At 40.5% G+C, this 95,862-nt stretch carries 72 protein-coding genes, 1 tRNA gene and 5 pseudogenes; 36 read left to right on the forward strand and 42 right to left on the reverse strand.

The window, feature by feature from the left end:
- The 3 genes from FTT94_RS00605 to cysD form a co-directional block, all read right to left on the reverse strand.
- Window positions 1-540, reverse strand: a 540-nt coding sequence (locus FTT94_RS00605) for a GIY-YIG nuclease family protein (RefSeq protein WP_180105380.1), incomplete at its 3' end; no start/stop codon positions are given.
- Between the two features lie 157 nt (window positions 541-697).
- A complete protein-coding gene (gene cysN, locus FTT94_RS00610) occupies window positions 698-2,311 on the reverse strand; it encodes a sulfate adenylyltransferase subunit CysN (protein WP_180170036.1) in 1,614 nt (537 codons plus the stop codon).
- Window positions 2,312-2,476: 165 nt separating this feature from the next.
- Window positions 2,477-3,391, reverse strand: a complete 915-nt coding sequence (gene cysD, locus FTT94_RS00615; RefSeq protein WP_078189893.1) for a sulfate adenylyltransferase subunit CysD — start codon at window positions 3,389-3,391, stop codon at window positions 2,477-2,479.
- Window positions 3,392-3,712: 321 nt separating this feature from the next.
- Here cysD and FTT94_RS00620 point away from each other — a divergent pair, with 321 nt between their 5' ends.
- The 3 genes from FTT94_RS00620 (at window position 3,713) to FTT94_RS00630 (ending at window position 7,247) form a co-directional block, all read left to right on the forward strand.
- Window positions 3,713-4,255, forward strand: a complete 543-nt coding sequence (locus tag FTT94_RS00620) for a hypothetical protein (protein ID WP_180049124.1) — start codon at window positions 3,713-3,715, stop codon at window positions 4,253-4,255.
- A gap of 464 nt (window positions 4,256-4,719) precedes the next feature.
- Window positions 4,720-5,358, forward strand: coding sequence for a YqiJ family protein (locus FTT94_RS00625; RefSeq protein ID WP_180007473.1), 639 nt, complete (start codon window positions 4,720-4,722; stop codon window positions 5,356-5,358).
- A gap of 176 nt (window positions 5,359-5,534) precedes the next feature.
- Window positions 5,535-7,247, forward strand: a complete 1,713-nt coding sequence (locus tag FTT94_RS00630; protein ID WP_180011015.1) for a flotillin family protein — start codon at window positions 5,535-5,537, stop codon at window positions 7,245-7,247.
- Window positions 7,248-8,261: 1,014 nt separating this feature from the next.
- Here FTT94_RS00630 and sucD read toward each other — a convergent pair.
- From sucD to sdhC, 9 genes are all read right to left on the reverse strand, one after another.
- Window positions 8,262-9,152, reverse strand: coding sequence for a succinate--CoA ligase subunit alpha (gene sucD / locus FTT94_RS00635; RefSeq protein ID WP_168379215.1), 891 nt, complete (start codon window positions 9,150-9,152; stop codon window positions 8,262-8,264).
- A 13-nt stretch (window positions 9,153-9,165) separates the two neighbouring features.
- Window positions 9,166-10,332, reverse strand: coding sequence for an ADP-forming succinate--CoA ligase subunit beta (gene sucC / locus FTT94_RS00640; protein ID WP_168379216.1), 1,167 nt, complete (start codon window positions 10,330-10,332; stop codon window positions 9,166-9,168).
- A gap of 182 nt (window positions 10,333-10,514) precedes the next feature.
- Complete coding sequence (lpdA, locus tag FTT94_RS00645; RefSeq protein WP_078189903.1) at window positions 10,515-11,945, reverse strand: dihydrolipoyl dehydrogenase; 1,431 nt, start codon at window positions 11,943-11,945, stop codon at window positions 10,515-10,517.
- Between the two features lie 61 nt (window positions 11,946-12,006).
- Window positions 12,007-13,224, reverse strand: a complete 1,218-nt coding sequence (odhB, locus tag FTT94_RS00650; protein WP_078189904.1) for a 2-oxoglutarate dehydrogenase complex dihydrolipoyllysine-residue succinyltransferase — start codon at window positions 13,222-13,224, stop codon at window positions 12,007-12,009.
- A 16-nt stretch (window positions 13,225-13,240) separates the two neighbouring features.
- Window positions 13,241-16,063, reverse strand: a complete 2,823-nt coding sequence (locus FTT94_RS00655; protein WP_180116863.1) for a 2-oxoglutarate dehydrogenase E1 component — start codon at window positions 16,061-16,063, stop codon at window positions 13,241-13,243.
- Between the two features lie 796 nt (window positions 16,064-16,859).
- Entirely contained in the window at window positions 16,860-17,567 is a 708-nt protein-coding gene (locus tag FTT94_RS00660) for a succinate dehydrogenase iron-sulfur subunit (RefSeq protein ID WP_078189905.1), read from the reverse strand.
- A gap of 14 nt (window positions 17,568-17,581) precedes the next feature.
- A complete protein-coding gene (gene sdhA / locus FTT94_RS00665) occupies window positions 17,582-19,480 on the reverse strand; it encodes a succinate dehydrogenase flavoprotein subunit (RefSeq protein ID WP_180170037.1) in 1,899 nt (632 codons plus the stop codon).
- A gap of 12 nt (window positions 19,481-19,492) precedes the next feature.
- Window positions 19,493-19,858 (reverse strand): succinate dehydrogenase, hydrophobic membrane anchor protein, encoded by a 366-nt coding sequence (gene sdhD, locus FTT94_RS00670; protein ID WP_078189907.1) that lies wholly within the window; start codon window positions 19,856-19,858, stop codon window positions 19,493-19,495.
- A complete protein-coding gene (gene sdhC, locus FTT94_RS00675) occupies window positions 19,858-20,256 on the reverse strand; it encodes a succinate dehydrogenase, cytochrome b556 subunit (RefSeq protein WP_078189908.1) in 399 nt (132 codons plus the stop codon). Before sdhC ends, sdhD begins: the two co-directional genes overlap by 1 nt.
- Window positions 20,257-21,283: 1,027 nt before the next feature.
- Here sdhC and gltA point away from each other — a divergent pair.
- Complete coding sequence (gene gltA / locus FTT94_RS00680; protein WP_078189909.1) at window positions 21,284-22,561, forward strand: citrate synthase; 1,278 nt, start codon at window positions 21,284-21,286, stop codon at window positions 22,559-22,561.
- A 332-nt stretch (window positions 22,562-22,893) separates the two neighbouring features.
- Here gltA and FTT94_RS00685 read toward each other — a convergent pair.
- From FTT94_RS00685 to FTT94_RS00705, 5 genes and pseudogenes are all read right to left on the reverse strand, one after another.
- Window positions 22,894-24,527, reverse strand: a pseudogene (locus FTT94_RS00685) (flavin-containing monooxygenase).
- 2 nt (window positions 24,528-24,529) lie between these two features.
- A pseudogene (locus FTT94_RS00690) lies at window positions 24,530-25,401 on the reverse strand (SDR family NAD(P)-dependent oxidoreductase).
- A 12-nt stretch (window positions 25,402-25,413) separates the two neighbouring features.
- A complete protein-coding gene (locus FTT94_RS00695) occupies window positions 25,414-26,370 on the reverse strand; it encodes a metal-dependent hydrolase (protein WP_111884407.1) in 957 nt (318 codons plus the stop codon).
- A gap of 240 nt (window positions 26,371-26,610) precedes the next feature.
- Window positions 26,611-28,047 carry a VWA domain-containing protein gene (locus tag FTT94_RS00700; protein WP_180113892.1) on the reverse strand — a complete coding sequence of 479 codons (1,437 nt, stop codon included), beginning with the start codon at window positions 28,045-28,047 and terminating at the stop codon, window positions 26,611-26,613.
- Window positions 28,035-29,537: an AAA family ATPase gene (locus FTT94_RS00705; protein ID WP_180026469.1), complete on the reverse strand. Its 1,503-nt coding sequence runs from the start codon at window positions 29,535-29,537 to the stop codon at window positions 28,035-28,037. The genes FTT94_RS00700 and FTT94_RS00705 overlap by 13 nt, the downstream gene beginning before the upstream one ends.
- A 165-nt stretch (window positions 29,538-29,702) precedes the next feature.
- On the opposite strand from FTT94_RS00705, the gene FTT94_RS00710 reads away from it, so the two are divergent.
- Entirely contained in the window at window positions 29,703-30,215 is a 513-nt protein-coding gene (locus FTT94_RS00710) for a hypothetical protein (protein WP_180170038.1), read from the forward strand.
- 375 nt (window positions 30,216-30,590) lie between these two features.
- Complete coding sequence (locus FTT94_RS00715) at window positions 30,591-32,216, forward strand: NAD+ synthase (RefSeq protein WP_180170039.1); 1,626 nt, start codon at window positions 30,591-30,593, stop codon at window positions 32,214-32,216.
- Window positions 32,217-32,482: 266 nt separating this feature from the next.
- Here FTT94_RS00715 and FTT94_RS00720 read toward each other — a convergent pair.
- Window positions 32,483-32,559 (reverse strand) — tRNA-Met (locus FTT94_RS00720).
- A gap of 167 nt (window positions 32,560-32,726) precedes the next feature.
- Between FTT94_RS00720 and FTT94_RS00725 the strand changes: the two genes are divergently transcribed.
- Together FTT94_RS00725 and FTT94_RS00730 are read left to right on the forward strand one after the other, a co-directional pair.
- Window positions 32,727-33,143, forward strand: coding sequence for a hypothetical protein (locus FTT94_RS00725; protein WP_180170040.1), 417 nt, complete (start codon window positions 32,727-32,729; stop codon window positions 33,141-33,143).
- A 293-nt stretch (window positions 33,144-33,436) separates the two neighbouring features.
- Window positions 33,437-33,877, forward strand: a complete 441-nt coding sequence (locus FTT94_RS00730; protein ID WP_078189919.1) for a universal stress protein — start codon at window positions 33,437-33,439, stop codon at window positions 33,875-33,877.
- Window positions 33,878-33,982: 105 nt separating this feature from the next.
- On the opposite strand, the gene FTT94_RS00735 is transcribed toward FTT94_RS00730, so the two are convergent.
- The 3 genes and pseudogenes from FTT94_RS00735 to FTT94_RS00745 all read right to left on the reverse strand — a co-directional run bounded on the left by FTT94_RS00735 (window position 33,983) and on the right by FTT94_RS00745 (window position 36,688).
- On the reverse strand, window positions 33,983-34,300 hold the full coding sequence (locus FTT94_RS00735) for an MGMT family protein (RefSeq protein ID WP_180115395.1): 318 nt from the start codon (window positions 34,298-34,300) through the stop codon (window positions 33,983-33,985).
- 333 nt (window positions 34,301-34,633) lie between these two features.
- Window positions 34,634-35,066, reverse strand: a pseudogene (locus FTT94_RS16550) (transposase); the annotation flags it as partial.
- Between the two features lie 122 nt (window positions 35,067-35,188).
- Window positions 35,189-36,688: a sodium:proton antiporter gene (locus tag FTT94_RS00745; RefSeq protein WP_078189922.1), complete on the reverse strand. Its 1,500-nt coding sequence runs from the start codon at window positions 36,686-36,688 to the stop codon at window positions 35,189-35,191.
- A gap of 219 nt (window positions 36,689-36,907) precedes the next feature.
- Between FTT94_RS00745 and FTT94_RS00750 the strand changes: the two genes are divergently transcribed.
- Window positions 36,908-37,465 carry a hypothetical protein gene (locus FTT94_RS00750; protein WP_180092191.1) on the forward strand — a complete coding sequence of 186 codons (558 nt, stop codon included), beginning with the start codon at window positions 36,908-36,910 and terminating at the stop codon, window positions 37,463-37,465.
- Window positions 37,466-37,522: 57 nt separating this feature from the next.
- Here FTT94_RS00750 and FTT94_RS00755 read toward each other — a convergent pair whose 3' ends face one another.
- Both FTT94_RS00755 and FTT94_RS00760 read right to left on the reverse strand, forming a co-directional pair.
- The gene (locus FTT94_RS00755) at window positions 37,523-38,428 is read right to left on the reverse strand and encodes a neutral zinc metallopeptidase (protein WP_078193008.1); all 906 of its coding nucleotides are present in this window, start codon (window positions 38,426-38,428) and stop codon (window positions 37,523-37,525) included.
- 46 nt (window positions 38,429-38,474) lie between these two features.
- Entirely contained in the window at window positions 38,475-39,401 is a 927-nt protein-coding gene (locus FTT94_RS00760) for a DUF808 domain-containing protein (RefSeq protein ID WP_180170041.1), read from the reverse strand.
- 202 nt (window positions 39,402-39,603) lie between these two features.
- On the opposite strand from FTT94_RS00760, the gene trpS reads away from it, so the two are divergent.
- Window positions 39,604-40,617 carry a tryptophan--tRNA ligase gene (gene trpS, locus FTT94_RS00765; RefSeq protein ID WP_180007457.1) on the forward strand — a complete coding sequence of 338 codons (1,014 nt, stop codon included), beginning with the start codon at window positions 39,604-39,606 and terminating at the stop codon, window positions 40,615-40,617.
- Between the two features lie 669 nt (window positions 40,618-41,286).
- On the opposite strand, the pseudogene FTT94_RS00770 reads toward trpS, so the two are convergent.
- Together FTT94_RS00770 and lysS are read right to left on the reverse strand one after the other, a co-directional pair.
- Window positions 41,287-42,750 (reverse strand): annotated as a pseudogene (locus FTT94_RS00770) (capsule assembly Wzi family protein).
- Window positions 42,751-42,929: 179 nt separating this feature from the next.
- Window positions 42,930-44,456 carry a lysine--tRNA ligase gene (gene lysS / locus FTT94_RS00775; RefSeq protein WP_180170042.1) on the reverse strand — a complete coding sequence of 509 codons (1,527 nt, stop codon included), beginning with the start codon at window positions 44,454-44,456 and terminating at the stop codon, window positions 42,930-42,932.
- Window positions 44,457-44,917: 461 nt separating this feature from the next.
- Here lysS and FTT94_RS00780 point away from each other — a divergent pair, with 461 nt between their 5' ends.
- On the forward strand, window positions 44,918-45,424 hold the full coding sequence (locus FTT94_RS00780; RefSeq protein WP_078193013.1) for a YqiA/YcfP family alpha/beta fold hydrolase: 507 nt from the start codon (window positions 44,918-44,920) through the stop codon (window positions 45,422-45,424).
- Window positions 45,425-45,517: 93 nt separating this feature from the next.
- Here FTT94_RS00780 and FTT94_RS00785 read toward each other — a convergent pair whose 3' ends face one another.
- Entirely contained in the window at window positions 45,518-46,063 is a 546-nt protein-coding gene (locus tag FTT94_RS00785) for an adenine phosphoribosyltransferase (RefSeq protein ID WP_078189930.1), read from the reverse strand.
- Window positions 46,064-46,590: 527 nt separating this feature from the next.
- Between FTT94_RS00785 and rubA the strand changes: the two genes are divergently transcribed.
- The 5 genes from rubA (at window position 46,591) to FTT94_RS00810 (ending at window position 51,292) form a co-directional block, all read left to right on the forward strand.
- A complete protein-coding gene (gene rubA, locus FTT94_RS00790) occupies window positions 46,591-46,755 on the forward strand; it encodes a rubredoxin RubA (protein ID WP_005179369.1) in 165 nt (54 codons plus the stop codon).
- A gap of 77 nt (window positions 46,756-46,832) precedes the next feature.
- On the forward strand, window positions 46,833-48,011 hold the full coding sequence (locus FTT94_RS00795) for an NAD(P)/FAD-dependent oxidoreductase (RefSeq protein ID WP_180024096.1): 1,179 nt from the start codon (window positions 46,833-46,835) through the stop codon (window positions 48,009-48,011).
- Window positions 48,012-48,069: 58 nt separating this feature from the next.
- Window positions 48,070-49,008, forward strand: a complete 939-nt coding sequence (locus FTT94_RS00800) for an alpha/beta fold hydrolase (protein ID WP_218948613.1) — start codon at window positions 48,070-48,072, stop codon at window positions 49,006-49,008.
- A gap of 11 nt (window positions 49,009-49,019) precedes the next feature.
- Window positions 49,020-49,925, forward strand: a complete 906-nt coding sequence (oxyR, locus tag FTT94_RS00805; RefSeq protein ID WP_168379234.1) for a LysR family transcriptional regulator OxyR — start codon at window positions 49,020-49,022, stop codon at window positions 49,923-49,925.
- A 755-nt stretch (window positions 49,926-50,680) separates the two neighbouring features.
- Window positions 50,681-51,292, forward strand: coding sequence for a response regulator transcription factor (locus FTT94_RS00810; protein WP_078189934.1), 612 nt, complete (start codon window positions 50,681-50,683; stop codon window positions 51,290-51,292).
- Window positions 51,293-51,379: 87 nt separating this feature from the next.
- Here the strand turns inward: FTT94_RS00810 and ppk1 are convergent, their stop codons facing one another.
- Both ppk1 and mtgA read right to left on the reverse strand, forming a co-directional pair.
- Window positions 51,380-53,461, reverse strand: coding sequence for a polyphosphate kinase 1 (gene ppk1 / locus FTT94_RS00815; protein WP_078189935.1), 2,082 nt, complete (start codon window positions 53,459-53,461; stop codon window positions 51,380-51,382).
- A gap of 146 nt (window positions 53,462-53,607) precedes the next feature.
- The gene (gene mtgA, locus FTT94_RS00820; protein WP_078193019.1) at window positions 53,608-54,285 is read right to left on the reverse strand and encodes a monofunctional biosynthetic peptidoglycan transglycosylase; all 678 of its coding nucleotides are present in this window, start codon (window positions 54,283-54,285) and stop codon (window positions 53,608-53,610) included.
- Window positions 54,286-54,363: 78 nt separating this feature from the next.
- Between mtgA and FTT94_RS00825 the strand changes: the two genes are divergently transcribed.
- A complete protein-coding gene (locus tag FTT94_RS00825; protein ID WP_180041178.1) occupies window positions 54,364-55,188 on the forward strand; it encodes a rhomboid family intramembrane serine protease in 825 nt (274 codons plus the stop codon).
- A gap of 129 nt (window positions 55,189-55,317) precedes the next feature.
- On the opposite strand, the gene FTT94_RS00830 is transcribed toward FTT94_RS00825, so the two are convergent.
- Both FTT94_RS00830 and FTT94_RS00835 read right to left on the reverse strand, forming a co-directional pair.
- Window positions 55,318-57,819 (reverse strand): ABC transporter permease, encoded by a 2,502-nt coding sequence (locus FTT94_RS00830; protein WP_180170043.1) that lies wholly within the window; start codon window positions 57,817-57,819, stop codon window positions 55,318-55,320.
- Window positions 57,816-58,547 (reverse strand): ABC transporter ATP-binding protein, encoded by a 732-nt coding sequence (locus FTT94_RS00835; protein ID WP_180108911.1) that lies wholly within the window; start codon window positions 58,545-58,547, stop codon window positions 57,816-57,818. Before FTT94_RS00835 ends, FTT94_RS00830 begins: the two co-directional genes overlap by 4 nt.
- A gap of 11 nt (window positions 58,548-58,558) precedes the next feature.
- Between FTT94_RS00835 and FTT94_RS00840 the strand changes: the two genes are divergently transcribed.
- On the forward strand, window positions 58,559-59,188 hold the full coding sequence (locus FTT94_RS00840) for an arylesterase (protein WP_078193022.1): 630 nt from the start codon (window positions 58,559-58,561) through the stop codon (window positions 59,186-59,188).
- Window positions 59,189-59,270: 82 nt separating this feature from the next.
- Here the strand turns inward: FTT94_RS00840 and FTT94_RS00845 are convergent, their stop codons facing one another.
- On the reverse strand, window positions 59,271-59,885 hold the full coding sequence (locus FTT94_RS00845; protein WP_078189941.1) for a carbonic anhydrase: 615 nt from the start codon (window positions 59,883-59,885) through the stop codon (window positions 59,271-59,273).
- Between the two features lie 334 nt (window positions 59,886-60,219).
- Between FTT94_RS00845 and FTT94_RS00850 the strand changes: the two genes are divergently transcribed.
- Window positions 60,220-61,260, forward strand: coding sequence for an alpha/beta fold hydrolase (locus FTT94_RS00850; RefSeq protein WP_373685357.1), 1,041 nt, complete (start codon window positions 60,220-60,222; stop codon window positions 61,258-61,260).
- 46 nt (window positions 61,261-61,306) lie between these two features.
- The gene (locus FTT94_RS00855; RefSeq protein WP_180024089.1) at window positions 61,307-62,314 is read left to right on the forward strand and encodes a hypothetical protein; all 1,008 of its coding nucleotides are present in this window, start codon (window positions 61,307-61,309) and stop codon (window positions 62,312-62,314) included.
- A gap of 37 nt (window positions 62,315-62,351) precedes the next feature.
- Here the strand turns inward: FTT94_RS00855 and FTT94_RS00860 are convergent, their stop codons facing one another.
- Both FTT94_RS00860 and nfuA read right to left on the reverse strand, forming a co-directional pair.
- Entirely contained in the window at window positions 62,352-64,547 is a 2,196-nt protein-coding gene (locus FTT94_RS00860; protein ID WP_180170044.1) for a TonB-dependent siderophore receptor, read from the reverse strand.
- A gap of 232 nt (window positions 64,548-64,779) precedes the next feature.
- The gene (nfuA, locus tag FTT94_RS00865) at window positions 64,780-65,418 is read right to left on the reverse strand and encodes a Fe-S biogenesis protein NfuA (protein ID WP_078189947.1); all 639 of its coding nucleotides are present in this window, start codon (window positions 65,416-65,418) and stop codon (window positions 64,780-64,782) included.
- A gap of 158 nt (window positions 65,419-65,576) precedes the next feature.
- Between nfuA and FTT94_RS00870 the strand changes: the two genes are divergently transcribed.
- The 3 genes from FTT94_RS00870 to FTT94_RS00880 all read left to right on the forward strand — a co-directional run bounded on the left by FTT94_RS00870 (window position 65,577) and on the right by FTT94_RS00880 (window position 68,389).
- Window positions 65,577-66,194 carry a rhomboid family intramembrane serine protease gene (locus tag FTT94_RS00870; RefSeq protein WP_111884441.1) on the forward strand — a complete coding sequence of 206 codons (618 nt, stop codon included), beginning with the start codon at window positions 65,577-65,579 and terminating at the stop codon, window positions 66,192-66,194.
- Between the two features lie 245 nt (window positions 66,195-66,439).
- Window positions 66,440-66,619 (forward strand): hypothetical protein, encoded by a 180-nt coding sequence (locus FTT94_RS00875; RefSeq protein ID WP_180005268.1) that lies wholly within the window; start codon window positions 66,440-66,442, stop codon window positions 66,617-66,619.
- A gap of 219 nt (window positions 66,620-66,838) precedes the next feature.
- The gene (locus FTT94_RS00880; RefSeq protein ID WP_180170045.1) at window positions 66,839-68,389 is read left to right on the forward strand and encodes a hypothetical protein; all 1,551 of its coding nucleotides are present in this window, start codon (window positions 66,839-66,841) and stop codon (window positions 68,387-68,389) included.
- Window positions 68,390-68,554: 165 nt separating this feature from the next.
- On the opposite strand, the gene FTT94_RS00885 is transcribed toward FTT94_RS00880, so the two are convergent.
- Window positions 68,555-70,174, reverse strand: coding sequence for an inorganic phosphate transporter (locus tag FTT94_RS00885; protein ID WP_180170057.1), 1,620 nt, complete (start codon window positions 70,172-70,174; stop codon window positions 68,555-68,557).
- Window positions 70,175-70,654: 480 nt separating this feature from the next.
- On the opposite strand from FTT94_RS00885, the gene metH reads away from it, so the two are divergent.
- The 6 genes from metH to FTT94_RS00915 all read left to right on the forward strand — a co-directional run bounded on the left by metH (window position 70,655) and on the right by FTT94_RS00915 (window position 80,151).
- The gene (gene metH, locus FTT94_RS00890; protein ID WP_180170046.1) at window positions 70,655-74,347 is read left to right on the forward strand and encodes a methionine synthase; all 3,693 of its coding nucleotides are present in this window, start codon (window positions 70,655-70,657) and stop codon (window positions 74,345-74,347) included.
- 83 nt (window positions 74,348-74,430) lie between these two features.
- A complete protein-coding gene (locus FTT94_RS00895) occupies window positions 74,431-74,784 on the forward strand; it encodes a lysozyme inhibitor LprI family protein (protein WP_180170047.1) in 354 nt (117 codons plus the stop codon).
- 71 nt (window positions 74,785-74,855) lie between these two features.
- Entirely contained in the window at window positions 74,856-75,311 is a 456-nt protein-coding gene (locus FTT94_RS00900; RefSeq protein WP_180005265.1) for a hypothetical protein, read from the forward strand.
- A 421-nt stretch (window positions 75,312-75,732) separates the two neighbouring features.
- Complete coding sequence (dhaK, locus tag FTT94_RS00905) at window positions 75,733-77,463, forward strand: dihydroxyacetone kinase subunit DhaK (protein WP_180170048.1); 1,731 nt, start codon at window positions 75,733-75,735, stop codon at window positions 77,461-77,463.
- A 223-nt stretch (window positions 77,464-77,686) separates the two neighbouring features.
- Window positions 77,687-78,364 (forward strand): DUF421 domain-containing protein, encoded by a 678-nt coding sequence (locus FTT94_RS00910; protein ID WP_180113056.1) that lies wholly within the window; start codon window positions 77,687-77,689, stop codon window positions 78,362-78,364.
- 599 nt (window positions 78,365-78,963) lie between these two features.
- The gene (locus FTT94_RS00915; RefSeq protein WP_180170049.1) at window positions 78,964-80,151 is read left to right on the forward strand and encodes an ammonium transporter; all 1,188 of its coding nucleotides are present in this window, start codon (window positions 78,964-78,966) and stop codon (window positions 80,149-80,151) included.
- A gap of 75 nt (window positions 80,152-80,226) precedes the next feature.
- On the opposite strand, the gene FTT94_RS00920 is transcribed toward FTT94_RS00915, so the two are convergent.
- Window positions 80,227-80,925, reverse strand: coding sequence for an HAD family hydrolase (locus FTT94_RS00920; protein WP_180170050.1), 699 nt, complete (start codon window positions 80,923-80,925; stop codon window positions 80,227-80,229).
- Window positions 80,926-81,097: 172 nt separating this feature from the next.
- Here FTT94_RS00920 and FTT94_RS00925 point away from each other — a divergent pair, with 172 nt between their 5' ends.
- Window positions 81,098-81,805, forward strand: coding sequence for a phosphatase PAP2 family protein (locus FTT94_RS00925; RefSeq protein WP_180170051.1), 708 nt, complete (start codon window positions 81,098-81,100; stop codon window positions 81,803-81,805).
- 43 nt (window positions 81,806-81,848) lie between these two features.
- Here FTT94_RS00925 and FTT94_RS00930 read toward each other — a convergent pair whose 3' ends face one another.
- The 5 genes from FTT94_RS00930 to FTT94_RS00950 all read right to left on the reverse strand — a co-directional run bounded on the left by FTT94_RS00930 (window position 81,849) and on the right by FTT94_RS00950 (window position 88,216).
- Complete coding sequence (locus FTT94_RS00930) at window positions 81,849-83,168, reverse strand: ATP-binding protein (protein ID WP_180005259.1); 1,320 nt, start codon at window positions 83,166-83,168, stop codon at window positions 81,849-81,851.
- Between the two features lie 19 nt (window positions 83,169-83,187).
- Entirely contained in the window at window positions 83,188-83,856 is a 669-nt protein-coding gene (locus FTT94_RS00935; RefSeq protein WP_078189962.1) for a response regulator transcription factor, read from the reverse strand.
- 4 nt (window positions 83,857-83,860) lie between these two features.
- Window positions 83,861-85,531, reverse strand: a complete 1,671-nt coding sequence (locus tag FTT94_RS00940) for a phosphoethanolamine transferase (protein ID WP_180170052.1) — start codon at window positions 85,529-85,531, stop codon at window positions 83,861-83,863.
- A gap of 140 nt (window positions 85,532-85,671) precedes the next feature.
- Window positions 85,672-86,802: a porin gene (locus FTT94_RS00945; protein ID WP_180170053.1), complete on the reverse strand. Its 1,131-nt coding sequence runs from the start codon at window positions 86,800-86,802 to the stop codon at window positions 85,672-85,674.
- 127 nt (window positions 86,803-86,929) lie between these two features.
- Entirely contained in the window at window positions 86,930-88,216 is a 1,287-nt protein-coding gene (locus tag FTT94_RS00950) for an MFS transporter (protein WP_180170054.1), read from the reverse strand.
- 168 nt (window positions 88,217-88,384) lie between these two features.
- Between FTT94_RS00950 and FTT94_RS00955 the strand changes: the two genes are divergently transcribed.
- From FTT94_RS00955 to putP, 5 genes are all read left to right on the forward strand, one after another.
- Window positions 88,385-89,020, forward strand: coding sequence for a 1-acyl-sn-glycerol-3-phosphate acyltransferase (locus tag FTT94_RS00955; RefSeq protein WP_180170055.1), 636 nt, complete (start codon window positions 88,385-88,387; stop codon window positions 89,018-89,020).
- Window positions 89,021-89,081: 61 nt separating this feature from the next.
- Window positions 89,082-90,005 (forward strand): patatin-like phospholipase family protein, encoded by a 924-nt coding sequence (locus FTT94_RS00960; RefSeq protein ID WP_180007429.1) that lies wholly within the window; start codon window positions 89,082-89,084, stop codon window positions 90,003-90,005.
- A gap of 99 nt (window positions 90,006-90,104) precedes the next feature.
- Entirely contained in the window at window positions 90,105-90,584 is a 480-nt protein-coding gene (locus FTT94_RS00965; RefSeq protein WP_078189968.1) for an NfeD family protein, read from the forward strand.
- 16 nt (window positions 90,585-90,600) lie between these two features.
- A complete protein-coding gene (locus tag FTT94_RS00970) occupies window positions 90,601-91,455 on the forward strand; it encodes an SPFH domain-containing protein (protein ID WP_078189969.1) in 855 nt (284 codons plus the stop codon).
- Between the two features lie 211 nt (window positions 91,456-91,666).
- On the forward strand, window positions 91,667-93,157 hold the full coding sequence (putP, locus tag FTT94_RS00975; RefSeq protein ID WP_078189970.1) for a sodium/proline symporter PutP: 1,491 nt from the start codon (window positions 91,667-91,669) through the stop codon (window positions 93,155-93,157).
- 195 nt (window positions 93,158-93,352) lie between these two features.
- On the opposite strand, the gene FTT94_RS00980 is transcribed toward putP, so the two are convergent.
- Both FTT94_RS00980 and FTT94_RS00985 read right to left on the reverse strand, forming a co-directional pair.
- Window positions 93,353-94,261 carry a polyprenyl synthetase family protein gene (locus tag FTT94_RS00980; RefSeq protein ID WP_168379257.1) on the reverse strand — a complete coding sequence of 303 codons (909 nt, stop codon included), beginning with the start codon at window positions 94,259-94,261 and terminating at the stop codon, window positions 93,353-93,355.
- 130 nt (window positions 94,262-94,391) lie between these two features.
- Window positions 94,392-95,354 (reverse strand): GGDEF domain-containing protein, encoded by a 963-nt coding sequence (locus FTT94_RS00985; RefSeq protein WP_180170056.1) that lies wholly within the window; start codon window positions 95,352-95,354, stop codon window positions 94,392-94,394.
- A gap of 113 nt (window positions 95,355-95,467) precedes the next feature.
- Here FTT94_RS00985 and FTT94_RS00990 point away from each other — a divergent pair.
- Window positions 95,468-95,862: pseudogene (locus FTT94_RS00990) on the forward strand (RNA-guided endonuclease TnpB family protein); the annotation flags it as partial.

A 95,862-nucleotide genomic window follows, 5' to 3' on the forward strand; every position in this document is an offset into this window, starting at 1 on the left:
TTCATTGATTTCATTGATTTCATTGATTTCATTGATTTCATTGATTTCATTGATTTCATTGATTTCATTGATTTCATTGATTTCATTGATTTCATTGATTTCATTGATTTCATTGATTTCATTGATTTCATTGATTTTGAACCTATTCCCATTCCACTTAGGTTTCAATTCTTTTATCAAACTATCTTCCAAACCAGCAGCTAGATTAAGCTTAAACCCTCCATATTTCATTAATCCAACATCTTCAAATAACCAAATTTCAATGACCTTGCCCATGCTAATCAATCTAGTTAATTCAAAATTATTTCGAATATTTGTAGTTTGGGTACGACCTGGCTTTAGATAACCTTTAAACCTATTATCTAAATTTTGTGTAGTTTTACCAATATAGAGCAATTCATTATTCTCTATAAACGCATACAGTATATTTTCTACACCAGATGAATAATTTAACTTATAAATTAATTCCTTACTGCTCCCAATATTCCAGAACCCCACATTTTTAAAACCAACATCAATAAGTTTTTGCCTAATATTCATACAACCCTTTTGATTTTATATTGTTTATTTACAATAGATTACCACGAAATAATATTTGTTTTTTTGATTAAAACATAAGCACTTTTTAAATTATATATTCATTTCCTAATAAAAAAACCCGCCTTGCGGCGGGTCTTTTTTAAATCAATTCAATCTATTATAGACGAACCAACTCAACAATTTTCTCAGCAACTTCTTCAGCAGTCTCGAATGCATAAGTCACATCAGTACCTTCAGCACTATCTGTAATCACAACCACACCTGTTTCACGTACAAGTGCAACTTGCTCTACAGTTAAACCAGCTTTCGCAATCGCAACTACACCTTGCTGAATCAACAAGCTTTCTAGTGCTTGTACATTTTCAAGTGCAGCTTTCGATACTGTGACCGCAGCAGGTTTTTGACCTAAACGTGCAGCACGCGCTTCAGCAGTTACAGGCTCGTTGTGTGCAGTCCATTCCACTGCAGACTCAACCATACCCGCACCAACAGTTACGTTGTTTAAACGATCAATGAAGATAAATGAACCTGTGTAACGGCTGTCTTGATAGCGGTCAAATACCACTGGCGCATCAAACTCAATCGTTACATCTGCAATCGCATTCAGTTCAAGCTGTTCAACTTCCGTTTTTTCCAATGTGTTTACATTGGTACGGTAGTTAATTTTCGCAACTTTGGCAGGAATAGTTTGTGTACCAAACTTCACGTTATACAGTTTGCCAACCACTAAAGGCGCCTCTGTCATCCATACCACAGAGGCACGTGCAGAACGTGAAATTAATGGCTGTTCGCCTGCTTTAACCAACACGTTACCGCGTGAAATATCAATTTCATCATTTAACGTAAGTGTTACCGCTTGACCTGCAACAGCATTGTCTAAGTTACCGTCAAAAGTCACGATTTCTTTAACAGTCGAAGACTTACCAGATGGTAATGCAGTAATGGTATCGCTAACTTTTACTTCACCAAGTGCAATCGTACCGCAGAAGCCACGGAAGTCGAGGTTCGGACGGTTGACATATTGAACAGGGAAACGGAATTCGTGCTTGCTCGTATCATGCGAAATTTCAACAGTTTCCAAAGTCTCCATTAAAGTCTGACCTTGGTACCACGGCGTATTTGGCGATTTGTTTACAACGTTATCACCATTCAACGCAGAAATAGGCGTGAAGATAATGTTCGCAGGTTTACGGTCGCCCAATTGGTTTACGAACTCGTTGTACTCTGCTTGAATTTCATTAAAGCGCGCTTCAGAGAATTCAACCAAGTCCATTTTGTTCACTGCAACCACGATATTACGAATACCCAAAAGACTCGCAATAAATGAGTGACGACGAGTTTGCGTTTGAACGCCATAACGCGCATCAATCAAGATGATCGCAAGGTCGGCAGTCGACGCACCAGTTGCCATGTTACGTGTGTACTGCTCATGCCCTGGGGTGTCAGCAATGATGAACTTACGTTTTTCTGTAGAGAAATAACGGTAAGCCACGTCAATGGTAATACCCTGCTCACGTTCCGCTTGCAGACCATCTACAAGTAAAGCCAAGTCAGGCGCATCACCCGTAGTACCGACTTTTTTAGAGTCACGAGTCACGGCTTGCAATTGATCTTCATAAATCAATTTTGAATCGTAAAGTAAACGACCAATTAGAGTCGATTTACCATCATCCACGTTACCGCAAGTGAGGAAACGTAGAAGGTCTTTATTTTCGTGTTGTTTTAAATACGCCAAGATGTCTTGGCTAATTAAATCTGATTGATGAGACATTGCTCAAAGCTCCACATATTCTTTTGAAATCGGTTTCTGAATCTTTTTAATCCCTCTAAATCTCCCTTTAAGAAAGGGAGACTTTGCTCCGTTCTTTCTCGGGAGTTCCCCCTCTTTAGTAAAGAGGGTGAGCAGCACTGCTGCGCAAGGGAGATTATGAGATTCTTAGAAGTAACCTTCCTGCTTTTTCTTTTCCATCGAACCTGCTTCATCATGGTCGATCATACGACCTTGACGTTCAGATGTGGTGGCTAAAAGCATCTCTTGGATAATTTCCGGTAAAGTTGTTGCAGTTGATTCAACCGCACCAGTTAATGGGTAACAACCTAAAGTACGGAAACGCACCGATTTCATTTGTGGCACTTCACCTTCGTTCAAACGCATACGCTCATCATCAACCATGATCAGTGTACCGTTACGCTCAACCACTGGACGTTCAGCAGCCAAGTACAAAGGAACCAATTTAATATTTTCAAGGTAGATGTATTGCCAAATATCCAACTCAGTCCAGTTCGACAATGGGAACACACGAATACTTTCGCCTTTGTTTACTTTACCGTTGTAAAGATTCCAAAGTTCAGGACGTTGGTTTTTAGGGTCCCAACGGTGTTTGGTATCACGGAATGAGTAAACACGTTCTTTGGCACGAGATTTCTCTTCGTCACGGCGCGCACCACCAAAAGCCGCATCAAACTGATATTTATCAAGTGCTTGTTTTAAGCCTTGAGTTTTCATAATGTCAGTATATTTTGAGCTACCGTAATCGAACGGATTCACGCCTGCGTCTTTACCTTCTTTGTTTTGATGCACGATCAAATCAAAGCCATGCTCTTTTGCCATGTTGTCACGGAAAGTAATCATGTCTTTAAATTTCCAACCCGTGTCTACATGCAGTAGTGGGAATGGAAGTTTGGCAGGATAGAATGCTTTTAAAGCAAGATGCAGCATGACCGCTGAATCTTTACCGATTGAATACAGCATGACTGGGTTTTCGAACTCAGCAGCAACTTCACGGATGATATGAATACTCTCAGCTTCAAGCTGTTTAAGATGAGTAAGTCTTTCCTCATTTAATGACATGGACAACACCAGCTTAGAATATGTGTACTTATTACACTTTTAAAGATATATATACATTATAGTGATTAAGCTTTCATAACGATTGCTTGTTTTGTGATATTGATATTCTTATTCGTCATATACAAATTGTCTGATACTGCTTATCAATTTTAATTAATTTAATACGATAGAATTATCAATTTCATTATTATTCTAGTCCGAGATCCGTAATTTTACGCAATTTTTTATCAATTAACTAATCGCTAAATCCTCTAAACAATCGGTATTCAAACTCGCTCAAAGTACCTAAAGTAGCTATATCACTCTCCAATAGTTATTGATATGCCATATAGTCACTATACGCTTGAAACCTTAAAGTCGCTGATTGAAGCCGCAGGTCTTGCTGGCTATATTTATCAGCATTCTTCACACATCCTCGTGCTCCAAGAAGCCCTAAATGATGACGGCAGCCCGCTGAATAACTTTATACAACATGAGCTGAGTGCTGACCAAATTGGCCTTCAGTTCGGCCTACGACTTTTGGACAATAAACTCGAGTTTTTGATTGGGGTGACTCACAGTAACCAAGATCGCGGCTACGAAATTGGCGCTGGCAATTTAAAGGCCGATCAACGTGCATTTAATCTGCTCTATGCTTTTTATAATTTTCCCAAAGCATTTCACTTAATCCATTTCCCGCTCGCAGCCAATAGCACCCAGTTAGAAGAAGAGATCGAAAAACAATTGTTTCAACTTGAAAGCATGGGCTTTTTAGACACTGCGATTAAAACCAATCCGATGGGCGAACAAGTGAAGTGGATGAAAACCTTTATTGTTCAAGCGGCTTTAGATATGAAAGTACGCATTCAAACTTCATTGTTATAAAAAGGGTTAAAGCTTACTAAAAAGCGCTCTATTGAACGCCAGTTCAAATCTTCATATGACATCGAAAGTCACGGCAAAGCCCTCAGCACTGCTGTGACGCTTATAAATTTACATTTCCTAACATTGTTTTCTGTGCCGTTTAACAGGCCATTTCTCTCCCTTGAGCACGACCACTTATATATCTGCAATTAGACTGAAAATTTGATTGATCACAATGACTTAAATCTTAAATGGGTAAAGTAGAAGTGCTATTCATTTTAGATTTAGATAATCCTGATTTAATTGATCAACTATTTTTAAAGAAAAACTTAGTAATAGCTCACATAAAAGCCGACTTTTTGTTAATCTGATCTGTAATTTTTTTACACAATTTCGACAGATAATGTTATTTTATTTACTGAAAAAAATTCGGCCAGAATTATTTTTTTTGATTTTTTATAAGCATAAATATAGAGATAAATATAATGTGGGAATTGTTTACTCACCCGTCTAATATCGTGTTTAGCATCAGTCTCTGCTTAATGTTCTTGTTTGGACTTTTTGAGATTGTGTTAACAATTTTAGGGGGTGGTTCTCAAGGCTTCTTAGATCAATTCCTACCTGAGGATGTTGGTCATAATGCAGAGCTAGGTGTAGATGCCGATGCAGGTATCGTGACACGTGTGCTCGATTGGTTGTATTTGGGTCGTATTCCACTGTTTGTATGGCTCATCATTTTCTTATGTGTCTATAGTTTGTTGGGCTTTGCTATTCAAGCCATCGTTAACCAAATGACCAGTATGATGTTCAGTGCATGGATTATTGCACCAGCCTGTATTTTTCTGTGCATGCCCTTCGTACGTTTTAGCGCAATGCTCATTGCCCGTATTTTACCGCAAGATGAAACAACCGCCATTTATAGTGATGAATTGATCGGTAGAACGGCCACGATCATTTTGGGTGATGCACGACCACAGTCTCCTGCTCAAGCCAAAGTTAAAGATCAACACGGATTGACCCATTATATTTTGGTTGAACCTGAACAAGATGAAATTTTCAGCCAAGGTCAATCAGTGGTTTTAACCCAAAAAACAAATGTAGGCTTTCAAGCCACCATGCTCTAAATTTTGAATGAATTGATGCTCGATCAGTTCTTCAAACAACATATAAATACATTTAACGCGTCATACGTTCAGCAAATCTCGAAGTCATGATGAGTCAACAAAATACTGATTTTTAAACCAAACTTGTTAGCACTTTAGAGGGTTAACTTGAACTACAACAAAAGAGATAAACGTCCATGTTAGACATTATTCCAAGCGGTATCCTTGTTTCAGTCGGGATAATTTTTGCCGCACTTATTTTTATTGGTTTTATTATTGCTCGACTTTATCGTCGCTCAAGTAAAGAAATTTCATTTGTGCGTACAGGCTTCGGCGGTGAAAAAGTGATTTTAGGTGGCGGTGCTATTGTGCTTCCGGTGCTGCATGAAATTATCCCTGTCAATATGAACACCCTACGTCTTGAAGTTCGCCGTGCAGATGACCAAGCGCTGATTACACGTGACCGTATGCGTGTCGACGTGATGGCGGAGTTCTATGTCCGTGTGAAACCAACCGCAGATTCGATTGCTACAGCAGCACAAACGTTAGGTCAAAAGACCATGTCACCAAATGAGCTTAAAAATTTGGTCGAAGGTAAATTCGTTGACTCTCTACGTGCAGTTGCCGCAGAAATGGCGATGGAAGAATTGCATGAAAAACGTGTCGACTTCGTTCAAAAAGTTCAGCAAGTGGTGTCTGAAGATTTACATAAAAACGGTTTGGAACTTGAAACCGTTTCATTAACTGGCTTAGACCAAACAGGCTTTAAATACTTTAACCCACAAAATGCGTTCGATGCTGAAGGTTTAACTAAACTGACAGAAACCATTGAAGACCGTCGTCGTAAACGTAATGCGATTGAACAAGATGCAGATCTTGCGATTAAGACCAAGAACTTAGAAGCAGAACAAGCACGTCTACAAATTTTGCGTGAAGAAGAATATGCAAAACTGCAACAAGAACGTGAAATTTCAGTTCGTCGTGCAGAACAGCTTGCAGAAATTGCATCACAAGAAGCTTCGAAAAAACGTGAAGCCGAAGAAGCGCGTATTGCTGCTGAACGTGAAGTTGACTTAAAGCGTATTACTGCTGCACGTGACGTTGAAAATCAAAATATTCAAAAGTCACAAATTATTCAGCAAGCCCAAGTGGAACAAAAGAAAACCATTGAGTTGGCTGAGCAAGACCGTGCCATTGCTATTGCAGAAAAATCTCGTGCTGAATCTGAAGCTAAAGCGCATGCCGATCAAGCCCGTGCTCAAGCGGTAAAAGCCGAAGAAGAAGTCATTACCGTTCGTCAAATCCAACAAGCTGAACGTCAAAAAGCTGTTGAATTGGTCTCTGCGAAAGAAAAAGCGGAGAAAGATGCGATTGCCATTACTGTCGCGGCTGAAGCGGGTAAACAAGCAGCCGCAGATGATGCAGAAGCGATTCGTATTGCAGCTGAAGCCGAAGCTGAAAAAGTTCGCTTAAAAGCCAAAGGTGAAGCTGACGCAAAAGTTCTCTTGGCTCAAGCGATGGAAAAACAATACCAAGTTGATGCTGAAGGTACACGTGCAGTGAACGAAGCAAACAACGTATTGTCATCTGAACAGGTTGAAATGCAAATTCGTTTAGCGATGCTGAAATACTTACCAGAAATCATTCGCGAAAGTGTTAAACCAATGGAAAACATTGATGACATTAAGATTTTGCAAGTAAATGGTCTAAATGGTGGTCATGCAGGTTCTTGCCAAGGTGATGCTCACCACGAAGGCAGCGGCAATGTTGCCTTATCAGACCAAGTGGTGAATAGTGCCTTACGCTACCGCAGCCAGGCCCCACTAATTGATAGCTTGATGAGTGAACTTGGTATCCAAGGTGGCGATATTAACGGTTTAACTCAGAGCTTAAAAACCAGCAAAAACTAAGTTTTTGATTGAGATAGGGCTCCATCAAATCTCTTTATTCAGAAGTGATTGCTTGAGCAACACATTCTAAATGAATTAAAAAAGCAGTGTCCGCACTGCTTTTTTATGGCTTAGATACTTGTACTTATGGGCATACAATCTCCCAAAGAAATGAACAACATTTTCTGTCTTATCAGAGCGCTTTTAATGGTTTCTGACATTTATATTTCGCATCACAGCCTGATGTTAAATCAATGAACAAATGGCGTATTTCATAAAAATACTCATTTAGAAGCTATAGAGCAAACAGCATAAAATTATGAAATAAAATATTTAAAATCAATTAATTGATATATCCTTCTCATCTTACAGAATAAGATATTTACTTCTATATATTCAGCTCGATAACATTTTGTTCTATCTATTGTTTTTATAAAACTTGGAAATTGCTTATTAAATTGAAAATAGGGCCTAACAAGGTTTTTGCACTTCAAACCATCAACTAAAAAATAATAGCTGACTATAGATGTATATGCTCATGTAGATTTTCTTAAAAAAATTTCATCACTGAGATAGCAAATTTCACCAATTTTAAAGCTCCCCCTTCTCATATTCCTGATCTACCATCCTTTGTATAAGGCTTGAGAAAATTACAAATAAAATAATTTCTATTGAAAATATTAGGCTTCATCCAAGTAAAAAAGCTCTTTGATGATAAAGATCCATTAAAAATCTCAATTAAATTAGTTATTTTCCCTAAAATCAATATACTGCACGCTATACGAAATTATTTTTAAAAATCATAAACCTATGACCATCCCCGCAATCATCACATATTCGGATTATTATGTGTTCTTTACATTTCATAGTTATTGAACAACCAATATTCCATCCGTTTATGCAGCGTCACTGCACCCCAAAGCAGAACACATAGCCATGCCCTTATGGCTTTTGCATAGCGGCTGAAATACGCTTTTTTTTGCGTAAAAAAAAAAGAGAATCCGAAGATTCTCTTTTGATGTTTAAGTATGGCGATTAAACCAAACCTTTTCCTTTCAGCACTTCGTACATGGTCGAACCTAATTCAGCAGGACTACGGGTATAAGCCATACCCGCTTTTTCAAAGGCAGCGAATTTCTCTTCAGCTGTGCCTTTACCGCCCGAAATGATTGCCCCTGCATGCCCCATACGTTTACCTTTAGGTGCAGTTACACCCGCGATATAACCAACAACAGGCTTTGTAACATTCGACTGGATATATTCAGCTGCTTCTTCTTCTGCTGTACCACCAATCTCACCAATCATGATGATCGCTTCAGTTTGCGGGTCGTCTTGGAACAGCTTTAAGCAATCAATTTGGTTCATACCCGGAATAGGGTCACCACCGATCCCAATACAGGTAGACTGACCTAGTCCCAGCTTGGTGGTTTGCGCTACAGCTTCATAGGTTAACGTCCCTGAACGCGAGATAATGCCGATTTTACCTGGTTGATGAATATGCCCCGGCATAATACCGATCTTACATTCACCTGGGGTAATAATCCCTGGACAGTTTGGCCCAATTAAGCGTGCGTTATTGCCATAGGTTTCTAGGTAACGTTTAGCTTTTAGCATATCGAGTGTCGGCACACCTTCAGTGATCACCACAATCAGCTCAACACCTGAATCAATCGATTCAATAATTGAATCTAGGACAAATGGTGCCGGTACATAAATCGAGGTTGCCGTTGCACCCGTTTCACGTACCGCTTCTTTCATGGTATTGAATACGGGCAGATTCAAATGTTGTGTACCGCCTTTACCCGGAGTCACCCCACCAACCACTTTTGTGCCGTAAGCAATAGATTGTTCTGAATGAAATGTGCCGTTTTTACCGGTAAAACCTTGTACCAATACTTTGGTGTCTTTATTAACTAATACGCTCATGATCTCTACTCCCTTAGCCTTTTACCGCAGCAACGATTTTTTCTGCAGCATCGGCCAAGCCATTTGCAGAAATCAATTTCAAACCTGATTCATCAAGTAATTTTGCACCCAACTCTGCATTGTTCCCTTCTAAACGAACAACCACAGGTACAGTCACATTTACTTCTTGAACCGCTGCAATAATTGCTTCAGCAATCATGTCACAACGTACAATCCCACCAAAAATGTTGATTAATACACCTTGTACAGAACTATCGGCCAAAATGATTTTAAAGGCTTCAATTACGCGTTCTTTGGTCGCGCCGCCTCCTACATCTAGGAAGTTTGCAGGTTGACCACCATAGAGTTTAATGATGTCCATGGTTGCCATCGCTAGGCCAGCACCATTGACCATACAACCAATATTGCCTTCTAAGGCAACATAGTTCAAATCAAATTCTGATGCTTTCAGCTCACGCTCATTTTCTTGCGATTTATCACGTAACGCTGCGATTTCAGGTAAACGGTATAAGGCATTTGAATCGATGCCAATTTTTGCATCCACACATAAAATCTCGCCATTTTCACGTACAGATAACGGGTTAATTTCAAATAAAGCAAAATCATTTTCAATGAATGCTTGATAGGCAGCAGACATGATTTTGACAAATTGATTCACTTGACCATCTTTTAGGTTTAAAGCAAATGCCACTTCACGTGCTTGGAATGGTAACAATCCAACTAAAGGATCAACTTCAACTTTAATAATTTTTTCTGGGGTTTCTTCTGCAACTTTCTCAATTTCCACACCACCTTCAGTCGATGCCATAAAGGTCACACGGCGGCTAGAACGGTCAACCACAGCACCTAGGTACAATTCACGCTCTACAGGATAGACATCTTCAGACACCAAAATACCACTGACTGGCTGACCTAATGCATCTGTTTGATAAGTAACTAAGCGTGAACCGACCATTTGGTTCACATAATCAGTGGCTTCTTGCGCAGATTTTACCACTTTCACGCCGCCTGCTTTACCGCGGCCCCCAGCATGGACTTGCGCTTTCAACACTGCAAATTTACCGCCCAGCTGCTCAAAAGCTTTGACTGCTTCTTCTGCAGTGGTTACAAATACGCCTTCTTGCACCGGCATACCATATTTTTTTAATAACGCTTTAGCTTGATATTCGTGTAGATTCATTGAACAACCTTTTACTGTTTTTTCGCTTTGTTATGACCCATTAAAGCCCAGACATCCGTCAAAGCAGCTTTAACCATTTTTAAAATCTTAAAATATTTCTTATCTTTATTTTTAGATGATTATTCAAATTAAAACAACCATCTGAAACAAAAAAGAGCGGCCTAAGCCGCTCTTTTTACATCTTATTTACGTTTACGCTGAATCGCGTGAATCGCACGTCCATCGACTGCAAGTGCCGCCTCATGAACGACTTCAGAGAATGTCGGGTGACCAAAAGTCATTAACTGCAGGTCTTCAACACTTGATACAAACTCAAGTGCAATCATACCTTGGTGTACGATATCAGACGCTGCAGGTCCAATCACGTGCATACCAAGTAGACGATCTGTTTTCGCATCAGCAACAAACTTAACAAAGCCTGCGTTTTCACCAGCAGCCATTGCACGACCATTCGCAGCAAAGCCAAATTGACCAGTCTTCACTTCATGGCCTTTTTCTTTCGCTTGCTCTTCTGTTAAACCAACCCACGCCGCTTCTGGGTGTGTGTAGATGACAGAGATGATTGTGTCGTAGTTCACTTGAGCTGCGTGACCGTGCATACGTTCAACAGCCATTACGCCTTCTTCCATTGCTTTATGTGCAAGCATTGGACCACGTACCAAGTCACCAATTGCGTATACGCCTTCAACCGAAGTTGCACACCAATCGTTTACTTCAACTAGACCGCGTTCAGTAAGTTTAATGCCTGAATCTTCAGCCAATAAACCTTCTGCATATGCTTTACGGCCAACACAAACGATCAACTTATCGAAAGTTTGAGTTTTGTCTTCGCCACCTTGCGTGTACTTAACCGTAACTTCACGGCCATTCACTTCTGTACCAGCAACTTTAGCGCCAACACGGATATCAAGACCTTGTTTAGTCAATACTTTTTGGTAGTCTTTTGCCAAAGCTTTATCAGCCATTGGTAAGAATGCGTCCATTGCTTCAAATACAACAACTTCAGCACCTAGACGACGCCAAACAGAACCAAGCTCTAGACCAATGACACCCGCGCCAATTACGCCAAGACGTTTAGGCACTTCTGGGAACTCAAGCGCGCCAGTAGAGTCAACAATAATGTCTTGATCTACAGGAGCAACTGGAATATTTACTGGCACAGAACCCGATGCAAGGATTACATATTTAGGTTCTAAAATTTGAGTTTCACCTTCGTGAGATACAAACTCAACTTTCTTACCTGCAAGTAATTTACCTGTACCTTTTAACCATTCGATACCGTTGCCTTTAAGTAGGCCATCGATACCCATTGTTAACTGGTTAACAATTTTGTCTTTACGATCAAGCAATTTTGCAAGATCAAATTTCACTTCACCTGTTGTAATACCGTGGTCATCTAAGTGATGAACGGTATCTTCATAACGGTGAGATGAATCAAGTAATGCTTTAGATGGGATACAACCCACGTTTAAGCAAGTACCACCTAAAGATGGTTTACCTTTATGAATACGTTTTTCAATACAAGCTACTTTAAAGCCTAATTGAGCAGCGCGGATAGCAGCTTCATAACCACCAGGACCGCCACCAATAACAACTAAATCAAATTGAGACATGTGTATCTCCAAAAATGGGCTTAAGAGGATCGCTCTAAGCCCATTGCATTATTCTGAAGTATTAAAGATCAAGGATTAGCTTAGCTGGTTCTTCTAACAATTCTTTGATTGTTACAAGGAAGCCTACTGCTTCTTTACCATCGATTAGACGGTGGTCATAAGAAAGCGCTAAGTACATCATTGGCAAGATTTCAACTTGACCATTTACAGCCATAGGACGTTCTTGGATTTTATGCATACCCAAAATCGCTGTTTGTGGCGTATTTAAGATCGGTGTAGAAAGCAATGAACCGAAAGTACCACCATTAGTAATAGTGAATGTACCGCCAGTCATATCTTCGATACCCAATTTACCATCACGCGCTTTACCAGCGTAAGCACGGATACCGTTTTCAACTTCAGCATAGTTCATGCGGTCAGTATCACGAAGAACTGGAACCACTAGACCACGGTCACTTGATACAGCAACACCGATGTCGTAGAAACCGTGGTAAACGATGTCATTGCCATCAATCGAAGCGTTTACAGCTGGGTAGCGTTTAAGTGCTTCAGTTGCCGCTTTAACGAAGAATGACATGAAGCCAAGACGTGCACCATGACGCTTTTCAAAAGCATCTTTGTATTGCGCACGCATTTCCATGATTGGTTTCATGTTTACTTCGTTGAACGTAGTCAACATTGCTGTTTCTTGAGTTGCAGCAAGTAGACGTTCAGCAACACGCTTACGAAGACGAGTCATAGGAACACGTTTTTCGATACGTTCACCAACAGCAACGCTTAATGGCGCAGCAGCAGGAGCAGCTGGTTTAGCTTGGTGGTTAGCAACATCTTCTTTAGTGATGCGACCGCCACGGCCAGTGCCAGCAACGTCAGCAGCAGCAATACCAGACTCAGTCAATGCTTTTCGCACTGCAGGAGCTTGATCAGCAACAGGTTGAGCACGTTCAACAACAGGAGCAGCACCCGCTTGAGTTTGCGCAGCAGCTTGTTCTACTTTCTCTTCTGATTGAACAGCTTGAGTTTGAGCAGCGCCAGAAGCAGCACCTTCTTCAAAAGTCGCGATCACTTCAGCAGAAAGAACTGTATCGCCTTCGTTTTTAACGATTGCAGTAATAGTACCGTCAGCAGGAGCTACAACTTCTAAAACAACTTTATCTGTTTCAATATCACAAATCACTTCGTCACGTGATACTGCTTCACCTGGTTGTTTGTGCCAAGTTGCAACTGTACCGTCAGCAACTGACTCTGGGAATACCGGTGCTTTAATTTCGGTTGCCATTATTAAGAATCTCCTGTTATTCAGCTACGATAGCTAAAGCATCATTTACGAGCTGAGCTTGTTGTTTTGCGTGCAAATATGGTGAACCACAAGCCGGTGCAGCAGAAGCTTCACGACCTGCATAACTAATACGAACTTGTTTGCCCGCTTTCATCACGTCGTCATACAGACGAGGAGCGATGAATAACCATGCACCTTGGTTCTTCGGTTCTTCTTGAGCCCAAACCAATTCTTTAACGTTTGGATATTGTGCAAGAACTTCAGCAAGACGTGCTTCTGGGTACGGATACAATTGTTCAATACGAACGATTGCTGTGTTGTTCAATTCTTTTTCACGACGTTTTTCAAGTAAGTCGTAGTAAACCTTACCACCACAAAGCACTAGACGAGTTACGTCTGACTTGTTGATATTGTCGATTTCATCGATCACAGTTTGGAATGAACCATTTGCAAGTTCTTCTAATGTAGACGTTGCAAGTTTGTGACGAAGAAGAGACTTCGGTGAAGTCACGATCATTGGTTTACGGATTGGACGAAGTGCTTGACGACGCATCGCATGGTAAATCTGCGCTGGTGTAGTCGGTGTGATCACTTGCATGTTTTCTTCAGCACATAGCTGTAAGAAACGCTCTAAACGAGCTGATGAATGCTCAGGACCTTGACCTTCAAAGCCATGTGGAAGAAGCATAGTCAGACCGCATACACGTTCCCACTTCGTTTCGCCAGACGCGATGAACTGATCGATTACAACCTGCGCACAGTTTGCGAAGTCACCAAATTGCGCTTCCCAAATGATAAGGCTCTTTGGAAGTGTCGTTGCATAACCATATTCGAATGCAAGAACCGCCATTTCTGACAATAATGAGTCATAAATTGCAGTACGCGGTTGGTTTTCTTTCAAGTTACATAATGGAATGTAAGTTGAACCATCTACTTGGTTATGAAGTTTTGCATGACGGTGTGAGAATGTACCACGACCAACGTCTTCACCTGTTAAACGAACAAGGAAACCTTCATCTAGAAGAGACGCGTAAGCTAATGTTTCAGCAGCACCCCAGTTCAATGGCATTTCACCAGTCTGCATTTTCAGACGGTCATCAATCACTTTAGCAACCTGACGTTGCATCACGAAGCCTTCTGGAAGCTCGCGCATTTTCGCACCAAGCTCTTTTAGACGTTCGATTGGGAAAGTGGTATCCCATTTGTCTGTGTATTCGTGGCCTAGGTAAGGTTTCCAGTCCACAAACATTTTTGTATTTGGCTCAAGTACCAACGCATTTGCAACGTGTTTACCTGCTTCAAGGTCAGAACGATACTGTTCAACCATTGCATCAGCAGAAGCACGATCAAGAACACCTTCTTGTACAAGCTTGTCAGCATAAAGCGTACGTGTAGTCGCTTTTTTATTGATGATTTGATACATCATTGGCTGAGTTGCAGCTGGCTCGTCGGCTTCGTTATGACCACGACGACGGTAGCAGAACATATCGATTACAACGTCTTTACGGAATGTATGACGGAAATCGTGTGCCAATTGAGAAACAAATAATACAGATTCAGGATCATCACCGTTCACATGGAAGATCGGTGCTTGGATCATTTTCGCGATGTCAGTACAGTATTCTGTAGAACGCGCATCACGTGGGTCAGACGTTGTGAAACCAACTTGGTTGTTCACGACGATATGAACTGTACCACCCACGGTATAACCGCGAGTTTGTGACATTTGGAAAGTTTCTTGGTTTACACCTTGACCTGCAAATGCAGCATCACCGTGAACGATGATTGGTAATACATCATCACCACCAATATCTTTACGACGTACTTGACGTGCGCGTACAGAACCTTCTACTACAGGTCCAACGATTTCTAAGTGTGATGGGTTAAACGCTAATGCCAAGTGAACTTCGCCACCCGGAGTCATTACGTTTGAAGAGAAACCTTGGTGGTATTTAACGTCACCAGAGCCTTTTTTATGCAGAGATTTACCTTCGAACTCACCAAATAGATCAGCTGGGTTTTTACCCATGATGTTTACAAGAAGGTTTAAACGGCCACGGTGAGGCATACCGATAACCACTTCTTTACAGCCTACTGAACCTGCGCGTTGAATAAGTTCATTCACCATAGGAATGAAAGATTCACCACCCTCAACACCGAAACGTTTCGCACCAACGAATTTGTTACCAAGATATTTTTCTAGGCCTTCAGCTGCAGTTAGACGTTCAAGGATGTGTTTTTTCTGGTCTGCAGTGTAGCCAAATTGACCACGAGTACCTTCAAGGCGTTGTTGAATCCAACGTTTTTCTTTTGTATCAACAATGTGCATGTATTCAACACCAATTGAAGCAGTATAAGTTGCTTCCATTGCTTGAACCATTTCACCAAGTGTTGCTTCAGACTTACCGATTGCAAGGTTACCTGTATTAAACACAGTATCTAAGTCAGACTGAGTTAGACCGTGCGCAGCAAGATCTAGATCAGGCACGATTTCACGTTTTGCAAGACCAAGTGGATCTAATTTTGCGTTTTGATGACCACGGTTACGGTATGCAGCGATCAACTGTAATACACCGATTTGACGGCGTTCATGCTCAGAACTTACTGCACTTTGCACTACTGGCTGAACACGGCTTGAATTACGGCCTAATAATAGGAATTGCTCACGTACATTGCTGTGTGGTTGATCACCTTTCGGGAATTTATCGAAGTATTCACGCCAATCAGCCTCTACTGAGTCTGGAGCCGTTAGATACTGCTCATAAAGTTCTTCAATATACGCTGCACTGTCAGCGCTAAGTTCAGTGTCAAGACGCAGTGCGTCAGCAACTTCTTGCATTTGTGGACCCATTTCCTATTGCAAAACATTTCAGGATGCTTTTTAAGCGAACCCATGATTAGTAATGTCAAATTGGTAATATGACATTAGTCCCCATTAGGCTTAAGCCTTGAGGCGTTATCACTACATTAGGATTACCCAATGTGATTAATGAACAATAACGCCCTCAGCGGCATCATTACTCATTGAGAAATACCCGACATAAATCGGGCAATTTTTGCAAATCGTCTTAGAAAAAATAAAATTTGCACCATTATCTTTTCTAAAGCGACTTTATTAACATTTATATACCGTCTACAGCGCTTAAATTGTAGAAAAAATGTACCTAATTCAAAGTCATTTTTTACATATAGTGATGCTTTAAATGCTAACACGTTCGAGCATTTTCAATTGATTTTTTTGACACATACCTCTCATAAATTAGCGAAATACACTGTTTGTATTTTCATCTATGATATGGTGCTACATATAAAATGATCTTTCAATTAAGACAAAAGTCTACGTTCGATTTTTCCCTCATCTCATATACAAAAACAAAAGAGAGCTGACATTCCTATCCTCTCTCTTTTTACTACGTTACATAATAACATCTTCTAATCCTTTTGACAGACTTGTACGAGCGTTTCATCAATAAATAACCATTTATCTATCGCTTTATACCTTTAATTCACTACGTTTCTATTAAATCCATTTAAAGCAGTCAGCAATGACAGTGAATAACTTTCACTATCATCACTTTTATATATGACAAAAAAAAGCGCACCCAATGGTGCGCTTCTTTTTACTGCTAAATCTATTAACCTAGATCTAAAAGCATATTACGGATGTGACCGATTGCTTTAGTTGGGTTAAGACCCTTAGGACATACAGATACACAGTTCATGATACCTTTACAACGGAACAATGAGAATGGGTCGTCAAGACGAGCCAAACGCTCTTGAGTTGCTGTATCACGAGAGTCAATGATGAAGCGATATGCGTTCAACAATGCTGATGGACCCAAGAACTTGTCTGGGTTCCACCAGAATGATGGGCATGAAGTTGAACAACATGCACAAAGAATACATTCGTACAAACCATCTAAGTGTTCACGCTCTTCAGGAGACTGCAAACGCTCTTTAGGAGGCGCAGGCTGATTGTTGATTAGGAACGGATGGATTTTATTGTACTGATCGTAGAACTGATTCATATCTACAACCAAGTCTTTAATTACTGGAAGACCTGGAAGTGGACGAATTGTAATCACTTCTGGTAAGTCGTTTAGGTTCCAAAGACACGCTAAACCATTTTTACCATTGATGTTTACACCATCAGAACCACAAATACCTTCACGACATGAACGACGGAATGTTAATGATTCGTCTTGTACTTTTAATGCTAGAAGCGCATCAAGCAACATACGGTGCTTGTCAGTCAACTCTAGTTTAAAAGTTTGCATGTACGGAGCTGCATCCTTATCAGGATCGTAGCGGTAGATATTAAATGTACGAGTACCTCTACTCATCTTACTTCTCCCAATTAGAATGTACGTGGTTTAGGTGGAATAGCATCTACAGATAAAGGCTTGTAACGTACTGGTTTGTACTCAAGACGGTTATCTACAGAGAACCATAAAGTGTGTTTCATCCACTCATCATCACGACGGCCGTATGGGTAGTCAGCATGATCAGGTGGTAATTCGAAATCTACCACTGTATGCGCACCACGACATTCTTTACGTGCAGCTGCAGAAATCAGTGTCGCTTTTGCAACTTCATACAAGTTTTCAACTTCTAGAGCTTCAACACGTGCTGTGTTAAATACTTTAGATTTGTCTTTCAAGTGAATGTTGCGTACACGTGGTTCGATCGCAAGAATCTGTTTCACGCCTTCTTCAAGAAGTGCAGATGTACGGAATACACCAGCGTGGTCTTGAACGATGTCACGGATTGCATCTGCAACTTCTTGAGCATTTTCACCAGAAGTAGATTCATCAAGATGACGAACACGATTCAAAGTGTTTTCAAGAACAGTTGTAGGTAATGGAGCGTATTCATCACCGTGGTGTTTAGTTACGTAGTCAACAATATGTTCACCAGCAGCTTTACCAAATACAACCAAGTCAAGCAATGAGTTTGTACCTAGACGGTTTGCACCGTGTACAGATACACATGAACATTCACCGATTGCATAGAAACCTTTCACTGGTTTAGTGAAATCACGGTCACCCGCATTGTGTGAGTACACACCAGTTTCTTTATTGTAGTTCGCAACCAAAGCTTCAGTTTCACGAGATACAGGAACAACCACTTGACCATGAATATTTGTAGGAATACCACCCATTTGGTAATGGATTGTAGGTACTACAGGAATTGGCTCTTTAGTGATGTCAACGTTCGCGAATTTCTTACCAATCTCAAATACAGATGGAAGACGTTTCATGATTGTTTCAGCACCAAGATGCGTCATATCAAGCAAGATGTAGTCTTTCTTAGGACCACAGCCACGACCTTCTTTAATTTCTTGGTCCATAGAGCGTGATACGAAGTCACGAGGTGCCAAGTCTTTAAGTGTCGGAGCATAACGTTCCATGAACGGCTCACCAGCATCGTTACGAAGGATCGCACCTTCACCACGACAACCTTCTGTCAACAATACGCCTGCGCCCGCAACACCTGTTGGGTGGAATTGCCAGAATTCCATATCTTGTAATGGAATACCTGCACGAGCTGCCATACCAAGACCGTCACCAGTGTTGATATAAGCGTTAGTAGATGCACGGTAAACTCGACCAGCACCACCAGTAGCAAACAATGTAGCTTTACCTTGGAATACTGCAATTTTACCCGTTTCTTGGTCAATTGCTGTCACACCAAGTACATCGCCTGCTTCGTTACGGATCAAATCAAGTGCGATCCATTCTACGAAGAATTGAGTACCCATTTTCACGTTGCTTTGATAAAGCGTGTGAAGAAGTGCGTGACCTGTACGGTCGGCAGCAGCACATGCACGTGGAACTGGTTTTTCACCATAGTTCGCAGCATGACCACCAAACGGACGTTGGTAAATTGTACCGTCAGCGTTACGGTCAAATGGCATACCTAGGTGTTCAAGCTCATATACAACTTGAGGCGCTTCACGAGTCATAAACTCAATTGCGTCTTGGTCACCTAACCAGTCAGAACCTTTAACTGTGTCGTAGAAGTGGTAGTGCCAGTTATCTTCTTGCATGTTACCAAGAGATGCACCAATACCACCCTGCGCTGCAACAGTGTGTGAACGAGTTGGGAATACTTTAGTCAGTACAGCAACTTTCAAACCAGCTTGAGCAAGTTGGTAAGAAGCACGCATACCTGAACCACCACCACCAACGATGACTGCATCGAAAGTTTGGTGTGGAATATTTGTGTAATCTTCTTTAGGGGTTATAGCGCCCATGATATCTTCCTATCAATTTGCCCAAAAAATCTGGATCGCCCAGATCGCGTATGCAAATACTGCAACAATCACTGCAGAAGTCAGCACTAAACGCAGACCGTTTGCTGAAGGACCCATTTGACGAGTAGTCACATAGTCAGTGAATACTTGCCACATACCAATCCAAGCATGCGCAACAAGAGATAAGACAGACAATAAAGATAAAATCTTCATTGGTGTTGTCATCATAAAGCCATACCATTGCTCAAAAGTGAATCCGCTATTGCAAAGGATCCAGCCCAGTACAACAATAGTATAAACAGCCAATACAACGGCACTTACACGTTGGATAAACCAATCGCGTGAACCTGATCCTGTTAAACCTGTAGCACTTTTCATTAGAGAACAATCCATACAAATGCTGCAACAATACCGATTGCAGACAAGATCAATGAAATAGTAGCTGCGATACGACCACTTTGAAGTTCTTCAGCAACGCCAAGATCTGCAAATAGATGCTTGATACCACCGATAAGGTGATAAATTAAGCCGGCTACAAATACCCATACGACAAAACGCACAATAAAGCTGTCAAACACAGCCTGAACTTGCGCAAAACCTTCAGGTGAAGATAGAGATTTGTCTAAAATCCAAAGAAGGACCGGTACGAGTAAAAATACGATAACACCTGATAGACGGTGTAAAATTGATGCAATAGCCACAGGGGATTTTAAGTTTACTTCTAAAACTTGACCCATGGACAAATTGACAGGTCTGTTGCTTTTCACAGCGGGCATCCTGTAAGTAAAAACTCCATCCGGAGTTTGTTGGAATTAATTCGTAGGAAAGCTAGCATAGTCAGACATTACAATATAATAAACTCTGCAGCTGTCTGATCTTATAAACGACAGGGAATTATAAAACGTGAACTTTCAAAACACAAACGAAGACAATTAGGAATTTTGCAAAATATCCTTAAATAAGAATCATTAACAATAACTTTTCTAAAAACAAATACCTTATTTATCTAAGAAAATCAGACTATCTTGTTGGTTTTAATCAGTTAAATGTAAATTTCATTTATTGTTTTTGTGTGTATATGGTGATTTAAACTTTTAGACTAAAGATGAACAAATCTAAATCTTTCTTTTCCCACTACATTTTAAAATCTTCCAGCACATTCGCCAAGCCTTAATCATAAAAATAAATGTGCATCATTTTCTCAAATGATAAAACTCAAAGATCATGAAACGAAATAAGTACTTAGTCTGTGCATAAAAATCTCAGCAACAGCAAATCCGTTCAATAAAACACCATTATTTCCCATTCCAATGACAAAAATGATCATTTATTAGGCTGTTTAAGGCGTTTAATTAACTATTTTTTAACCAAACGAACTTTTTTTTAAGGGCGATTAAGTCGTTTTAATTATAAATAAGAAAACAGCAATTTAGAGCCACAGATGTGTGTAAGTTACGAAAATTATAATAATTTAATGAAATAGCGGTCTTGTAATTCATATTTGTTTCAGAGTTTTTAAGAATTAAAAATTGCTTACAATTAAGGCAATAGGCTTTTTTTAATCTGCACCTCCCCTGCAATTTGACTTATTATACTGCGTCGGCACTGTGATTTTACTCATTTTTTAAGCGGATGAATTGTGCTTCATTTCAATCAATGATCCTCAATTTATATCCATAAGTATAATTGACAAAATTTCAGTTCCCTCTAATCTTAGAGCAAATTTTTGATCCGTCTGATTCTCGCATTAAAAGATTAGTACTGAGTCAGATAAAACATTCACCAGGACAGGAGATCTATTGAATGTCTGAAGCAACTGGCAAAAAAGCCGTTTTACAGCTTGATGGCAAAGAAATTGACTTACCAATTTACAGTGGCACTCTAGGCCCAGATGTAATTGACGTTAAAGATGTGTTGGCCGCAGGTCACTTTACTTTTGATCCTGGTTTTGTCTCAACGGCTGCTTGTGAATCTAAAATCACTTTCATTGACGGCGGTAAAGGTGTTCTTCTACACCGTGGCTACCCAATCGACCAGCTTGCTACTAAAGCAGACTACTTAGAAACTTGCTACCTTCTTTTGAACGGCGAGCTTCCTACTGCTGAACAAAAACAAGAATTCGATGCTAAAGTTCGTAACCACACTATGGTTCACGATCAAGTTGGCCGTTTCTTCAATGGTTTCCGTCGTGACGCTCACCCTATGGCGATCATGTGTGGTGTTGTTGGTGCGCTTTCTGCGTTCTATCACAACGGTTTCGATGTTGAAAACATTGACCACCGCGAAATCACTGCTATTCGCTTAATCGCTAAAGTTCCTACTTTAGCTGCTTGGACTTACAAATACACAGTAGGCCAACCATTCGTTTACCCACGTAACGACTTAAGCTACGCAGAAAACTTCTTGTACATGATGTTTGCTACTCCTGCAGACCGTGATTACAAAGTTGACCCTATTCTTGCTAAAGCAATGGACCGTATCTTCACGCTTCATGCTGACCACGAACAAAACGCGTCTACTTCTACAGTACGTCTTGCTGGTTCTACTGGCGCTAACCCATACGCATGTATCGCTGCGGGTATCGCGGCTCTATGGGGACCTGCTCATGGCGGCGCGAACGAAGCTGTTCTTAAGATGCTTGATGAAATCGGCACTGTAGAAAACGTTGCTCCGTTCATGGAAAAAGTGAAAACTAAAGAAGTTAAACTTATGGGCTTCGGTCACCGAGTTTACAAAAACTTCGATCCACGTGCGAAAGTAATGAAAGAGACTTGTGACGAAGTGTTAACTGCACTTGGTATCAACGATCCACAACTTGCTTTGGCTATGGAACTTGAACGTATTGCGCTTTCTGACGAATACTTCATCAAACGTAACCTATACCCTAACGTAGACTTCTACTCAGGTATCATCCTTAAAGCGATTGGTATCCCAACAGAAATGTTTACAGTAATCTTCGCTCTTGCACGTACTGTTGGTTGGATCAGCCACTGGTTAGAAATGCACAGCGCACCTTACAAAATCGGTCGTCCTCGTCAGCTTTACACTGGCGAAACTCAACGCGATATCCAAGGTCGTTAATTCGAAAGAATTGTGCGAATCTAAAAACCGTCCCTTTGGGGCGGTTTTTTTATGCAGCTAGATTTATTTTGCACTTTAAAACAGCCCCATCTGACTGATTTTTCAACTCAATCATTAGATAAAACGATGTCTCACAAGTTATAAAGTATGCTGTTTATTGCTGAGTGTATTTTAAATCGCCATTTTCTAGAAAATCTCACACTGCTTCATCAGATATCGTCATAAAAAAGCCTAATTCCACGTAGAAATTAGGCTGTAAACAAAAGGTTTAAATATTGATGATGCTTCATTTTGGCTTATCGAGTTAAGTAACTTTTATTAAGCAACCTTCTCTAAGCAACAGTCTCATAGTCTGTCAAGTCCACCTGTTTAAGACGCTGCTTTAACTGTTTCAGTGACCACGGCCAAGCTGCAAAATTGCGTCCATTGGCATCTAAGTAATAGCTCTTACAACCACCACTATTAAAGACTGTAGTCTGTAGATGTGTCTGCACTTTTGCATTGTGATACGCCAATACATTTGGCTTAATTTCAAGCCGCTGTATCTTCTCTTGTTTCATTTTTACCAAGGCATCAACAATATATCCAACCTGTGCTTCTGCAATACCAATGAATGAGTCATAAACCAAAATATTTGGCCCGAGCACCAAAAAGGCATTAGGTACTTGCGCGATACTGGTACCCAAAAACGCTTCAGGAGAACTGTTTTTCCAAAGTTCTGACAATAACTCCCCTTTGGCATTTTTTACACGTTGTCCAATCGGCGGATGAGAAACTTCAAATCCTGTGCCCCAAATAATGACATCGACTTCATGACGTTCACCATTTGCAGCGATGACGGTATTACCTTCTATTTCAACTAAAACATGTGGCACAAGTTCAACATTGGCTTGCTGCAACGCAGGATAATAGTTATTGGCAAATAAAAGACGCTTACAACCAATAGAAAAGTTTGGTGTTACTTTTTCACGTAATTCAGCATCTTGAATTTGTGTTTTCAACAACTGACGACCCAAATAATTGACTGGCTCTAACAGTGAAGGATTACGCAGCCCTAAATTAATACCATTTAATATACCGGCCACACTTTTGCGCCAAGTTTCTTGAACAGTTGGAAAGCGGGTAATGATACCTTTCGCACGGTCATTCAGTGGCAAATCTGCTTTAGGTAATACCCATGGTGCGGTCCGTTGAAACACCACCACATTTTTGGCAATAGGTTGAACCTGAGGAATAAACTGAATCGCAGATGCCCCCGTACCAATTACTGCAATACGTTTATCTTTTAAGTCATAGGCATGGTTCCATCGCGCAGAATGGAACATTTCACCTTCAAAGCTTTCAATACCTTTAATTTTTGGAATTTGCGGTTCAGTAATCGGCCCCGTGGAAAAAATCACCGTTCTCGCGCATACTTACCTTTACTGGTCTCTAATTGCCATTGCTTTAATTGCTCATTCCATTCCGCTGCAATTAATTCACAGTTGAACTGAATGTTGCGATAAAGCGCATGCTGCTCCGCAACATCTTCTAAATAGTTCAGAATCTCAGGTTGCTTGGCAAATAAATGACTCCATTTATGACTCGGCGCAAATGAAAACGAATATAAAGCCGAAGGAACATCACATCCACAACCTGGATAGGTGTTGTCGCGCCATGTTCCTCCCACGCGATTGGCTTTTTCCAAAACCACATAATCGGTATAACCCCGTTCATTCATTTGATGAGCGGCAGCTAAACCGGATATCCCCGCACCAATCACAATGGTATCGTAGACACGCACTTGATTTTCTACGCTTGGTTTTTGTAGGCTAGGTTCTGGCTCTGCTTGGTCTTGTGCTGCTTTTTTAGCTTTAGCAGAAGACGATGCAGGACGACGTGCATTAGTATGTGCTGTGGGCTTTTTAGTTTGAGTTTTCTCTTGATCTAATGCTTTTACATCTTCGTCATGTAATTGTGTCGGCATGTTCATGCTTTTGCTCCCGACTTTTTAATATAGTTGTTAAATATGGGATAACCCACCCCCAATAAACGGGTATAGGTTTGCGGGGATAAACGCTTTAACCACCAAAATAATTTGGCATCAGGTTGCGGAATGGTGTACAACTTCCCTGCATCTAAATTATTCAATGTCAAATTGACGACATCGTGACTCGTCGTAAATGCATGATTCATCAGCAATTGATCGGCTAAGCCTGAATATCGATTGGGTAAGCGACCATTTTTCATAATATTGGTTGGCACCAAGGTTGGGCACAGCACATTCACACGGATATTTGCCGATCTGAGCTCTGCCGATAAAGTTTCAGACAATGCCAACACACTCGACTTCGTCACGTTATATGCTGTCATTTCTGGTGCAGCAGTATATGCCGCAGCAGAAGCAACATTAATAATCGCGCCGCCCTGCTTATTTTGTTTCAGCTTAGGTACAAAATAATGACAGCCATGCACTACACCCCACAAATTGACATGCATACACCACTGCCAGTCGTCTAAACTCAGCTCATCAAATTTACCACCCAGCCAGACGCCTGCATTGTTGATCACTAAAGTCACAGCATGTCCCATCAACTGCTCAGCTTGCTCTGACAATGCTTTTACTTCTTCAGCCTTACCTACATCACACTGCACTGCACTGCATAAGCATTTGATGAGGTCATGGATTGAATTTGATCCACCGTTTCCTGTGCTGCCTCTAAATGAATATCGGCACAGACCACTGTTCCGCCACGACGTGCTAGCTCTAAAGCAAAGCTTCGTCCAATACCACTGCCTGCACCTGTGACCACCGCATAAGCGTTTTCACTTGGCTTGTTCTTTTTTCCAAATAGACCCATGGTTTTGTCCTTTTATCGTTTTAATGCTGGGGTAAATTCTTTGACAAAATAAGGTGTCAACACGCCATCAACAGGGTTCAACAAGCGCTTTTTGTAATATTCAAGAAATGCAGAAGTGTCATGATCATTTGGGTGAAAACTTGGTCGTAAATAATCAAAAATATGCCCGAGGCTGCTGCCATAAACACCATCTCTTAGACCAAAAATCAGTTGGAAACTGCGCGGAACATCTTTCCAGTAGCTTAGGCTAATCAAATTTGATGGCTTTCTGTAGAAAGGGACAATCGAAGCGCCTATCGAAATCAAACCCAAAATGGTAATTAATGCAGGGAAAAATCCTGCTATACGTAAAGCATAATTACCTGATAATTCTTGATAAACATCATAGGCAATGTCTTTGTGTTCAGACTCTTCCAACATATGCCACATCCAAATAGCGCGCTGCTTTTCATCTATTGAATTAAAAAAGATTTCTTCATGATTCATCATGTATTCCGCAAGCACTGCGGTGAAATGCTCAATTGCTGCCATTAAGGATAACTTCATTGGCTGTGGCATACGTTCAAAACCATAGGCAAAGACGTAGTGTTCTAACTTTCTAAAAAATTGCACAGGCAGATTTCTTGCGCGATATGCTTCATTCATTTCTTCATGCATACGTGAATGAATGGCCTCTTGCCCAATCAACGACGTGACACGTTGTCTTAATACAGGATCTTGAATAAAGTCGCGATGATATCGAGCAGTATCAATCACTAAATCTTCGCCACGGGTTAAGAAAATAGATAAAGATGCAAAATAGGCACTGGCCAATTCTGCATTCATATAAAATTTTGGATCAATTTTTTCTGGCTCGAAATCAAATTTCATATGACGAATAGGAACAACGGCAGACTGTTTTGTTGGGTCAAAGACAGGGCCTGCAAATACGCGTGCTAAAGTTTTTTTTATCGGTTGAAAAGCGCTCATGATTTTGCTCTCAATTTGGGTGTTTACCGTTCATTGACTTCATGTCGATTAAAGTAAAAACACATAGATTGAGGATCAAATTAAGTGAGATAGATCACTAGACCATTAGCAAAACCGACCTCTAGATTTGCAAAAATGCTCAAATATTTTCTTTGTCAGACAATCTTTAAAACATCAATGCTGTATGGCTCAAAAGCTTGTCATTAAAGGTCATGGCGTATTTTTTGTGAGGGACGATTATTAGATTTTTTGCACTTCGCCAGTCACAGATTGATAGACCCATTGATGATCAAACAGGCTGTCATCTAAATGATCTAGTTTAAAATTACCGATAGCCACAGCATAGAATCCATTGCCCTGCTGCTTAAAATGTGTGATCTCTTGCATGAGTTCTTCAGTCAGTTGACCCATTATAAAGTCGGAAATTACCACCACATCGGCATGTACAAAATTCGGTTGTTTCAACATGTCCACGGCATGATTCATCGCAGGGATAATATCGGTTCCCCCATGAAATGACTGCCCTAAAAAGTGAATGACATCATCCAAAGCGCTGTTACGCTGTAAATTCAGCGCGGTTAAATTGGTCGAGAAATTCACCAAATACATCGCTCGCTTTTCTTTTAGCGCTCGAATAGATAAATACAAACAAATCGCTTTGGAAATCAGTTCAGGTTGCCCATTCATTGAGCCACTGGTATCTAAGCAGACAATCATCGGGCCTTTTTGTCCGACTCGATGCTGCGTATGGCGTTGGTCTTCAATCACCCGTCCCTGTTGCTGACCTTGTCGATTAAAACTCATCAAATTAGATTCTAAATATTTCAAATCAAATAAAACTTGCAAGTCTGGATCGGCTAATAGCGCCAACTCGCTAGGTAAAGCCATACTGAGTTCTTGTGCCAATTTAATTCCAGTAATTTCCTCTTGCGCCATCGGGGTGTGAATAAGCTGCAGTGGTTCTTGTTCTAACTGCGCAGAAATCCGCTTACGTGGCATATTCGGCTGTGCGCTTCCGATCATTTGACATAAACGTTTAAGCGCCCGATCTTGCTCGAGATAATTCGCCCATTGCTCAAAGTTCTGTACATCATGCTCAGTTAATTGCCCTTTGGAATAGTCTAGAAAAATCCCAGTTTCAAACCCGACACTGTCATGGTGCTTGACCATTTTCGACAATGTCGCAAGAAAATCTTTGATTTCATCTAAAAAGGCATCTCGTTGTAACCTGAGCTGCTCAAACTCCCAATGCGCAATGGCTTCGGTCAATTTACGCTGCCATTTGCCTTTAAATAGCTCTATTTGTAATTGACGCTGCTGCTTGGTCAGCAATGGCTGTTGGCTCTGTTGCCACATTTCAGTGAATTCTGGAATCCCTAAGGTTTGCATGAAGGCGGCATATTCAGTGTGGAATTGAACAAAATCACCCTGCTCCCAATGCTTTAACGCAAGCCAATATTCCAATTGCTGCTGCGCCACTGCATAGGGATGCTGCTGATCTAAACTCGATTTTGCCTGAAAGGCCCATTCCTGAATTTTTTGATCGAGCTTTTTTGCAACTTTATGATCTTCCAACCAATGTTTTAAACTGGATTGTTTTAATTCATCATATAGTTGTGAACTTAATTCATCGAGTGCCGATTGAGTTTGATGTCGTGTCAGTTTTAATTGCGACATAACTGTTCCAAGCGCTCACAATCTTGTAACTGCAACTGATATCTCGCCAATTGCTGCTCAATAGATTGAATTAATTGTTGAATATCCTGTTCAGTGACAAAGACCGATTTAAACTGATGTTTTTGACTGTTAAAGCGTTCCGTCAACAGATCCAATTCTGTTTGAAACAGTGCTTTGAGCTGTTGAACTTCGTGTAACAGCTCATATTGGCTTTGTGCTGAAAGAGAGCTGCGTGGACTACCTTTGGTATGTTTTATATACGGCGTCACCACTTCTTCTAAGCCGTAATAACCACCTTTTAACGTACATACTCTTGAACCATTAAAATTACATACGATGCCACGCACTTCTTCACCAGTATCATCTAAGGCAAAGAAGTCCTTTTTCGTATCCATTTTATCCAGTTCGAGATACAACACTTTATCTTTATAGTGTCGATCTAGATTAGTCACTGCACGCAAGTAGTCAATGCCATGAATTAAATAACTCTCATACACATCATCGGTATAATAAAAATGATTGAGCACCCGCTGTTCAAGTGCATCCTTCTCTGCCACATGCTGTTCGAATTGCAAACCGTAATTTAAGCCATTTTCAGCCAATACTTCATCTATCTGCTGCGATACAAAACCAATGTCTTCAGGCTGATTCCACAAGCAATGTTTTAAAATCAATAGATCACTCAAAATCACCGATGGACGATCATTTAAAAATGCACAGGCTTTGACTAAATAAGCCACACGTTGCCAACGACGGTCAGAGACATAGACCACGTGATCTTCAAAGTTATGATTGAGTCGTGTTTTAAGTTGATCAAATAGATTTAAAATCGATTCGGGTAAATCCACCTGATAAATCTGTTCCCGCCAATCTTGTAACTCTGCTTTTGTTATTTTTAAAGTTGCATCGACTTCAACACTGACTTGACTCGGTTTGGCCTCTAATAGTGCATGGAAGTTTTCTGCAATAGCAATCGGCGGCACTTCTAAACGCAAAATAAAACGATCATACAATGCATCTAGACCTTGATTTGGTTCGGGAATTTCATTCGATGCACTAACCAAAACATTCAATGGAACTTTTTGGACAATGTCACCATTTTTAAAACTCCGCTCATTCACCAAGGTCAGTAAAGTATTTAAAATCGCTGGACTGGCTTTCCAAATTTCATCTAAAAAAGCAAAATCTGCTCGTGGTAAATAATGTTCTGTTTTACGAATATATTGATCTTCTTTTAAGGCTTTGATCGATACCGGTCCAAAAATTTCTTCCGGTGTACTGAAACGATTCATCAAGTATTCAAAATAGTCATGGACTTCAAAAGCAGACGCGATTCGACGCGAAATCAAACTTTTTGCTGTGCCGGGCAAACCATATAAAAAGGTATTCATGCCCGCAACACCAGCCAGCAAACTCAATGCAATAATCTGCTCGCGTTCATACATATTTTTGCTGATTTCAGAAATTAAAGTATTGATCCTTGCTTGCATCTGACTATCTGTTCGACCGAAAACTAAATTGTAACGCCCTAACCGATTTTTCGCTGTAGCAGATGCAAAAATATCGCTCTTTAAATACAGCGCAACAGCTTGATATTGTATTTTCAGGTTATAGTAAATCTACACATCCCTTTGGAACAATAAACACTTTTCATCATGTTGCCCTTTTTTCACACACTCATTCGACTATTAAAACTTGAAGGTTTTAAATATCGATCACTCACGGCAGGTGAAATATCCATGTGTCAGAGTGTGTTTGGTGATTTAATTCAATATGAGCAAGTGAAAGTGATGAATCACCCTTTTTTGCCTTGGCAATCGGCGCATGTGGTCATGGCGCCTCAGGGGTATATCCATGCACGAAATTTACTGTTTAAAGCGGACTATGCCAAAGCGTCTTTAGGATATCGCGCCCTGTTTATTCATGAGATGGCCCATGTTTATCAATACCAGCAGCAGATCAATGTTTTGGGTCGGGGTGCTGTTTTACAGATGGCGTATTTCTTTAGTTTTAAAAAATATAATCCTTACCACTATACCCTTAAACCACACAAAGCATTTTTTGACTACAACATTGAGCAACAAGGCGACATTGCTCGTGACATCTATTTAAAGCGAATTAAAAATATTATTTTATATCCAGAACTTGTTCATCAAATTGAGCTGTAAAGCGTCAATGCTCTTTGACGAATATTTATAGATAAAATTGAATATCGCCTGATCATTCTATTTCACACTAGTGCTCGGCCATTGACGCTATTTTAAGTACAAAAAAACAGCATTAATATTTACTTTATAGCACATAAGCTCAGCTAGACTTTTAAAAGCTATGAATACCTCTAGTATCTCGCTTAAATTCAGATAAAATAGGTTCACCTTATTTTTTTGCTTTGCATCAAAACAAGTGAATTATCATACGATGATGGTGTTTTGTTTTCGCCTTTCGGCAGTATTTTTCGTATCTAAATACACTCGCTGAATAATCACAATAATACAAATCAGTGTGTTAAGTGTATTCACCTATAGGAATAGGATTTAGTTGGAATGAATAGTTTTAAAATTGCACTTGCTCAGTTCTCTCCGCATATTGGTAATCTAGAATCAAACGCAGCAAAAATGCTTCAACAAGCCAATGCTGCAAAAGAACAGAACGCAGATATTATTGTTTTTCCTGAACTTTCTACAGTTGGTTATCCTGCTGAAGATTTATTATTACGTCCAAGTTTAAATAAACGTACACAGCAAGCTTTTGAACAATTGGCGAACGTTAAGGACATCGTTTTAGTCTTTGGTTTTGTGAATCAAACTGAAGATGGTCAGCGCTATAACTCTGCTGCCGTCATGAAAAATGGTCAAGTTCTCGGGATTTACAACAAACAAAATCTTCCAAACTATAGCGTTTTTGATGAAAAACGTTATTTCAGTGAGGGTCATCAACACCTTGTCTTTGAATATTTAGGTCATAAGTTTGGTGTGTTGATTTGCGAAGATGTTTGGGCATTACCAACTGTTCAACAGCTTGCTCAGTTAAATGTTGAAACCGCTTTGGTTTTAAATGCTTCACCTTATGAAGTTGGTAAACCACAGCATCGCATTGAAACCATGGCTGCATTGACCAAACAATTGAACATCAATTTGGTTTACTGTAACCAAGTGGGCGGTCAAGATGACCTTGTCTTTGATGGCACAAGCTTTGTGATGAACAATTCAGGTGAAGTTGCATTGCAAGCACCGAGTTTTGTTGAAGATCTATATATCGCAGAATACGATGCTGAACAAAAAGCCTTTAAAACAGGTGCAATCACGCCTGTATTAAATACCATGGCTGAAATCTACCAAAGCCTTGTGATCGCAACACGTGACTACGTACAACGTTCAGGCTTCCCAGGTGTGATTTTAGGTCTATCTGGTGGTATTGACTCAGCATTAACTTTAGCGATTGCTGCCGATGCGATTGGCGCAGATAAAGTTCAAGCGGTCATGATGCCATATACTTATACTGCACAAATCAGTGTTGAAGATGCGGCTGAACAAGCCAAGAATATGGGCGTAACTTTTGGTATTGCCGAAATCAATCCAATTGTGAATGGCTTTATGCAAACCTTGTTCCCATTCTTTGGCAATGCACCGACAGATGCAACTGAAGAAAACCTACAAGCGCGTTCTCGCGGTACATTGTTAATGGCCTTATCGAATAAGTTCGGCAATTTAGTCCTTTCTACAGGGAACAAGTCTGAATTATCTGTTGGCTACTGTACATTGTACGGTGACATGGTCGGTGGCTTTGCGGTTCTTAAAGACGTCTATAAAACGATTGTATTTGAACTAGCAAAATACCGTAACAGCATTTCAGAAACACCAGTGATCCCTGAACGTGTGATTACTCGCCCACCTTCTGCGGAACTTCGTCCAGATCAGAAAGACCAAGACTCTCTACCTGAATACGAAGTATTGGATGCCATCTTGTATGCGTATATCGAAGAAGACATGAGCCAAGATGACATCATTGCCAAAGGTTTTGATGCTGAAGTGGTGAAAAAAGTCATCCGTTTGGTTGATCTAAACGAATACAAACGTCGCCAAGGCGCAATCGGTCCACGTATCAGCTCACGTGCATTTAGCCGTGAACGTCGCTACCCGATCGTGAATGGTTGGAAACCGGGTATCTAATTACTCGATTCAAATCAAAAAGCCCAGTTCTATCACTGGGCTTTTTTTTATAGGCGCAAAAAACACAGCAGTAAATATAAAAAGTAATTGAGATGTGTATTTCAAAAGTTAGGACATCAATTCATAACATCAAAGATTTGAGTTCTCTTTTTTTCTACATTAACATCGTAAATAGATCATTTTATTAGTGCTGTAATTATTTCAATCTATTTGACTTTTTCTAGGCACAAAAAAAGAGACCAAGCTGAGAGCTTGGTCTATAAAAATGGTGGCTATGACGAGACTTGAACTTGTGACCCCCGCATTATGAGTGCGGTGCTCTAACCAACTGAGCTACATAGCCGTAAACTGTGGTGGCATTATCTAGATTTCACACATTATCGTCAAGCATTTTTGTTTGCAATTGTTCAGAGTTTAAACAAGCAAAGTTCAAGATGTTACTATTTAAGCAAATCATGCTATTTTTAGCCCTAATTACTATATTTTTTGATTAAAAATTAGAGTTTTATCATGCAATTCAATTCGATAAAAAAAGCCTGTCTGACCCTCAGCCTTGCCGTCATGACCTTAACGGGCTGCCAAATAGTCTCACCTATTTTTGTTGACTACTATGGTGTGCGACGTGATGTGGCGACTTGGATTAATAAACAGCCCTTATTAAGCATGCAACAAAAGCGTAGCATGGCTCAACTTAGCCGAGCACAGCAGCCTATCATTCGTCTCGACTTCAATGATCAGGAGAAATTGGTCAGCGTTGCGCGCGCCAATGAAGCTGCGATGTATTGTGCCAATCAGCATTTATCAGCACGACAAATTCAACGCTTGCAAAAACAGATCTTCCCTGAAGATGCGTTGCATAAATTAAGCTTGCTTGAGCAACAAGCGTTGCATATTACCCTGACAGAACAAGAGAAACAGTGTGATTAAAACCCTGTCCACTGCTGGATGAATTCATCTAGACTCAATTTTTCAGCACCAAATTGTCTTACAATCTAGACATAGGTGCTTACATTATTGAGCATTTTTGCTATCGCTAAGCGAGGTGAAAACAAGTCTATATTTTTGCAATATTTTTATTGAAAAATTCACAATATCCTTATGAATTTACTTGGTTTTATTCCTAAATAAAAAAGCGTATGATGAAACTATGATCAATGTAAATAGCGCTTTTTTTCAGGTTTTTCCATCCAAATTCAATTGATCAGATAAGGAGAAATAAGATGGCTTTAAATAATATTTTAGTTCCAGTGGACGGTTCAGAAACTTCTTATGCTGCGGTGGCTAAAGCTGTCGAGTTTGCAAAAACTTTTGGCAGTAAAATTACTGTGGTTCAAGTACTGACGCTCGATCCATATATTGCTGCAGAGTATATTTCAGCAGCGCAAACCAATGATTTAATTGAACGTGCTCGTGCATCAATTTTAAATACACTTGAAGAAGCAAAAGCGAAATTTTCAACTGAAGGTGTCACTGTTGAAACTCGCTTACTTGAAGGTCAAGTGGTGCATACAGAACTGGTTAAAGCTGCAGAAGAAACACATGCGGACTTGATTATCATTGGTTCACATGGCCGTACTGGGATCAAAAAATTCTTCTTGGGCAGCGTAGCTCAAAGCGTACTGGGTGCTTCAGACATTCCTGTTTTGGTTGTACGCAAATAAGCCATTAGATTTATAGCTTAAAAAAGCCTTCTGATCCTAGAGGGCTTTTTATTGACTACTTCATCAATAATAAAATTAAAACGCTAAGTTTAAGGCAAGGATTTTTTAAGGTATCCATTGATATTGTTTCAATGAGATGCGTCCATTCACTACAAAGACATTTTCAGCTGCCAATTTCAATTGCTGAATATTTTCGCCTTTTTCATTACAGCGCTGCGTGCTGATTTTTCCCTGCGCATTGACCACCCGATGCCATGGGATCGTTGATGTTGCATCTAGATGCTTAAGCACATAGCCAACCAGTCGTGCATGCTTCGGTAAACCCGCTAATTTGGCAATTTGTCCATAAGTGGCAATCTTCGCTTGCGGTATCAATTGAATAACCGACAAAATCTGCGTTGCCAATTCATCACTCTGCTTCACATGAGCTCCTTTGAGTCGCATCAAAAAAGAGAACCCTAAGGTTCTCTTTGATTAATACTTAATTTTTACAGATTAGTACAGTAATTGGTTGTGATCGAGTAAATCTTTCAAGGTCACATCAGTATTTTTCAATGTGAGAAATTCAACTTTATCGACACATTTGGGCTATGACAACCATTTGTATAAATATCGCCCCTTGGTAGAGAGCGCATTTATGCAATTAAAAACATGGCGAGATATCGTATTTTTTATGCAAAAAGACAGCGTCATTTAAAGCAGAACTTCAAATAAACTTTATCATGATGTGACTAAAAGCTTCATGACGGCACACCTTACACGTCGGACTGTCTTTAAGAATTCATTTCTTCCCAAAGCCACAGTTTTTTGTCTTTTCATGGTTTCGCATTTTTTCTTTGAGGAATGACTAGAGTGCTTATAAATCTGAAATGATATGCCTACAGCATTTTGTGTCATATGCGCCATCGGTATAGCTAGAATTCATTGGCTCACTAGGTGAAATTTATGCAAGTAAGTTTTCTAGTACTTATGAACTGCTGACATTGTTGTCATGAGCTGAATTGTCCATGTTTGCAATGTTTTCAGCATCTATACCAATACGAAGTTTACGCCATTGTCGTCGACCTTCAGACTGATGTTTATTAGGTTTCGATTCACCTTCAGCTAATAACTTCAAACCTATAGAGTCAACAAGTAGATGTAGTCCATCAGAACTTTTTTGATAGCTAATCGCAATATCAATATGTTTTTATCTCCTGCTGAATGACCAGTCATAATTTCCCACATTTTGCTGTTTCATGATGGAACACAGCTAGAAATAAAAAAAGGAAATGCTCAAGCATTTCCTTTTTTTAAATCGAACAAAGCAATTTAGAAGTTTTCGGGGTTTTCTAATCGACGAACTTCTTGCACTTTCTCTGGATTATGTACAGCAGCAACACCATCATCCGCTTTGGTATCTATTAATGCTTCTGGGTTATATACCGTGATGGTTTCATTACCATGGATATCTTCACCCACAATATATTGGAAGCCCTTTTTATTCATTTTATGGCACATTCTTTGGTACCAACCTTTAAAGCCTTTGGTTTCTTCATTCGGATTGTAATAAAAAGCATTCATCACAGCAGGTAAACCTAGACCACACACGAGCCCCGACATTAATACCGCAATAAATGTATATCCAATCAAAATACTGCTGTATTCACTAAGTTCAGGAATATTGGCAACAGCAAGGATTAAGGCCAGTGAAATGCCTCCACGAACCCCACCCCACGATAAGATGGCAAGGCTACCGTTGTAACTTTTTTTGCGGAAACTTGGGAAGAATGCAAAAGATAAATAGTTTGCTGCAAAGCGCGATGCATGCAAAATAATAAACGCCACCATACCGCCTAAAATCAAACTGATACTTAAATCTAAGATAAATAACTCAAGACCTATCAGGGTAAATAAGAAGGAATTGATGATCCCTTCAACGGTATGCCAGAAATGATTAACTTCCCGAATTTCACGATCTTGAAGGATTTCTTTCCATTTATTGCCAACAATCAAACCACCGATGACGCATGCAATTGGTGCAGATGCATGTGCGAATAAAGCGACTAGATATGAACCACTTGCCAATAATGCTGTAGTTAAAATCAAGGATTCCATTTCATGTTTACCGCGGAGTAAACGTAAAATCCCTAAACCGAATGCCCAGCCAATAATGACTGCAACAACAATTTCATATAACAGTGTTTCAAGCGTACCAATGACGGTAAAATGTTCACCTTGCAAAACATTGAGTAAAGTCATAAACACAGCAATACACATGGCATCATTAAAGAGCGATTCGCCTTCTAATTTCACCATCAAATGATGTGGCGCACGCACCGAACTTAGTACACCTTTAACCCCAATTGGGTCAGTCGCACCTAAAGCAGCACCTAATAACAACAACACTAATAAATCAACATGATGACCAATTAAGAACTGATAACCATATAAAGCAACACCAAAAAACACCGCACAGAGCACCAAGGCTATACTGGCCAAAATACTGATCGGCTTCCAATGCAAACGTAAATCGGAAACTTTAAATTTCAAGGCAGATGAGGTCAAAATAAAACAAATCACGCCATTAATTAAAAAGTCATAAAAGTCGATATGACGAACTGCCTCTTCAATATTGTGCAAATTAATCGTCACAAATTGATTGCCATTGAGCAAACTTGCACCCCATTGCAAAATAAAGACAAAAATTGCAGAAACAATAGGAACACCTATGGCTTGTGGAAAGCCCAAGATACGTTTATTAAAAATCGTGGTTGCAATCGAAAGTGCAAAAATAACGGTAAAAACCTGTAGAAAAAAATAATTTCCCATTTTGTTCCCAATTTTGGTGCTGTGTTGCCTACAGAGTGAGATATAGGTATTTTTAAAATAAATACTAAATTATTTAGTATTTAAAAATAAAATATTCTAACGAATTTTATCTAAATTCCGTGTATCAATTCAGTTTTTTTCACATCTTTTATCAAGATCATTTAACATAGCAAGCCTGCATAGATTTTATGCATTTTCATCATCTACATGATTTCTCCTATGCATCAGACTATTAAAACTGTTTTTCGACTCTTTTTTGCTGCTGTGATTTTTATCATTACTGCGGCCCTGATCCTCACTTGCTATAGTAAGACACAGGAAATTTTACGTGCTGAGCACTATTTTAGTCAGGCAAAAACGATCTCACTGGATTCAACACCCAAAGAACAATTGGTTTTGGTCTCCAATAATGAATCACCCGATCGTGCGATATTTATCATGCTGGCGAATAATGGTTATCTTGCCAAAATGAATTGTGAAAACTATGCACAAGATATTTGTCTCGATGAATTTAATCAGCAACACACCCGACAAATTCAACACCTCGATTTACTGAAAATCGGACAATTTCAATATATCCAAAATGTGAGTTTCACCAATAGCCGCACTGGACAAAAAAAACAATTACGCTATAGCGATGCCCAATTAAAACAGTTCTATCAAAACGATATTTCAGGCCTTAAATATACTGTTTTTGGCGTGGCTTTATTTGCATTTGCCGCATTGTATGTCAGCTATCGTATTGTTCGAAACTTCAAATCATTTCTCAACAAATAAGCTTCAATCTATTTTTCAATGAAAAAAAGAGGATGTTTGCATCCCCTTTTTTTTGTTTTAAATGGCTTGATTAAAGGTATCGCAGCTATTGATATTGCCTGATTTTAATCCAGTCTGGAACCATTTCATACGTTGTTCGCTGGTGCCGTGCGTGAAACTGTCTGGTACCACTTGCCCAGTTGCACTTTTCTGTAAATAGTCATCACCAATCTTATGCGCAGCGTCCATCGCTTCTTCTACATCGCCCTGCTCTAAAAATTGGGTACGCTGTTGATTATGATGCGCCCAAATACCCGCAAAGCAGTCTGCTTGTAGTTCTTGCATAACCGAATAACGATTACCCTCAGCTTTAGATGCTTGCGCACGGGCCTGCTGGACTTGCTCAGAAATGCCTAAAATCGTTTGGATATGATGTCCAACTTCATGGGCAACCACATAGGCTTGCGCAAAATCACCCGCCTGATCTTGGCGACTCAATTCTGTTTGATTTTGTTCACCCGTAATGCCCATTTGCGTACGCATATCTTTAAAGAATGCAGTATCAATATAGACCTTCTGATCTGCTGGGCAATAAAACGGCCCCATTGCCGCTTGTGCTGTACCACAACCTGAATTGACCACACCATTAAACATAACCAATTTAGGCGCTTTATACTGAGCATTTAACTGTTCTTGAAAGACTTTATTCCACGTATCTTCAGTATCGGCCAAAACAGTGCCAACAAAATCCATCGCTTCTTGTTGTTCAGGTGTTGGATTATCCAAACCTTTGACTTCAGCCGTTTGACCCTGTGAAGTCACTTGTTTGGTCGCCTGATATGCTTGCTGCGGGTCTACACCAAAAAACTTCCACGCAACAAATGCCACAACCAAACCGAGAATACTGATCCCACCCGCTTTTGCACCGCCACCACCGCGACGGTCTTCTACATTTGAACTAACTCTTCGACCTTTCCAGCGCATAGTGATCTTCCTTATATAAAATAGTTGATATCCGTGCGTTTACAGATTAATCCTTTTGCGACTTTGGCCATACTTTTTGAACTAAAGACACGACGCACAGCACGATTAAACCTGCAATAAAACCTGTCACTAAATTGATTAAAGTCGGTGTTAATGCACCCACAATACTGCCAACTGTAGGAATATGTTCTGCATAATCTACAGAGCCTTCAATAAAATGGTGTAGCAAAGGCACACCATGGGTAATGATGCCACCACCCACTAAAAACATGGCAATCGTACCAACAATGGTCAATGTCTTCATCAACTTAGGTGCAAATGCTAACAAACCTTGTCCAACGGTCTTTTTAAATTGTGATGCTTGTTGAGTGAGATAAAGCCCTAAGTCATCAATTTTGACAATCATCGCGACAAAACCATAAACACCAACAGTCATTAAGATCGCAATCACCGAAAGCACCATGACCTTGGTCCCAAATGCCGCGGTTGCCACCGTACCCAATGAAATTACGACAATTTCAGCAGATAAAATAAAATCTGTGCGGATTGCACCTTTGACTTTTTCTTTCTCAAAAGTCACCAAATCCGTTTCAATTTGCGCCATCTCATCGCGAGCAACTTCTTCTGTTTTGGCTTTTTTATGATGCAAACTATGCAGGACTTTTTCCACGCCTTCATAACATAAAAACAAACCACCGATCATTAATAAAGGCGTGATTAACCACGGGGCGATTACACTAATCAATAAAGCAGCAGGCACCAAAATTAATTTATTAATAAAAGAACCCTTGGCCACAGACCAAACAACTGGAAGTTCACGATCCGAACGTACACCACTGACTTGTTGTGCATTCAGTGCTAAATCATCTCCAAGGACACCCGCTGTTTTTTTGGCTGCCATCTTACTCATGACAGCAACGTCATCCAGCACAGTTGCAATATCATCCAGTAAGATTAATAAGCTACTCGCCATTATTTTTATCCTTTAGGCATTTTTTAATATTCTAATTCTATTTAACGCTAAAATTGTATTTAGTTTTTTAATAATTAACAAAATATTCACCCATTTTTCAGTCAATTGTGCTGTGTCAGTAACAATCAAAAATAGAATGCCGTACAATGGTGACATTCTTTGAAAATCAGCCGTAGCTTTGACTACCACTTTGGAACAGATAATGAGTACTCAAGATAATCGTCCAGTGATTTTGACTGGCGACCGTCCGACTGGACAATTACATTTAGGTCATTTTGTAGGTTCTTTACGTTCACGTGTAGGTTTACAAGATTCGCATCATCAACATCTTCTTTTAGCTGATGCCCAAGCCTTAACTGATAATGCCGATAACTTCGAAAAAGTTCGTCGCAATATTATTGAAGTCGCAACCGATTATCTTGCTGTAGGAATTGATCCGACTAAAACCACGATTTGCGTTCAATCATGCTTACCAGCATTGAATGAATTGACCATGTTATATTTGAACTTTGTGACGGTTTCTCGCTTAGAGCGTAATCCAACCATCAAATCTGAGATTCAAATGCGTGGATTTGAGCGTGACATTCCTGCAGGTTTCTTATGCTATCCAGTAGCTCAAGCTGCCGACATTACTGCATTTAAAGCATCTGTCGTTCCAGTGGGCGAAGACCAAATTCCAATGATTGAACAAACCAATGAAATTGTTCGTCGTTTAAACCGTCAAATTGGTCGTGACGTACTACCTGAATGTAAAGCTCTACTTTCTAATGTAGGTCGCCTACCTGGTTTTGATGGTAAAGCAAAAATGTCCAAATCTTTGGGCAATACTATTGTGCTTGATGCGACTGATAAAGATATCAAAAAAGCCGTAAACGCAATGTATACCGATCCAAATCATTTACGTATTGAAGATCCAGGTCAAGTGGAAGGTAACGTGGTATTTACTTACCTTGATGCATTCGACCCAGATAAAGATGCTGTTGCGGAACTGAAAGAACACTATCGTCGTGGTGGCCTAGGCGATGGTACGGTGAAAAAGCGTCTTGAAGGTGTGCTAAAAGAGCTCATCGGCCCGATCCGTGAACGCCGTTTAGAATTGCAAAAAGATCCTGACTACATCATGGATATTTTAAAAACCGGTACCGATAAATGCCGTGATATTACCCAACAAACGTTGGATGAGATTAAATCTGGACTGGGTGTATTCCACTTCTAAATTTAAAAAATTCCATAAAATTAAGCCTTTCCAATGTGAAAGGCTTTTTTATAGGCACTTTTTGTGAAAGTATTCACAAAATCTCCTTAGTTTTAACGTTAGGTAACATCACTTAACGTGAACACCAATGAAATGACTGACCGTTCACTCTATTATCTATTTATGTTTTAGGAATACCTAAATTCATAACATTTCTCCTTTACCGAACCTGTGGAAACAGATTCGTTGTTATACGCAATGAACACCCCAATCATTGCGTATTTTTTTGTCTGAAAATTGGCAACTACCAATATCCAAAAGTCCACTATAAGCGGACTTTTCAATGAATACATCATTTTAAAAATGAATATAAATTAGTAACTGATGTTACGCAGTAACATCAGAAGCGCAATTTTCTTCAAATAAAAGAACGATACGCAGTAACGTCATCCGCAACTGTTCGAGGCAGGACTACTTCTAATCAAAAAAGTTTTTGCGATACTTTGAGTAATTTGACGCTAGTAAACGAGTTTTGCGGATGACAATGGTTTTGGGTACTTTTGCCGAAACAAAAGTACCTCCAGCCGAAGGCTAATCCCTTTATTCAAACCCTAGATGCAAGACTCCGTCGAATAGACTTAAAAAAATCATTTTAAAAATGCGTAATTACTTTTACGCGCGTAACATCAGTTAGTAATGAAATAAACGGTTATCTAATGGTAGTTCAATTCCAATTGACACTCCACCATCATTACCATTTAAATCTGAGTCACTTACCCAACCGTTAATTTTTAAAGGCATATCTGGACGTAAATAATGTGTCCAAGTTAAGTCTAGAGCTTTCAATTCATCTTTTTCAGGAAATGCTGCGTTGTTCAAAGCAGCACGCTCTGTTTCAGAAACTTTTGCAAACAGTACACGACCATTTAGACGGTTTAGTTGATCAATACGTATATTTCCACCCACTGAAACCATTTAAGCATCACCACCTAAGGCATGACCTAGTGGATAGCCATGTTGATAGTAGCCATCTGTATATATGTGGTGGTTATAAGAAATGCCTTTAGCATCACCATTGGTTCGAGTATCGACTCATTCAGTATAGAGTTGATAAGGCATATTTTTCACACTTGAAGAATAATCAACCCCAGCAAGATACATGCTTTTTGCAGGCAAACCACCTGCTTCATCTTCACCAATATATTGGCCATACAGACTGGCTGGAACTTGCAATAATGGTTGTAAATTCAAACGCGCATCAAAACCAGCCAATTGATTTGAGGGATTTCCTTCACCCGCGCAACCCGTATCTGTACATTCATTATCTTTGCCAATGAATGCATTCCAATACGCCTTAGCACTTCCTGGTTGCCCTTCCCCATCAATTTGGAAAGTACGTGAAGCCCCTAACTCAAGATATGGTAATGGCTGTGCTGTAAGTCTAAAACCAATTAAATTCGTATCTGGAACCGCAGCATAGTCATCTAATCGACCAGCAAAAGCTTGATACTGCCAAGGGCCGATCCAAGATAACCACGGTGTTTCAAAAGCATTCTGTTCTGCACGCTGTGCAGTAAAACCATACACAGGGCGACTCGCATCACCACGGATTAAACTACCGTCATGACCAGGCCCCCAATAAGTCGGAATCTGACCTGCAATTAACCATTGGTTCCAAAGCTTCCCGGCAATGTATGTGCCTTCTACATTTACATCTTGATCATTATTAATTTGTTGTTTATCTTCAGCATTTACACGTAAACGACCATCCCAATTTTCACCACCAACGTTCAGTTCAAGTGTACCTTGATACTGCGCTTTTTGATGATCACCAAAATTTTGCGGTAAATTATTTTTATCTGACTCAGCAAATAATTCGGCTTTTAATAGTGTATTTTCAGCAGTCAATTTATTTTGAATGTTTTGTAATACTTTTTGCTGTACAGATGTCGTCGCTTTTGCAGCAGATAAAGCGCGCTGTATTTCATCACCACTCATCGGCCATGTTGAGGTGCTAATTTGAATGACGCCTTGCTGATTTAATCAATTTAAATCTGCGCGTAATTCTTCATTATTTAATACAATCCCCTGAGCAAAAACAGGAACTGATAATCCAAACAGTACAGCAGCATAGAGTGACTTTCTTAAATACATGCTCTTTTTCTCAAGTTTAATTCACAGCCCACCTTAGATTTTTCAACTCATTTATTCAAGGGCGAAACTGTATCTACCCTAATTTTTTATCATTTCGATTAAAATGCTCAATAAAAGCACAAAATAAAAAACCCGCATTAAGCGGGTTTTTCATTTCAAAACTTAATTAGTTTTTATGATTAGTTTTTATGACGCATATGTGGGAACAAGATCACTTCACGAATACTTGCAGCATTGGCAAATAACATCACCAAACGGTCAATACCAATACCCTCACCCGCTGTAGGCGGTAAGCCGTATTCAAGCGCTTCAATGAAGTCTGCATCGTAATGCATTGCTTCATCATCGCCTGCATCTTTTTCGGCAACTTGAGCTTGGAAACGTTCAGCTTGATCAATTGGGTCATTTAACTCTGAGAAACCATTTGCCAACTCACGACCACCGATGAAGAATTCAAAACGATCGGTAATATGTGGATTATCATCATTACGACGTGCTAATGGTGAAGTTTCCGCAGGGTATTCTGTGATGAATGTCGGTTGACGAAGTTCAGTTTCAACAGTTTCTTCAAATACGATGGTTTGAAGTTTACCTAAACCAAAACCAGGTTTTACTTGCTCTTTCAGTTCATTTTTAACGAAGTTAGCAAGGAACTCACGGTCAGCCACATTTTCAGCAGTGAACGTTGGGTTGTGTTCAAGAATCGCATCAAACATCGAAATCTTCTTGAATGGACCTTTGAAGCTATACACTTCTTCACCATAAGGCACATCAGTCGAACCCAAGATGTCGATCGCCAATTTTTCAAGCATATTTTCAGTCAAAGCCATCAGGTCTTTGTAGTCTGCATACGCTTGGTAGAATTCGATCATGGTGAATTCTGGGTTATGACGTGTTGATACACCTTCGTTACGGAAGTTACGGTTAATTTCGAACACACGCTCAAAACCACCAACGACCAAACGTTTTAAGTAAAGCTCAGGTGCAATACGTAAGAATAAAGGCATATCCAAAGCGTTGTGATGAGTTTCGAATGGACGCGCAGACGCACCACCCGGAATCACATGCATCATTGGTGTTTCAACTTCCATGAAACGCTCATTGCTCAAATATGAACGAATACCTGACACCACTTTTGCACGAATTTCAAAAGTTTTACGTGTTTCTTCGTTCATGATGAGGTCTAAATAACGCTTACGGTATTTAACTTCAGTATCAGTCAAACCATGGAATTTGTCTGGAAGAGGACGAAGTGATTTAGTTAAAAGCTCAAAATGTTCAATATGAACATACAGGTCACCTTTACCAGAACGACCAATATAACCTTCAATGGCTATAATATCGCCCAAATCGAGTGCTTTAATAGTTGCAAGAACATCAGCATCCAACTCTTTACGTGGTACATAAAGTTGGATACGACCAGTCATATCTTGGATTACGATGAAAGAACCACGGTTCAACATCACACGACCAGCAACTTTTACATAAACCTTTTCGCCTGATTCAATTTCTTCTTTTGATTTTTCAGCGAATTGATCTTGTAGGTCTTGTGCATAGTGTTCACGCTTAAATGTGTTAGGCCACGGGCTAACACCTGTTTCCTTGGCGTGCTCTTTGATGTGCTCTAACTTGGCATGACGCTGTGCAATTAAATCGTTTTCGGAAATGGCTTGTTCAGAAGTCGATTGAGCGTTATGTTGCGTCATCTCTGTCTCAAATAGTTAAAAAACGGAAGTTGCATAGCATAGCAGATTTCCTTTGAATTGAGCAGTAAGCAATGCGCGCATTTTTTTAATAAGTAGAAATTTATCGAAGTAAGATGTTTTAATCGTTATACCTTCAGGTAGACATAGAACCTACCTTACAGATGTGCAGTAGATAAAAATTAAATACTCAAGCTCGAAAACCTACATTTTAATGATATCAGATGATAACTAAAAGCTTTAAAAATACTTGTAATTATCAATACATTAAAATATATATCAATAACTTAATTCAACCTTTTAATCTATTTTCTTTAAGACTAAAGTCTTTTAAATGCCTATAAATTAGACCAAAAGCTAAATTCTCTTTTTGACAATTCTATCTACAATGAAGTCATAAAATTGTTGAAAAATAAAATATTCAACACATCCAAAAATGTTTGAAAACAGTGTGTAGAAAAACAATGACTTCCTGCTTATCGAAAATTCTGTTTTTACATGGATTGGATTCTTCCCGTGAATCTACGAAGTTCCATGCCATCAATGCAAAACAAAAATTCTGCATTGAAGTGGACTATCGCAACTTAAATTTTCAAACTGTTGCGGATTTTTACCACGAGAGTATTGAAACCATTAAGCCCGATATCATCGTCGGGCATAGTCTCGGGGCATATTGGGCATTAAAAATGTCGCTGTTTCATCGCATTCCGTGTGTAATTGCCAACCCGAGCCTGCATCCAGACTTTCGCGACGACTACCCTGCAATCAATGAAATGGATTTGGATCACGATATTCCACAAATTGCCTATATCGAACGTGGTGATGAAATCTTAGATATGTATGAAGCAGAGCAACAACTCGAAGATTATATGCAAGTTCAAGTCATGGATGGCGGACACCATCGTCTACAATGCCCTGAAAATATTAATGATTTAATCCAGCATCTCGAATTAAACTACTTAAAAAAATAAATCATAATATTCATCATAAGCAGCAACGTCTTTTTTATCAGACATAAAAAAGCCTTGTCATAGACAAGGCTTTTTACATTTTAAAGCTGACGCTTAGGCAGCATCTGCTTCAGGACGTGTTTTATCATCTAAAACAGACCAGATATTTAAACCTAAATCTTTATGCAAGTCAGGCAAATCTAAGAAAATGCTTGCGCCTAAAACTTGGTGTTTACATTTTTCAGCCAATTGTTTCACTGCACGAAGCGTACCGCCCGTCGCCAATACGTCATCTACAATAATCACTTTTTGTGATTCGATTTCAGCTGACATTTCAAGACGATCTAAACCGTATTCAAGGCTATAACCCACACCGACAACTGGTGGTGGTAATTTTCCGGCTTTACGCACCAAGACCAAACCTTTACCTGTACGCTGAGCAAGTAAGCTTGCCAAAACAAAACCACGCGCTTCAACTGCAATAAAGCTATCTACTTCTGCCAATTGCTCAGCTGGAATACTTGCAATTAGGGCATCAGTTAACGATTCGATGTTATTCATAAATAACGGCGTAAGGTCAAAGAAGCAAATTCCTGGTTTTGGGAAATCTTGGACAGTACGAATGTTAGACCACAATGCCGCAGCAGTAGAATTACTCATAATAGGAGAAAATAAATTAAGGAAGGAATGTGTGAATTTTAACGCGATTTGAGAGAAAAGAACAGCTAACCCCCGACCAAAATGCATATTTAAGATACAGTAAATTTACATAAGCTATTGATTATTAATATTGTATTTATTTAAAAAATATCAAATATATATTTTCCTAATCATAAAATAAAAGATTTTAGAGTTTTTTTCTGCAAGACTTTAGTCTATGAAGATAGAAAAAGCGGTATTTAGAACCCAATTCACGGAAATGAATTCCAATATAGCTTTCAATAGGCATAAATATTGTCAGACAATTTTTCCCAGATCTGGGGTTTTTATGATATTTATTGTCCCTCACTGCCATTCTGCTTTTAATTTCACTCATTAAACTCTTAGCCACTTTACTTTATCGTTAGAACTGCGTAAAAATTTAGCATAAGAGTCTACTGTATAAGGTGATTTAACCTTAAGGAATAAACTTATACAGTTATGAAGTATTTACTGACTTAATTTTGTGTCAGTTTTTGGAGAATGGAATGAAAAAGTATCAGTGCATCGTTTGTGGATGGATTTATGACGAAGCAGAAGGCTGGCCACAAGACGGTATCGTGGCAGGAACGAAATGGGAAGATATCCCAGATGATTGGACTTGCCCAGACTGTGGCGTCTCAAAAGTAGATTTTGAAATGGTTGAAATCTAATAAATAGAATCTAAGACCATCATCGTTATGGTCTTTTTTTTGTCTTTAAAAAATATGAAATGTGTTTGGAGTTGAGTATGCACCCTATTGTCATTATTGGTTCTGGTATGGCGGGATATGCCGTTGCACGTGAATTTCGAAAGTTAAATACTGAACTAGAACTTATTATGATCTGTGCGGATGATGCCATTAACTACGCTAAACCGACATTATCCAATGCGCTCGTTGGTAATAAAACTCCTGAGCAAATCCCTCTAGGGGATGCCGAAAAAATGTCGGCTCAACTCAATATGCAAATCATCAATAAGAGTTGGGTTAAATCCATTGATGCAGCAAAACATGAGCTTACTATTGAAAGCCAAAATGGAACTCAAACACAACTATATTCAAAACTCGTTTTAGCAGTCGGCGCAAATCCAATTCGCTTAGCTATTTCGGGTGATGGCAGTGAAGACATTCACGTCGTCAACAATTTAGATCACTACAAAGCTTTCCGTAAACAGCTTGCAGCACGTGAAGATAAACGTGTGGTGATTTTAGGGGCAGGCTTGATTGGCTGTGAATTTGCCAACGACCTCCAAAATACTGGGGCGAAAGTATCGGTGGTCGATTTAGCTCCGCAACCTTTGGGTCGCCTACTGCCGTCTCATGTTGCAGCTAAATTCCAAAGCAATTTAGAAGAAACGGGTATTCAATTCGTTTTAGGTACGACAGTCGACAAAGTGTCACGTATTGAAAATGGTGACTATCAAGTGAGCCTTGCCAATGGTCAAAGCTTAGTGGCAGATGTTGTGTTGTCTGCGATTGGTCTACAGCCTGAGATTAACTTAGCAAAACAAGCCGGCATTCACACCAGCCGCGGTGTATTAACCAATAAAGGCTTAGAAACCAACTTGGCAGATATCTATGCTGTCGGTGACTGTGCTGAAGTTAATGGTACCCTTCTGCCATACGTGATGCCGATCATGCAACAAGCACGTGCTTTGGCAAAAACCCTCAATGGTGAACATACCGCTGTGCATTATCCAGCCATGCCTGTAGCTGTTAAAACACCTGCTGCACCTTTAACTGTCCTTCCTGCGCCAATTGATGTAGAAACCCAATGGGAAACAGAAGAGCTTGAAGATGGCATGATTGCCCGTGCGATTGATCAAGATGGCGTATTACGTGGATTTGTACTGCTCGGTGCAACTGCTGGGAAGCAACGCTTAACTTTGACTAAGCAGGTTCCGGACTTGATTCCCGCTTCAGTTTAAGGTTTAAATACAAGGACGTCCTGATAATAATAGACGTCCTTTTTAAAGGAAAATAACAATGAATAGTGCCCTTCAGTTTAATATTTCACCTTATGCCTCTTTTATGCATGAAACTCGCGTAGAGTTAGGCAATGGCATTGAACTTCATGTCGAGGTGGGTGGTCATCCTGAAGATCCTGCAATCTTACTGATTATGGGACTCGGCGCACAAATGTTGTATTGGCCCGATTTCTTTTGTAAGTCCCTAATAGACCAAGGTTACCGAGTTATTCGCTTTGATAATCGTGATATAGGTCTATCCAGTAAAATTCGTAACCCAGGTCCACGTCTTAACACCTTTAAACTGATGGGACGTTTTGCCTTAGGTCTAGAGAATCAAGGTGCGCCTTATGATCTATACGATATGGCAGACGATGTTGCACTGTTAATTGATCGTATGGGACTTGATAAAGTCCATATTTTAGGCGCTTCGATGGGCGGCATGATTGCTCAAATCGTGGCGGCACGCTATCCAGATAAAGTGCACAACTTAAGCTTACTTTTTACCAGTAACATCCACCCCTTACTTCCACCGCCATTTCCAAAGCAATTATTTAGTCTAATTGAAAAACCTGAATCTAACGATGAAGATGGCATTATTAACCATAGCCTGAAAGTTTTTAATATTATAGGCTCTCCAGGCTATATTAATCAGCTTGAAGCGATACAAACTGCACGTAAACTCTATAAACGGAGTTATTACCCAGCGGGTGTACTTCAACAGTTTTTAGCAATATTATGTACAGGTTCCCTGCTGCAGTTGGATAAACAAATTCAGCATAAAACCATTGTGGTTCATGGAGCTCGTGACCGTTTGCTGCCGCCAAGCCATGGTAAGGCCGTTGCAAAGGCTATTTCAGGTGCTAAATTTGAATTAATTGATGGAATGGGGCATGATATCCCACCGCATTTTATTCCATATCTTAGCGGTTTGTTTGCTGATCACTTTAAATCATAAATTAGGACACTATGGCTGCATTACCATCCTTAAGACAGCTGTCATATCTAGTAACACTGTCAGAAACGCTACACTTTACTGAAGCTGCGCGTCGTTCTTTTGTCACCCAGTCTACTTTGTCTGGCGGGATCATGGAACTTGAGCGTTTACTAGGTGGCGTATTGGTAGAACGCGACCGTCAAAACGTGCGTTTAACTCCTCTTGGCGAACAAGTTGTCGGACGAGCCCGAGTTCTATTGGCAGATGCGCAAGACCTAATGCGTTTAAGTCGTGAAATGAGCGAACCTCTAACGGGTGATTTACATCTAGGGGTCATTCCTACTATTGCGCCATTCTTACTTGCGCCATTATTAGAAGAAGTGCATAAGCAATTACCAAAAATTCAATTGCACTTACATGAAGCACAAAGTGAAAAAATTGTTGAGAAACTCGAGCACGGTAATCTAGATATTGTATTACTTGCCCTTCCTTTCGATACACGTAGCTTGAAAGTTGCAGAAGTAAACAAAGAAAAATTGTTCTTGGTGTACAACAAAACTGACCAAAATGCAGCTCAAGCAAAATCTTTAGACGACTTAGATTTATCTCGTTTAATGTTGCTTGAAGAAGGCCATTGCTTACGTGATCATGCTTTGAGTGCTTGCCCGATTGGTGAACGTAAAAATGACCACCGTTTAAAAGCAAGCTCATTGCCAACTTTGGTTGAAATGGTTTCCGCAGATTTAGGCTTTACCTTATTGCCTGAAATTGCAGTTCATACCAATATGATCAAAGCCAATGAAGATTTGGCTGTGAAAGAAATAGAAGCTAGTCCTACACGCACATTAGCATTGGTAACGCGTAAAAGTACGCCGCTTCAAAGTGAATTTGATGTATTGCTTCAAATCTTGCAGAAAATCACCAGTAATCTGCACTAATTCAATCCATGAATATTAAAGAGAGCCCTGTGCTCTCTTTTTTATTTTGCAGAAATGAATAATCCAGAAATAATAATATTGAGATGAATTTAAAATTGAAAATAAAAATATAGTATCTAGAAAAAAGAAAAGGCTAACCCAAATAGGTAGCCTGATAAGGTAATATATGACTTGATGTATATCTCAATTCATCGCCTCGATAATATCTTCACACTAGCCAGATAAGTAAGAAGATTAATACATCTTAGTAAAATATAACTTTCGTTAAAATCACTAGTTTCAGGTATTTTAGATAAAGTACGTCTGATTCATTTTCAAAGGGCTTTTTTCATAATTATGTTTTGTGCTATAAAATAACCATACATGAGAAATAAATCACATTATTTTAAATAGTCACTAATATTCATGTTTAAAATAACTAAGCAATAGGTGAATATTAACTCACATCAGAAACAGTTCAATTTATTAGTTGTCAAAATACTGCTTTCACATTTCATTTATTATTTTCAATTCGAATCGAAATCTGATGATTATTTAATCAATATTCTAAAAATAAAAACGAAAAAACTATAAATCTTTGCATTCAACATAATGAAAAACACAAAAAACCATACATTAATTAAATTCTATTATATCACAATAACTTAATTATACTTTGATGTATAAATCACTACTTCTAGGTATATTTTTCTAATTCACTTCCATGCACATTATGGAAATGCAATTTGATTAAAAATAATAAATGAGCGAAATGTATGATGAGTGAATTTTTATTACCAGTACCCGTTTTGATCATTGATCATCAATCAATGACTTCAAAAACAGTGCTGTTTAACATCTTAGGAGACCTCGGTTATCCTGAAGACCTCATTACATTTTCAGAAAATTTAGCAGATGCAGAACAACAAATTTTCAATCAATTGCCAAATTTAATCTTTTTAGTGGTCACGCAACAGTCTGATATCTCATTCATACATAAAATTAAGAAAATCTATCCTTCGAGCAATCTCATTATTTTAGTCAATGAACAGTCTGCCGATTTAACTTTACATGCGATTCAGTTAGGTGCAACTGCCTATATGTTGATTCAACAACCAATTGAAGACACTTATAACCAGCTGAAAACCATTTTAAGAGGTGGTGCTGCCCTGCACCCAACTTTTGCTAAATTTTTATTGAGTGAAACTTTTAGTCCGCAAAATGCAGCGCCGAAACAACTCAGTCTAAATCCAGCTGAATATCAAATTTTGGATATGGTCAGCCATAGTGCGACTCAAGAGCAGATGGTCAATGAATTAAAACTTTCAACGTATCAAATTGATGGTTTTGTCAAAAATATCTATAGAAAAATTTGTAGCTACAGCTAAATTTAGCTGAGATAAAGTATTCAAAAATAAATCTATACTTAAAAAATACCAAAGGGAGCATCTGCTCCCTTTATTTATAACCCACATCTATTTAAATGCATCTAAAAGCACATGCTGTGAATTATGTGCCTCCTCTCCCTCTTGAACATGGGTACGAATCCAACGACCATCACTTTGGAGCAACCAAGCTTGCTGATTATCTTTTAGATAATTCACTAAACCTAATTGATAAATACGCTTTTTCAAGGCGGGATCCTCAATTGGGAAACAAGCTTCCACACGGTTAAATAAATTACGATCCATCCAGTCTGCACTTGAACAGTAAATCCGAGCATCGCCATTATTACTGAAATAATATACTCGGGTATGTTCTAAGAAACGGCCAACAATAGAACGTACGCGAATATTTTCAGACAGCCCCGGTAATCCCGGACGCAAACAACAAATAGAACGAATAATTAAATCAATCTGTACACCCGCTTGTGACGCTTCATACAGTTTATTGATCAACTGAACTTCAGTTAATGCATTAACCTTGACAATGATTTGCGCAGGCTTACCTGCTTTAGCATTAGCAATTTCATTATCAATATAATTAATCAGTTGAGCATGTAAGGTAAATGGCGCATGCAGCAGTTTTTTCAACTTCGCCATTTTTCCCATACCAGTCAGCTCTTGGAAAATACGATGTACATCCTCACAGAGTTCTTTATCGGTAGTTAACAGACCATAATCGGTGTAGATACGCGCATTGCCCGCGTGATAGTTACCCGTACCTAAATGTACATAACGCACCAATTTATTATTTTCACGGCGTACCACCAAAATCATTTTGGCATGGGTCTTATAGCCCACGATGCCATACACCACCACTGCACCCGCTTCTTGTAATACATTGGCTACAGCAATATTTGATTCTTCATCAAATCGTGCACGAAGCTCAATTACTGCGGTGACTTCTTTGCCATTACGTGCAGCTTCTGCTAAAACTTGCACAATTTCAGAGTCTGCACCACTTCGATAAAGCGTTTGTTTAATGGCCAAAACTTGCGGATCACGTGCAGCTTCGCGCAGTAAATTAATTACCGGTGCGAATGATTCAAAGGGATGGTGCAGCAAAATATCTTGCTTTTGCATCGCACTAAAGATGTTTTCAGACTTCTTGAGTACTTTCGGAATAACCGGAATATGTGCGTCATAACGTAAATGTGGACGTTTAAAGTTTGACAGTAAACGTGCAAGGTTAACTGGCCCATCTACTTTATAGAGTTGCTCTTCTTCTAAATCAAACTCATCAAGCAAATATTCATAAATATGCTGCGGACAATTTTCTGTCACTTCCAAGCGAACAGCACGACCAAAACGACGTGAATTCAACTCACCTTTCAGGGCTTTAGCCAAATCTTCAACATCTTCATTCAAAGCCAAATCGGCATTACGCGTCACGCGGAATTGGTAGCAACCCGTCGCCGTCATACCGGGGAACAAGTCAGAGACATGTTCATGAATAATTGCCGATAGCATCACGTGATGTTCTTTTCCACCGGTTAATTCATCAGGGAGTCGAACGACACGTGGCAGCGAACGCGGTGCAGGTACAACGGCTAAGTCAATCTGACGACCAAACGCATCCTTCCCTTCTAAAGTCACAATAAAGTTCAGCGACTTATTCACCAAGCGAGGGAATGGATGTGCAGGATCTAAGCTAATTGGCGTTAAGACCGGAGCAACTTGTTCTTGGAAATACTTTTTTACCCATGCCGACTGTGCAGGGGTTAATTCACCACGACGTAAGAAGCAAATGTCTTCTTCACGCAGTTTAGGTAATATTTCTTGATTTAAAATACGATACTGGCGCTCTATTGCCGCATGCGCAGTCGCAGAAATTTCATCTAATACTTGTTTCGGTGTCAAACCATCTGGACTACGGCTTTCATTGCCCAAGTCTAGCTGTTCCATCATTCCCGCAACACGAATCTCAAAAAATTCATCTAAGTTGCGCGAAAAGATCAGCAAGAAATTCATGCGTTCAAGTAAAGGGTGTATCGGATCAACCGCTTGTTCGAGCACACGCAGATGAAAGTCGAGAATCGATAACTCTCGATTGATATAACGATCATTATAAGTATATTCAGTTGGTACTTGCGCGACTTCAGCTGCGGTATTCATTTCAAACCCATATTAAAAAATGTGTGCTGTACTCAGTTTAGTATGCTTCAAATTTGTGACAATTTCATAAAAAAAGCCCATTAATATGAGCTTTTTGTTGTAATTCAAATCGCTGCCATGCCATTTGACGAGTGTTTAGATCGTTCTTAATCTGGGATATGGCTATAACGCATATATTTTTGGATCATGCGCTTACGATAATTTAGCTTACGATCTTGTCGATTTTCATCATAATATTTTGGATTGGGTAAAATAGCCGCAATAAATGCCGCTTGCTCTCGGCTCAAACTCCGTGAACTTTTACCAAAATAGTGCTGTGTTGCAGCTTCGACGCCATAGATGTTATCCCCAAACTCAACCGAGTTGAGATATACCTCTAAAATTCGTTGCTTCGTCCACATACGTTCCATCATCCATGTTGCAACAGCTTCCTGCCCTTTTCGGATAAATGAACGCTTATTATATAAAAATAAGTTTTTTGCCAATTGCTGAGAAATGGTAGATCCACCTGCAACCACTTTGCCTTTATCTTTATTGCGCTCTAAGGCATTTTGCATACCCTCCCAATCAAAACCTTTGTGTTGTAAAAACTTGCCATCTTCCGCGGCAACAACTGCATGTTTGACATAATCACTGATTTGGTCGTAATCACGCCATTCGTGTTTAATCGGTTTGGAGGGCTCAGACCAATAATCTAATCGCATCATCATTGTCGATTCCACAGGATGTGTACGCCACCACACCAGACTACCAAAGATCCAAAGCTGCACCAAAAGCACAAGACTGACAAGAATTAACAATGTACGAACAATAAAGGCTTTCATGTCAGTGTGTTACTCCAGAAATTCTGTTTTTTCATGTTAAGCTTATTTTTAAATATTTTGACACAGTACAAGAATAGCATGTCTGAACTCAGCCCTCCTGCTGTATCAACCCGTAAGCTGCAAATCCAACTGTGGTGGATCACAGCACTCTTAATTACCATCAATGTTGGACTCTTTGGCTGGCAAGTGTTGCATGGAATGAACGTAAGCCAACCCGACACACTGGATGCTTTGCGTTGGGGTGCTGATTATGCACCTTTAACCTTTTTAGAGGAACCCATCCGCTTATTCAGCAGTATGTTTTTTCATTTTGGCCTGATTCACCTGATGTTGAATATGTGGGCTTTGTATATTTTTGGCAGTGTTGCCGAGCAAATGTTAGGTCGTTTCTACTTCCTCGGCCTGTATGTTTTAGCCGGACTGATGGGAAGTTTGTTGAGTGGGTATTTAACCATTCAAGATAGCTATGCATTATTGGCCGAAGGTGCAGCCAATCAGCAGCTTTTCCCGAGTATTGGTGCAGGCGCATCGGGTGCAGTGATGGGACTGGGTGCCGCGTTGACGATTATTTCGCTGCTCCCCATGTTACCTAAACAGCAATTTTATCTGGATAAAAAAACTTTATTAATGGTGATGGGAATTAACCTCGCGATGGGCTTTATGATTAGTGGAATTAATAATGCCGCGCATATTGGCGGCATGTTGATGGGCGCTGCCTTGGCTTTCATTTGGTATGTGGGACAAAAAGTACATCAATCCCTAATCATTCAAATGATCGGTCTAATCGCCGCAACTGTCGGATGCTATCTGTTTTATCTACATTGCCAACAATTAATCCAACCGATATTACCGCTTTGGGAACACTTTATCCTGCTGATGAAGCAATCTCTCGCAGCACGTTAAACAGTGGAATGAACCCTGTGGCTATCAACACAGATATGTTGAAAACACATCAAATCATGTCTAAACCTGAACTGCGCACTGGGTTCCTGCTCCACTCTTAACTTGCTCGGCTGTTAAACATCTCCCCCCTTAACTATTCAGTTCACGCAAACTTTCTAAGGGTGGGATGTCGCAAAGATAACTTAAGCGATAACGTCCAATCAATGTACAGACTAAGGTCATGACCAGTGGGAGGATCAACCAAATTTCTGCATGTAGCTGGATGACCAGTTCCATTTTATAACTGACAATCGCACTGATTACTTCGGCAAAAATACACGCCACGACACCTGAAATTAGCCCCATCAAACCAACTTCCAAACTGAGCATCGACTTTAGCTTTTGCTTGGAACTGCCGAAGGAACGCAGTAATGCCACTTCTTTTTTACGTTCATCCATAAATAAATTCAAACATGCAACCAAGACCAAAATGCCTGAAATACTGACCAACAGCGCCAAGATGGTAATAATCTGAACCAATACGCTGACGATGCGTTTGATCTCATCCAAAATCAGACTGACATCAATAAACACGGTATTCGAAAACTGCTGAATTAGACCAATTAACTGATTTTTATCTTGCGGTGGAACATAGAAACTCCCCAAATAGCTGCCGGCATTTTCATCCATGGTTTGGGGAGAGAAAATAAAGAAGAAATTTGGACTAAAGCTTTCCCACTCCACACTGCGAAGGTTGATCACCTTGGCTTGTAAAATCCCTTCAGGAAGGCTAAAACTCAGTCGATCTCCAATTTGAATACCCAGTTCTTGTGCGGTTTTCACTTCTACCGATACTTCATTGACCTGTTGAAACTGCTGATTGCCCGCGATGATTTGATTATCTTTTGGAAAAGTTGCAGCCTGTGTGAGATTCAATTCACGGCGTAATGAATTATTGCTTTTAATTAAGGCATCCGAAAAAGGGAGATCATTTTTGGCAACTAAACGCCCACGAATATTCGGGTACATCGGCGTCCCTTGCCAACCATGCAGCTTGAGTTGTTGATTAAAATCCTGTAACTCAAATGGCGGTAATCCATAGACAAATTGGTTAGGTGTTCCTTGTGGCAATTGTTGTTGCCAACGTTCCAGCAAATCCGTGCGCAATACCGCTAAAACCGTGATCAGACTTAGACCCAATGCTAATGCGGTAATTTGAAATGCCGTTTGATACGGTGTGCGTAAATACGCTGAGATTTTCGTCCCCCAACTTTTCAAAGCCTTTAAACTGAGCCAGACCATCATATATAGGCCAACACACAGAAAGATGATGGCGCAAATCAGCCACAGGGTGAGTTGTAAATTTTCAGTTAATACCCCACAAAACACCACCAAACTGAGTGTGCCGAAACTGAGCATCCAAAGTATGGAACGTACAGAACGCTCTTGTTGTCGTATCACCCGTGCTGGCGGCGTCCCTAATAATTGCCAAAGACTGGGAAGAACAAATCCTAATAGCACAATCGCACTGGTGAATATTGCAATTGGAAGCGGGCCAAGCAGCATGGAAAGGGCTGAAAACTCTAATTGTAAATTTGGAATCAACTGTAGCATCAGTTGCAATAAGCCATAACCCAATCCCAGACCAATCAAACTTCCAAACAGGATTGAAAGCCCGAGTACAACCAATAGTAAAGCCAAATAAGCACTTAATATTTGCTGTTTGGTCGATCCAATACAGCGCATCAGTGCAATGGCATCCTGATTTTGTTGTACATAGCGCTGGCTGGTTAATGCGATGGCGATGCCACAAAGTAGAATGGTTAAAATATTCGCCAGTTGTAAAAACGTTTCTAGGTTGGCTATCGGCTTCATCAAGCGGGTATTGCCTTCACTGGCATTTCTCAGTTTTAAACTGCTTTGAGCCGCATCTTGAACCTGCGCATGATCTGATTTAGCAGTACGGTTTTCGCTTTGATCGCCAAATTTCTGCTTATACAGTTTTTCAAATCGCTGGGTATTTTGTGCATCTCCAGCCATTAACAGGCGATATTCAATCCGGCTTCCTACTTGGATGGCATTGGTTCTCGCCACCTCAGACTGCGCAATCATAACCGTCGGTGAAAAACCACTGAAGCCAAGCTCTTGATTGGTATCATGAATGATTTTGGCACTGACTTGAAAAGCAGCATCGGCAATATTGATCTGATCTCCAACCTTTACACCCAATAAATCCATGGCACGCGGACTTAACCAGACCTCACCTGCTTGTATGGACCGGTTTAGTTTCGGCTCTGTTTCAAGTTCACCTCGTAATGGAAATGCAGCATCAACGGCTTTGACATTGACCATGACAAATTGCTGATCGGTGTGCGCCATGCTGCTAAATAGCGTGACATTCGAATGTTTTAATTGCTGTGCTTTGGCTTGTTGTTGCCACTCTTGTGGAATTGGTTCATTGGCTGTCAGCGCCAAATCTGCTGCCAACATTTCAGCAGCTTGTAGCGCTACTGCATTTTGAATTTGTACATTGCTAAACTTTAAAGCAGTGGTGGCACTGATCGCCAAGGTTAGTGCGATCAATAATAAATACACACCCGTAGTTTTAAAACTCAGCTGTAAGAGTGGTCGAAACAATGCCAAAAGATTCATGTAGCATCTCCTGTTCGATGCTCAATTAATTGACCATTGACCAATTCAAAATGGCGCTGACATTGACGGGCCAAATCGGCATCATGCGTCACTAATACCAAAGTGGTTCCCATTTCACGATTTAACTGAAATAACAGTTGTTCAATTTCCTGTGCCGTTGCACTATCTAAATTACCTGTCGGTTCATCTGCAAAGATCAGATCGGGTTCACTCACCAAAGCACGGGCAATCGCAACCCGTTGCTGCTCACCACCCGATAAAACTTTGGGAGCTTGTTGCGCTTGACGTTCTAATCCAACCTTTGCTAACAGTTTTAATGCTTTTTCTTCGGCGGCTTTGACCTGAAAATTTGCTTGTAGCCGTAGCGGCAGCATGACATTTTCCAATGCCGTTAAATGTGGCAACAACTGGAAAGACTGAAAGACAAAACCAATATGGGCCAAACGAACTTGAGCACGCTGTTCTTCATTTAATAGATGAATGTCTTGACCACAGACCCGTAACAGTCCAGAACTGGCTTGATCTAAGGTCGCCAAAATCCCCAACAAGGTGGATTTACCTGAACCAGAACGACCAGTGATCGCAACTTGTTCCCCTGCAAAGATTTCAAGATCGAGTTGTTCAAAGATCGATAACTGTTTTTGTGGAAGTTGTATCTTTTGTGTCAATTGCTGTGCAGAAATAATCGCCTGTGGCATGATGTCAACATCTGTCGTAAGTTGGGTCATATCTTCCCTATATGCAAAATCGCATTCAAAATAATCGTCTATTGAGTTACTTGCTGGCTATTGCACTGATGTTCTGCCCGATGCTGCTCTCTGCCAAAACCATTATGATTTTGGGCGATAGCTTAAGTGCAGGTTATGGTGTTTCAGTGCAGCAAGGTTGGGTCCACTTATTACAAAAACGTCTAGACCAACAGTATCCGAAACAACATAAAGTGGTCAATGCAAGTGTCAGCGGTGAAACCACCAGTGGTGCTTTGGCACGACTGCCTAAACTGTTGCAAACTCATCGTCCAGACCTTGTGGTGATTGAGTTAGGTGGTAATGATGGTTTACGCGGACAGCCCCCTGCACAAATTCAAAAAAATTTAGCGCAGCTGATTCAAAAAAGCCAACAGGCCAAATCGAAAGTCATTTTATTTGGAATGAAAATTCCACCGAATTATGGCAAGGCATATAGCCAAGCTTTTGAAAATAACTATCAAGTGTTGAGCCAACAGTACAAAGTCAAATTATTGCCTTTCTTTATGCAAGGGGTTGCGGGACATAAAAACTTAATGCAACAAGATCAGATCCACCCGAATGCCAAAGCGCAAACAATTTTGCTGAACAATGCTTATCCATTGATCAAAGCAAGTTTATAAATTTAGTTGGTGAAAATCGGTTCATAAAAAAGGCGCTTCATTTGAGCGCCTTTTTTAATATCTTGTCTTTACTGTAATTTGCTTAGAAATCGTAGAAGCTTACTTCACCTGTTTCGAGTGAATACTCAGCGCCCACCACTTTTAATTTGCCTTGCGCAATTAAGTTTTCGAGGACTGCTGAACCATGACGCAGTTGATTCACTGATGCAAAAACGTTTGAACGTACTGCATGCATTGAAAGTTTTTCAAGGTCATCTTTCAATTCAGTTTGCATGAGTATTTCTACAGATGGACGAACGCGGTTCACAATCGACATCAAGTTTGCTGATGGTGGTGTCGCAGGATTAGTTAAAGCTTCAATTGTAGAATGAATCGCGCCACAGTGTGTATGACCCAATACAATGACCACAGGACATCCAAAGCTTTCTGCTGCAAATTCCACGCTACCGACTTGAGACGGTGCCACAATATTACCTGCAACACGAATCACGAATAAATCGCCTAAGCCTTGGTCAAATACCATTTCAGCAGGAACACGTGAGTCTGAACACCCTAAAATAATCGCAAAAGGTTCTTGGCTTTCGGCCATTTCAGCACGTTGTTGATGCGTCAAAAGCTTCGGGTGATTCGTTTCACCGTTTACAAAACGTTGATTCCCTTTCTTTAAACGATCTAAAGCTTCTGCTGCTGCTAGCATGTTCTAATTACCCTTATCCGAAGTTGCAATATTTTAATCCCAGTCGAATCGATTGTCACTTGCAAAAACAATTGCTGTGAATTTTTTCTACGACGATGCATCTTGATAGAAAATGCTAGTCTACATTCATCAAAAAAAAATATTTTTTCTGTAATGGTTCACATTATTAAAACGCAAGTTTAACCACGTCAAAAAAGCAATGGATGACAAAGGTCATTTTTAATTTACAATATATTTCATAAATATACGCTTTTGCTATTTCAGCCCATTCTGATAATAGTCATATAAATGATCTAAAAAATATATCGATTCGATTTAACTGGGGTAAACGTCAATGAAAGGACATCATTCACGCATTTTTGGCTTTTTCAAGCTAGCAACAATTTGCTGTATGACGTTTACTGCCAACAACACTTTGGCTGCAAATCCGTCTCCCATCAGCAAAAACCTGGCTGTACCCTCTATCGTGCAAAACTATTTGAGCCAAGAGCGTAAAGCGGCTGGTTTAGTCACACACAGTGTTCAAGTCGGGAATGTGAATTGGAGTTATAGCGAAGGCGGTCAACGCTCTAAACCTACCATCTTGCTGATTCATGGTTTAGGTGGCACACGTGATAATTGGAATCGTGTTGCGCATTATTTAACACCGAACTATCACGTGATTATCCCCGACCTACCGGCCAATGGCGATACGCATGTGCCGGTCGATTTTGATGTCTCAGTGCCGAATGTCACGGAACAACTACGCCAGTTTGTCCTTAAAATAGATATTGAAGATAAACTGAATGTCGCAGGTCACTCATTGGGTGGTTCCATTGCCACGGTATATGCCTCTCAATATCCCTTTGATACCCAAAGCCTATTTTTACTCAACAGCGCGGGCATTTATAAACAGGCCAATACCAGTTATACCCGTGACCCGTATAAACTTAAAAATTTAATCGTTTCAAAACCGGGGGATTTAGATGATGTTATGCATAAACTCATGCAGAATCCGCCTAATGTTCCGACACAGCTTAAAGAAGCGCAGGAAAATATCTTAATTGCGCGTGCGCCCTTCACCAGTAAAATGATCGATCAAGTCGTCACGCTCAATCGAATCTACACCCCTGAAACTTTTGCTCGTTTAACCCGAACGGTGGAAGCCCCAACCCTGATCCTTTGGGGCAAACAAGATAAAATCTTTAATGTTGAAGTGGCTAGCGAACTCAAGTCTTTACTGAAACGTGCGGAAACCCCAGTGATTTTAAATAACGTCGGTCATATGCCAATCTTAGAAGCCGAACAACAAGTTGCAGACCATTACTTGCCTTTCCTTGCGAAAAGTCAAAAGTTTAAAAACCCTTTGGTAGATAAACTGATTCAGTTAAACTGAGCATTCGCCATTTTTAGATCCCCATCACTGGGACTTCAGGGAAAGTATGCAGAAAAACCCGATGATTGAGCAGTTGATTGACGCTCAACTGAACTTTTTAGATCAGAGCTTTTCACACAATGATACCGTAGCCACTGAATTCACCCATTTTTATCAATGGTTTCGTAAACAATCTTTGCAGCAGATTTGGAGTTTTGATCAAATCAATGCCTTGTTGCAGAAACAAATTTTAAATACCCCTGCAAGTCAATTTCTGATTGAGCAAATTGCTGAACATATCAAATTTGCACTGATTCATCCTGCAAATGACAGCACCACGATTGCCGAAATCATTCCTGTGTTGACCATTGATAAAATTGCACAGTATGTGGCGAGTAAACAGGGACATCGTCAACGTTTAATTCATACCATGGTCAACAATCCTGCATTTTCAGCCATGATCAGTCAGTTGATTCAACATGCGATACAAGATTATTTAGACAACTCAGTTATTGCGAAATCTGTCCCCGGTGTTTCACGATTTATGAAAATGGGGAAATCGGTACTGGAAAATGTCACTGATACCAATTTAGATAATGCAGTCAGCAAATACTTACAAAAGAATATTTTAAAGCTCAGTCAAATGAGTGAAACCGTGTTAAATCAGCACTTTGATGATCATAAGCTGTACCATTTTCAAGCCAATTTGTGGCATAAAATTAAAGCGCTGCCAGTTTCAGTATTAAAGAACTATGTTGAAGTTCAGGACTTGCCGCAAACAGTTGCCATGGGTCATGAAATTTGGGACTTTATGCGACAGTCTGAGTATATGAAACAGCAAGTGCATGATGGCGTATACGCTTGGTACGTGCGCAATGCAGAACGCCCTTTTGATTTATTGCTACGTGATTTAAATATTGATGAAGCACTGATTCAGCATGAACTTCAAAACTTACTCAATCCTATCGTTCAACAAATGATTGAGTCGGGTTATTTGCGTGAGCGTTCACGTCTCTATTTAGAACAATTCTACTACTCAAGTGAAGCACTGAAAATTTTAAATATCCCAACATAAAAAAAGCCGCGTGAAGCGGCTTTTCTTTTGGAAATACTTAGAATTGGTATTTCAAACTTGCATAGTAAGCTCGACCCGGCTCGTTATATGTTTGGTTGACCGTTTTATCACGCAGTTTTTGCTCATCAAATAGGTTATTCACACCGATACGAGCACTCAAGTCCGCATTAAATTTATAACCAAAGTTAATGCCTGCAATGCCATAACTTTTCACGCTATCCATCGCCAAGCCATTTTTGCTTTCAAGACTAGTTTCTGCATATTGACGTGGTTTTTGACGACCATATTGGGTATAGACAAAGTTACTGTCTAATCGATCCGTGATGTTGTAGTTCAAAATAGAGTTTATGGTGTAATTTGGAATCACTGAAAGTGGATTGCCAGTACGTTTATCTTCAGAGTTGATCATATAGGTGACGTTATTGGTCCACGTGATATCACCCCAGTCCAAAGAAATACTTCCTTCAACACCTTCCACCAAGGCTTCTGGCGTATTCATCCAACGCAGTACATTATATGTTGTTCCATTTACTTCTAGTTCTTCTAGACGTGTATCCCCTGCAACGATCTTATTTTTATAATCATTACGGAACCATGCAAAGCTTGCATTTACGATGTCTTTTTCAAACTGTACACCTAATTCTTTATTCACTGAAGTTTCAGGTTTGAGATCACCATTACCTTGTAATAAACATTGGCTCAGCCCAATTGGACAGCCATTACCGCGAGTGCTTAACAGATAACCTTCCGCATTTTGGTACATATTGGGTGCTTTATACGCCTTAGCTACACCACCTTTTAGTGTCCAATAGTCACCAAGTTTTTGCGTAATATTGAGACTTGGACTCCAGCTATCTCCCGATTTACTATGATTATCATAACGCAGTGCCAAAACAACATCGGTGCTTTCGCCCAAATTCATATTATTTTCAATATAGGCCGACGCAATCCGTGAATCCATTTGTGAACGGTCACCTGAAGTCAGCGCATCACCAAAACCGCCTGCGCCAGCTTGTGTATTAACCGTATCGGTAAAGTCATCTTCGACCCACTCAGTGCCTAAAGTTAATACTTGTGGGACATACCATTGGAACGGCAGATTGGCTTCTGCATTAAAGCGAATGGTTTCTAGATGTGACGTTTGTTTATTTTCAAGATTATTAATCTGACCCTCTGTACTACCGCCTGTACCTTCAGGTAAGCGCTTATTTTTGGTTTTGTCATATTGCGCTATGAGTTTACTGTCACCCCAACCCCACGTACCTTCATGAGTTAATGCAAAACTATCACGATAAATGGTATTGGTTTCTTCACCGATTAAAGCGGATAAAATTGGTGCTTTGTTTGGATCGGCTGGATCAAATACACTGTTTTGACTGTCGCCTGCAAAACGGTTGCCTTGGCGGCCAACACTTGCATCAAACATCAAGACTTGTTGATCATTCAACTGCCAAGCCAAGCGCCCAGCAATATCTTTATTCTCTACGCCTTCTCGACCCGCCATACGCGCGCCATTGTCCATTAAGGCATTAATATCCGCAGCATCTGAATCGGTTTTGTTATAACTACCGTATAACCGATATGAAAGGACATCTTTGAGAATTGGCCCGCTTAAGTTAAAGCTTTCACGGTGACTTGCGCCCTCTTTAGCGTCTTCAGGTTGATTGGTAAAAACTTCCACAGAGCCATGCACGTCGTTGGTCACTTTCTTGGTTTTAATATTGACCACACCACCCATCGCACCTGAACCATAACGCGCTGCTGCTGGACCACGCAGCACTTCAATCGATTCAATAGCATCCGCAGGTACCCAGTTCGAATCACCACGTGTATCACGCTCACCGCGCCAGCCATAACGTACTGAGTTTCTCGAATTTACAGGCTTGCCATCAATTAAGATCAACGTGTTTTCAGGCCCCATACCACGGATATCAATCTGACGGTTATTACCACGTTGCCCGGTGGCACTGTTACCAGTCAAATTCACACCCGGCATACGGCGCACATACTCTGAAATATCATTCACAACCGGCATTTTTTCTAAATCTTCTGCCGTAATTTTTGAAGCACCTAATGATTGTTTAACCTGTTCTGCTGCAGTAACAACAATGGTTTCCATCTTCGTTACGGATTCGTCTGTTGCTTCAGTTTGCACATCTTCTGCATGCGACAAACTTACCAATGCACAGAGTATTGAAAGTGTAAGCGTTGATTTTAATAGTTGTTTGGTCATTGAGTGCTTCCAAATGAACGTATTTATGGAGAAATCTTGAATATTGTGTTGCACATTGTAACTACCACGAACAATATTGCAACTAATTTTAATAATCATTCTCATTTATATTTGTGATATCGCTTATCATCTCACTGTAAAAACCTCAGAAACCATTTAAAAATCTTCGTTTTATTTGATTTAGACAATAAAAAAGCCGCATCATTGCGGCTTTTTTATAACAATACTGAACTTATTTGAAATAAGCACCTTCAGTATTACTGTGATCCGTTTGGTCAACAACACGCATTAATTCAGGTACATGCTGCTTCAATGTTGTTTCAACACCTTGTTTCAAGGTTAAATCGATTGAAGAACAACCTTGGCAACCACCACCGAATTTAAGCACTGCAGTTAAACCATGCTCTGCATCTTCAACCACTTCTACCAATGCACAGTTACCACCATGACCGGCAAGGCCAGGATTAATTTCTGACTGTAGAACATAAGTGATTCGCTCTTCTACAGAGGCATCTGGACCCACACGTGGCACTTTTGAGTTTGGTGCACGGAAAGTTAACTGACCACCAAAACGGTCTTTGTTATAGTCAATTACCGCATCCAAAAGATATGGAATAGACGGTGTGTCAATAAATGCAGGGAAATCTGGATAGTCTTGTTTATAGTCTGTAGGCACAACTTCTTCTGGTGCACTGTAAGCCATACAACATTCAGCACGTGGCGTACCCGGATTTTCCACAAAAACACGTACACCAATGCCCGGTGTATTTTGTTTATCCAAAAGATCTTTCAAATACTCTTGGGCATTTGGAGTGATCAATAGGTTTGGAATTTCTTCAGCAACTGCTGTGCTGTTGTTCTCAGTCGACATTACAATATTTCCTCAAGCTGAAGTCGCTATTTTAACTTAAGATGCGGGGCATTAGAAAAAAATCAACTAAAATTGTCGGAATTATTCTGAAAGTTCACGCTTTAAGCCGTTTTAATGGCATTATTGAGCATAAATTTTAACAAGTAGAATAGTCATATATGTTGGGTCTACCCTTTAACCACACCGTGACCATTATCCTGATTACGGTGGTGATTTCACTGATTGCATTTTCAAATCAGAAAGTGATGAATCGTTTGTTATTTTGGCCGCCAGCCCTCAGTCGTGGCGAATATGACCGATTTATTAGCCATGGTTTTATTCATGCAGATGGCGCGCACCTATTGTTCAACATGATTACCTTATTTTTCTTTGGTAGCGTGATTGAAAGTTTTTATCGCCAATATTTCTTCGACATGGGCTTTGTATTGTTTTATTTAGGCGGTTTGATCGCTGCGATTATTCCGAGTTATTTAAAACATAAGCATGATACCCATTGGGCAAGTTTAGGGGCTTCTGGGGCAGTATCTGCAGTACTCTTTGCTTATATCTTGTTTGAGCCGTGGAAACTGATTTTTGTATTCTTTATTCCTGTTCCTGCGATTATTTTTGCCGTGCTATATGTTGCTTATAGTATCTGGTCAGGTAAACGTGGCAACAGCAACATTAACCACAGCGCACACCTTTGGGGCGCAGCGTATGGTGTAATCATGACGATTATTCTTGAACCGAAGCTCATTCCACATTTCTTAAGTCAGTTATTAAACGTTCCTTTCTAACGTTAAGTCTAAAAAATCAGCTGGATTTAACCTGAAAATGACAGCCTAAACCGTTTCAGTTTAGGCTTTTTTATTGTGCTTCGTTAAACCGAAATGTCCTTTAATTTTTTTCTTTAGCCAATTTCCCACATTTACAGCACCGCACTTTGAATATCGAGCTATACAATTTCACAGCAGATTGAAACGCTATCTACCCTTGCCCTGATTTAAACTGAAATGACACAGAATAAAAAAGGAAAATTCCAATGAAAATAGTCCTGATGTTCTCAAGTTTGCTGTTGACCTGCGTGTTGAGTGCTTGTGCCGTTCACACTCGTGAAGGCAGTATCGTGGTCGACCCAGATCGTAATCACTATCCTTATAATTACCCAGATCGCCATGGCGACTTTTGCCCGCCCGGACAGGCTAAAAAAGGCCGTTGTTGATTTGCCGTTATTGATTTAATGCCCTCTTCTTTTAAGCCTTCAAACCGAAGGCTTTTTCAATTCCGTCAGTAAAATTTGAAGCTGTATATTCTACGAAAGTTCACAAAAGCACATGACAAATCATATAAATCTGGCATTTTATGCCACCCTGTTTTTTAATTTGGCATAGATAATGTATACATCTGTATATTAATGACAAAATTAGCTGAGATATTTTGCATGTCGAGTTCAACTGAAGGTCTTCAATTTCCCATTTCGGCTTCAAACCAAAAGCCGAGTACATCTAAAACCGGTCGTGAAATTATCGCTGAAGCCTTAGCTGCAGTTGACCATCAGTCTTCTGTACGTGCAAAACAAGAAAAAAACTGGCGTAAAAAATATCCTGAATATTTTAAAGCCTTGGTTGAACAAGGGATTCAATCATCTGAAGCAGCGATCAACATTGCTGAGCAAGGTTTAAATAAAGCGCATCACGTCTTTGAATTTTATCGTGATCAAGAAAAGCATACGCTCAAAGATGCAGTGGCTTTAACTGCACATCCACTGCATACCGTGAAATTAAAAGGTGAAAGTGACGCAGCGCCTGAGTGGTATGTGCCCTATCATGGCCAAAAACTGCAAGGTGAGGCGTTACTGGCTCAGATTCAAAAATGGCAAGATGCTGGCATCATTGAAGCCAGTCATGCCGACGCATTACGTGAAGCCATTGCCCACCCAGAATGGTTCGATTTGTCAGATCGGACTATGGTGCTTTTTGGTGCTGCTTCCGAAGCTGGCCCACTGACGTGGTTAGCAAAATGGAAAGCCAATATTGTGGCAATCGACCTCAATAATGAACGTGTTTGGGATCGAATCTTAAGCATTGTTCAAGCTGGTAATGCCACTTTATATGCACCGAGTCTCGACACTGTGCATGAAGACATGCCCATTCAAGAACTAAAACACAAATTGGGCGCCAATTTACTGACACACATTCCTGAAATTGCACAGTGGCTTGCACAAAGTGAACATCAACTTGATCTGGCTGCAATTGCCTATTTAGATGGTGAAAAGCATGTTCGTGTTGCAATGGCAATGGACAGCATCATGGCCTATGTCAGCCAACAAAAAGCCGACACCAGCTTGATGTTTATGTGTACTCCAACCGATGTCTTTGCGGTTCCAGAAGAGATTGTTACGGCTGCGCAAGCCAAATTCCAAAACCGTGCGTCTGCACAAAAGCTATTGACGCAAAGCATTGCCAAAGTCACAGGTCAGCATTTCTTTAAGCAAAATAATGAGCAAACCACCACAGCAGACAATGGAAAATCCTATGGTATTGCTGACTGTCTGGTGGTGGAACAAGGTCCAAACTACGCACTGGCAAAACGTATCCAACAATGGCGCGCAACTGTGGCACGTCAAAATGGTCAGCGGGTTAGTATCAATATTGCGCCATCCACCACGACCCGCTCAGTGACGAAGAATCCATTATTAAAGGCCGCATTTAATGGTGCGAGTTTATTTGATGTGGAATCCTTTCAACCTGAAACCACCAATGCACTCATGGCGGCTTTATGGATTCATGACTTGAGAAACCCTCAATCGGTTGCTAACCCTGAAACAACGCTAGACCATCCATTAGAACTCTTGATGCATGGTGCCAACCATGGTGGCTTATGGCGTGTGGCTTATTTGGCGCGTACAGCCTTACCTTTTGCAGCGCTGTATGGTTTTGCTGAAGAAAAACTGCCCGTGAAAAAAGTATTGGGACTGTTTAAAAAAGCGTAATTGCATTGGTTCAAATAAGTGTTGAACTTTGCAAAGTTTCAACTCGCTAGTTTGATTGTTCTAATTCAGCTCTCAGTCATCCCATTAAAATCGGTGATGTCTGAGATACAGCCATAAAAAAACGCTGCCGAAGCAGCGTTTTTTTATATCTGGAATTTGAGTTGCTTAGAACACTTTCAAGAATAACCAGTACAAGCAGCCTGATAGACAGATCGTTGCAGGTAAAGTAAAGACCCAAGCCGATAGAATGGTTTTCACTGTTGCAAAGTTCAGACCCGATTTATTCGCGACCATAGTACCTGCAACCGCAGAGTTAAGTACGTGTGTCGTCGATACTGGCATACCAAAACCATCTGCAGCAGCAATCGTTGACATAGCAACAAGCTCGGCAGACATGCCCTGACCATAGGTCATGTGGTTTTTACCAATACGCTCACCTACAGTCACGACAATACGTTTCCAACCCACCATGGTTCCAAGACCCAGTGCCAATGCAACAGCGACTTTTACCCATGTTGGAATGTACTGTAAGAACGAATCTAAGTGACTACGATATTCCTTCACTGTCTTTTGTTCAGCTTCTGCCATTGCTGGTAGTTGTTCAGCTTTATCTAGACGTTTAAAAGCAGTGGTACTTAAGTACATATCATTACGAATCGAAGATACTTCTTGTTCAGGAATATCTTTTAAGTCGCCATACTGTGCAACTCGCTCACCTAAATGATCCGTCAAACTTGCCAAAGCTGGCACAACTTCTGGACTGACTTCTTTGGTTTGAATGTATTTGGTGAGTACATCACGTGCTTTTGCATCAGGAATGTCATTATGCTCTGCATAGATCGCAGTCGCAGTTTGAGCAGATAACTGATGGAAAGATTGAATATGTTGATTATCTAAGTTCTTATTCAATGAATAAGCCAATGGCACACATCCGATCAAAATCAGCATGATCAGACCCATACCTTTTTGACCATCATTTGAACCGTGCGCAAAACTTACACCTGTACAGGTAAAGATCAAAATTGCACGAATCAATGGTGGTGGCGGCTTATTGCCTTCTGGTGGTTGAAACAGTTCAAGCTGTTTGCGGAAAATACGCTTCACCAACAAGAAAACGAGAGCCGCAAATGCAAAACCAATCAGTGGCGAGAACAATAACGCCTTACCGACTTTAAGCACCTGCTCCATATCTACACCGCTCGCACCACCGCCTGCATTTAACAGGTAGTTCATGATGCCAACGCCAAGAATAGAACCAATCAAAGTATGCGAACTAGACGCAGGGATGCCTAAGAACCAAGTTCCTAAATTCCACAAAATCGCTGCGATCAGCATTGCGAAAACCATGGCAAAACCTGCACCTGAACCAACGTTCATAATCAATTCAACAGGTAATAAAGCAATAATGCCGTAAGCGACTGCACCACTGGCAACCATTACACCCAGAAAGTTACAGAAACCCGCCCACATTACTGCAACTGGTGCTGACAAGGCGTTGGTATAAATCACTGTTGCTACTGCATTTGCAGTGTCATGGAAACCATTTACAAATTCAAAGCCAAGTGCGATGAATAAGGCTGTGCCCAATAAAATCATTGAATAAAGACTTAAAGGCGGAACATGCGCTAAATCGGCAGTCACCTGAAAACCAATATATATCAACGTTGAAATAATCAGCGTTAAAAATACCGGCATAAAGAATTTCGGTGTAGGCACATGAACATTCGTGGACTTTTGAGGAGTCGACGTGTGCGCTGAATCTACGGGAGTTTGTTTAGAATTCATGCAGGCAGGAATAGAGGATTTTAAAATCCCCATATTGTTCAATTTAATTATGACAATTATATGACAAAGCGGTGTCATATAAAGCAATTTTTCATGCTTTATTTGTTTTTTTTTAAGTGTTAAAAACCGACTTCCCTACTCTACTTTCATAAAGTAAATCAGTTATTTAATCTGCGTATTTAAACTTTATTTTCTTTGAAACCCAATATTTCAACTTATATTTCATCTGTCATGTTTTTTTGTCATTTTGCATAGCCCTGCTGGATGTTTTTTAATCTTGCCTGAGCAATATGACAAATTCATGAAGCTTTCCATACATTTATATGAAATTGGAATATGAAATTAGCAAGTTGCAATATTGCTCATTAATTCAACAAGCTAATAATTGCGCACTGTGAAGATGATTGAATATCAATAAAACTGCAATGAATTCTGTTAATATATTTGCCGATTTTATATTCCATCGGATTGGGGTTATTTATGTCCACGCTTGCCACCCTAAAAGAGCTGCTCGCTCAACGGATTCTGATTATCGACGGTGCAATGGGCACCATGATTCAGCGTCATAAACTCGAAGAAGCTGACTACCGTGGTGAGCGTTTTGCAGATTGGGCATCTGACCTCAAAGGCAATAATGACCTATTGGTGTTGACTCAACCGCAAATTATTCAAGGCATTCATGAAGCCTACCTCGATGCTGGCGCAGACATCATTGAAACCAACAGCTTTAACGGCACTAAAGTTTCAATGTCTGACTACCACATGGAAGATTTGGTATCAGAGATCAACCGTGAAGCAGCGCGTATTGCCAAAGCCGCTTGTGAAAAATACTCAACACCTGAAAAACCACGTTTTGTGGCTGGTGTGCTTGGGCCAACTTCACGTACTTGCTCAATCTCGCCAAATGTAAATGACCCTGCATTCCGTAATATTACTTTTGATGAGCTTAAAGAAAACTATATTGAAGCTGCGCATGCCCTGATTGAAGGCGGTGCCGATATTCTGCTCATTGAAACTGTATTCGATACTTTGAACTGTAAAGCTGCCATTTTTGCAGTAAAAGAAGTGTTTAATCAGCTTGGCTATGAATTGCCATTGATGATTTCAGGCACGATTACCGATGCCTCTGGCCGAACTTTAACTGGCCAAACTGCTGAAGCGTTCTGGAACTCTGTGCGTCATGGTGACTTATTGTCTATTGGCTTTAACTGTGCCCTCGGTGCAGATGCCATGCGTCCACATGTAAAAACCATTGCTGACGTTGCTGATACTTTTGTTTCGGCGCATCCGAACGCTGGCTTACCAAATGCCTTCGGCGGTTATGATGAAACCCCTGAACAAACCGCTGCATTTATTAAAGAATTTGCAGAAAGCGGCCTGATTAACATCACTGGCGGCTGCTGCGGTACAACGCCGGATCACATCCGTGCTATTGCCAATGCCGTAAAAGACATTGCGCCGCGCCAAGTGCCAGAAACCAAACCCGCTTGCCGTCTGAGCGGTTTAGAGCCGTTCAACATTACAGAAGATTCGCTGTTTGTAAACGTCGGTGAACGTACCAACGTGACAGGTTCTAAAAAATTCCTACGTTTAATCCGTGAAGAAAACTTTGCCGAAGCTTTAGAAGTTGCACAGCAGCAAGTTGAAGCCGGTGCTCAGATTATCGACATCAACATGGATGAAGGCATGCTGGATTCAGAAGGCGCAATGGTGCACTTCCTGAATCTTGTAGCCTCTGAACCTGAAATTTCACGTGTGCCGATCATGATTGACTCATCTAAATGGGAAATCATTGAAGCGGGCTTAAAATGTGTACAAGGTAAAGCGGTTGTTAACTCGATTTCCTTAAAAGAAGGCTATGACGAGTTCGTTGCAAAAGCGCGTTTGTGCCGTCAGTATGGCGCTGCCGTAATTGTGATGGCCTTTGACGAAAATGGTCAGGCCGACACTGCTGCACGTAAAAAAGAAATCTGTAAGCGTTCTTATGATGTATTGGTCAATGAAGTGGGCTTCCCTGCTGAAGACATCATTTTTGACCCGAACGTATTTGCAGTCGCAACAGGTATCGAAGAACACAACAACTATGCTGTGGACTTCATTGAAGCGACTGGCTGGATTAAGCAAAACTTGCCGCATGCGATGATTTCAGGCGGTGTGTCTAACGTATCATTCTCATTCCGCGGTAACGAGCCTGTACGTGAAGCGATTCACTCAGTGTTCTTATACCATGCCATTCAGCAAGGCATGACTATGGGTATTGTCAACGCAGGTCAAATGGCGATTTATGATGATATTGATGCTGAACTGAAAGCTGCGGTTGAAGATGTGATCTTGAACCAAAACCAAGGTGAAAGCCATCAAGAAGCAACAGAAAAGCTGCTTGAAGTTGCTGAAAAATACCGTGGTCAAGGCGCTGCACAAAAACAAGTTGAAAACTTGGAATGGCGTGAACTTCCAGTTGAAAAACGTCTTGAGCATGCTTTGGTGAAAGGTATCACAACGTTCATTGATGAAGATACTGAAGAAGCGCGTTTAAAATCAGCTCGTCCTTTAGATGTGATTGAAGGCCCGCTGATGGACGGCATGAATGTGGTAGGTGATTTGTTCGGTTCAGGCAAAATGTTCCTGCCGCAAGTGGTGAAATCTGCACGTGTCATGAAACAGGCTGTAGCTTGGCTGAATCCGTTCATTGAAGCGGAAAAAACAGCTGGCCAATCTAAGGGTAAAGTCCTGATGGCAACCGTGAAAGGTGACGTACATGACATTGGTAAAAATATCGTGGGCGTAGTACTTGGCTGTAATGGTTATGACATCATCGACCTTGGCGTGATGGTGCCTTGCGAGAAGATTCTGCAAACTGCCATTGATGAGAAAGTCGACATTATTGGTCTATCTGGCCTGATTACGCCGTCACTGGATGAAATGGTTTTTGTTGCGAAAGAAATGCAGCGCAAAGGCTTTAATGTTCCATTGATGATTGGCGGTGCAACCACTTCTAAAGCGCATACGGCAGTGAAAATTGATCCGCAATATTCAAATGATGCAGTCATTTATGTTGCCGATGCATCGCGTGCGGTGGGTGTAGCAACAACTTTACTTTCTAAAGAAATGAAGCCTAAATTTGTTGAAGACACACGTGCTGAATATGAAAAAGTCCGTGAGCGTATTGCCAACAAACAGCCAAAAGCAGCCAAGCTGACTTATGCTGAATCAATTGAAAATGGTTTGAAAATTGATTTTGCAGCCAATGCGCCTGTGAAACCAAACTTTATTGGTACGCAAACGCTGACCAATTATCCATTGGAAACGTTGGTTGAATACTTCGACTGGACACCATTCTTTATTTCTTGGAGCTTGGCGGGTAAATTCCCTGCGATTCTGACTGATGAAGTGGTGGGTGAAGCTGCCACTGACTTGTATGAACAAGCGCAGACCATGCTGAAAGACATCATTGATAACAAACGTTTTGATGCACGCGCTGTCTTTGGTATTTACCCTGCTGCCCGTTCAGGTGCAGACACGGTTCAAGTGTTTGATGAAACTGCAAAAACAGTGACGCATACTTTTGAGCATATCCGTCAGCAGTCTGACAAAGTTACAGGCAAGCCGAACTTGTCATTGGCGGACTTTATTGCGCCTGCCGATGCGAATGTTGATGACTACTTGGGCGGTTTCACTGTATCGATCTTTGGTGCAGAAGAAATGGCAAATGAGTACAAAGCCAAAGGCGATGACTATTCTGCAATTCTTGCGCAATCTTTAGGTGACCGTTTTGCAGAAGCGTTTGCGGAGCATTTGCATGAACGTATCCGTAAAGAGTTCTGGGGCAACCAAGCGTCTGAAACGTTAAGCAATGAAGAATTGATTAAAGAGAAGTATGTGGGCATCCGTCCTGCACCGGGCTACCCTGCTTGCCCTGAGCATTCTGAAAAAGCGCCGTTGTTTGACTGGTTAGGTTCTACTGACAAGATTGGTACGCAATTGACCACTAGCTTTGCAATGTGGCCGCCTTCATCTGTCAGCGGTTTCTATTATGCAAACCCTGAAAGCCAATACTTTAACGTAGGTAAAATCGCAGGCGATCAGCTTGAGGATTATGCAAAACGTAAAGGCTGGACGTTAGATGAGGCGAAGCGTTGGTTAGCACCGAATTTGGATGATTCGGTTCAATAATTAGTTTGAAAAAATCCCCTCGAATGAGGGGTTTTTTTATTTATAATCAAAAATCTTAAAAACACATAAACGAATTTTATAAAATGAAAAAAATATTCTTACTTTTAGTTTTACCTTTTATTTCATCTTTTACTTTTGCAAAATGTAAAGCTAGTAATGTTTATGATGAAATTGCCTGTTATGAAAAAGAATTAAAATCTAATAAAACCAAGCTCAACCAAACTTATCAAAAGCTTTATAACACTATGGATGAGGAAGGTAAGAAAATTTTAGAAACCTCTCAAAAGAATTGGTTGTTATATAAAAATAGTCATTGTGATGAACTCGTATCTTATCTATCTAGCAGTGTACAAGGTGCAGGATCTAAGTTAATCAATCTATCATGCAATGCTGATCTTATTGACCAGAGAATCAAGCAATTAAATCAGTTAGAATAATAGCCCCCTACCTTTAGCCTTTAAAAATAAAATGAACTTTTTTTAATTTTGTGAATAGTTGGTGGCTCGAAATGATTATGGAAATAAGCTTTGGTATTGTGTGTTTAATAGGATCCGTTTTTGTATGGAAATACACACATTCACTAATCTGGATTATCATTTTTATGTCATGCTTTGCACACATGGGATCACTTATTATTGATCATTTTCGTACGCAAAAAATTAATGATGCCATGCAATCAAACCATAAAGTCAAAAAATGCGGCACATATACAGGTCATTCAACAATTCTGCGAGGAAGTCATCGCAACTCATGGCAACAAATTATTTTCCATTTCACAATGTTAGATGGTAAAAATCTTAGTTTCCCTGAATCAGATCAAATTTCTATGACTGGAAGCCATTTTGAATATTTGGAAAATCCACCACAATCAGTTTGTTTAACCTATGCAGAAAATTATTCAGATAGATTTGGTTATTATTTTTTGACTGATATCCATTTCAACAAAAACTTAATTAAAAAATAATCTATCCTAGTAAAACAATAGACATGTCTTAAAGAATGAGAATCTCACTAAATCAGATGTATTGGGATTCCTTTATAGGAAATTTCAAAAAACGCTAAAAGACCACTCATCAATCCGTCCTAGCACCTACCCATTCCTCCTCCCCCTTGCTAAGCAATGCGTCTCATCCCAGAGTGAGAGGGAGCTTTCATTGTGAATTAAAAACTTTATGAATTTATTAATGGATATTACCCCTATAATAACCTTTAAGCTTTGATTTAAAACAAAATGAAAGTAAGGGTTAGGGAGAGGTAAAGTTTCAAAAGCTCAATCTATACTTTCCAAACCATCCGTTTTTACATTATTTAATCAGCAAAAAACTTCAAATTCCTGAATAATTAAAACTTAGAACTCTCCCCTATAAATACAGATTGGTACATCCATGAAAAAACTCATGAACGGTGCAGAAAACATCGTAATTGAAATGTGCAAAGGCTTTGTTCTTGCCCACCCAGAACTCGCATTTAACGAGTCACACAAAATCATTTCACGTAAAGAAAAACACAATAACGTGGCATTGATCAGTGGTGGTGGTAGCGGTCACGAACCTGCTCATGCAGGCTTTGTCGGTACAGGCATGTTAGACGCTGCCGTATGTGGGGACGTGTTTGCATCTCCATCGCAAATTCAGGTCTATAAAGCCTTACAACACGTCGCAACCGACAAAGGCGTGTTGATGATCATCAAAAACTATTCTGGCGATATGATGAATTTCCAGAATGGCGCAGCCCTTGCAACTGAAGACGGCATTAAAGTTGACTATGTAAAAGTGGCAGATGACATTGCGGTTAAAGACAGCCTATATACAGTCGGTCGTCGTGGTGTTGCAGGCACAGTATTTGTACATAAGATTGCAGGCGCAGCAGCATCAAAAGGCTTAGAACTTGCAGACGTAAAAGCGATTGCTCAAAAAGCTGCGGACAACGTCATTAGCCTTGGTTTTGCTTATAGCTCATGTACTGTTCCAGCCAAAGGCACGCCAACGTTTACTTTGGCTGATGACGAAATGGAATATGGCGTCGGCATTCACGGTGAACCCGGCATCCGTCGTGAAAAAATCTTGCCATCCAAAAAAATGGCACAGCGCATCGTGGATGACCTGTTCCTTGACCGCCCAGACATGAAAGAAGTTGCAGTCTTGGTCAATGGCTTTGGTAGCACACCGCTGCAAGAGTTGTATGTCTTTAACCATGATGTATGCGAACACCTCGCACGTAAAGGTATCAAAATTTACCGCACATTTGTCGGCAACTATATGACCAGTATCGACATGAATGGTGCATCTGTGTCCTTGCTTGCTGTCGATGATGAATTGAAAACTTACCTCGATGCAGCAGCCAACACCCCTGCATTTAAAATGGATGGTTCAGCAGCACAGCCTTTAACTTTTGCAACTAAAAATGCTGCTACCGAAGCTGTGGTGAACACCCAAGTTGAAACGCAGCCTGAACATGCGGTGATCAGCAATGAGCAATTCACCATCGAAAACATGCGCTATGTGGTCGATGTCATGTCTGCCTGTATCATTAGAAATGAAGTGCCATTCTGTGAATTGGATGCCCATGCAGGTGACGGCGACTTCGGTATGAGCGTGGCGAAAGGCTTCAAGCAATTAAAACGCGAATGGCAAAGTCTGATCCAAGCTCAGCAGATGGATAAATTCATGCTGAACTGCTCAATGATCATTATGGAACACTGTGGTGGTGCGTCTGGCCCAATCTGGGGTTCAGCATTCCGTGCAGCAGCGAAATCAATTCAAGGCAAATCAGTTTTAACTACCGCAGATTTTGCAGAGATGCTGCAAGCAGCGGTCAAAGGCATTCAAACCACAGGTGAGCGTTCATTTGGACGTGGCGCAGTGGTGGGCGATAAAACCCTCATTGATGCCTTAGTGCCATGCGCAGATTCTTGGTCTGCCCATACCGATAAATCATTTAAAGAAAACTTTGTACTTGGTGCAAAAGCGGCTGTTCAAGGTGCTGAAAATACCAAAGAAATCGTGGCGCGTATGGGGCGTGCGGGAACTGTGGGTGACCGCAGTCTTGGCTATCCAGATGCTGGCGCACATGGTTTAGGTGTAATCTTTACAGATATTGCGGAACATATTAAATAACTGAACATCTTAAAACATTGCCAACCCACATCAAAAGCATCGATTCGTCGGTGCTTTTTTTATGACTATTTTAAAGCACTTTTTTCATCAAATATCTCATGCATACAATACCGTTAGCATGTAATCCATTTTCAAATAATGCTTAAAAATTAACACAATTGAGCTGCTTTATCGCCCAGCGCTTTGCTAAGTTAAAACATATAATGATAAAAAAGGATGAGACATGGATTTCACTCAAATTTTCATCCATGACACCACATGGACTTTTGCTGCCGAAGTGATTTTACGTAGCGTCATTATGTTCGTTTTAATCATCATATTCTTACGCCTAACAGGCAAACGCGGGGTGCGTCAGTTATCAATCTTTGAAGTTGCGATACTCCTTGCTTTGGGTTCAATTGCAGGCGACCCGATGTTTGAAGAGGAACTCCCCCTCTTGCAAGCTCTCATTGTGATGACGGTGGTGATTGGTTTATACCGCGTAATCACTTGGCTCATGATGAAATACCAACCCTTTGAAGATTTAATTGAAGGCAAAGCCCTCTACATTGTGGAAGATGGTGAATTGGTCTTAGAAAAGATTAAACAAGGTAAAATGTCACATGATGAATTCTTCTCTGAAATGCGTCAGCAAAATGTTGAGCATCTTGGACAAGTTCGAGTTGGCTTATTAGAAAGTGATGGCAAATTTAGTATTTTGTTTTATCCACCTGAACATGTGCGTTATGGACTGCCGCTATTTCCGAAACCCTATAAAGCGGTTCGCGATATCAAAATGCATCATCTGTATGCCTGTACACACTGTGGCAAAACCATGTACATTCACGGTGCTCAGGATGCCTGCCCTCGCTGTGGATGTTGTGACTGGGCTGAAGCGATTAATACACAGCGTTTAGCTTAAGCATTCAACGCTTAAACTTAAAAATTCTGTACCTCTTCAATTGAACACGTCATCAAATACAGTCACCAACAACCATCACCACAGATCACCCCCTTGAATGTTAATTTCGCCATCTAAAAGTGCAGCAGCAGAGATTTCATTGGCTAATATATGTGCATTATTTCAGTTCAGGTGAGACATCCAGCTTTCAACTTTTAATGCCCCCAAGATGCTCAGACAGACTCCCAAAAATGTATCATTCGTCAATTTTCAGTTTCATTCTCGCACTAACATCTATCAATCAGATAAAAATACAAAATAATGAATTGCCCTGAATTAACTCAGAAATGGCGCTATTTGTTTTTCATTTTTTAAACAGATTCAAAAAACATAGTTTTTCACTTAATAATCATTCATTTAATTTTCTCATTGCAAATCACCATTGCACTATTTTAGTGCATTGTTGTCCTACTCATGCAAGTCTTTGCTTTATATCGAGTCTTCTACATTTTTTAGTTTTTTTAATCAAAATTTCCCTCTCTCACTCCTCTTTTCGAAATTATTCCGCTCGATATACTGAACTTCTTTTCGTGAACTAGCGCACTAAACTGGAACACCTTATGCAAAATGTAGATCTCCTCTTTCTCCTTCTTGGTGCAGTCTTGGTTCTTGCCATGCATGCTGGCTTTGCATTTTTAGAATTGGGTACAGTACGACATAAAAATCAGGTCAATGCGCTGAGTAAAATTTTGACTGACTTTTCTATTTCCGCAATTGCATACTTTTTTGTGGGTTATTACATCTCTTATGGTCAGCACTTTTTTCATATTGGGGACACTTTAGCAGCCGATCATGGCTACAACTTAATGCGTTGTTTCTTCCTGCTGACTTTTGCCGCAGCCATTCCAGCGATTATTTCAGGTGGTATTGCTGAACGTGCAAAAATGCGGACTCAAGCGATTGCCACATTATTATTGGTCGCTTTGGTCTATCCATTCTTTGAAGGCATGGCATGGAATGGTAATTTTGGGCTACAAGCATGGTTAGAACGCACATTTGGCGCAGCATTTCATGATTTTGCAGGTTCGGTCGTGGTACATGCGATGGGCGGTTGGATCGCTTTAGCTGCAGTACTTTTACTTGGCGCACGTCATGGACGCTATAAAAAAGACGGTCGTATCAGCGCTCACCCCCCTTCAAGTATTCCATTCCTTGCCTTAGGTTCTTGGATTTTAATCGTCGGCTGGTTTGGCTTTAACGTGATGAGTGCGCAACGTTTGGATGCCATTTCAGGACTGGTTGCAATTAACTCTCTCATGGCAATGGTGGGCGGCACGCTTGCAGCAAACTTTATGGGTAAAAATGACCCCGGTTTCTTACACAATGGCCCATTAGCAGGTTTGGTAGCAATCTGTGCAGGCTCAGATGTGGTTCATCCTGTCGGTGCGTTGATTATCGGCGCTATCGCAGGTCTGATCTTTGTCAAACTATTTACATACACTCAAAACAAACTCAAAGTCGATGATGTACTTGGCGTATGGCCACTACACGGTGTTTGTGGTGCTTTCGGTGGTATTGCAGTGGGCGTATTTGGACAAAAATGGTTGGGCGGTTTAGGCGGTATTTCATTGATCTCTCAATGTATCGGTACGCTGCTCGCGATCGTGATTGCATTGGCAGGTGGATTCATCGTTTATGGTCTACTCAAAGTAACGATGGGCATTCGCCTAGATCAAGAAGAAGAATTCCGAGGTGCAGACTTAAGTATTCACCGTATTTCGGCAAACTCTGAAGAAAACATGTTCTAAACAACACAATCTAAAACGGCATTTATGCCGCTTTTTTTACCCTAAACTTCGCTTAAAGCTTGAGTTTAAATCACCTTATTTTAGAAAATCTAAGACCTGATCCAAATGCTGAATTTTATTCGGAATGCTGTGCTGTTGTTCAGCACTTAAAGTATGAAAGCCTTCAAGCAATACAGCAGACATCCCTGCTTGGCTCGCACCGTAAATATCATTGACAGGATGATCACCAATAAATAAACACTCGGTTTCCGTCACGCCCAACTCACGACAACTGTACTGAAATATTTCAACTTTGGGCTTACTGATGTCTGCACTTTCCGAGCTGATGATCTGATCAAAATACGATGCAAAACCTAGTCCATTCAAAATATTCAGGCGTGTGGCATGTCCACCATTCGACACCACCGCCAGTTTATACTGCTGCTGTTTTAGTTGCTGCAGCAAGGTCAATGCTCCCGGCATCGCCACGGCGAACTGACCAAAGTGCTGAAACCAAAATTGTGTGAGCTCATCAAAATCGGGTTGATGTATCCAATCCAGCTCCGTTTGTAGAGCATAAGCGACAGATGCCCCAATACTCGGATGAGTAAGGAGTTCTTTTTTCGGATATCCCCCATTATCTATACGATTAATAATACGTTTAATCTGTACAAGGTCTACCTCCACCAGCGTCGACTGATAAGACTCGGCTAAATACTGCGTATAGGCCTGAACGCTGTGATCTCGATGAGTCAAAGTATTATCTAAATCAAAAAGGACTGCACGTATGCTCATAAATCTTTATTACTGAGTTTTCAAAAACTTTAACACAATGCCCGTTTTGCTTTATGCACCTTCTTCGCTATCGATATCGATACAGTTCAAATAGCCGATTAAGTCTGATTTAAGTTTCGTGGTTTCAAATAGCAGCATTCAAACAAAATAATTTCAGCACATCACACGACTTATGCTCTCGAACAGTACCTTTTTATTGCGACAAGCCCTGCTGCTCACGCTCAGTATGGTTGGCCTCCTTTATGTTTTTCCCGTCGGTGGTTCGCTCGACCAAGCTTTTATTCAGCCTTGGGTCGACCTACATGGTGGTTTTCCTCATCGTAATGATTGGGCACTTGCGGTGCTGAACCATCGCTATATCAAGAATATCGTCATAGGTGTGTATGTTCTCTATATCGCAGCATGGATATGCAGTTTTAAATATCCACATCTGAAAGCTCGCAAGTTTGAATTTGGTTATTTTTTCGTGGTTGCTCTACTCAGCACGGCAGTCATTGGGTTGCTCAAATCACAATCTGCGCATGCCTGCCCTTGGAATATGACAGTCGCTACAGCCCATGGCTTTTCTTGGGATTTTTCTGCACGCCAAGGACACTGTTTCCCTGGTGGCCATGCTGCGACTGGTTTTGCCTTAATCACAGGATATTTTGTTTATCGCATACATCGACCTGCCGGTGCTTACTTCTTTTTATCTGCTGGGCTGATTTTAGGCTTTGCTTTTGGCTGGGCGCAAATGATGCGGGGTGCGCATTTTCTGAGTCATAACCTTTGGACAGCATGGATCATTTGGGCATTTAATTGTGTCATGTATGTGTTGTTTTCTCGCCATTTCAATGCATCAACTACTCAGCAAAAGAGCAAAGCATTTACATGGATCTAATTAAATCCCTGAATTGACCTTGATTTGAAAATGATTGAGTCACTCATGATTCACTCAATGGGATCTGTAAACTCACATTCAGACCACCCAATGTTTCACTTTTAGAAAACTCCAATTCCGCACCGATATGTTTTGCGGCTTTATCTACAATTGCCAGCCCTAAACCACTTCCAATTTCTTCATGATTATAAATTCGATAAAAGCGTTTTCGAATTTGCTCATATAAAGCTGGGTCGATGCCAGGCCCACTATCTTCAACCTGTACAACCGCCTGCCCCGCATGTTCAAAGACGGAGACATTAATCATGCCCTGTGCAGGGGTATATTTAATGGCATTATCAATCAAATTAAAAATGATTGAATGTACCGTTGGCTCAAGACTATATAAGGCAATGCTTTGTTGTTGCTCCATGCCAAGGTCAATATCTTTTTGCATAGCCAAATGTACCAGTTGCTCCACGCAATTGGTTGCGACTTGCTTAAGATCAAAATGTTGTTTGCGCTCAAGTTCAAAGACCGAGGCATCTTGTTTTGCCAAACTCAATAATTGACTGACCAAATGCTGAATACGAATTAAACCTTTACTCAAATTTTGTAGAGCGTCATCTTGTGGAAATTTTTGTAGCAAAATCTGCATTTGCAAATTCAGTGCGGTAATCGGGGTCCGTAACTCATGCGCTGCGTCGGCAATAAACTGGCGTTGTTCCTGCTGCGACAACGAAATTCGTTCAAACAACTGGTTCATTTCAATAATGGTTGGTGCAATTTCCTCTGGATACGGCATTTGAGAGATTGGAGAAAGTTCAAAGGCATCCCTTTTTGCCAGTTCTTTTTTAAATTTTTCCAGTGGGTTTAAGCTGCGTTGAATCAACCATCCCAAAGCGATTAATGCAAAAGGTATAAAAACCAAATAGGGAATAAACATACTACTGGCCAATTCTGCTGCAAGATGCTGCCGAACCGACTCTTGCTGACTGACCTGAATTTGCCGATCTGTGAGTGGCAAAATATAGGTATGCCACTCATCCTGTTGGGTACTGTGGGTATAAAAACCGGCTTTGGGCTGAGGCGCGACCAATAATTTTAATTGATGGGTTTGATGTGCATTGGATTGATAGGTCCACACATCAACAAATAAATCTTCTTCGTGATAATGCTTATGTTGATCAAATTCACTGCGAATGGGCTGCGGATCATGCTCTGCAACACGTTCCGCCAAATTTTGCATTTGCGCATCTAAAATTTCATTAATTTCTTCAAGCGCAATTCGATATGCTGAAAACACCAAAAGACAGCCCAAAAGCATACTGAAAACAGACACATAAATAATTAGTCTCTTTTTCAGAGAATAAGGCTGGTGCATGGTTGATAATTCCTTTGCCTTAACCGAGTCGATAACCTAAACCACGAATGGTGCGAATAAAATCTTTGTCTAATTTTGTTCTGAGATGATGCACATACACTTCAATAGTATTACTGCTGATATCACTATCAAAATCGTAAAGCTTATCTTCTAAATTGGCTTTAGAAAAAATCTTATTCGGATGTGTCACCAATGGAATCAATATGGCCCATTCACGGTTAGATAAATCGACATATTGACCCTTATAGCGTGCAAGATGCTGCTCAATATCTAAAATCAATTCACCATGTTTTAAAATTTTCTGTGGTGCTTCGACTGAACTCAGCCCTGTGCGTCGAAGAAGCGCATGAATCCGTGCAAGTAATTCATCAAACTCATAAGGCTTGATCAGATAGTCATCTGCCCCATGGTTTAAACCATCTACACGATTTTGTAGTTGATCCCGTGCCGAGATGATTAACACTGGCAATTTAGGCTGCATTTGACGAATTTGTTTCAGGACTTGCATACCATCCATCATCGGCAAACCCAGATCTAGCAAGACGATATCAATCCCCCCTTGCATTATGAGCTTTAAGCCATCGATACCATTATTCACCCACTCGACTTCAAACTGTTGATAGTTCAACAAGGTTTTAGTCGATTCGGCAATCATGAAATCATCTTCAATAATAAGTATTTTGTGCATGGGCTTAAGTCCTGCGCTGTACTGAAGTACATTGTTGCAACATATTGTTTTTTTCATCAATCACTTGAGTCTGCACATCGAGCAAACTTAATAGCGATGGAAATAGATTATCCTGACTTAATTTTTGGCTTTTTTGTGCCATTAAACAAGTATATTGCGCTGAATTATTTTTTTGCCACGCCGGTGAAAACCACATCAACATCGGTACATGGGTTTGCTGTGACGGTGCAATTGCGTATGGAGAACCATGTAAATATAAGCCATGCTCACCTGTCGACTCACCATGATCAGACAAATACCACAGTCCTGTTTGATAGTTGTCAGTCACTTTTAAGGTGTTAATCAATTCACTCAGCACATGGTCGGTATAGATAATACTGTTGTCATAACTATTTATTAATTCCGTCGAGCTACATCCCTGTATGGCATTGCTATTACAGGTTGGCTTAAATTTTTGAAACGCTGCGGTACTTCGTTTGAAATAAGCAGGGCCATGACTGCCCATTTGGTGTAACACAATTAAACGAGGTGTGTGATCTGCTTTGGGAATCGAAGCCAAATATGCCTTCAAACCATCCACTAAGATTTCATCATGACATTCGCCATCGGCATCACACCACTTTTTCTTCAGCGCTTCAGGAAATTCATATTTTTCAACACGTGTGCATGTGCCCTTACAGCCTGAATTATTATCTAGCCACGTCACCTTATAGCCTGCACGCTGTGCAATATCGAGTAAACCTTCGCGATGACTTGCAAGCTGTTCATCATATTCGGTTCTCGGCATACCCGAGAACATACAAGGAACAGACACAGCGGTTGCGGTGCCACATGAGCTGACTTGGCTAAAATCGATAATATTTTGCTGACTGAGTTCAGGATTGGTATTTTTAGCATAACCATTCAGTGAAAAACTTTCCGCGCGCGCAGTTTCACCAACCACTAAGACCATCAATTTTGGTAAGCTTTTGGCGCTTACGTTTTCAACCATATGTGCATCTTCACCATAGTTCAGCAATGGCAAATTCTGTTTCGGTGCTTTTTTGTGATAATAGGAAAATGTCGAAGCGATACTGTTTTGTGGTGAGAGCATGCCTTTTAAGTCACGATGCTCACGAAAGATCGCAGCATAATCGACAAAATAAACAAACAGCAAAGCACCCAAAAGGATGAGCGATAGCACTATATGTAGACCCTTTTTGGCTACGACCGTGCTTAGGGCTTCTTTATGCAGTGGCAAAAGCCAGATCAATAGCACTGGCAAAATAACCAGTCCAAAGACCCAGATAAAAAATTGTGGCGAGATTAAATCCTGCACTTCCTTTACATCTGTTTGCATCATGTTCTGCACTTGGTCAGATGTAATGGTCACGCCTAAACTATTGACGAAATAGGCACTCAAGCCACCAATGATCAGCAAAACACTCGCCAAAAGTTTTGAATTCCATCGCCATTGCAGAAGTTGCATCAGCACATTATAAAGTGCCACCACCACCAGTACGGTTGCCGCTAAAAATAGTCCGGCCTTCAGACCCGTATAAGGTGTGAGCTGCTGGATTTGCTGATAAAACGCGAGGTTCAAAACCACCCCAAGCCATAAGGCAAGCACGAGGTTAAATTGACTTAAACTAAGTCTTGGAATTTTTTGCTGTATTTTAGCTATGACCTGAAGCATATGGGCATCAATTATTGATCTTTGATGCCCTAATCTAAAAATTCAAACTTAAAAATCACTTAAAATTGATCAAAACCAAGCAAGAAAAATCAAAAAAGGCGATGTAAAACATCGCCTTTTGAACAACTTAAATCAAGGTCTTAGAATTTAAATTCTAGACCTGTACCCAATACGGGTTGTTCGCTTTCATCTGGACCTTGTTCAAGTGCCAAGTAACCCGCATAGCCATATGCTTTCACTTGTTTGCTAAATGCATAATCCGCACCTGCAATGAATTGCTGAGCTTCGTAATCATCACCCACTTTATAGGTCGTAGTATTTTGACTATATTGTGCTTTTACTGTCCAAGCTTTTGCAGATGGTAAATTGTATTCTGCGCCGACTAACCAACCTTGAGCATCATCAATATTTGCTGCTTTTGATGAATTCTTAATCGCATCCTCTTCGCTAGAATATGATGATTCTTCAACTTCAGACGTTTGATATAAAGCTTTCAGTGCTAAACCACCTTCAAGATTTACACGACCGATCGCACGAACGGTATTGGCTGCCGCAAAAACTTTCGTACCTGTAACTTCAGGAATTTGAGCATTTAGGATCCCTATGCCACCAAAATTTGATGGAATGGCTTTGTCATAGGCTAAACCTGCAACAACAACGGGGCTGTCATAAACAACAGAAGCCGACCAAGCATCACCAAGACCACGACCCGCGGTTTTTACTACACCATTGTCGCTCTTAATTCCTGAAGATTCACCTGTAGCAAGCAATGCATTAACTTTAATTGCACCTTCAGCAATTTTAAATGCTGGTGATTCATAAACAACAACGTTATCTACACGATTTTCACCCGTCATGATGCCTGTAACATCAGCACGGTTACCCACGTAGTTATTGAATGTATCAACCGGACTAGACAATTGTTTTAATGGGGTATCGTGTGCACCGACTTTCAATGTACCAAGTTTCGCATCTTTCAAACCAACGAAGCGGTTACGCTTAGACCAGTCATCGCCTTCGCCGTCTGAGTTAAATGCCCATTCAATTGCATAAACTGCGCTTAAACGGTCAGTCAGTTTTTCATCGCCCTTTAAACCCAAGAAAGAACTGTTTGAACTGATTTCAACGACATCTTTATCTGAAACACCCGTTTTATTATCTTCAGGTAAATAATCAACTGACGCATCAATTTCACCGTAGAAGGTTGGTGCTGCAAAGGTTGACCCAGCCAAAAGGCTCAATGCGATAGCCGCTGCTAACTTAGTTTTCATCAAAAATTTTCCTTAAATTATTTTGTAACAGATATTACACACGCGAAACATATTACAAAATTATTAAAATAATATTTGCATTGCTCTTTTAGTGCTTTAGCTGATAAAAAACAACCAAAATCATGATTTAGAAGTGATTTTGGTCATTTTTTGATGCTTTTCCCCAAAATAGAATCGGGACTAAGCTCAATGCAGCCAAACCTGTGATCCAAAATAAATAAGTGCTATAACCCAACTGATCGGCCACTATGCCACTGATGCTATACAGCCCCCCACTCACCGTAGCCATAATGGCAACCTGAAATGTAAAGTCCGTTGCTGCAAATGCTTTACGACTATATTGCATCACCAAAGTCAGCATGATCACGAGCAGCATGGCTGAAATCATGTCTTCGGCAGCATTGATCCCATAGATCAGCCATTCATGGACGGGCCGTTTTGCCTCGAACTGCAAAGCCAGCCATGCATAGGCCAATAAACTGAATATTTTCAATACCGAATAAGAAACCAAGGCCTGCGCCCGAGAAATATACTTCAAGCTAAGACCTGCAAGCCCCGCCCCAATTAAAGCAGCCACCGCACCTAACATGGTGACATACAGACCAATTTGACTAAAACTCAATCCTAAATCGACCATCAGCGGTTTAAGTAGAGGACCTGCCAGACCATCTGCAAGCTTAAAACTCAATAAAATCATGAGCCACAGTGTGAGAGTTTTAGTTTGAGTAAAATAAGTCAGATACTGGCGAATGGCGTAGAACAAGCCTGAAGTATGTTTATGGTTGTTATCATGCTCTTGAGAGGATTTTATATTGAGCTGTGGCTTTGAAGGTTCTCGATAGAGAAAAATAGGAATCGTATTCATGAACACCAATGCCGCTAAAAACAGAAAGGTGGCTTGCCAATCCAACCAATCCAAGGCCCAAAGTACAGCACCACCGCCCACGATAAAGCCAAGTCTTGAACCAATCACCTGAAAGGTATTGCCCCAGTGCTGTTGGTCAGTTTTTAAAATATTGACAGCCAATCCATCCGTTGCAACATCTTGAGTTGCACCGACCAAATTCATACTAAGTAAAGCCACAAAAAACAGCAGCAAATACATTGGTTCATTCAAGCTTTGGATCGGCAAAAAAGACAGGAAGACCAAGACCACCACGGACAACAACTGCATTGGAATAATCCAACTCCGATAGTGCCCTTTGGACCTTGAACCATGTCGATCAATCCACGGTGCCCAAAAAACTTTGATCGACCATGGCAGCATGAGTAATCCAAAGCCACCAATATGTGCCAAAGATACACCTTGCGCTCTTAAAATCACTGGTAAAGCATGCGTCATAAAACCGACAGGTAACCCTTGCGCCCAATATAAGGAAAACAGTAAAAGATAGAGCTGACGAAGCTGGATCATAAGTTCCTAAATGTTGAATGCGCTGAAGTTACATTTAGAGTAGTCAAAATACGGCTATTTTGCCAATGATCTAAAAAAATCATCGACCTAAGATAAAGGTCAATGCTGATGCCGTATTTTTAAAGTACATCACGTCGAAAATGGATTTCACTTATATAAGAATATGCAATGAATCAAAAGACTCAATTATTTCCAGTTTTGCCCGATCAAGTTCCATCACGCGGCTCCCCCCTGAGCCGCGCTATTTTTAAAAAACTTTTTTTGGCACAAGGATGGAAATTTGACGGCGAATTTCCCAACCTTGCCAAAGCTGTGGCAATCATTTCTCCGCATACTTCTAATATAGATGCATGGCATGGTTTTCTCGCCTTGCTTGGAATCGGGATAAAAATAACCATTTTTGGCAAAAACACTCTTTTTGATACTCCCTTAAAACCACTTTTGGATTGGGTCGGCGTGATCCCAGTGCAGCGTGAAAATCCACATGGACTGACGCGTGAAATTGCTGAGATTGTCCAAGCGACAGATCAAATTTGGATTGGAATGGTACCTGAGGGAACACGAAAAAAAGCCGATAAAATCAGGAGTGGTTTTTACTATATTGCCTATGAAGCACAGATACCTATTGTGGTGTTTAGCTTTGATTATGCAAAGAAAACCATTCATTGCTTGGGTGTTTTTGAACCGAGTGGAGATTTTGAAACTGATCTCGAAAAAATTTTGAAGATATATGACGGGAAGTTTTCCCCGAAAAATCCCGAATGGTTGGCATTGCCGTTACAAAAGCACTGGAAAAAGCCCTAGTCAAATGGCTATTTTTTTGATGTGATGTGCACTTTGTATATTTAACCATCAGATTTCACCCATGAAACTTTTGCAATACCTGACTCCTAGCCTCTTTGTATTGGCACTCACTGGCTGTGATTCTGCAACCAAAACACCTGCGACCACGACACCTACACCAGCCAAAGCACGTGAACCGGTGATCGCGATTGCGCTCGGTGGTGGCGGTGCCAAAGGTTTTGCTCATATTGGCGTGCTTAAAGTACTCGAATCACATGGTATTAAACCTAAGATTGTGACTGGGACCAGTGCGGGTAGTTTTGTCGGTAGCTTGTACGCCAGCGGTAAAACACCATATCAAATGCAGCAATTGGCCTTAAACTTTAAAGAGTCCGATATTCGTGATTTAACCTTAAATAGCCAAGGCATTATTCAAGGGCAAAAACTGCAAGACTTTGTTAATAAAAACGTCGGCAATAAATCAATTGAACAATTTCCAAAGCGCTTTGTTGCTGTAGCCACCCGTTTGGATAATGGCAGTAAAACTGAATTTAACCGTGGTAATGCAGGCCAAGCTGTACGTGCATCGTGCAGCATTCCGAATGTATTTGTACCTGCGACTATTGCAGGGGTGAAATATGTCGATGGTGGTTTAGTCAGCCCGATTCCGGTGAAAACCGCACGTGATATGGGTGCAGATATTGTGATTGCGGTGGATATTTCTGCGCGGCCTGATGGTAGCAAAGCCGTAAGCATGTTTGGTTTGCTCGATCAAACCATTAACATCATGGGACAACAAAGTATTAATGAAGAACTGAAAAATGCCAATTTCGTGATTCAACCTAAAGTGGGACATATTGGCACACTCGATTTGAAGTCGAGCAATGCGACGATTTTAGAAGGTGAAAAAGCCGCACAGCTCAAAGTGAATAGCATTATTAAGGCGATCGATAACTTTAAACAGTCCCCTGCGGCCTTTAAACCAGCACCAAAAGCGAAAATATAATTCAACGATTTTTTTTATATTCATTGAGTTATACATCTGCTACATTGATATAGATACTGGTTCATCTATATCAATTCACCCTTATATAAGAGTAGATGTATGGAATTTATTTTAGAACCTTGGCACTGGTTTGTATTGGGCGTCGCTTTGATGCTTTTTGAACTAATTTTGCCGTCTTTTGCTGCGCTATGGTTTGGCGTTTCTGCAATTTTGGTTGGGATCTTATATTGGATCTTTCCATCCATGGACTTTAATGTCCAAATTGTGGTTTGGATTATTTTTGCTGTGCTCTGCACATTTTTGTGGTTCAAATTTATTAAACCTTTATCCATCGATAAAACCAAAGCAGGTCTGTCCCGTGAAGCGACGATTGGCCAAGTGGGTATGGTGATTCAAACCCAGCTCAATCATGGCAGCGTTAAAGTTCGCTTCCCGATGCCTGTTTTAGGTTCAGACGAATGGCATTGCCGTACCCAAGATGCACTTCAAGTCGGTGATCGTGTTCGCGTGACCGATATTTTAGGCAATGATTTAGTCGTCCAACTGCACAGCAGCAACCACCCCACTGACAATCCATAAATAAGTGAGAAATGACATGTCTGGTGTTTCTATTGTTTTTTTAGCGCTCTTAGTTTTTGTAGCCGTCACCATTTTTAAAGGTGTCCGTATTGTTCCCCAAGGTTATAAATGGATTGTTCAGCGTTTAGGTAAATACCATACCACGCTCAATCCGGGACTGAACTTTGTGATTCCGTATGTCGATGAAGTGGCGTATAAAGTGACAACCAAAGATATCGTCTTAGATATTCCCTCTCAGGAAGTGATCACACGTGACAACGCGGTACTGCTGATGAATGCTGTGGCTTATATCAATTTAACCACACCTGAAAAAGCAGTTTACGGTATTGAAAACTACACATGGGCGATTCAAAACTTAGTTCAAACCTCTTTACGTTCAATTGTCGGTGAAATGGACCTCGATGATGCACTTTCATCGCGTGATCATATTAAGGCTAAACTTAAAGCTGCTATTTCTGATGATATCTCTGACTGGGGTATTACGCTTAAAACTGTAGAAATTCAAGATATTAAACCTTCTCATACCATGCAAGCGGCAATGGAAGAGCAAGCGGCAGCGGAACGTCAACGTCGTGCGACAGTGACCAAGGCAGACGGTGAAAAACAAGCGGCGATTTTGGAAGCAGATGGTCGTTTAGAAGCCTCTCGTCGTGATGCAGAAGCTCAAGTGGTACTGGCAGAATCTTCACAGCGTGCAATTGAAATGGTGAGTTCAGCCGTCGGCGATAAAGAAATTCCAGTTGCGTACTTACTGGGTGAACAATACGTTAAAGCCATGCAAGATATGGCTAAATCTAATAATGCCAAAACTGTGGTATTACCTGCGGATGTACTTAACACCATTCGTGGTGTGATGGGACGTAATAACTAAATCTTCGCATTAATTAAAATGGGTCGTGACATACGGCCCATTTTTATGCCCAAAACAAAAAAGAAGGCAAAGTTTGAGAATTTATGTTTAAATTTCACGTTATTTTTTTGACGTTTTAGGACTTATCGTTCGATTTCACCTACTTGGCGTAGGCAAATCCCATTGAGTCCCCTAATTAAACGCAATTGTCCAACGCCAAAGCGGATACCGTATGAGCTCCCTGAATCCCACCCTAATTACCTTTCTTTTTTATATTGTCGCCATGGTCGTGATCGGTTTACTTGCATACCGTGCGACCAGTAACTTTTCTGACTACATTTTAGGTGGCCGCCGATTAGGGAGCTTTGTCACTGCCCTTTCTGCAGGTGCATCAGATATGAGTGGTTGGTTGCTCATGGGTCTTCCGGGTGCGATTTACCTTTCAGGTTTATCTGAAATGTGGATTGCAATTGGTCTGATCATCGGTGCTTGGCTCAACTGGCTACTTGTTGCAGGTCGTCTCCGGGTACATACCGAAGTTCAAAATAATGCCTTGACCCTACCTGACTATTTCTCAAATCGTTTTAACGATCAAAAGAAAATCTTACGTATCGTGTCTGCTGTGATTATTTTGATTTTCTTCGCAATTTACTGTGCTTCAGGCATGGTTGCAGGCGCTCGATTATTTGAAAGTATGTTTGGTATGTCGTATAGCACTGCGCTTTGGATCAGTGCCATCGCAACAGTGAGCTATGTGTTTATTGGTGGCTTCCTTGCTGTCAGTTGGACCGATACCATTCAAGCGGGCTTTATGATTTTTGCCTTGCTGCTGACACCTATCGTGGTCATGTTGTCGTTCTCGGATTTAACCCAGTTCACTCTGGCACTGGAAGCGGCACGCCCTCAAGCCATGGATGTATTTGCTGACTTAAGTTTTGTCGCAATCATGTCTTTATTAGCATGGGGCTTAGGCTATTTTGGTCAACCGCATATCTTAGTCCGCTTCATGGCAGCAGATTCTGTTAAATCGATTCCCAATGCACGTCGTATTGGTATGACATGGATGACGCTCTGCCTCGGTGGCGCAGTTGCAGCAGGCTTCTTCGGTATTGCTTATTTCCAACAGCATCCAGAACTGGCAGGTGTCGTTACAGCAAACCCTGAAACGGTCTTTATGGAATTGACTAAAATTCTATTTAACCCATGGGTGGCAGGTATCGTATTGGCTGCGATTTTAGCTGCGATCATGAGTACCTTAAGCTGTCAGCTTTTAGTCTGTTCAAGTACCTTAACTGAAGACTTTTATAAATCATTCTTACGTAAAAATGCCTCACAAAAAGAATTGGTTTGGGTCGGCCGTTTCATGGTGTTAATGATTGCGTTGCTTGCGATCTATATGGCGGGTAATCCTGACTCTAAAGTCCTTGGTCTCGTCGCATATGCATGGGCAGGCTTTGGTGCTGCATTTGGCCCACTGATTATCATGTCATTGTTCTGGAAACGTATGACATTGAACGGTGCTTTAGCCGGTATGGTGGTTGGTGCAGTCATGGTCATTCTATGGAAAAACCTCTGGGGCGATACAGGCGTTTATGAAATTATTCCGGGCTTCATCTGCTCACTACTTGCAATCATCATTGTAAGCTTAATGGGCAAAGCACCATCTGCTGAAGTCACTGAAAAGTTTGAAGAAGCAGATCGTATCTATAAAGAAAGTATTTAAGACCAATAGCACTTAAATTTAAGCTCTAAGTTTTAATATCTGCAAAAAAGGACGCCTAGCGTCCTTTTTTGTTTTTTATCATGTCATCCATTTTGATATTACTTAGATGTTTATTCACATCTGTCCCAAATGTACAAAATATAAAAATGCCCACAACACGTTACATGTGTGGGCTAATGTCTTTACTACGTCATATTAACTTTGACGATTTAATAAAAACTGCGTGATCTTGTGTAATTCTGCCGCATCTTCTGCAAAATAATCCAAAGCTTGAAGTGCTTGTGCATGTAATTCTTCTGCATATGCTTGCGCTTGATCAAGGCCCATTAACGCAGGATATGTGGATTTATCCACTTGTTGATCTTTACCCGCTGTTTTACCCAATGCTTCAGTGTCAGCAATAATATCTAAAATATCATCTTGCACCTGAAAGGCTAAACCAATCGCAAGACCAAATTCACGGAGTTTAGGAATGGCTTGATCTGTGCCATTAAATATTGTCACTGCCGCCATCATGATTGCGGCAGAAATTAAAGCACCAGTTTTATTTCGATGAATATTTTCTAGTTCATCCTGACTGACATGCTTGCCTTCCGCTTGTAAGTCTAGAACTTGGCCATTGACCATTTTTGAAGTTGCAGTCGCTAAAATTTGCATTTGCTTCAAGATGATCGGCGCTTCAACGGCTGGGCCTTGATCAAAGAGACGGCTGCCTAAAACTTCAAAAGCCATCGATTGTAAAATATCGCCAGCAAGTAAAGCCGTATCTTCACCAAAAGCCACATGACAGGTTGGTTGACCACGACGGAGTAAATCGTTGTCCATACACGGCAAATCATCGTGTGCCAATGAATAGCAATGAATAAATTCAATCGCCACAGCAGCACGGCGTACGGCTGCAAAATTGGTATTGGGTTTTAACGCTGCTGTTGCATAACAAAGTGCCGGTCGAACGCGTTTTCCACCCAACATCACAGCATGATACACCGCCCCTTTTAAGGGTTCTGGAATTGAAAATGCATCAAGCGCTGTCAGTAAATCCTGCTGAATACGCTGCTGCGCTTCTGTCAGGGCATGTGTGGAAACGTCTGTTAAAGAAGACACATTCACCTCAAATACTTTAAATATTTAACTGCTTCGTTCATTAGCAAATCGACTGCCAATGTTTTCTGTCAATTTTGACCTGTTGCATCATACTGCTTTCTCAAATCTTTCTCTATGTTACGGCCTAAATCTATGTGTTTTTCCCACAGTCTGATGGTTTTTTAAATGTCGTTTCCTCAAATAGCGCCACATTTTGTCCATCATTAAAACAGGTACAATTTTTCGAGCCTTTCTTGGCTTGATACAAAGCCTGATCGGCACGTGCCAATGTTTCAAAAAATGACTCTGTACCATCCCACAAGGCCACTCCGCATGAGATACTCAGTTGTAAAGCCTTATCCGCATAATTCATCGAAGAAGCATAGATTTGCTCACAACATTGTTGAGCAATCGAACATGCAGTCGATATAGCCGTGCGTGGCAAAATCATTGCAAACTCTTCCCCACCCATGCGATATATTTGTGCATCTGCATGTTGACTAATTTGCATCCTTAAAAGCTGCGCACTTTTTCTTAAAACTTCATCGCCAAACGCATGACCGTAGATATCATTGATTTGCTTAAAATTGTCTAAGTCGAGCATCATCAAACAAATTTCATCTGCTTGTTCGACCGCGAAGCTTTTTTGCCACTGAGAAAGGTCTAAATCAAAACCTCGTCGATTTCTTATCCCTGTCAGATAATCAAAATAAACTTGTTGTTCGAGTTGTTGGTTATGTTTCAACAGCGATAATTCGACTTGCTTTAAATTTGTAATGTCCGCACAGCACAACAGCACATGTTCCAAATCGCCACTTTGTTGAAACTTTGGTTTGAACGTGAACCAATAATGCCGTTCATTTTCACTATACATAAAGGGTTCAATGCTATCGTTCTCTAAACAGCGTAAATCAAACTCAGAACTTGTGGCTTTGGTTTTTTGCTGCATCACGGACACATGATTCAATACAATCTCTTGTAAGTCTGACTGAAATCGATGTTTAAATATTTGATTGGCGCATATCAGCTCAGCTGTCGCAGAAAATAACGCAGCAGGCATTGGCAACGCTTCTAATACAGCTAATTGTTCAGTAGGTAGGTCCGATTTTATCAAATGGAGCGTAAAACTCTGTCCTTCAGGTCAGAGATATAAGCGACACGACATGAAGTGTCGTTTGATTTAACTAAGGACTATTTTCCTTGAGTTTTGATTGTTAATATAAGTACATGAAAACCCTTAAATTACGTATAAAAGACAAACATTGCAAGGTGTTAGACCAACTAGCATCAGAAGTGAACTTCGTCTGGAATTATGTCAATGATTTAGGGTTTAGGCATTTGAAGCGGAAAGGTGAATTTCTCTCTGCTTTTGATATTGCCAAATATACGAAAGGCACATCCAAAGAATGTAATTTACATAGTCAAACCATTCAGGCTGTAACTGAAGAATTAGTCACCCGAAGAAAGCAATTTAAAAAAGCAAAGCTGAAATGGCGTGTCAGCAATAAAAAATCAGCAAGGCGCTCTTTGGGATGGGTTCCCTTTAAAAAGGTGGCTATCAAATATGCCAATGGATATGTCCAGTATGGAAAACACCAATTTAAGCTTTGGGATAGCTACGG

Origin of the sequence: Acinetobacter sp. YH12027, assembly GCF_013420085.1 — a bacterium.
GTDB classification, from domain to species: Bacteria; Pseudomonadota; Gammaproteobacteria; order Pseudomonadales; family Moraxellaceae; genus Acinetobacter; species Acinetobacter amyesii.

Excerpts from the sequence above, each read along its gene's own strand:
- FTT94_RS00710 (WP_180170038.1), top strand. The coding sequence starts at position 29,703 with ATGTTGCCCTTTTTTCACACACTCATTCGACTATTAAAACTTGAAGGT.
- FTT94_RS00630 (WP_180011015.1), top strand. The coding sequence starts at position 5,535 with ATGTTAGACATTATTCCAAGCGGTATCCTTGTTTCAGTCGGGATAATT.
- sdhA (WP_180170037.1), bottom strand. The coding sequence starts at position 19,480 with ATGGGCGCTATAACCCCTAAAGAAGATTACACAAATATTCCACACCAA.
- FTT94_RS00695 (WP_111884407.1), bottom strand. The coding sequence starts at position 26,370 with ATGAGCGCTTTTCAACCGATAAAAAAAACTTTAGCACGCGTATTTGCA.
- FTT94_RS00810 (WP_078189934.1), top strand. The coding sequence starts at position 50,681 with ATGATGAGTGAATTTTTATTACCAGTACCCGTTTTGATCATTGATCAT.
- mtgA (WP_078193019.1), bottom strand. The coding sequence starts at position 54,285 with ATGAAAGCCTTTATTGTTCGTACATTGTTAATTCTTGTCAGTCTTGTG.
- FTT94_RS00895 (WP_180170047.1), top strand. The coding sequence starts at position 74,431 with ATGAAAAAAATATTCTTACTTTTAGTTTTACCTTTTATTTCATCTTTT.
- FTT94_RS00625 (WP_180007473.1), top strand. The coding sequence starts at position 4,720 with ATGTGGGAATTGTTTACTCACCCGTCTAATATCGTGTTTAGCATCAGT.
- FTT94_RS00800 (WP_218948613.1), top strand. The coding sequence starts at position 48,070 with ATGAATAGTGCCCTTCAGTTTAATATTTCACCTTATGCCTCTTTTATG.
- cysD (WP_078189893.1), bottom strand. The coding sequence starts at position 3,391 with ATGTCATTAAATGAGGAAAGACTTACTCATCTTAAACAGCTTGAAGCT.
- cysN (WP_180170036.1), bottom strand. The coding sequence starts at position 2,311 with ATGTCTCATCAATCAGATTTAATTAGCCAAGACATCTTGGCGTATTTA.
- FTT94_RS00940 (WP_180170052.1), bottom strand. The coding sequence starts at position 85,531 with ATGCTTCAGGTCATAGCTAAAATACAGCAAAAAATTCCAAGACTTAGT.
- FTT94_RS00965 (WP_078189968.1), top strand. The coding sequence starts at position 90,105 with ATGGAATTTATTTTAGAACCTTGGCACTGGTTTGTATTGGGCGTCGCT.
- FTT94_RS00845 (WP_078189941.1), bottom strand. The coding sequence starts at position 59,885 with ATGCTAGCAGCAGCAGAAGCTTTAGATCGTTTAAAGAAAGGGAATCAA.
- sucC (WP_168379216.1), bottom strand. The coding sequence starts at position 10,332 with ATGAATCTACACGAATATCAAGCTAAAGCGTTATTAAAAAAATATGGT.
- FTT94_RS00705 (WP_180026469.1), bottom strand. The coding sequence starts at position 29,537 with ATGCAAGCAAGGATCAATACTTTAATTTCTGAAATCAGCAAAAATATG.
- FTT94_RS00945 (WP_180170053.1), bottom strand. The coding sequence starts at position 86,802 with ATGAAAACTAAGTTAGCAGCGGCTATCGCATTGAGCCTTTTGGCTGGG.
- sucD (WP_168379215.1), bottom strand. The coding sequence starts at position 9,152 with ATGAGCGTATTAGTTAATAAAGACACCAAAGTATTGGTACAAGGTTTT.
- FTT94_RS00840 (WP_078193022.1), top strand. The coding sequence starts at position 58,559 with ATGCAAAATCGCATTCAAAATAATCGTCTATTGAGTTACTTGCTGGCT.
- rubA (WP_005179369.1), top strand. The coding sequence starts at position 46,591 with ATGAAAAAGTATCAGTGCATCGTTTGTGGATGGATTTATGACGAAGCA.
- ppk1 (WP_078189935.1), bottom strand. The coding sequence starts at position 53,461 with ATGAATACCGCAGCTGAAGTCGCGCAAGTACCAACTGAATATACTTAT.
- lpdA (WP_078189903.1), bottom strand. The coding sequence starts at position 11,945 with ATGTCTCAATTTGATTTAGTTGTTATTGGTGGCGGTCCTGGTGGTTAT.
- FTT94_RS00745 (WP_078189922.1), bottom strand. The coding sequence starts at position 36,688 with ATGGGAAATTATTTTTTTCTACAGGTTTTTACCGTTATTTTTGCACTT.
- FTT94_RS00875 (WP_180005268.1), top strand. The coding sequence starts at position 66,440 with ATGAAAATAGTCCTGATGTTCTCAAGTTTGCTGTTGACCTGCGTGTTG.
- FTT94_RS00835 (WP_180108911.1), bottom strand. The coding sequence starts at position 58,547 with ATGACCCAACTTACGACAGATGTTGACATCATGCCACAGGCGATTATT.
- FTT94_RS00855 (WP_180024089.1), top strand. The coding sequence starts at position 61,307 with ATGCAGAAAAACCCGATGATTGAGCAGTTGATTGACGCTCAACTGAAC.
- odhB (WP_078189904.1), bottom strand. The coding sequence starts at position 13,224 with ATGGCAACCGAAATTAAAGCACCGGTATTCCCAGAGTCAGTTGCTGAC.
- FTT94_RS00655 (WP_180116863.1), bottom strand. The coding sequence starts at position 16,063 with ATGCAAGAAGTTGCTGACGCACTGCGTCTTGACACTGAACTTAGCGCT.
- FTT94_RS00725 (WP_180170040.1), top strand. The coding sequence starts at position 32,727 with ATGCAATTCAATTCGATAAAAAAAGCCTGTCTGACCCTCAGCCTTGCC.
- FTT94_RS00915 (WP_180170049.1), top strand. The coding sequence starts at position 78,964 with ATGCAAAATGTAGATCTCCTCTTTCTCCTTCTTGGTGCAGTCTTGGTT.
- FTT94_RS00785 (WP_078189930.1), bottom strand. The coding sequence starts at position 46,063 with ATGAGTAATTCTACTGCTGCGGCATTGTGGTCTAACATTCGTACTGTC.
- FTT94_RS00850 (WP_373685357.1), top strand. The coding sequence starts at position 60,220 with ATGAAAGGACATCATTCACGCATTTTTGGCTTTTTCAAGCTAGCAACA.
- trpS (WP_180007457.1), top strand. The coding sequence starts at position 39,604 with ATGAGTACTCAAGATAATCGTCCAGTGATTTTGACTGGCGACCGTCCG.
- FTT94_RS00795 (WP_180024096.1), top strand. The coding sequence starts at position 46,833 with ATGCACCCTATTGTCATTATTGGTTCTGGTATGGCGGGATATGCCGTT.
- FTT94_RS00825 (WP_180041178.1), top strand. The coding sequence starts at position 54,364 with ATGTCTGAACTCAGCCCTCCTGCTGTATCAACCCGTAAGCTGCAAATC.
- metH (WP_180170046.1), top strand. The coding sequence starts at position 70,655 with ATGTCCACGCTTGCCACCCTAAAAGAGCTGCTCGCTCAACGGATTCTG.
- gltA (WP_078189909.1), top strand. The coding sequence starts at position 21,284 with ATGTCTGAAGCAACTGGCAAAAAAGCCGTTTTACAGCTTGATGGCAAA.
- FTT94_RS00870 (WP_111884441.1), top strand. The coding sequence starts at position 65,577 with ATGTTGGGTCTACCCTTTAACCACACCGTGACCATTATCCTGATTACG.
- FTT94_RS00715 (WP_180170039.1), top strand. The coding sequence starts at position 30,591 with ATGAATAGTTTTAAAATTGCACTTGCTCAGTTCTCTCCGCATATTGGT.
- FTT94_RS00935 (WP_078189962.1), bottom strand. The coding sequence starts at position 83,856 with ATGCACAAAATACTTATTATTGAAGATGATTTCATGATTGCCGAATCG.
- FTT94_RS00920 (WP_180170050.1), bottom strand. The coding sequence starts at position 80,925 with ATGAGCATACGTGCAGTCCTTTTTGATTTAGATAATACTTTGACTCAT.
- dhaK (WP_180170048.1), top strand. The coding sequence starts at position 75,733 with ATGAAAAAACTCATGAACGGTGCAGAAAACATCGTAATTGAAATGTGC.
- FTT94_RS00660 (WP_078189905.1), bottom strand. The coding sequence starts at position 17,567 with ATGAGTAGAGGTACTCGTACATTTAATATCTACCGCTACGATCCTGAT.
- FTT94_RS00960 (WP_180007429.1), top strand. The coding sequence starts at position 89,082 with ATGAAACTTTTGCAATACCTGACTCCTAGCCTCTTTGTATTGGCACTC.
- FTT94_RS00900 (WP_180005265.1), top strand. The coding sequence starts at position 74,856 with ATGATTATGGAAATAAGCTTTGGTATTGTGTGTTTAATAGGATCCGTT.
- FTT94_RS00925 (WP_180170051.1), top strand. The coding sequence starts at position 81,098 with ATGCTCTCGAACAGTACCTTTTTATTGCGACAAGCCCTGCTGCTCACG.
- sdhC (WP_078189908.1), bottom strand. The coding sequence starts at position 20,256 with ATGCCCGCTGTGAAAAGCAACAGACCTGTCAATTTGTCCATGGGTCAA.
- lysS (WP_180170042.1), bottom strand. The coding sequence starts at position 44,456 with ATGACGCAACATAACGCTCAATCGACTTCTGAACAAGCCATTTCCGAA.
- FTT94_RS00910 (WP_180113056.1), top strand. The coding sequence starts at position 77,687 with ATGGATTTCACTCAAATTTTCATCCATGACACCACATGGACTTTTGCT.
- FTT94_RS00880 (WP_180170045.1), top strand. The coding sequence starts at position 66,839 with ATGTCGAGTTCAACTGAAGGTCTTCAATTTCCCATTTCGGCTTCAAAC.
- FTT94_RS00860 (WP_180170044.1), bottom strand. The coding sequence starts at position 64,547 with ATGACCAAACAACTATTAAAATCAACGCTTACACTTTCAATACTCTGT.
- FTT94_RS00750 (WP_180092191.1), top strand. The coding sequence starts at position 36,908 with ATGCATCAGACTATTAAAACTGTTTTTCGACTCTTTTTTGCTGCTGTG.
- nfuA (WP_078189947.1), bottom strand. The coding sequence starts at position 65,418 with ATGTCGACTGAGAACAACAGCACAGCAGTTGCTGAAGAAATTCCAAAC.
- FTT94_RS00730 (WP_078189919.1), top strand. The coding sequence starts at position 33,437 with ATGGCTTTAAATAATATTTTAGTTCCAGTGGACGGTTCAGAAACTTCT.
- oxyR (WP_168379234.1), top strand. The coding sequence starts at position 49,020 with ATGGCTGCATTACCATCCTTAAGACAGCTGTCATATCTAGTAACACTG.
- FTT94_RS00955 (WP_180170055.1), top strand. The coding sequence starts at position 88,385 with ATGAATCAAAAGACTCAATTATTTCCAGTTTTGCCCGATCAAGTTCCA.
- FTT94_RS00830 (WP_180170043.1), bottom strand. The coding sequence starts at position 57,819 with ATGAATCTTTTGGCATTGTTTCGACCACTCTTACAGCTGAGTTTTAAA.
- FTT94_RS00885 (WP_180170057.1), bottom strand. The coding sequence starts at position 70,174 with ATGAATTCTAAACAAACTCCCGTAGATTCAGCGCACACGTCGACTCCT.
- FTT94_RS00950 (WP_180170054.1), bottom strand. The coding sequence starts at position 88,216 with ATGATCCAGCTTCGTCAGCTCTATCTTTTACTGTTTTCCTTATATTGG.
- FTT94_RS00700 (WP_180113892.1), bottom strand. The coding sequence starts at position 28,047 with ATGTCGCAATTAAAACTGACACGACATCAAACTCAATCGGCACTCGAT.
- putP (WP_078189970.1), top strand. The coding sequence starts at position 91,667 with ATGAGCTCCCTGAATCCCACCCTAATTACCTTTCTTTTTTATATTGTC.
- FTT94_RS00970 (WP_078189969.1), top strand. The coding sequence starts at position 90,601 with ATGTCTGGTGTTTCTATTGTTTTTTTAGCGCTCTTAGTTTTTGTAGCC.
- FTT94_RS00620 (WP_180049124.1), top strand. The coding sequence starts at position 3,713 with ATGCCATATAGTCACTATACGCTTGAAACCTTAAAGTCGCTGATTGAA.
- FTT94_RS00755 (WP_078193008.1), bottom strand. The coding sequence starts at position 38,428 with ATGCGCTGGAAAGGTCGAAGAGTTAGTTCAAATGTAGAAGACCGTCGC.
- FTT94_RS00930 (WP_180005259.1), bottom strand. The coding sequence starts at position 83,168 with ATGCACCAGCCTTATTCTCTGAAAAAGAGACTAATTATTTATGTGTCT.
- sdhD (WP_078189907.1), bottom strand. The coding sequence starts at position 19,858 with ATGAAAAGTGCTACAGGTTTAACAGGATCAGGTTCACGCGATTGGTTT.
- FTT94_RS00760 (WP_180170041.1), bottom strand. The coding sequence starts at position 39,401 with ATGGCGAGTAGCTTATTAATCTTACTGGATGATATTGCAACTGTGCTG.
- FTT94_RS00780 (WP_078193013.1), top strand. The coding sequence starts at position 44,918 with ATGACTTCCTGCTTATCGAAAATTCTGTTTTTACATGGATTGGATTCT.